The organism is Hylemonella gracilis str. Niagara R (genome assembly GCF_000600295.1).
In the GTDB taxonomy this organism is placed as follows: Bacteria; Pseudomonadota; Gammaproteobacteria; order Burkholderiales; family Burkholderiaceae_C; genus Hylemonella; species Hylemonella gracilis_A.
The window spans coordinates 1,424,013-1,537,193 of record NZ_JEMG01000001.1 but is presented as its reverse complement, the minus strand read 5'-3'; the positions used below and the strand labels follow the sequence as shown (position 1 = coordinate 1,537,193).

Genomic DNA, 113,181 nt, shown 5'->3' with positions numbered 1-113,181 from the left:
GCTTCAAGGCAAACAGCAGATTCATGGTCATTTCGTCTCACGCTTGGAACGTGACGATGCCGGATCGCCTGCAAGGGGCGCAGGCCAGCATGCGTCACGAAAAAAGAAGGCGGCGGAGCGCGCTCACGCGCTCGCCGCCCGCGCGGCTTACTTCACAGCCGCGATGCGGTCGAGCAGGCTGGCAATCGCCGCGTTCTGGCGCTCGGCATCCATCATGGGTTTGACCTTGGCCACGAAGGCGTCCTTGGACGGACGGCTGAACTTCACGCCCAGCGCCTCGGCCTTCACCCGCTCGGCCTTCTCGGCCTCGCCCCACAACTGCTTCTGCAGTTCGAAGGATTCGAGCGCCGCCTTCTTCATCGCGGCCTGCTGCGGCTGGCTCAGCTTGCCCCAGCTCATGGTGGAGATCACCAGCACGTCGGGCACCATCTGGTGTTCCGTTTCCGAATAAAACTTGGACACCTCGCCATGGCGGCCGATGGTCAGCGCAGTGACGTTGTTTTCCGCGCCGTCGATCACCCCGGTCTGCAGCCCGGTGTAGACCTCGCCGTAGGCCATGGGCGTGGGCGTGGCACCCAGCGCCTTGATCATGGCGATGGTGGTCGGGCTTTGCTGCACGCGGATCTTCAGACCGCGCAGGTCGTCGGGCGTGTTGATCGGGCGCTTGGTGTAGAAGCTGCGGGAACCCGAGTCGTAATAGGTCAACCCGATGAAGCCGCGGTTACGCGACGACGCCAGAAGCTCCTCACCCACAGGGCTCGCCAGGGTCTTGTAGAAGTGGTCCTTGTCGCGGAACACAAAGGGCAGGTTGAACACCTTGTAAGCGGAGGCGAATGTTTCCAGCGGCGAGGCGCTGGCCTTGGTGATTTGCAAGATGCCGTTCTGCACCTGCTCCAGCATCTCGCGCTCGGAACCGAGCACACCGTTGGCGAACACCGAGATTTCGACTTCGCCCTTGCTGTATTGCTTGGTCAGTTCAGCGAACCGCACCATCGCTTTGTGCACCGGATGGTCTTCCGGCTGGTTGTGGCCCAGGCGCATTTTCTCGACCGCTTGGGCGTTGAGGCCGAGGGCCAGCAACAGGCCCGCGACGAGGGTGGCGTAACGTGCTTTCATTCCTTGTCTCCTTTGAATGGCGGAAAAGGCGCCCCGGGGATCGCTCCCGGGGCGCCTGTCATGTTGACCATTTCGTTATACGAATCCCGGTGCAAACGATCAACGAAGTTTTCTGCAAAAAATTTCAGAGACAAGCCAGTTCATGAGTAAAACCAAGCAAAACCGTGACTATCATTCATGAAAATATTTTCATGAATTGGACTAAGGGTTTTCCTGATGGCCGCTCGTTTGAAGATCCGGGAGATCGCCTCGTTGACCGGCGTCTCCGTCAGCACCGTCTCGCGCGTGCTGGCGGGCAAGGCCAACACCAGCCCGGAAGTCCGCCAAAAAGTCCTGGCCTGCGCCCGACAGCAAGGTGTGCTCGAGAACCTGTCGTCCAGCCCGCCCCTGTTTCACCAGCTCACCGTGTTCGCCCCGGCACGCGCCTTCGACGTGCGCACCGACATTTTTTATTACAAGGTAATCCAAGGGCTGCGCGAAGCGGTGCGCAACCAGGATGTGCGCATCAGCTATTGCAGCCTGGAAGAGGAAGACAACGACGTGGCGGCCTTCCTCCAACGCATTGGAGAGCCCGCGTGTGAAGCCGCCGTCCTCATCGGCATCGATGACCCGCTGATCCACGAGGTGGCGGCGGACGTGGGCAAACCCTGCGTGCTGATCAACTGCGCCGACCGCAAGATGCGACTCGACAGTGTGTCGCCCAACCACCAGCAGATTGGCGAGTTTTCCGCCAACGTGCTGATCGAGCACGGGCACCGCGACATCCTGGTGCTGATGTGCCTGCGCCGCGTGACCATGGAGCGGCGCCTGGCCGGCATACGCGAGGCCTTTGCGCAGCACCACATCGCCTTTGACCAGAGCCAGCGCCTGGTGGCCACCTCCGGCTTCGGCGCGAGCGAAGCACACGAGGCTATCCTCACCGCCTTCGCCCAGCAGCCGCGCGACGCGCTGCCCAGCGCCATCCTGGTCGGCGGTGACTTCCTGGCCACCGGCGCCCACGCCGCGTTGCGTGAGCTGGGGCTGAACGTGCCCGGCGACATCTCCCTGCTGAGCATGGACGGCTTCAACCCGGGTGAGTTCCATGACGAACCGCTGGCCACCGTCCAGGTGCCCCGCGACGAACTGGGGGAAGAAGCCTTGCGCCTGCTGCAACTGCGCATCAGCAACCCCGCCCTGCCCTTACGCGACGTGCTGCTCAGCGGACGCCTAGTGCTGCGCGCATCACTGAAACGCATCGGCAACCGCAAGCAGGCCGCCGCCGTCAGCACCCGCAGCAACAGCCTGTACTGAACAGCCTGTGCTGAACGGTCTGTACTGATGGGCCCGCGCGCTGGTGCAGGCGCGCATGCGTATGCGCGTGCGCCTACTGGTAGCTCGCCGCCGTGATGAACTGCGAGAAGGTCTCGCACCAGACGATGACGGCCTTGTACCGGCCGACGTCCACCGTCGCGGGCACGGGCACCACGAAGTTCTCGAAGGTGCGCACGTCCCCGACTTGTTGCATCTGCTGCTTCAGGCGCAGGAAATCCGCCTCGGTCTCGACGAACTCGGGCGAGAGGTAGAGCTTGTAATCCGGCCCCGGCGCCAGCCGGCCCAGCAGCACGATGCGCTCGCGCCCCACCGACACCGCCCCTTCCCCCCAATGCAGCATGTCGCTGTCCTTCAGGTCGCGGCGAAACTGGCCTTGAAACGCCGCAGGATGCGCGGCCATGGCTGCCTGCTCGTTCGTCGGCGCGGGGGGCGCTACGAGAATGGGCAGCACATAGATGCCCAGGGCAAAACCGAACACCAGCACCACCCCGTGCGAGACCAGCAGCAGCAGGAACTTTTTCATGCCCCACCCCGCACCGCCGCCTCGATGGCGGCCACGTCGATCTTCTTCATCGTCATCATGGCCTGGAAGGCCCGGTGTGCGGCGGCACGGTCCGAGCTGGTGTAGGCCCGGGTCAACGCGACCGGCGTGATCTGCCAGGAAATGCCCCAGCGGTCCTTGCACCAGCCACAGGCGCTCTCCTGCCCGCCATTGCCCACGATCGCGTTCCAGTAGCGGTCCGTCTCGGCCTGGTCCTCCGTGGCCACCTGGAAGGAAAACGCCTCGCTGGGCTGGAACGCCGGCCCGCCGTTCAGCCCCAGGCAGGGAATGCCGAGCACCGTGAACTCCACCGTCAGCACGTCCCCCTGCTGACCCGAGGGAAAGTCCCCAGGCGCGCGGTGCACCGCGCCGACGGACGAACCGGGGAAAGTCTGGGCGTAGAAGCGCGCTGCTGCCTCCGCATCGCGGTCGTACCAGAGGCAGAGGGTGTTTTTGGGAATATGCGACATGGCGGCACTCCTTCTGACAAGTCAGTGCAGGGATTAAGGGTTAGCCGCCTGCAGTAAAGAGATTTTGTACATCGCCATCGAACTTGAATTCGGTGGCAACCCAGCCTTTCTCGGTGCGATAGAAAACGAGCACCCATCGCAGCGGAGCCTTCTCGTGCCGAGCTAGGAATATCAGCCGCTGAAGGCTATTGCCCACTTTTTCCGTTCGCACGTATTCGTAGCCGATTGGTTTCCCAAATCTTTGAATCATCTGAGACACCTGGCTCCCATACTGTGCCTCAAAGACATCAAACTCACTGGACGGAATAACCGTTAGAGGACGCAGATCCTTCCAGGCACGGGCGGGATTGCCCGCAGTGACATTCGCGACGACTGACTCAGCCGTCTTCCGAATATCGGATTCAGCCAAAAACTTGGTCTGCGCAAAAGCGACTTGATGTACACACAAAACTGCAAGCAAAAAATAATGTTTCATTGATGTACTTTCGATGGAAGCGGAGAAAGAATCCTCTTGATTGAAGGTTTAAGTCTCGCTGCCGTGGAGCGCGTTTTCCTCCGATTCATAGCGATACGGCAGCCGCATACACCAAACCGAGAGTGGCGATGAGTGAGAGCCACGCGCCCGCGATGTTGGCGAAGAAGACGATGTTTTCGGGAAATGTCTTACCGCGAGTCAGGCCCCTGTGCCCCGTGATGGCGGCCAGCGGCATCGACACGCAGAAAAAGTATGACGAGGCGATGAGACTGCCAGCGATCAACCACGAAACGGTTGCAGGCACAGAGAACGACGACAGCTGCGCAGCCACCGAGAACATCAGGATGGCCGCGATTGGAAGACTCTGATGAGCGATGCGCCAAGAGTTGACGATATGAGCGGGAGCACCACGGTTGATCGCCTTCCCATAGGGTGCGCCCAGCAGCAGCCCAAAGAGCAGCACGAGCGTGCCGTGGAAGACAAGATGTTTGGCGGAATCGATCATAGCGAGCGTAATTTGCGAGGTTTAACGTGAAAGCGAGCGGGCGCCGAAGGCAGTCTGCTCGAATGGCAGGTTTAACCCCAAGGCGCGCTGCGAGGACGATGCAAGATTAAGCGTGACCCACATGAAATTCACCGACGGCGCTCGATGTTGGAAAGTCTAGTTCTGACTGAATCGCAGTAAAGACTGCGGTTACTGTTTCGTCTGCTGGCGTACCGCGCTCTACAGCGACAGCATTGCCGATGTGCCTTACGAGATCGGCCAAAAGAATCCCCCAAGCCTTGGCCTCGGTGTGCCCTGCGGATTCAAAGAATCCAATGTTCAACGTGCAGTGCAGCCCTCGTTCGGCGATCCACGCGCTAAGCATTTGCACCGAATTCTGGTCACGCTGCGCCGCCTGGGGAATGGTTAGAGGTTTCATAGCGGGGTGCTGCCTCCGATAGGGTCTCTTGCGGTTTAACGTGGAAGTGAGGGTCTCACCCAAAGTCGATCTTGTTTCGAATTACCGCACGACCTTCTTCTGTCCCAGCGTTGTCCCAGGCGTCAAAAAGGTCGAAACAGAACAGGCGTTCGTTGATGGTCATACCCAAGAGCCCGGAAATGCACTCGTCTCGAAAGGCTGTCCAGAGTCTGTAGACCGTCTTGTGTTCCTCGTCGCTCGCAATCCAGGAGTTTCCAATGTACCGCTCCACAGATTGATGCAGCTCGTCTGCGGTACGGCCATCGGTTCGCCACCCTTCAAGCAATTCAATGAGTCGACGAACCGTTGGATCGGGCGAAATTTCTCGAAGCGCGGGGATGAGTTCGCCGAGAGTCATCTGGAGCAAACGGGGCAGATAGGCGTCACTAGGTGAAAGGGGAATTACTAAACCAGGAAACCCACAGACGCTAGCTACTTCTTCCGACTTTTGCGATTGGTCGGTTGTGACCGCTGTCTCGATACACCCAATGGCTTCCCCCCAGAATTCCCCAGCGAAATTTGACCTGATTTATATAAAGCTTGCACCAACGGCTGTGCAACCTTTGGGTTGGCAATAACGGCACGAAAGATCTCCGCCTCGTCCATCGAATCGCCGGCTTGCTGCTTTAAGATCAAATTCATAATCTCTGGTGCCTCAAGAATGTTCATGAATGCCTGCATCTCAGGCTCCACCGGGTCCTCACGCCTATAGTCGGGGAAGGAGTAGTTTGTGAGCTTGGCAAACTCTTGGAAGTGATTGTCTGGGCGCGTTGGGTCGCGATCAAAATGATCAAAGTAAGTTACCAATTGGGCTGACAGTTGCTTAAGTCCAGTCGTTGTGTTCTCGTATTCAACGTACCTAAGATGCGCTATGTCGAATGGGACGCGCGGTCCTTCCTTGTCACGGATGATCACGGTGCCTGTACGGCATGCATGCCTCAAGCCAAGTTCATAGAATACATTTGGATTCGGATAAGTTACATCAGCGACAACATAGTCTGAGTGCATGATTCGGGAAATGATGTCTGTGGTTATGGTTCCAGGTAAAGAGACATCGTCCGCACGCACAACATCAAGCCCAGGCCGAGCCTTAAGAATGGCCTCTTTGATTAGATCGTCATACTTCGTCCTAAGCTCGACTGCGGAAACCACACCACCAGAAGTATTCTGCTCACCAATAGCCATCACGACGAAGCATGTCTTAGCCGCCATTTTCTTTTTCCTTTGGTATGAAAATTACATGCAGGTACGAAGACGTGTCACGGAAGGAGAACCTTCTCCCAGCGAATACCAAGAATCTTTGCACGCTCAACCAACTCACTTGAAATGTCATTCTCGGTAACAAGGATCGCTTGGACATCGATATCAAAAGGAGCGTGCTCAGCCTTTTTTACCTCGCGGTACTTGACGCACTGATAGATTCCACGTTTGTGGTCTGCATCGTTGGAGCGACGAGATTTCACCTCGACAACGTGGAAAGAAGTCCCACTGCTGAACAGCACGTCAATCTCGTCGCCCGATAGAAGTTGCGCCTCCGTTTTAGCATTCTGAGGATTGGTCTTTATGCCAATCTTCTTGGGATTATCTGAAACCCACTCTTTGAGACGCTTGTGCTCAGGACTCTCGGCCTCACCTCCAAAGCCGCCCCTACTTGTGTAGTCGTGCTCTCGCCCGGGAACACTTGGCAATAGTTGCTGCCCAACAACCCCATACAAGTGCTCGGCAATGTCATTCCAGCGTTGATAAGAAAAAATCTTTCCGCGCTCACGCAGAACAATCTCGCGCTTCCGTTCAATTGGTACAGAATCCCAATCAAGCAGTTCATTGTTTCGGTAACGAGTAGCCAAGTAGCCCGACACTCCCTCGCTCGGAATGCCGTTAGGTCTGGCGATCATTACATTCAGGAGCGGAGCATTTGGATCAACCTCGAGAATGGCATCCATCATTGCACCAGCAACCGTCCCGATTTGAACAGTAAAAATCGAAGGTATGTTAAGTTGCTGCTCAAGCTCTTTCTTGATTTCACCATAGGTGACGAACGGCTCACCACTCTTAACAGCTCGAAGGAGCATTGCCATTGCGATAGGGGCGCCACGAGTGCGGAGATCTTCAAGGGTATACGACGACATGCGCTGCATTTCCACTGGGATTTGATGACTGATCGAGTATGGTTTCTAAAACTGAACATTCAATTGAAGTAAGTACCAATTGGACGCAGTGACTTCCAATCAAAAAACCTCGGTATCCACCTCGCGATTGCCCTGCTCGTTGTAGCGGCTGCCCACGACGGTCTTCTGGTTGATCAGGTCTTCCAGCCGTGCAACCAAGTCGGCGCTCAGCTTCACCTGGGCGGCGCCCAGGTTGTCCAGCGTGTGGCTCAGGCTGGTCGTGCCAAAGAGCGGAATGATTCGCTCTGATTTTTGTAGCAACCAGGCCAGCGCAAGTTGGGCAGGCGTGCAACCGGCTTCACGCGCCAGGGCCTGGTAGGCCGGCAACAGCTTTTCGTTGGCCGCGTAGTTCTCGGCCGTGAAGCGGGGCATGCTGCGGCGGATGTCCTTGGCGTCGAAGGCGGCGACTTCCGCGCCAGCGATCTTGCCGCTCAGAAAGCCCCGGCCCAGCGGGCTGAAGGCGACGAAGCTCACGCCCAGTTCCCGGCAGGCGTCGAGCACGGCGATTTCGGGGTTGCGCGTCCACAGCGAGTACTCGGTCTGCAGCGCGGCGATGGGAAACACGGCGTGGGCCTTGCGCAGCGTGGTCGCGGACACTTCGGACAAGCCCAGGCTGCGCACGTGGCCGCGCTCGACCAGGCGTGACATCTCACCCACGCTGTCCTCGATGGGCACGCTCTTGTCCCAGCGGTGCAGGTAGTAGAGGTCGATCACGTCCATGCCCAGGCGGCGCAGACTGTCCTCGCAATTGCGGCGCAGGGTTTCGGGGCGGCCGTCGATCACACGGCGCGTCACGCCGTCTTCGCCCGTCACCCCGGCCATGCCGCCCTTGCTGGCGAGCACGAATTCATGGCGGCGCGACTTCAGCGCCCGGCCCACCAGGCGCTCGCTCTCGCCAAAGCCGTAAAGCGCCGCCGTGTCGAAATGCGTGAAACCCGCGTCCAGCGCTTCCTGCAGCAGGCGCACTGCTGCCTCGGGCGACGGTGAGGCGCCGTAGGCATGGCAGATGTTCATGCAGCCGAAGGCGAGCGCGGAGACTTGGAAGGGGCCGAGTTGGCGTTGCGGGAGTGTTGTGGGGTGGCTCATGGTCTGCTCCTGAGAATCAAATGGTGTACGTCAATTGCTGCGCCTGCTTGGTCCTTCTCGGCATGCGCGCACAGGCGAGCGAGACCCTGGAGACCCTCCTCATGAGATCGCTGCGCGATCAGAAATCGTCGGGTTCCCCAGGGCCTCGCCCACCTGTGCGGAGGGTCGGCGTGCAAAAAAACATTGTGCGCACGCCAACCATGCTGCGCGCGGCGAGGTGGGGCGGAGGGCCGCGCCGCCGATTTCTGATCGCGCAGCGATCTCATGAGGCGGACGGCCCTCCGCCCCGCCTCGCCGCATCGCCCGGATATCGGCATGCCCACGTGAACCCTCGGAAACTACGCAGCGGCCCGCCGTTGCAAAACGCCGATCGGCGGCGCCCAGCGCGCGCCCGCCGGTTTCTTGGAGGTGACAAGGGTGATGTCGGCCGGCTCGAACACTTCCACGTTGTGCGTGATGGGCGTGGTCAGCACGTACTGGGCGCGGGTGGACTTGAGGAAATGGCCGACCAGCTGGATGTTGCGCACGTCCAGGTGGGCGAAGGGTTCGTCGATGAAGACGAAACCACCCGCGCTGTTTTCCTCGTCCTTGAGCAGGCCCACCAGCAGGATCAGCGACTTGATGACCTGCTGCCCGCCCGAGGCTTCGCCGTCGTTCAGGCCGATCTGGCCCTTGCCGTCGAAGTTGAAGCTCACCTTCAGCTCGGCCTGGCGCAGCACCGTGTCGTCGTTGTCCAGATGGGGCAGGTCGGCGTTGACTTCCACGCCCGCAAGCTGGCCCAGATCCACGATGTTTCTACGGTAACGGCGCACGGTGGCGCGCAGCACGTCGATGTAGCGCTCGCGCGCGTTGCCCACGGCCACGCTGGCGGCTTCGTTGCTGGCGCGGCGCTGGTCCAGCTCGTGCTGCTGGGCGGCGACGGTGGCGCGCATCAGCACCACCTTGTCTTCCACCGTGGCGTCGGTTTCCCACTGGCCTTGTTCCAGTTCGCGCTCGATGCTGTCCAGGCGCAGGCGGGCTTGGGTCGCGTTCTTGAAGCGCAGTCGCAGATCGGCCAGGGCCTCGGTGGCGATCCAGCGTGCCGGGAAGCGGCGGCGGGCCGCGCGTGACGACGCTGCGCGTTCGTGCAGCGTGTCGTGACGCTCGCGCCATTCACGCTCGTACTTCTCGGCTGCGCGCTCGCTGTCGCTCAGGCGGTTCTGCGTGTCGCGGTACAGGCCTTGCGCGTTCATCTGCTCGCGCAGGGCGGCGGCATGCTGCATGTCCAGCGTCTGCCAGCGCTGCGCGGCCTGCACGCGGGCCTGCTTGAGCGCGGGCAGTTGCTCGCGGGCTTGGGCGAATTCCTCGCTGCGGCGCGCCAGTTCCTCGGCGGCGCGGTGGCCCTTGCTCGCTTCCTTGGCGGCGTCCAGCTGGCGCTGGGTGTCGGTCTGGCGCTGGGCGGTCTGCGTGAGTTGCGCGTCCAGCTGCGCCAGCCGTGCCTCGATGGAGGCACGCCGCGCGGTCAGCGCCGCGGCGCCGAACTGGTGCTGCGACGGGTCCACCCAGACGCTGCGCCCACCGCGCGCGTCGCGCCAATAGGCCTCGGGCGTGATCCATTCGGGGCCCGCACCCAGCTTCAGGCCCTCGGCCGTGCTGTCCACGCGACGGATCTGCGCCAGCTGCTTGAGCAGCCAGGCCGGCACGCTGGCCGAGAAGCGCAGCACGGCCAGCAGGCTGTGCGCATCGGGCTTTACCGGCGCGGCCTCGGCTCGGGCGACGAGGTAGTGGCGGTAACGCTCACGCTCGGCCAAGGCCAGGGCACGGGCTTCGTCCTGCGCCTGGTCCAGCACCACCACCCAGCGCGCGCCACGCAGCACGCCTTCGGCGGCGGCGCGCCAGTGTTCGTCGGTGATTTCGATCACGTCGGCCAGCACATGGTGTGCGATGCCTTCGCCGCGCAGCACACGCAGAAAGCGCTGCACCTCGGGCGGGGGCGGCGCCACGCGCTGGCCTTCCAGGGCGTCCAGCGCGTCCTGGGCCTTGGCGCGGTCGGCCTTGGCCTGCTGCCAGTCGGCGGCCAGCGCGGCTTTGTCTGCTTCCAGGCCCGCCAGGCGCTGCGCGAGTTGCGCGGCATCGCCTTCAACGGCGGCGAGTTCTTGCAGCTCCTGCGCTTGCTTGAGCACAAGCTCCACCGGCTTCTCGGCGGCGCGGGCCTCGTCCAGCGTGGCCTGCGCTTCGTCGCGCTGGGTCTTGAGCAGGCCCACCTGCTGTTCGGCGCTCTGCTGCGCCTGCAAGGCTTCCAACAGGCGACGCTTGTAGTCGGCGCGCTGGCGGGCCTCGCCAGCCTGGTGCAGGCGCTGGCGGTGCAGCTCGCGCAGCTTGCCCGCCAGTTCTTGACGTTCCTCGGACCAAGCCAGCACGGGGATGATTTCGGTGGCGAGCTGTTCACGCTCGCGCAGCTTGGCCTGGTGCTGGCGGTACAGGTTGGCACGCGCCTCCAGCTGGGCCAGCTGAGCCTGGCCGTGTGTGAGTTCACGCTGCGCGGCCTCGACCTCCTCGCTCAGTTGGCGCTGGTGCTGGCGCGCTTCTTCGTAGCGGTCCAGCACTTCCTGGTCGCCAAACACGTCGAAGACCAGGCGCAGCAGTTCCTTGGGCGAGTACTCGCAGAGGCGGTCGGTCTGGCCCTGCTCCAGCGCCAGCACGCGGGCGATGGCGCGCGACAGGCCGGCGCCTTCCAGGCGCTTCTTCCAGTGCTCGATGCCCAGCCATTCCTTCTCGGGTTTCTCGGCCAGTTGCTCGATGGCCACATCGCCCTCGACCATGGCGTAACGGCGCTGCCAGTCGCCGCCATTGCGCTCAATGCGGCACACCAGCGTGACCTGGTCGGTGTACAGCAGGTTGCGCGCGAAGGGGCGGCTGGCGGCCTGGCGGTTGCGCGGCTGGTTGTCCACCGTGGCGCGCAGCCAGGCGGTGTCGGCCTTGGCGTGGCGCGCGTAGGTCTTGTAGCTGCGTCCGCCCGAGCATTCCAGGCCGAGCAAGGTGCGCATGGCATCGAGCAGCGTGGTCTTGCCCGAGCCATTGGGCCCGGCCACGGTGATGATCGCGCCGTCCAGCGGCAGGGTGAGGCGCTGGCAGTAGTCCCAGTGCAGCAGTTCGAGGCTTTGCAGGTGAAACATCAGTCCTGGGCCTCCGGGTGATCAGGGGAATGCGGGGGCGTGGGCGGAGGTGTGGGCGATGCCGACGTGTCGGGCGCGGCCGCCTTGGCGCGCGCCAGCACCTCGCCCACCACGCCGTCCAGCACACGCGGCGCCAGGGTGTCGTAGTCCAGCAGCAGGTCGAGCAGCGGGCCTTCGGCGATGTCGTCGCCCTTGCGCGTGATGAAGCCCTGAGCCTCCAGGCGCTTGAGGTTGGTGTCCAGCCGCAGCTTGCGGCCCAGCTGTTCGCCGAAGTCGGCCAGCAAGGCCTTGTAGGAAATCACGGGGCTGACTTGCGCGGCCGTGGGCAGGGGCTTGTCGGCGCGGAACATCTCGTTCTGGCCATCGTCCTCGCTGCCCGCACGGGCGGCCTGGCGCTCGCGCTTGGGCAACACGATCAGCGCCCACAGCACCACCAGCAAGGACACGGCGTCGCGCGGCAAGTCCACATTGTTGTTGGCGTTCAAGCCCGCTTCACCGAAGACGGCGCTCTGCGCCTCGCGCCGCAAGGCCACGGCCACGTGGTCGGCATGCAGGTTGTCCACCAGGCTCAGGCCCACCTGGGCCAGGCGGTCCTGCACGGCTTGCCACAGCTCGGCGTCGATCAGGGCGCGCTTGACCAGGGGATGCTGGCGCGGCAGCCAGCGCCGGGCCAGCAGCTGCGCCGCCAGCACGGCGGCATCGTCCAGGGGAACGGTCATGGGGTGGAGGATTCGTCGGGGCCGGTTGCGGGGAACTGCGTATTTTCGGGGTAAAGCTGTCCCTCGCTCAAGGTGGCGACCGGGCCGCCTTCCTGCGCGGACAGGGTGCGCGTTTGCGGGCTCAGGGCCACGCGCCAGGGCGAACGCGCAAAGTCGCCGGTCTGGCCCTTGAGCGTGCGGGCCTGCACGTCGCCCAGCAGCGGCAGCAGTTGCATGCGGTAGGCGGCCTGGGCGTAACGGCCTGTGCCGGCGGTGCCGCCCGTGTGTGCGTCATCGTTGGGCTGGCCGGTGCCAGCATCGGATGCTTCCCCCAGCACCGCTTCCTGCAGGTCGTGCGGCCGGGCGGTTTCGTTCCAGACCGCCAGCTTGTGGATGAAGTCGTCCAGTTCGGTGGGCATGCGCAGGGTTTCCATGGTGCCGGGTTGCGCGGCGACGGCGGGCGGCAGGCCCTGGGGCCGGTCGGGGTCGGGCCGGTCGCGCTCGAACTCGGCCTCGGTCACGTCCAGCAGGTCGTGCGGACTGACGAAGACCGGGCGCACGGTGCTGGCCAGCGCGTCTTCGAGCAACTGGCCGAAGGCCGGGCCGTGCTGCTGCAACTGCGCCTGCAGCCAGGCCCGCACGTCCGAACTGGTCACGCCCGTGCTACCGAGGGTGACGCGCTGGCGGTCGGCCTGCTGCAGCGCACGCGTGAACTGGCTGGCCATGGTGAGCAAGCGGGCCTGGGCCTGGCCCAAGGCGCGGGCTTCGCGCTCCAGGCGAGCGTCGGCCACGTCATCCGCCGCCACACCAGACTCACGGGTCGCGCCCGGCGTGCGTGCGTCACCACGAATCAGGGCCGTCAGCGCCTCGCCCGCGCGAGCGACCAGGGCCAGCGCACGTTCGAAACGCGGGGCGGCCGCGCGCAGGCGGGCTTCGGAGCCGCTGGTGATGGCCTCGGCGAATTCATCGTGCAAGCGGGTGAGCTGTGCATGCAGGTGACGCAACTGACTGGCATCGGCCAGACCCAAGGCCTGGGCACCGGCCACCTGGGCCAGCAGCGCGGCCATTTCCTCGTCGTCCGCGTCGCCCGAGCGCGTCAGCGGCGCCAACAAGCCTTGCACCTGCTGGGCCAGCGGCGAGAGGCGGTAGTCCTGGCTGCCGGAGTCCCAGACCAGCAGGCCCAGCTCGCGCAAGCGGCGCAGGGCCGTGTCCAGCGCCTCGGGCTTGAGCACGTGGAAGAGCTGTTGGATGTCCTCACGCTGCAGCCGGCCCTGGGGCTGGCTGGCCAGCTCCATGAAGCACCACAGGCGCAGGCGAGCGGCCGCCTGCGACCCGCCCAGCAGGCCGCGCACTGCGTCGATCAGCGGCTGGCGCTGGGTCAGGGCCCAGGCCAGGGGTGCCTGTTGCGCCAGCTCCGGCTCGCGGAAAAAGGACTCAAAGGAGGATTCCGGTTCCGGCGCGCCCTCCTCGGCCTCGGAGGGAGGCAGCTGCGGCAAAACGGCGGACGGCGGGGCCAGAGGCGCGGGATCGGAAAGGATTCTGTCTTCTGCTTGCATCTGGCCCGCGATTAGGCCATAGATGGCGGCCCCTTCCTGGGGAAGCGGCCCGCCCTGCCCCTCAACCTTGCAATGCGGCCTTCAGGCTGTCGGCCAGCGGCGTGGTCGGGCGACCAATCAGGCGGCTGAGCGCGCGGCCCTCGTCGAACAAGGCGCCCTTGGAGGCCCCCACATCGGATTCGGCCAGCATGGCCGCCACGAAATCCGGCAGCCCGATCTGCACCAGGGCCTTGGCGTACTCGGCTTCGGGCAGGTCCTGGTAGACCACGGGTTTGCCGGAAAGACGCGCGATTTCGGCGGCGTAGTCGGCCAGGGTGTAGGCGGTGTCGCCAGCCAGTTCATACACCCGGCCAGCCTGACCTTCCTGGGTCAGCACGGCCACGGCGGCGGCGGCGTAGTCGGCCCGCGCGGCGAAGGAATAACGACCCGTGCCCGCGCTGCCCTGCACGGCGCCATGCTGCACGGCGGCCGGGGCGCTGGCCGTGTAGTTCTCGGTGTACCAGCCGTTGCGCAGCAGCACGTGCGGCAGGCCGGAGGCACGCAGCAGCGCTTCGGTCTCGCGGTGCTCGCGCGCCAAGCCCAGGGGCGAGCTGTCGGCACGCAGGATGCTGGTGTAGGCCACCAGCTTCACGCCGGCCTGGCGCGCGGCGTCGATGACGTTGCGGTGCTGAGCCGTGCGCTGGCCGACCTCGCTGGAGGAAATCAGCAGCAGCTTGTCCACGCCCTTGAGGGCCTGGGTCAAGGCGGCGGGCTGGGTGTAGTCGGCTTGCCGAACTTGCACGCCACGCGCCGCCCAGGCGGCGGCCTTGGATGGGTCGCGCACGAGGGCGACGATGGACGAGGCGGGCTGGCTGGCCAGCAGGCCTTCAACGACGAGGCGGCCCAGTTGGCCGGAAGCACCAGTGACGGCGATCATGTTCAAGCTCCTTGTGCGAGTGATGGAAGGCCTGGATAATAGGCACCAAGCGAACTTTTAGTAAGTACGCACAAAAAGGTAAGTATGAAAACCGGCACCTCCCCCAAGACCCGGCGCGGCGACCTCTTCGCCGCCGCCTGTCCCTCGCGCCAGATCCTCAATCACGTCACGGGCCGCTGGGGCAGCCTGGTGCTGGTGGCCCTGTTGGATGGCACGCAGCGCTTCAGCGAGCTGCGCCGGCGCATCGACGGCGTGAGCGAGCGCATGCTGGCCCAGGCCCTGCAGGACCTCGAATCGGACGGTTTCGTCAGCCGCCATGCCCACCCGGTGATGCCACCCCGCGTGGACTACAGCCTTACGCCCATGGGCTACGAAATTGGCCTGCACGTGCGCGAGCTGGCCGACTGGGTGGAAGGCAACCTGCCGCGCATCCAGCGCCATCGGGCGGCGGCCTGAGAGGCCGCTGCTTGAAATCCCCGAACCTGCCCTCAGCTGCACCCGATTGCCGGCCGGGCAGCCGGCCCGATCCAATCCATCAACCCACCGAGAAGTTCAAGAAAGACCACCATGCTGTTTGATGCCTATTCCAGCCGTTCCCTCCAGCTCAAGAACCGCCTGGTCATGTCGCCCATGACGCGCAGCCGCGCCAGCGAGGGCAACACGCCCAACGCGCTGATGGCGGAGTACTACGGTCAACGCGCCAGCGCGGGGCTGATCATCACCGAGGGCACCTCGCCCTCGCCCAATGGCCTGGGCTACACACGCATTCCCGGTCTCTACAACGCCGCGCAGGTGGCGGGTTGGAAACAGGTCACCGATGCGGTGCATGCCAAGGGCGGCAAGATCTTCGTGCAGCTCATGCACACCGGCCGCGTCGGCGCCGCGGCCAACCTGCCGGCGGGCGCCGAAGTGCTCGGCCCGACCGACGCGCTGCTGCCGGGCGAGATCTACACCGACGCCAAGGGCATGCAGCCCCACACCCAGCCGCGCGCCATGACGCAAGCTGACATCGACCATGCCATCGCCGAATACGTCAACGCCGCCAAGCTCGCGGTGGAGGCGGGTTTTGATGGCATCGAACTGCATGGCGCCAACGGTTACCTGATCGAGCAGTTCCTCAACGCCAACGTCAACCAGCGCAACGACGCCTACGGCGGCAGCGCCGAGAAGCGCAACCGCTTCGCGCTGGACATCGCCCGCGGCTGCGTGGCCGCCATCGGCGCGGACAAGGTTGGCATCCGCCTCTCACCCCACGGCGTGTTCAATGGCACCGGCCACTATCCGGAACAGGATGCGCAATACCTCGCGCTGGTGCGTGAAATCTCGGCGCTCAAGCTCGCCTACCTGCATGTGCTGGACCACTCGGCCATGGGCACGCCCCCCGTGCCCGCGGACCTGAAGGCCAAGCTGCGGGCCGCCTTCGACGGCACCTTCATCATCGCCGGGGGTTTTGATGCGGCCAGCGGCGAACAGGCGCTCAAGGACGGCGTGGGCGACCTGATCGGTTATGGCCGCCCCTTCATCTCCAACCCGGATCTGGTGGCACGCTACCAGCGTGGCGCGGCGCTCAACGCGCCGGACGCAAGCACCTTCTACACACCGGGCGCAAAGGGCTACACGGACTATCCGACGCTGGCCTGACCTCGCGGACCGATCCTGCGGACCGATCACGCGAACTGAGCGGCGGCGCGAACCGCCGGCTCAGTCTTATGCCTGGAGCTGCTGCTCCAGCTGGTGCAGCACCTGGTAGCAGGGCAGCACCTGGGCCACGCTGCCGTTGGGCTCGCGGCCTTCGCGGATGGCGGCGAAGAACTCGCGGTCCTGCAGCTCAATGCCGTTCATGGACACGTCCACCTTGCTCACGTCGATCTTCTCGTCCTTGCCGTTGAAAAGATCGTCATAGCGCGCGATGTAGGTCGCAGTGTCGCCGATGTAGCGGAAGAAGGTGCCCAGGGGGCCATCGTTGTTGAACGAGAGGCTCAGCGTGCAGATCGCGCCGTTGGCGGCCTTGAGCTGGATGCTCATGTCCATGGCGATGCCCAGCGTCGGGTGGATGGGGCCCTGGATGGCGTTGGCCTTCACGATGGGGCTACCGGCCTGGTAGGCGAACAGATCGACCGTGTGCGCGGCGTGGTGCCACAGCAGGTGGTCGGTCCAGCTGCGCGGCTGGCCCAGCGCGTTCATGTTGGTGCGGCGGAAGAAATAGGTCTGCACATCCATCTGCTGGATGTTGAATTCACCCGCCTTGATCTTCTTGTGCACGTACTGGTGGCTGGGATTGAAGCGGCGCGTGTGACCGCACATGGCCACCAGGCCTTTTTTCTTTTGCAGGGCGACGACCTCCTCGCCTTCCTTGAGCACGTCGCACAGCGGGATTTCCACCTGCACGTGCTTACCAGCCTCGAGGCACGCCTTGGTCTGGGCGGCGTGCATCTGCGTGGGCGTGCACAGGATGACGGCGTCGACTTCCTTGAGCTTCAGGCTGTCGGCCAGATCGGTGGTGACATGCTGGATGCCGTACTTGTCAGCCACTTCCTTGGTTTTTTCCAGGTCACGGCTGATCAGGGAAACGACTTCGACATCCTTGATGTTCTTGATGCCGTCCAGGTGCTTGATGCCGAAAGCGCCGGCACCGGCCAAAGCAACTTTGATGGTCATGAGTGGGTCCTTTAGCTGTTTTCAAGAATCATGTGGCCCACCGCCGTGTTGGAGGCAGGCACGTGGTAGAAGCGGTGCTTGACCTTGGGCTTGGGACCGCCGTGCACGTCGGCCATGGCGCCGCGGGCGATCAGCCACATCACGAGTTCGATGCCCTCGCTGCCCGCCTCGCGCACGTACTCGATGTGCGGCACCTGGGCGGTGGCCGCCGGGTCGTCGATGAGCTTGTCCAGCCAGGCGTTGTCCCAGTCCTTGTTGATCAGGCCCGCACGCGGCCCCTGCAACTGGTGGGTCATGCCACCCGTGCCCCAGATCTGCACGTTGAGGTTCTCGTCGAAGGACTCGACCGCCTTGCGGATGGCCTGGCCAAGCTGGAAGCAGCGGCGGCCCGAGGGCACGGGGTACTGCACCACGTTGACCGCGAAGGGAATGACCTTGAAGGGCCACTTGTCAGTCTTCGGGTCCTTGGCGCCGCACATCAGGGACAGGGGCACGGTCAGGCCGTGGTCCACATCCATCTTGTTGACGATGGTGAGGTCGAAGTCCTGCTGAATCACGGACTGAGCGATGTGCGAGGCCAGTTCCGGATGGCCCTGCACCACCGGCACGGGGCGCGCGCCCCAGCCTTCATCGGCGGGCTGGTACTGCGCTGCCGTGCCGATGGCGAAGGTGGGGATCATCTCCAGGCTGAAGGCCGTGGCGTGGTCGTTGTAGACCAGGAACACGACATCCGGCGTGTTGTCCTTCATCCACTGCTTGGAATAGTCGTAACCAGCGAACAGCGGCTGCCAGTAGGGTTCCTGGGTCTTGCCCAGGTCCATGGCCGCGCCGATGGCGGGCACGTGGGAGGTGTAGACGGAAGCGGTGATTTTTGCCATGTTGGGTTCTCCTATGCCGGACGATTCAAAGCAACTTGCCCGTGCCATGCCCTTGCGGCTGGTTCTGGGGCTGCGCGCTGCCGTTCTCGCCCACGTAGCGATTGCCCTCGATGGAGCGTCCGCCCTTGATCATCATGTCGCGGTACTCCTCCTCCGTCATGCCGGTCATGCTGCCGGCCATCTGCTGAAAGCTCTTGCCATGGGTGGCGCCCAGCTTGGCGAGGAAATAAATGTTGCCGCCGAGCGCAATGCAGCGGTTCAAATCGGCCGCGAGCACGGCCTGCTTTTGCTCCTCCGTCATCGGCCATTCGTCGACGTACTGGCGCTGGTCGGCGAGGAAGCGCGCGCGGTTCTCGGCCTTCATGAGCGACATGCAGAACTGGTTGAGCCAGTAGCCCTTGCGCGATTGCTCGGCGTCGAAGATGGTCGTGCCCGGCACGTCCAGGTACGGTTTATCAAGTGGCATGGTGCTTCTCCTGTGTGGCCCGAGCATAGGTCCGCGCTCGGGCTGATGTATTGATGTGCCTCAATCCGCCCAGTACAGGCGCATGGGGTTGTCCACCAGCAGCTTGCGCTGCAGCTCCGCGGTGCGCGCGATCTGGGGTATGAAATCCACCAGCAGGCCATCGTCGGGCATGTGATCCTTCAGGTTCGGGTGCGGCCAGTCGGTGCCCCAAAGCACGCGGTCGGGGAATTCCTCGACGATGCGGCGGGCGAAGGGAACCACGTCTTTGTATGCGCCACTCTCCAGACCCTGTTCACCCTGGAGCGCCCTGGGGCCGGTGACGCTGAGGCGCTCGGGGCAACTCACCTTGCTCCAGACGTTCTTGTGTTCGCGCATGAACTTGAGGAAGAGCGCGAACTCAGGGCCGTCCACGGGCTTGCTCACGTCGGGGCGGCCCATGTGGTCCACCACCACCGTGGTCGGCAGGGCGGTGAAGAAATCCCAGAGTTCGGGCAGGTCCACGGCCTCAAAGTAGATTACTACGTGCCAGCCCAGCTTGGCGATGCGGCTGGCGATTTCCATCAGCTCGTCCTTGGGCGTGAAGTCCACCAGGCGCTTGACGAAGTTGAAGCGCACGCCGCGCACGCCAGCGGCATGCAGGCGCTGCAGTTCCTCGTCACTCACGCTGCGTCGCACGGTGGCCACGCCGCGTGCCTTGCCGTTGGAAGCCAGGCAGGCGTCCACCAGGGCGCTGTTGTCGGCGCCATGGCAGGTGGCCTGCACGATCACATTGCGCGCGAAGCCCAGGTGGTCACGCAGGGCGAAGAGCTGATCCTTGCTCGCGTCGCAGGGTGTGTACTTGCGCTCTGGCGCGTAGGGAAACTGCGCGCCAGGGCCGAAGACATGGCAATGCGCGTCCACCGCGCCGGGCGGCACCTGAAAACGCGGCTTGCTCGGGCCACAGTGCCAATCTAGCCAACCCTTGGTTTTCTCGAAAGGTCCTGTTGTCGGTGTTCCACTCATGGTCTTGTTCTTCCTTGTCGTGTGTGTGATGGTTGGGTGCCGCCGGCAGCCTGGCTCAGCGAATGTCGGGCTCGACGGCGCCGCGCAAATCGGCGCGGCGCACCGCCGCTTGCAAATAGCCTTCGCGCCGCACGCTGAGCACGAAGCGGCTCAGGTAGGACATGGCCGACTGCCGTCCCTTGGGAATGGCGATGACCACCGTCTCCAGGCCCCAGCGGCCGTCGAGCACCCGGGCGCCACCGCCCAGGCGATCGGCCATGGGAAAGAGCACACTCTTGCTGGCGGCGAAGGCTTCGATCTGCCCCGCCGCGAGCCGGTCCGTGGCCTCGGTATAGCTGCCCAGCAAAACAATCTCAATCTGCGGATGGCGGCGTGCCAGCGGCGCCTGCGCGCCCGCGCCACGCAGCACCCCCAGCTTGACACCGCCCTGGCGCGCGGCCAGGGTGTTGAGGTCCGCCGCCTCGCGCAGACGGGTGCCCGGTCGGGCCAGATAGCCCTGTTCCAGGTCCAGCAGGGGCAGGCTGTAATTGACGTCGTTGCCGTAGATATCGCTTTTCCAGGTGACGGTGAAGTCCACTTCGCCCTGGCCCATGGCGACCATCAGGTCGGCCAGGCGTTCGAAACGCGCCAGCTCGAAGGGCACGTCCAGCCAGCGCGCCATTTCCTGGCCCAGGTCATGGCTCAGACCGGCATGGCGGGTCGGATCCTCTCGCTCCAGCAGAGACAAGGGGCTACCGGCATACACGCCCACCCGCAGCACGCCGGTGGGCGCGAGTAAGGTGCGCACCGCGGCGGTGGCTGGGGCTGGTTCGATCGGGGATGGTGCTGGCGCGAGTGCCGGCGGCAAGGCGCATGCCGTCAGCAGCAAAGCACCCAGCGCGGTCGCCAGCCACGCCCACCGGCTGACACGCCGCACAGCCTCCACCCGCGGCGACGCGAACGCGGCGGGCCGGGGCGCGCTTGAGCACGAGGCGAGGGACAGGGTGCGGCGATCGGACATGCGGTGCGGGCGACGGTAGTTGCGGGGCGGCGCTTGCGGCCTCAGTCGATGTACTTCAGGCCCAGCTTTTCAAGCGGCTCGCGGAACTTGTACATGTCCAGGCCCAGCACGCCAGAGGCCAGCTTGGCGCGCTTTTCGCCCTCGAAGGACTCGCGCGCGGCGGCGGCCTCAGCCACCTTGGGCACATCAGCCGCGTTGACGACGACCACGCCGTCGTCATCGGCCACGATGGCGTCGCCTGGGTTGACGATCATGCCGGCGCAGACGACCGGAATGTTCACCGAGCCCAGCGTGGCCTTGATGGTGCCCTTGGCGCTGATGGCGCGGCTCCAGACCGGAAAGTCCATGGCCTTGAGTTCAACGATGTCGCGGCAGCCGCCGTCGATGATCAGGCCGCGCGCGCCACGCGCCTTGAAGCTGGTGGCCAGCAGGTCACCGAAGAAACCGTCGGTGTTGGGCGCGGACAGGGCCGCGACCACGATGTCGCCGGGCTTGATCTGCTCGGCCACGACGTGCAGCATCCAGTTGTCGCCCGGGTGCAGCAGCACGGTGACGGCGGTGCCCGAGATCTTGGCGCCCGGATAGATGGGGCGCATGTAAGTCTGCATCAGGCCGATGCGGCCTTGGGCTTCGTGGACGGTGGCCACGCCGAACTGGGCCAGTTTATCGGTGGCGGCGGCATCGGCGCGCGTGATGTTGCGCTTGACGATGCCCAGCGGTGCGTTGACGCTCATGGTGTGCTCCTGGTATGTCTTGAATTCGTTGTTCTGCTCTGATCAACGGCCCTGCTTCTTCAGCGCCGTGTCCAGCCGCGGGAAGACACGGCGCGCGTTGCCTTCGTAGACCTTGAAGCGTTGTTCCTCGCTCAGGTTGGGCGTGGCCTGCACATAACGCTTGGTGTCGTCGTAGTAGTGACCGGTCTCAGGGTCGATGCCGCGCACCGCGCCGATCATCTCGCTGGCGAACAGGATGTTGTCCACGGGGATCACGCGGGTCAAGAGATCAATACCAGGCTGGTGGTAGACGCAGGTGTCGAAGAAGATGTTCTTCAGCAGATGCTCTTGCAGCAAGGGCTTCTTCATCTCTTGCGCCAGACCGCGGTAACGGCCCCAATGGTAGGGCGCGGCGCCGCCGCCATGCGGAATGACGAAGCGCAGCGTGGGGAAGTCCTTGAACAGGTCGCCCTGGATCAGCTGCATGATGGCCGTGGTGTCGGCGTTGATGTAGTGCGCGCCCGTGGTGTGGAAGCAGGCGTTGCAGCTGGTGCTGACGTGGATCATGGCCGGGATGTCGTACTCCACCATCTTCTCGTAGATGGGGTACCAGTGGCGGTCGGTCAGCGGCGGGCTGTTCCAGTGGCCGCCCGAGGGGTCGGGGTTGAGGTTGATGCCGACCTGACCGTATTCCTTCACGCATTTTTCCAGCTCAGGGATGCAGGTCTTGGGATCGACGCCCGGCGACTGCGGCAGCATGGCCGCGCCGATGAAGTTCTGCGGGAACAGCTGCGTCACGCGGTAGACCAACTCGTTGCAGATGGCCGCCCAGGTGCTGCTGACCTGGAAATCGCCAATGTGGTGGGCCATGAAGCTCGCACGCGGGCTGAAGATGGTCAGGTCGCTACCGCGCTCCTTCATCAACTTCAACTGGTTGGTCTCGATGGCCTCGCGCAACTCGTCGTCGCTGATCTTCAGGTCCGCGACCTTCGGCGCCAGGGCCGGGTCCTTGATGCTGGCGATCTGCTGGTTGCGCCAGTTCTCCAGCGCCTTGGGCGCGGTGGTGAAGTGGCCGTGGCAGTCGATGATGAGGGGTTGCTTCATAGGTTCTCCGTTGTGCTTGTTCGTGTCATCCGCAACGCGTACCGTCGCGGCCAGTTCAGACCGGATTCATGCCCTGCCTGCGCTTGGCCTCGGCCGCCTCGGGCGCGGCCATGTAGCGCAGCAGGGCGCGCACGGCTTCGGGTTGTCGGCTGGTTGCGCAGACCGCGCCGCTGAAGGTGGTGGTGATCTGGATCTCGGCGGGCAAGGGGCCGAGGATGCGGATGCCCTGGACGTGGATCAATTCACTCAGTTGCTGGAAGCCCAGTTCCACCTCGCCCTTCGCGACCAGGCTGCCCACGGGAATGCCGGGCGGCGGAGTCACGATGCGGCTCTGGATCTCTTGAGCGATGCCCCAGCGCTCGAACAATTTGGCCAGCGCGACACCGCTGGGACCGGTGGAATAGCTCAAGCTCTTCGCTGCCAGCACGGCGGCACGCACAGCCGCCTCGTCCGCGATGTTCACGGCGGCCGCACCGTCGCGCACGGCCACGGCCACGCCCGAATGCACCAGGTCCACGCGGCTGCCCGCGAGGGCATGGCCGGCGGCGACGAGTTTGTCGATGGCGTCGGAGGCCAGGAAGACCACATCAAAGGCCTCGCCCGCGGCCACGCGCTTGGCGGCGTCCACACCACCGACGGATTCGATGCGCACGCGCGCGTCCACCACGCGCTCGTAGGCCCCCGCCAGCTCGGCCAGCAGCAGGCGCGTCGCCATCGAGGAAATGCCCAGGATCTCTGTTGTCATGGTCTCAAGGCACCGCGATGGTGCCCGCAGGCGAGGAGTGAATCAGTGTGCAGAAAATGAACTTCGCGGATTGTCGCCTTGCGCTTTGCCGGGGGCTAGGCAAGGCACCTACTAGCAGGTATCGCAGTTCGGCATAATCACCCGCCCGATATCCGAAAAATCAATCCAACATGGATCTGAAGCAGCTTGAATACTTCGTGCGCGTGGCCGAGCTCGGCAGCTTCACGCGCGCGTCAGGCGTGCTCGGCATTGCCCAGCCTGCCCTGAGCCGCCAGGTGCGCCAGTTGGAAGTGGAGTTGCGCCAGAACCTGCTGCTGCGCAACGGGCGCGGCGTCACCCTGACCGACGCCGGCAAGCTGCTGCTCGACCACGGGCGCGGCATCCTGCACCAGGTGGAGCGCGCGCGCGAAGACCTGGGCCGTGTGCAAGGCGCGCTGGCGGGGCGCGTGGCCCTGGGCCTGCCGCCCTCGATCGCTCGGTTGCTGACCGTGCCGCTGACGCGCGCCTTCCGCAAGCGCCTGCCGGCCGCGGCGCTGTCCATCAGCGAGGGACTGACCATCTCCATGCAGGAAGGCCTGCTGACCGGGCGCTTGGACCTGGCCCTGCTCTACAACCCGCCACCGAGCACGGAGTTCGAGTCGCTGCCGCTGATGGACGACATGATGCTGCTGATCGGACCCAGCAACGCCGGCCGCACAAGCCACGCACCCGACCTCCCCGGTGCCGGCCCCGCTGGTGCCGGGAAAAAATCTGCCCAAACGGGCACGCTTGAACTTCTGGGCGAAACCATCAGCCTGCACGAAGTCGGCGCCCTGCCCCTGGTGATCCCGAGCCGCCCCAATGCGCTGCGCATGCTGGTGGAAGCCGAGATGGGCAACATCGGCTGCAAGCCGACCATCGCGCTGGAGATCGACGGCGTGGCCGCCATCCTCGACCTGGTGGCCGATGGCCTGGGTTACGCCGTGCTGCCGCGCCACGCCTTGATCAGTGCCACCCGCCCCGATGCCTACCGGGCGCGCCCCATCAGCCTGGGCCGGCCAGACCATGCCGCGCGCGCCACGCCCCTGCTCAGTCGCCTGGTGATCGCCACCGCGGCGGGTCGCACCACCACGCTGACCCAGCAAGCCATGATCGAGCTGATCCAGCAGATCACGGCCGAGGTCTTCACCGCCGCGACGCTCCCCGCGACGCCGCCCCCCTCCCATCTCTCGCCCACCTCCTGAACATGGACCCCACCTACACCCTCGCCGGCATCATGGGCTGGCCTGTCCGTTACTCCCGCTCGCCCGTCATCCACGGCCATTGGATCCGCGAACACGGCGTCAAGGGCGACTACGTCATGCTGCCGGTGCAGGCGACCAACCTGCCCGACGCCCTGCGCGGCCTCAAGGCCATGGGTTTCGCGGGCTGCAACCTGACCATCCCACACAAGGTGGCCGCGCTCGCGCTGCTGGACCGGGTGGACCCGCTGGCCGCGCGCATCGGCGCGGTCAACACCCTGGTGGTGAAGGACGGCGCCCTGGTGGGCTACAACACCGACGCCGAGGGATACATCCAGAGCCTGCGCGAAGCCTGCCCCGGTTGGCGCGCCGATGCCGGCCCCACCTCGGGCCCCATGGCCGTGCTGGGCGCAGGCGGCGCGGCGCGCGCCGTGCTGGCCGTGCTGGGTGAACAAGGCGCGCCCGAGATCCGCATCTGCAACCGCAGCCTGGACAAGGCCCAGGCGCTGGCCGCCGAATTCGGCGCGCATTACCCAGGCACCCGCTGGCTGGCCTTGCCCTGGGACCAGCGTCACGCCGCGCTGGAGGGCTGCGCCCAGTTAGTCAACACCACCAGCCTGGGTATGACGGGCCAGGAGGCGTTGGATCTCCGACTCGACGCCCTGCCGCCCACAGCCCTGGTCTGTGACGTGATCTACACCCCGCTGGAAACCCCGCTGCTGGCGGCGGCACGGCTGCGCCCTGCTGGCCAGCATGTCACCGTCAACGGCCTGGGCATGCTGCTGCACCAGGCGCGCGCCGCCTTCCAGCACTGGTTTGGCCTGCTGCCCGAAGTGACGCCCGCGCTGCGCCGCGCCGTCGAAGCCACGTTCTGACGCCCCCACCCTGTTGTCCCCACCGTTCCACATCCCCGGAGAACCCGATGCCCTGGACCCTGGCCCGCCGCGCCGCACGACTGAATCCCTCGACCATCCGCGAAATCCTCAAGGTCACCGAACGCCCCGGCATCATCTCGCTGGCGGGGGGCCTGCCCGCCGCCGAAACCTTCCCCATCGCCGCCATGGCCGAAGCCACGGCGCGTGTGCTGCGCGACACACCACGCGAGGCGCTGCAGTACGCAGCCAGCGAAGGTTATGCCCCGCTGCGTTCATGGGTGGCGGCCGAGCTGACCAGTCAGGGTGTGCAGGTCGACGCCGATCAGGTGCTGATCACCACCGGTTCTCAACAAGGCCTGGATCTAGTCGGTAAGGTACTGGTCGATCCGGGCAGCCGGGTGGCGGTCGAATCGCCCACCTACCTGGGCGCGCTGCAGGCCTTTGCACCGTTTGAATGCGATTTCACCGCCATAGAAGGCGACGACGAAGGCCCCCTGCCCGAAGCGCTGGAAGCCGCACGTGGTGCGCGCTTCATGTACCTGCTGCCCAACTTCCAGAACCCGAGCGGGCGTTGCCTGTCGGCTCAGCGCCGCGCGCAACTTGCCGAGAAAGCGGCCACCATCGGCCTGCCCATCGTGGAAGACAACCCCTATGGCGACCTCTGGTTCGACGCGCCGCCCCCCGCGCCGCTGAGCGCACAACTGGGCATCGGCGACAACGGCGGAGCCATCTACCTGGGTTCCTTCTCCAAGGTTTTGGCGCCAGGCCTGCGCCTGGGTTACGTGGTCGCCCCCAAGACGCTCTACCCCAAGCTGCTGCAGGCCAAGCAGGCGGCCGATCTGCACACGCCGGGCTTCAACCAGCGCGTGGTGCACGAAGTCATCAAAGACGGTTTCCTGACCGAACATGTGCCGACCATCCGCGCGCGCTACAAGGCCCAGCGTGATGCCATGCAGGCCGCGTTGCAGCGCCATCTGCTCGGCATCGGCTGCCGCTGGAACGCACCGGTGGGCGGCATGTTTTTCTGGGTCGAGCTGCCGCAGTCGCTGGATGCGACCGCCCTGCTGGACCGTGCCGTCGAGGCCGGTGTGGCCTACGTTCCGGGCGCACCCTTCTTCGCGGCTTCGAACCAGAAGCACGCCAACACCCTGCGCCTGAGCTTCGTGACCGTGCCGCCCGCGCAGATTGAAGAGGGCATCGCCACGCTGGGCCGGGTCTTCGCGCAGGCCTTGGGCTGAATCGCGCCGGGGCGGGTGCTCTGCTGGAGTACCGGTAATGCCGACACGGTAGAAACGCACGCCCTGCCGGTGGCGGCCTGTCACCAGGCATCAAAAATGCTGTGGTAATGTGACACGACGCCTGCGCCCGCACGCGGGTGCGGCGGCGCCATCCCTGGCGCCACGGTCTTTTCACATCCACGTCATTCTAGATTGTTTGCGAGAAAGCGAGCCTCCCATGAAGCGCACCTTGACCTGCATCACCCTGGCTGCCCTGTGCCTGGCCACCGCCGGCCTCGCCCAGGCCCAGAACAAGACCTTGCGGCTATTGACTTGGGCCGACTACGCGCCCAAGGACGTGGTGGAGCAGTTCACCAAGGAAACCGGCATCAAGGTCGAGATCACGCTCTCCAACAACGAGGAGATGATTTCCAAGCTGCGCGCCACCGGAGGCGCCGGCTTTGACCTCGCGCAACCCAGCCAGGACCGCATCGCCGGGCCGCAGACCGAATTCCGCATCTACAAGCCGCTGGACCTGTCCAAGATCAAGCGCGAGCTCTTCATTCCTTCCATGCTGGAAGCCACCCAGGCCAACACCACGGTGGACGGCAAGGTCTACGGTCTGCCGCACATCTGGGGCACGGACGGCCTGGTGGTCAACACCAAGACCTCCAAGGCCACGGACTACCCCGACCTTTGCGCCCCCGAGAACGCGGGCAAGGTCAGCATGCGCCTGAAGCGCCCGACGCTGATCGCCTTTGCTTTCGCCAGCGGCAAGAACCCCTTCGCGCTCTACAACGACGCCAAGGGCTACGCGGCGCTGATGAACGAAGTCGGCCAGACCATGATCAACTGCAAGAAAAACGTCAAGTTTTACTGGGACGGCAAGGACCAACTGCTCGCCGGCCTGCGCTCGGGTGAATTGACCACGGCCATGATGTGGGACACGGGCGGTTGGGCGCTGAACAAGACCCAGCCCGAGATCAAGTTCATCGCGCCCAAGTCCGGCGCACTGGGCTGGGTGGACACCTACGCGATTCCGGCCAAGGGCCGCAACGATGCCGCCGCCTACGCCTGGATCAACTTCAACCTGCGCCCCGAGATTGCGGCCAAGGTGGCCAGCGCAGCCGGCAACTTCACGGCCAGCAAGGGCGCGGACCAGTTGATGAACGAGACGCTGAAGAAACAGTTCGCCGACAGCTTCCCCGAAGCCGCGCTGAAGAACATCAAGTGGTACCCGGCCGTGCCCGCCGGCATCGAGGACATCGAAGGCCGTGTGCTCGACCGCGTGAAAGCCGCGCAATAAGGAGACTTCCAGGCCTGGCGACGCATGAGCGCCACCGGGCTGCCCGAAGGCGCTCGGCACCGCAGGGCGAAGCTATCCCATGAGCATGAGCAGCGACGACACCGACCTCGACATCCGCGCCCTGGGCAAGCGTTACGGCACGTACACGGCGGTCGAGGACCTGAGCCTGTCGGTCCGCTCAGGCTCCTTCTTCTCCATCCTGGGGCCTTCGGGCTGCGGCAAGACCACGCTGCTGCGCATGGTCGCGGGTTTCATCTCGCCCGACACGGGCGACATCCGCATCAAGGGCGCGTCCATGCTGGGCGTGCCGCCCAACCGGCGGCCGGTCAACATGGTGTTCCAGCACCTGGCGCTGTTTCCGATGATGAGCGTGGGCGAGAACATCGCCTACGGCCTCACGCAGCGCGGCGGCGTGCGCAAACTCAAGCGCGCCGTGGCCCGGGACAAGGTGCGCGACATGCTGAGGCGCGTGGGCCTGCCCGGCATCGAGGACAAGCGCATCGAGCAGCTCTCCGGCGGGCAGAAGCAGCGCGTGGCCATCGCGCGCGCGCTGGTGCTGGAGCCCACGCTGCTGCTGCTCGACGAACCGCTGGGCGCGCTGGACATGAAGCTGCGCGAGCACATGAAGGTGGAACTCAAGCAGCTGCAGGCCGAGGTCGGCACCACCTTCGTCTACATCACGCACGACCAGTCCGAGGCGCTGGTCATGTCCGACCAGGTGGCAGTGATGAACCAAGGCCGCTTCGAACAGGTCGGCCGACCGCAGCAGCTCTATTACGAACCGGCCAGCGCCTTCGTCGCGGGTTTTGTTGGCCACAACAACCGCGTGGAAGGTCGCGTGGAGCACATCGACGGTGAACTGGTCACCTTGCGCACGGCCGCTGGCCTGGCGCTGCAGGGGCGGCGCGCCGGCAACGCCAAAGGGTTGCGCGCGGGGGACACGGCGCAACTCTTCGTGCGGCCGGAAGCTATCGATATCGGCCGCACGGCCAGTGAGCTGGCACAGACTCCGGAAGGACTGCGCTGCCACGCCCGGGTGCAGAGCGTGCTGTTCGATGGCGGCAACTCCACGGTGCAGGTGCGCGAGGACGACAGCGGCCAGATGCTTCACATCGCCCTGCCCCTGACCGGCCGCCTGGCCGACCTGCGCGCGGGCGACGGCGTGCTGTTCAGCTACCGGCCCGAGCAGGCCTGGTGCTTCGCGGCCTGAGGCCCGCACCTCTACCGCGCCGGACCTCATGGACACGACAAGCCCCCGCCGCTGGATGCTGGCCCTGCTGCTGGCGCCCGCCCTGCTCTGGCTGGGCGCCCTGGTCGTTTTGCCCCACATCGACCTGCTGCTGCTGTCTCTGCAGGCCCGCGTCGGGCCTGGCGAGTACGCCTACAGCCTGGACCAGTACCGCACCTTCATTGACGAGCCGCTCTACTGGCGCACCTATGTGCGCACGGCGGTGATCTCCCTGCTGGCGACGGCTCTGACCCTGCTGCTGGCCTTTCCCGTGGCCTGGCACATCGCCAAGGTGGCGCAAGGCCGCGCCAAGATGGCGCTGCTGGTGCTGTGCCTGCTGCCCTTCTGGGTCAGCGAGATGGTGCGCACCCTGGGCTGGCTGATCCTGCTGCGCGAGACCGGCGTGGTCTCCAGCCTGCTGCAGGCCACGGGCTTGGCCGCGCAGCCGGTGGAACTGCTCTACCACGACGCCACCATCCTCGTGGGCCTGGTCTATGCCTCGCTGCTGTTCATGGTGATCCCCCTGGTCAACAGCCTGGAGAGCCTGGACAACAGCCTGATCGAAGCCGCCTACGACCTGGGCGGCAGCCACACCAGCATCCTCTGGCGCATCGTGATCCCGCACGCCGCGCCGGGCATGGCCTCGGGTTGCATCGTGGTGTTCATGCTTTGCCTGGGCAACTACCTCACGCCGACGCTGCTGGGTGGCAAGAACTCACTCTGGTTCACCGAGCAGATCTACACCCAGTTCATCACCCGCTTCAACTGGAACCAGGGCGCGGCCTTCGGCTTCCTGCTGCTGGTGCTGTCCAGCCTGCTGGTGTGGGCGGGGCTGCGCCTGACGCGGCAGCGGCTCGGCGCCGTGATGCAGTCCTCTTGAGGCGAGACCCGGTCGTTGGAATGAACACGCGCGCGAGGAAAACACCATGATTCCCAGCCTGCCCCGCCCCCCGGCCCAGCGCCATGGCCTGCATCTGTTCGTGCTCGGTTTTTTTGTCTTCCTCTTCCTGCCACTGACGGTGGTGGCAGTCTTTGCCTTCAACAACGCCGACTACCCAACGCCACCCTGGCAAGGCTTCACGCTGGACTGGTTTCTGGCCCAAGGCGAAGGTGATGGCCGCACCGGCTTGCTGCACGATGCCGAGTTGCTGGGCAGCATCGCCATCAGCGCCTGGGTGGCGCTGTGGGTCACCCTGCTCTCGGTGGTGGTGGGCACCTGCAACGCCTTCCTGCTGGAGCGTTTTGACTTCCCGGGCAAGCGCGCGCTGGCGCTGCTGAGCATGGCGCCACTGGTCATCCCGGGTGTGATCCTGGGCATCTCCATCCTCGCCTTCGCCAGTCGCCTGGCCAACTTCGCCGACGAGGTCTGGGGCCTGGAGCTGGACTTTCTGCGCCCCGGCCTGCCCCTGGTGATCCTGGGCCAGTTTTGCTACATCGCGACCATCGCCACGCTGACCATCGCGGCGCGCCTGCGCCGCTTCGATCGGTCCCTGGAAGAAGCCGCGCTGGACCTGGGCGCCAACCGCGTCACGGTGCTGCGCACCATCACTCTGCCCTGGCTGTGGCCCAGCATGGTGGGCGCTGCGGCCATGGCCTTCCTGATGTCCTTCGAGAACTTCAACACCACGCTGATGCTGGTGGGCTCCGACGCCCCGCTGACCGTGCTGATGTACGGCCGCATGCGCGAGGGCGCCACCCCGGTGCTCAACGCGGTCAGTCTGCTGCTGATGCTGGCCTCGGCCGCACTGGCCTTGCTGCTGCTGATGCGCAGCCGCAAGGCCAGTGGAACGACCGGCTGATCTCAGGCCAGGCTGAGCACGCCCGGCTGCCCGGCCCGCCCCGGCACGGGCGTGGCGGCACCCGATTCAGCCCCGTCCAGCTTGAAGACCGCGACGGCCCGAACCAGTTCATGCGCCTGATTCTTCAGGTCGGCCGCCGCGGAAGTCATTTGCTCCACCAGCGCCGCGTTCTGTTGGGTGGTCTGGTCCATGCCGCTGATGGCCTCGCCCACCTCCAGCACACCCGCGCTCTGCTCCGCGCTGGCGGTGCTGATCTCACCCATCAGTTCGGTCACCTTGCGTATGCTGGCCACCACCTCGTCCATGGTCGCGCCCGCGCGGTCCACCAACGCGCCGCCTTGCTCGACACGCTCAACACTGGCGCTGATCAGCGTCTTGATTTGGCGCGCGGCTTCCGCGCTGCGTCCGGCCAGGCTGCGCACCTCCGCCGCGACGACGGCGAAACCGCGGCCCTGCTCACCCGCGCGCGCGGCTTCCACGGCGGCATTGAGCGCGAGGATGTTGGTCTGGAAGGCGATGCCGTCGATCACGCCGATGATGTCGGCGATCTTCCTGGCGCTTTCGTTGATGTCCTTCATGGTGGCCACCACTTCGGCCATCACCTCGCCCCCTTGCATCGCGACCGTGCTGGCGTTTTGCGCGAGTTGATTGGCCTGCTGCGCGCTGTCGGCGTTCTGCCGCACGGTGGAACCCAGTTCCTCCATCGACGCCGCGGTCTGCTCCAGCGCGCTGGCCTGGCTTTCGGTGCGCCGCGACAAATCCTGGTTGCCACGCTCGATCTCGACCGCGGAGACGGCCACCTGCTGGGCCGAGGCCCGCACGCCCGAGACCACCGAGAGCAGGCCATCACGCATCATCTTCATGGCGGCCATCACGCTGTCCTGACCCGCGCCCCGCGTGTCGACATCGGAAGCGAGGTTGCCGGAACGGATATCGTCGGCCACCGCCTTGACCTGCCAGGGTTCGGCACCCAGGGCGCGCGACACCGAGCGGGAAATCAGCGTCGCCCCAACGGCACCCAGCAGGACGGCCACGACCGTCCAGGCGATCATCAGGGTCGAAAAGCCGATCGCAGTGCCCTGGGCTTCGGCCAGGCGCTGCTGAATCACCTCTTCCTCGAAATCGATCAAGGCGTTGATGCGCGCCAGCCATTCGACGAACAGCGGCTTCAAGTCACGCCACACAATCTGCTGCGCGGCCTCGCGCTGGTCCTGGCTGCGCAACTGGATGACCTGGTTGATCAAAGGCAGAACCCTGGCCTCGGTCTCCTTGATCGCGGCCAGCAGCTTGGGCACCTCGGGATGGACAGAGCGATCTTGCGCCAACATCTGGTCCAGAGGAACGGCCGACTTGGCGTAGAAGGCTGTGAGTCGCTCGATTTCCGCGATCTCGCGGCGCAGTTCCTCTGCGCTGACCGAGGCCGCCACGTCGCGGATGGCGATGGCCCGGTCGTGCGCGCTGCCCCGGAAATTGATCGCGTAACGCTGAATCAGGGAATTCTTCGCGGAGTTTTCCTCCAGGGCTTGCTTGATGGTCCCGACCTCGCGCAAGCCAGCGAGCGTCAGAAACACCAGGATCAAAAGAATCGCGCCAAAACCGACCGTCAACTTGCGACGCACCGTCATCATTGCAAACCAGTTCATGTTTTTTCCTTTTCGCGATGGCCTTCCTGGGCCATGCGTCCGTTGTCTCAGGGCTCCGTATTCTGAGGGCAAGGGAAAATAGACACAGCCCAACACGATGCATTGTTTTCATGGCAGGCATGAAAAAAGACAACGGTCCTGACGGACCGCTGTCTTGAGGGTGTCGCGCGCTAGAAGCGCGACGTTGGGAAATGTCTAAGACCTGAGGCAGACGCTCACTGCAGCGGCACCTTGGCCTTGACGATCACCTCGCCCCAGCGCTTGATCTCGGACTGCAGGAAGGCCGCGCTCTGCTCCGGCGTCTGGCCGCGCGGTTCGATATTGAGTTCGCGCAACTTCTTGCTCACTTCGGGGTCGGCCAGCGCGGTCTGGATTTCCTTGTGCAGACGCGTCACCACGGCCTTGGGCGTGGCGGACGGCACGGCCAGCGCGTTCCAGGAAGACGACAGGTAACCAGGCAGGCCCGCTTCCTTGGTGGTCTGCACATCCGGCAGCGCGGCGGAGCGCTTCTCGCTGGTCACCGCCAGGGCACGCAGGGCGCCGCCCTTGATCTGACCCATGACCGGCGCGAGGATTTCCACCGCGGCATCAACCTGCTTGCCACGCAGGGCATTGACCACGGCGGGCGTGCCGTTGAAGGGCACGATCTGCACGTCGATGCCGGCGACCGACTTGAACAGCTCGGCGGAGAGATTTTGCGTGCTGCCGATGTTGATGCTGCCGATGTTGAGCTTGCCCGGGTTGGCCTTGGCGTCGGCCAGCAACTCGCCCAGGGTCTTGTACTTGGAGTCACTGGCGACGACCACGCCAATGTCGAAGAAACCCAGGGTGCTGACCGGCGTGAAGTCCTTCACCGAGTCGTAGGGCAGGCTCTTGAACAAGGTGGCGCTGACCGCCGTGGCGTTGGACATCAGCAGCAGCGTGTGGCCGTCGGGTGTGGACTTGGCCACTTGGTCGGACGCACCGACGCCGCCGGCACCGGGTTTGTTCTCGATCACCACGGGCTGGCCCAGCAGTTCGTTGAGCTTCTGCGCGACGATGCGTGCGGTCAGGTCGGCCACGCCGCCCGCGCCGAATGGCACGACGATGCGCAGCGGCTTGCTGGGGAAGTTTTGCGCCAGCGCCAGGGGCGAGGACAGCGAGGCCAGGCCGCCGACCAGCGGGGTGCCCAGCAGGGCGAGCGCGGATCTCCGGTTCAGTCGGTTCATGTTGTTACTCCTAGAGGAAACAGGATTCAAGGACGACCACGACGGCCTCAACGCGCCACGCCCAGCAGTTTGTCCAGCAACTCGGGCTGGTCCAGCAGGGCGCGGGCCGTGCCCGCGTGCACCACGGTGCCGCGGTCCAGCACGGCGGCTTGGTCGGATATTGCCAGGATGGCCTGCGGGTGCTGCTCGACGATGATGGCCGAGAGGCCCTCCTCGCGCGTGATGCGGCCAATGGCGCGCAACAGCTCCTGCACGATGATGGGCGCCAGGCCCTCCAGCGGCTCGTCCAGCAGCAGCAACTTGGGATTGAGCACCAGGGCCCGGCCCACGGCCAGCATCTGCTGCTCGCCGCCCGAGAGCTGAGAGCCGAGATTGGTCTTGCGCTCGGCCAAGCGCGGGAACAGTTCATAGACACGCGCGGGCGTCCAAGCGGCAGCGCCAGCGACCGCCCTGTCCGCGCGGCCAGGCCGCGCCACCGCGGTCAGGTTCTCGTCCACCGTCAGCGACTTGAAGATGTTGCGTTCCTGCGGCACCCAGCCGATGCCGGCGGCGGCGCGCAGGTGCAGCGGCGTCTTGTGCAAGGCCACGCCGTCGAGCGTGATGCTGCCACCGTGTTGGCGCGTGGCGCCCGCCAAGGTGTTCATGAAGGTGGTCTTGCCGGTGCCGTTGCGCCCCAGCAGCGCCAGCGTCTTGCCCTGGTCCAAGGTGACGGACACGCCATTGAGCACCACGGCCTCGCCGTAACCGGCGCTGAGGTTCTCGACCTTGAGGAGCGCGCTCATGCATGACTCCCTTCCGCATGGCCGAGGTAAACCTCTTTCACGCGCGGGTCGTTGGCGATTTCATCGGGGTTGCCCTCGATGAGCACGGTGCCATTGACCAGCACCGTCATGCGCTTGGCGAAACTGAAAACCAGGTCCATATCGTGTTCGATCAGCAGCACCGACACATCGGCGGGCAAGGCCGCGACGGTCTGCAAAAGTTCCTCGCGCTCGCCCGCGGGCACGCCGGCCACGGGCTCGTCCAGCAGCAGCACGCGCGGCTCGCAGGCCAGGGCGATGGCAATTTCCAGCAACCGGCGTTTGCCATAGGCCAGCACGTCGGTGCGCTGGTTCATCACCTCGGTCAGGCGGAACTGCTCCAGCAGTTGCTCGCAACGCTCGACCACCTGCGGGTCGCGGCCCAGCGGCTGCCACCAGCGCGTGCCCAGGCCCCGGTGTTGGGACACTGTCAGCGCCAGTGTCTGCAGCGGGGTCAGCGAGTCGAAGAGCTGGTTGATCTGGAAGGTGCGCACCATGCCACGGCGCACACGCTGGTGCGGCGCCAGTCGGGTGATGTCCTGACCTTCAAGCAGGATGCGGCCTTCCGTCGGGTCGAGCACGCCGGTCAGCAGGTTGATCAGCGTGGTCTTGCCCGCGCCGTTGGGACCGATCAGCGCGTGGCGCGCGCCCCGTTTGAGGTCCAGGCTCACATTGCCGGTCGCGGTGATGCCGCCAAAGCGCTTCACCAGCCCCTGGGCGCTGAGCACGACCTCGGCAGCCGCGCCCGAGGTGGCGCCGTTTTGAACGATGTCGGAAGAAACACTCATTTTTTCTGCCCCCGTGATACCCAAGTCCAGGGGCGAATCAGACGTTCACGGCCCACCAGCATCAGGACGACGAGGAAAAGACCGATCCAGAAAGTCCAGTACTGGGGGGTGATGGACGAAATCCAGTCCTTCAACCCGGTGAAGACGACCGCGCCGATGACGCCGCCATAGAGCCAGCCTGCACCACCGATGACGACGAGCAGCACGAGATCGGCCGAGCGGTCAAATGCAAAGACCTCGACCGAGGCGAAACTCGTGGTCTGCGCCAGCAGCGCGCCGGCGGCACCCGCAATGCCGGCAGCCACCGTGTAGACCAGGGCGATGCGGGCCGACACCGGAATGCCAATGGCCATGGCGCGCAGTCGGTTGTCACGCAAGGCCATCAGCGTGCCGCCCAGGGGCGAATGCACGAAACGGCGCGACAGCAGGAAGAACACGAACAGCACCACCAGCGAATACCAGGCCGCCACCTGACCGTAGAGGTCGAACTCGAAGCGGCCGAGCACCGGCCCCATGACCACGCCCTGCAGACCGTCGGCACCACCCGTGAGCCAGTTCAGCTTGTTGGCCAGTTCCATCAGGATCAGCGCGACGCCCATGGTGACCATGAGCAAGGCCAGGCCCGCGCCGCGCATGACGGACAGCGAAGCCAGCGCGCCCAAGGCCGTGGACAGGGCGATGGCGAAGGCCAGCCCCAGCGTCGGATCAGGGTGGATGTGCTTGGCGAACAGCGCGGCCGAATACGCGCCCATGCCGAAGAAAGCCGCATGCCCTAGCGAGACGATGCCCGCGTAGCCCATGATCAGGTCCAGCGAGAGCGCGAACAGGGCGACGATGGCCACCTCGTTGATGAGCAGCGCATGCCCGCTGAAGTACCAGGGCGAAGCCAGCGCCAGCAGCCAGAACAGTGGTTCCCAGCGCTTCCAGCGCTGGAACTCGTGCAGGGAAGCTGTTGCATTCATCATGCCTTGCCCCCCTTGCGCACGAACAGGCCTTGCGGGCGCCAGATCAAGATGACGATCATCAGGAAATACACGATGAACGCGCCGAAGCGCGGGATGTAGTACTTGCCCGCCACGTCGGCGATGCCCAGCAAGAGGGCCGCCAGCAGCGGACCGGTGATCGAGGACGTGCCTCCAACGGCCACCACGATCAGGAAATAGACCATGTAGCGCAGCGGGAAGCTCGGGTCCAGGATCAGGATCTCGGCGCCCAGCGCCCCGCCCAAGCCCGCCAGGCCCGAGCCTGCCGCGAAGGTCAGCAGGAAAACGGCATTGACGTTGATACCCAGACCCGCGGCCACGCGCTGGTCGTCCACCGAGGCACGCAAGCGACTGCCGAAACGGGTGCCGCTGAGGATGGCCTGCAGGCCGACGGTCAGGGCCAGGCAGACGGCGATGATGAAGAGGCGGTAGTGCCCCATGCCCAGTTCCCAGGCGGTACCGTCGCCCAGTTCAGTCCGACCCTTGAGCCACTCGGGCAACTGGACGATCTGCTGGCTGGACGTGAAGAAATAGTCCGTCGCCGCCACGGCCATGAAGGTCAGGCCGATGGAGAACAGCACCTGGTTCAGGTGCGGCTTGTTGTACATGGGTCGGTACAGCGTGCGCTCCAACACCGCGCCCAACAAGGCCGAGACGAAAAAGGCCGCAGGCAGGCAGAGCAGGAAGGGCACGTCATGGCGCTGCATCAGGATGACGGTGAGATAACCGCCCACCATGGCGAAGGCGCCGTGGGCCAGGTTGATGAAATTCATCAGGCCCATCGTCACGGACAGGCCGACCGCCAGGATGAAGAGCAGCATGCCATAGGCGATGCCGTCGAAAAGTATGGTCAGCATGGGGACACAGACTAGAAAAGCGCGAACCCGAAAAACACGAATCCGGAATCAGGAAGAGAAACGTGCGAGAGAAAAAACATGGGCGCCCCTTCCTGAGCAGGGGCGCCCATGCGTGCAGACTTATTTGGCCTTGCCGGGGTCCTTCACGTCCTTGACGACGTCGAACTCCACGTTGTACAGCTCACCGTCGCGGCGCTCCACCTTGCTCAGGTAGATGTTCTGGACGATGTCGCGGGTTTCCGGGTCGATGGACACCGGGCCGCGCGGGCTTTCCCACTTCAGGTTCTTCATCGCGTTGACCAGGGCTTCGCCGCCCTGGCCCTTGGTGGCCTTCAGACCTTCATAGATGACGTGCATGCCGTCATAACCACTGACCGCGAAGAAGTTGGGGCGGAAGCCATTGGCCTTCTTGAAGGCGGCGACGAAGGCCTTGTTCTTGGCCGAGGGATGGTAGGCAGAGTAGTGCATGGACGTCACCACGCCGAGCGCCACGTCACCCATGCTGTTGAGCTGGTCGTCATCGGTCACGTCGCCGGTGCCGATCAGGCGGATGCCGGCCTTGTCCATGCCGCGTTCCTGGAACTGCTTCATGACTGCGGCGCCCGCGCCCGAGGGCACGAAGACGAACAGCGCGTCAGGCTTGAGGTCACGCACCTTCTGCAGGAAGGGCGCGAAGTCCGGGTTGCGCATGGGCGCGCGCAGCGATTCCAGCACCTGACCGCCACCGGCGGTGAAGCGTGCGACGAAGAACTTCTCTGCGTCGATGCCGGGGCCGTAATCGGACACCAGGGTCACGACCTTCTTGATGCCGTTCTTGGGTGCCCAGTCGGCCAGGGACGAAGACGTCTGCGGCAACGTCATGCTGGTGCGCACGATGAAGGGCGAGGACTGCGTGATGCTGGAGGTGGCGGCGGCCATCACGACCAGCGGCGTCTTGCTCTGGGTTGCGATGGGCGCGGTGGCGAAGGCCGAGGGTGTGATGCCCATGCCGGCCAGCACGTCCACTTTGTCCTGCACCACGAGTTCCTGGGCCAAGCGCTTGGTCACGTCGGGAATGCTGGTGTCGTCCTTGACAATGAGTTCGATCTTCTTGCCCGCGACCATGTTGCCGTTCTGGGCCATGTAGAGCTTGACGGCGGCTTCGAGTTGTTTGCCGGTGGTGGCCTGCTGCCCAGTCATGGGCACGATCAGGCCGACCTTGAACACGTCCTGCGCCAGCGCGGCGGTCGCGCCGAGCGCGGCCACCAGGGCCAGGGCGGAAGCGCTCAGGAAATTACGCTTTTTCATGAGAGTTGACTCCTTTGTATAAGTCTGAAGATGGCCATCGTCGCGCGCGTTGGCAGGCACTCCACCACGACCGCACAGGCACGATACGACAGCGGAAAACGCGAGAGCACAAGGGGCAACGGTGCGCTACTGTCGCTGCAAACCGTTGCATCCGCAAGCCAAAAAACAGACTGATAGATATAACGGTTTGAAATATCTTACCCCGCGCTCGAGAGTGCGCGAGTGAGAGTGAATTTACGGGTAAACCCGGAATTCAAACCGTCAGGAGCCGGCACGCCGCGTGGGCGTGCGCCGAGGGCTCAGCTCAAGCCCAGAAGGCGCACGGCATTGTCCTTGAGGATGCCGGGCATGACTTCGGGTTTGAAGCCGGCTTCCTCGAAGTCCTTCATCCAGCGCTCGGGCGTGATGAGCGGATAGTCACTGCCGAACAGCATGCGGTCCTTCAGCAGCGTGTTCGCGTACTGGACCAGTTGCTTCGGAAAGTATTTGGGACTCCAGCCCGACAGATCGATCCAGACATTGGGTTTGTGCATGGCGACGCTCAAGGCCTCGTCCTGCCAGGGCCAGCTCGGATGCGCCATCACGATCTGCATGTCGGGAAAGTCGATCGCCACGTCGTCGAGATGGATGGGGTTGCTGTACTCCAGCCGCAGGCCACCGCCACAACGCATGCCACTGCCGATGCCGCTGTGCCCGGTGTGGAAGATGGCGGGCAGCTTGTACTCGGCGATCACTTCGTAGATGGGCCAAGCCATCTTGTCGTAGGGGTGGTAACCCTGCACCGTCGGGTGGAACTTGAAGCCTTTGACGTTGTGTTCCTCGATCAGCCGCCGCGCCTCGCGCGCGCCCATCTTGCCTTTGTGCGGGTCGATGCTGGCGAAGCACATCATCATGTCGCTGTTGGCATTGGCGGCCTCGGCGATCTCCTCGTTCGGGATGCGGCGGCGGCCGAGCTGGGCCTCGCTGTCCACCGTGAACATCACCAGGCCGATTTTTCTTTCGCGGTAGTAGGCCACCGTCTCGGCGATCGTCGGCCGACGACTGGAGCGGAAGTACTTGTCGGCCGCGCGGTCGTATTCCTCGCCGTAGTTGTCGAACGGATTCCAGCAGCTCACTTCCGCGTGCGTGTGGATGTCTATGGCGATGAGGTTCTTGTGGTCCATGCGGGATTGTCTGCGATCTGGAATGGGATTCTGCGGGTAAACACCGAAGAAAGGAAAGCGGCGACGGCTTGAATTGGTTATTTCTCATAACAATAATTCATCCCCACCGGAAAGACAAGATGACCAACCCTGACATTCACTTCGAGCGGCAAGGCGATCAAGACGAAATCGCCGTGATCCGCCTCACTCGCCCCGTCAAGCGCAACGCGCTGAACGACGCGCTCATCCTCGCACTGCGCGACCTGTTCGAGAACCTGCCAACCGGCGAAGGTGGCGTGCGCGCCGCCGTCATCGCCGGCGAAGGCGAGCACTTCTGCGCGGGCCTGGACCTCTCCGAACTCAAGGAACGCGACGCGGGCGAAGGCCTGCACCACTCGCGCATGTGGCACGCAGCACTCGAGCGCGTGCAATACGGGCCGGTGCCCGTCATCGCGGCGCTGCACGGCGCGGTGGTCGGCGGTGGCCTGGAATTGGCGTCGGCCTGCCACATCCGCGTGGCGGACGACACCACCTTCTATGCGCTGCCCGAAGGCTCGCGCGGCATCTTCGTCGGTGGCGGCGGCGCAGTGCGCATTCCGCGCCTGATTGGCGCCGCGCGCATGACGGACATGATGCTGACCGGTCGCGTCTACAACGCGGCGGACGGCGAGAAAGCAGGTTTCGCACAGTACTTGGTCCCGCAGGGCACGGCGTTTGACAAGGCCCTGGAACTCGCCATCCGCGTGGCGCAAAACGCGCCCCTGACCAATTACGCCCTGATCCACGCCCTGCCCCGCATTGCCGAACAGCCCGCAGACCAGGGTTTCCTGACCGAGGCCATGATGGCTGCCATCGCCCAGAGCGCGCCCGAGGCCAAGGCCCGCGTGCGTGCCTTCCTCGAGGGCAAGGCCGCGAAGGTGAAAAAAGCATGAGCACCCAGGCACGCTACCGTTCAGTACGCTTCGGCGTCACCCGCGTCAAGGTGCGCGAAAGCCGGGACGCGCAAGGCCGAGCCGTGCGCTACGTCGATGCCGAGCTGCCGCTGGGCCCTTATGCCCGCCGCCTGAGCGACCACCTGCTGCACTGGGCCGAAGCCGCGCCCGACCGCACCTTCTTCGCGCGCAGGCAACAGCTGGCCGATGGCAAGACGGGCGACTGGATCCACGTCAGCTACGCCCAGGCCCTGGGCGGCGCGCGGCGCGTGGGTCAGGCCCTGCTCGACCTCGGCCTGAGCGCGGAGCGCCCCGTAGTCATCCTCAGCGAAAACACGCTGGAACACGCGCTGATGTCCCTGGCATGCATCTACGCGGGCATCCCCTACTGCCCCGTGTCCCCGGCCTACGCCACGGTCAGCCAGGATTACGACAAGCTGCGCCACGTCATGGACACGCTGACGCCGGGCCTGGTCTTCGCCGCCGATGGCGCGCGTTATGGCAAGGCCATCCAGGCCACGGTTGGAAAAAACGTCGAGGTGGTCCTGGCCCAGGGAAAGATCGAGGGTCGCAAGACCAGGACGCTGCAGTCCCTGCACGACACCATGCCCCGCGCCAGTGGCAAGGGTGCCGTGGACGTGGCCATGCACGCGGTGCGCCCGGACACGATCGCCAAGTTCCTCTTCACCTCGGGCTCGACCAAGATGCCCAAGCCGGTGATCAACACGCACCGCATGTGGTGCGCCAACCTGCAGCAAATCACCCTCTCGCTGCCCGCCCTGGCCGAAGAAGCGCCCATCTTCGTGGACTGGCTGCCCTGGAACCACACCTTCGGCGGCAACCACAACGTGGGCCTGACGCTGATGCATGGTGGCACGCTGTACATCGATGACGGCAAACCCACCGCAGCCGGCATCGCCGAGACCCTGCGCAACCTGCGCGAGATCGCGCCCACCGTGTACTTCAACGTGCCCACGGGTTTCGAAATGATCGCCCAGGCCATGCAGACTGACGCCACGCTGCGCAAGACGCTGCTGTCGCGTGTGAAGATGTTCTTCTACTCGGGCGCAGGCCTGGCCCAGCCGGTTTGGGACAGCCTGCACGCCACGGCCGAGGCCGAGATCGGCGAACGCATCGTGATGGCTACCGGCCTGGGCATGACGGAATCCGCGCCCTCGGCCATGTTCGTCAACAGCCCGGACGTGAAAGCCGGCGACATCGGCGTGCCCGTGCCCGGCATGACGCTCAAGCTGGTGGAAGTGGACGGCAAGACCGAGGTGCGCTACCGCGGCCCCAACGTGACGCCCGGCTATTGGCGTTCCGAGGCCGCCACGCGCGAGGCCTTCGACGAGGAAGGCTACCTCTGCACCGGCGACGCCGTGCTGTGGATCGACGAGCAGGACATCCACCGTGGCCTGAAGTTCGACGGGCGCATCGCCGAGGACTTCAAGCTCGCCACCGGCACCTTCGTCAGCGTGGGCCCGCTGCGCGCCAAGGTCATCGTGACAGGCGCACCCCTGGTGCAGGACGTGGTGCTGACCGGCCTGAACCGCAAGGAAGTCGGCGCGCTGATCTTCCCCTCACCCGCCTGCCGCGCGGTCAGCGGGCTGGGACCCGACACGCCCATGAGCGAGGTGCTGGCCAGCGCCCCCGTGCGTCAGCGCATGCAGGCCGTGATCAACGAGCTGGCGCGCGGCGCCACCGGCAGCGCCAACCGCATCGCGCGCGCGCTGCTGCTGGCCGAGCCACCGTCCATCGACAAGGGGGAAGTGACCGACAAGGGCTCGATCAACCAGCGCGCCGTGCTCAAGCACCGCGATGCGCTGGTGCAGGCGCTGCATGATGACGTGGTCCCCGGCATCCTGAAACCCGAGTGACGACGCGCGCAACCCCAGGAGACGACCATGAAGATTGAAGGACAAGCCGCCCTCGTGACGGGCGGCGCCTCGGGACTCGGCGAAGCGACCGCCCGCGAACTGGCCCGGCTGGGTGCCAAGGTGACCGTGCTCGACGTGAACGCCACCGCGGGTGCCAAGGTGGCGGCCGACATCGGTGGCCTCTTCCAGACCTGCGACATCACCAGCCCCGACAGCGTGACCGCGGCGATCGCCAAGGCCGAGGCCGCGCACGGCCCCGCGCGCATCCTGATGAACATCGCGGGCATCGGTTCGGCCAAGCGCGTCGTCGGCAAGGACGGCAGCCCTGCGCCGCTGGAAGACTTTGCCCGCGTGGTCAACATCAACCTGATCGGCAGCTACAACGTCAGCCGCCTCTTCGCCGCCGCCTGTGCCAAGCTGCCCCTGCTGGACGACGGCGAGCGCGGCGTGATGATGTTCACGGCCTCGATCGCGGCCTACGATGGTCAGGTCGGCCAGCAGGCTTACAGCGCGTCCAAGGGCGGCATCGTCGGCATGACGCTGCCCATGGCGCGTGACCTGGCCCAGCATGCCATCCGCGTTTGCACCATCGCGCCCGGCCTGTTCGCCACGCCCCTGGTGAAGGAACTACCGGAGGAGGTGCAACAATCGCTCGCCGCGTCCATCCCCTTCCCCAAGCGCCTGGGTCGGCCTGAGGAGTTCGCGCAGCTGGCCTGCCATGTCGTGACCAATGGCCACCTCAATGGCGAAGTGATCCGGCTCGACGGCGCGCTGCGCATGGCGCCACGATAACAACCATGACCGGATAGCCCGGCGCGGGGTGCGGTGCCGGGATAATGCCCCTGGCACCATCTTCCGCATCAGTTTCCCTTGCCCTCGACAACTTCACACTAGGAGACAAACCATGAACCTGAACCGACGTCACTTCAACCTGGCCCTGGGCGGCAGCGCCGCCCTGGCGGCCCTGCAATCACTGCCCGCGTTCGCGCAGGTGGCCCAGCCCAAGATCTATTACGGCTTTCCCGCCGGCAGCGCGGGCGACAGCCTGGCCCGCCGTGTCGCCGACAAGCTGGGCGGCACCTCTTATGCTCGCAACAACGCGGTTGTGGAAAACAAGCCTGGCGCGGGCGGCCGCATCGTGCTGGAAACCCTGAAGAGCTCGCCGGCCGACGGCACCGTGCTGACGCTGGCGCAAGCCTCGGCACTCACGATCTACCCGCACGTGTACACCAAGATGAACTACACGATGCAGGACTTCGCGCCCATCTCCATCGGCGCGCAAATGATCTTCGCGCTGGCCGTCGGACCCATGGTGCCAGACAGCGTGAAGACGCTGCAGGATTTCGTGGCTTGGGCCAAGGCCAATCCCGAGAAGTCCAGCTTCGGTTCGCCGGGTGCGGGCTCCATGCCGCACTTCGTCGGTTCGCTGTTCGGTGTCAACGCGGGCATCACTTTCCAGCATGTGCCCTTCCGCGGCTCGCTGCCGGCCGTGAACGACACGGTGGGAGGACAGATCGCCGCCTGCGTCACGCCCACCGGTGATTCGCTGGCCCATGCCAAGGCCGGCCGCCTGCGCATCCTGGCCGTCTCCGCGCCCAAGCGCGTGCCCGATCCCAACGCGCCCACCTTCGCCGAACTGGGCTATCCCGAGATCGTGGCAGAGGAGTGGTTCGGCTTCTTTGCGCCTGCCAAGACCCCCACCAGCATCATCAACGCCGCCAACTCGGCCATCCAGGCCGCGCTGAAGGATCAGGCCGTCATCGATGGCCTGGCCAACGTTGGCCTGGTGGCTGCGGGCAGCACGCCCCAGGCCATGCGCGCCTCGCTGGACTCGGAGTTCAAGCGCTGGGCGCCGCTGGTCAAGAAGGTCGGCTTCACGGCCGAGTCCTGATCTTGACGGCTTCCGCCCCGGCCGCGCTTCGCAGCCCGCCGGGGCGGTTTTCATTCACCGCGCCTTGATGTCCTCCTCCCCCGCCTCGTCGCCAGCGATCCGCCGTCCAGCCCGCGCCGCCGCGCGCAAGACCACGTCCATCAAGCAACACGAGGACGAAGTAGCGCTTGAGCCGGCGATCGACCAGGTGGACGCCAGCTTCCTGCAGACCTTGGTCGGTTATGGCGCGCGACGCGTCTCGCTCGCGGCCATCGCCAGTTTCCTGCCACGCATGGCGGCTTACGAGCTCCGCCCGGTGGAGTTCTCGGTGCTCTCGCTGATCCACCACAACCCCGGCATCACCTCGCGCCAACTCTGCGGCGCCCTCAGCATCCAGCCGCCCAATCTGGTGGGCATGCTGCAGCAACACGAGAAGAAACGGGGCCTGATCGAGCGCCGCCCGCACCCCCGCGATGGCCGCGCCATGGGACTGCACCTCACCGCCGCCGGACGCCAACTCGTGCGCAAGGCCGAGCGCGCCGCCAGCCTGAATGATGCCCAGGTGACCGCGCGCCTGAGCGCCGCCGAACGCCGCACGCTGTTGCGTCTACTGGAAAAAATCTACCTCTGAGTCCAGTACAGGAGGCGGGCATAAATCGGCGTGCCACGTGCATTTCGCACGTGCACGGTTTTCCTAAGCTATGAATGTTGTAGCACCTGGAAAACTAGGCTATATTGCGCCTCCCTCAGCACCGCCCAGGCACGCCCGCTTCTCACCGCAGATACCCCATGAACGGCAAAGTGAAAAACACCATCGGGATCGGCGGCAAGACCAGCCCCAAGGAGGCCGGCGCCAAGGAAAGCGCCGCCGCCAGCCAGCTGCTAGCGCTGCTGGAGTCACGCTACGCGATGCGCGTGCTTTGGGCCTTGCGTGATGGCCATGCGCAGACCTTCCGCCTGCTGCAGGACAGCGTGGGGGGCATCACACCGAACACACTGAACACGCGACTGAAGGAGCTTCGCGCGGCAGGGCTGCTCCATCACGACAACGACGGCTATCTGCTGACCGCGACTGGTTTGGAACTGTCGCGCCGACTGGCTGAAGTGACGGCCTACGCACCCAAATTGTCCGCCAGCCAGGGCCGCGCGAAACCGCGCTGAAGGGAGCGTGAGCCCCGGCCCGTGCTGATCAGTCAGACGTCAGACCGGGGCCTGCCGGTAGGGTTCTTCGAACGGGATGAAATCCCGTTCCGCCAAGGCATCCGTCACCCAGGCACTGACACCCGGCAGGGCGTGGACACGCGCCATATAGGCCGCGATGTCCTCGGGCACCGGCAAGCCGTAGGTCTTCAGCCGCGTGCAGACCGGTGCGAAATAGGCGTCGGCGATCGAGAAGTCACCGAACAGCAGTTCCTCTCGCCCGCTCTCGCGCAGCAGCTCACGCCACATCTGAATGATGCGCTGCACATCCGCCCGCACGGCGGGCTGTTCCTGCCAGATGCGGGCACCCGCCTCGGACAGATTGGCCTCGATGTTCATGCTGCAGTGACTGCGCAAGGCCATGAACCCCGCGTGCATCTCGGCGCAGACACTGCGCGCGCGGGCGCGACGCATCCGGTCCTGGGGCCACAGGTGCTTGTCGGGGAAGGACTCGGCCAGGTACTCGGCAATGGCCAAGGTATCCCAGATCACCAAGTCTCCATCGGTCAGCACCGGCACCTTGCCCACCGGATTGAGGCGCCCGATGGCCTGCTTGAAATCCGACTCCGCGTTGAAGGAGTCGAAGCGCAGCTTGACCTCCTCGAAGGGTATGCCCGCCTGCCGCAGCAGCACCCAGGGGCGCATGGACCAGGAGGAGTAGTTCTTGTTGCCTATGTAGAGCTTGAGCATGCCAGACCTCGTTGAGAAAAATCACGTCGCACGGCACCCACCGTCTCCGATCGGGAACCTTCATGCCCCTCGCTGCATGACACCGCAACACAAGCTGGTGCACGCCCGCAAGCGCAGCGCCAGGCACACACCTACACGGTGAATTCAACGAATGTCGAGCGGCGCGAAGGACTTCACGAGATCGTCGAGTGCCTTGATCTGGCTCAGGAAGGGCTCCAGCTTGTCCAGCGGCAAGGCGCTGGGGCCATCGCACAGGGCCTGGTCCGGGTCGGGATGGGCTTCCAAAAACAGCCCGGCCAGGCCGACGGCCATGCCGGCCCGGGCCAGGTCCACCAGTTGCTCGCGCCGCCCACCCGAGGCGGCCGCGCCCGGCGCGCGCTGCTGCAGCGCGTGCGTGGCGTCGAAGATCACAGGCAGGTTGCCGCTGACCTGCTTCATCACACCAAAACCCAGCATGTCCACCACCAGGTTGTCGTAGCCGAAACATGTGCCACGGTCGCAGAGGATGAGTTGGTCGTTGCCGGCTTCCTTGAATTTCTCGACGATGTTGCCCACTTGGGACGGGCTCAGGAATTGGGGCTTCTTGATGTTGATGACCCGTCCGGTCTTGGCCAGGGCCACGACCAGATCGGTCTGCCGAGCCAAGAATGCTGGTAGTTGCAGCACATCCACCACTTCCGCGACTGGCTGGGCTTGGTACGGTTCGTGCACATCGGTGATCAGCGGCACACCAAAAGTCTTCTTCACGTCCTCGAAAATGCGCAGGCCTTCGTCCAGACCAGGACCCCGGTAGGAATGGATGGACGAGCGGTTGGCCTTGTCAAAGCTGGCTTTGAAGACATAGGGAATGCCCAGCTTGCCTGTCACGCGCACATAGGCTTCGCAGGCGCGCAAGGCCAGGTCGCGCGACTCCAGCACATTGATGCCGCCGAAAAGGACAAAGGGCAATGCGTTGCCGACGGACAGATTGCGGATGGCGATCACGGACATGGACGGTAAGGAAGGAATGAACAGTAAACGCGGATTCTACGGCCCGCGCCCAGCCCCCCTCAGGCGTCGCCGCCGAAGAGATCGCGGGTGTAGACCTTGTCCGCCACGTCATCGAGTTCGGCCACACGACGGTTGGCCACGATCACGTCGGCCATCTTTTTGAATTCAGCCAGGTCACCAATGACGCGCGAGCCGAAGAATTTGTCCTCCTTCAGCACCGGTTCGTAGACCACCACCTCAACGCCCTTGGCCTTGAGCCGCTTCATCACGCCCTGGATGCTGCTGGCCCGGAAGTTGTCGCTGCCCGCCTTCATGATCAGGCGGTGGATGCCAACCACCCTTGGTTTGCGCCGCAGGATGTCCTCGGACACGAAGTCCTTGCGCGTGGTGTTGGCGTCCACGATGGCACGGATCAGGTTCTGCGGTACGTTCTGGTAATTGGCCAACAGCTGCTTGGTGTCCTTGGGCAGGCAATACCCACCATAACCAAAGCTGGGGTTGTTGTAGTGGTTGCCGATGCGCGGGTCCAGTCCCACGCCCTGGATGATCTGGCGCGTGTCCAGCCCATGTACCGCAGCGTAGGTGTCCAGTTCGTTGAAGAAGGCCACCCGCATCGCGAGAAAGGTGTTCGCGAAGAGCTTGATCGCCTCCGCCTCGGTGTTCTCGGTCAGCAGCACCGGCGCATCTGGCTTGAGCGAGGACTGTCGCAGCAAGTCCGCGAAGACCTGTCCACGCGGCGAGCGCTCGCCGACCACGATGCGGCTTGGGTGCAGGTTGTCGTGGAGTGCCTTGCCCTCGCGCAGGAACTCGGGCGAGAAAATGATGCTATCCGCGCCCAGTTCGCGCTTGAGTTGTTCGGTGTACCCCACGGGCACGGTGGACTTGATGATCATCACCGCGCGCGGGTTGATGGCCATCACGTCGCGCGCTACCGCCTCGACCGAACGGGTGTTGAAGTAATTGGTGTCCGGGTCGTAATCGGTGGGCGTGGCAATGATGACGAATTCCGCCTGCCCATAGGCCTCGTGCTTGTCCAGCGTGGCATGCAACTGCAAGGGCTTGCTGGCGAGGTAGTCCTCGATGTCTTTGTCTTCGATAGGCGAGCGCCGGCTGTTGATCAGCGCGACCTTGGTCGCGTCGATGTCCAGAGCGATCACTTCATGGTGCTGAGCCAGCAAAACGGCGTTGGACAGGCCGACATAACCGGTCCCGGCGATGGTTATCTTCAAGATGAATCCCAGTTCAATGGTCGCTCGCAAAGGCGGCCGAGTGCAAGATAGCGGACGCTTTAAGCACCACAAGAATACGACGGGCGGCACGCCCCAGGACTGATTCTAGACAGCAAATATTGCGGCCAGATTGCAGACATGTCCGCCCTCCGCATGCCATCGCGCCAACCACCAGAGATCCAGCGCACCCTACCCTAGCTTGTTCACGCGGTTCAGCTCAAAGACGCGCTCCTCATTCCAGCGTCTCCATCCGACCCTGTGCATCGAGGAAGGCAACGCGCACCGGCCGTCCGGCATAAACCGCCTGCACGGCATCCCGGTAGGCCCGCAATTGCGCCTGCATCTGAGCGCGCGTCACCGCCCCCGCTTGCGCATAACTCGCGGACTTGTAGTCCAGCACCCACCAGGTACCGTCCCGGTGGCGCAGCAAGCGATCGATGCGGCGCGTCTGCCCATCGACCATGACCGGCACCTCGTTGGCCCACCAGACGACATCAGCGCTGCGCCAGGCCCAGGCCCCTGCGCCTAGCAGGATGCGTCGCGCCATGTCCGCGGCCTGGGCAGCCTGCAGAGGTGTGAGGCCCTGTTCCGCACCAGCGCGCTCGATCTGAGCGCCGCTGAAGTCCGACGCATCCAAGCGGGTCCATTCCAGCAGGCGGTGCATGGCCGAGCCGATTCGGGTTGCCAGGGCCTCTTCGGGCGCCCGCGGCTCCGGCTCCGGCACAGGCGCGAAACGGATGGCGGGTAGGACGCGCAACTCGATTAGGGACGGCGCAGCTTTCACGGCAAGCGCTTTTTCTTGTATTTCTCCAGTCACATCGGCTACCACCATGCCTGCGGAGTCCGCCGCGTCAGTCTGCGGTAGCACCAACGCGCAGCCGGGTGACATGCGCTGCCACCAACTGGCGCGCGCTGCGTTCTGCTGGTGCGGCTGCACGGCGGAAACGGCCAATTGCGCCCGCGCGCGCGTGAGCGCGACATAGAGCATGTTCAACTCTTCGCGCTCGCGGGCGCCCTGCTCACGCGCGTGCGCCGCGCGTGCGCTGGGCGGCAGACGTTCTTCCTTTTCGCTGGCGAGGAAGACGAAGCTGCGGGGCGCCGACGCCTCGCCGGGCCAGTCCAGCAGCACGCTCATGGTTTGCGCCCGCTGAGGTGGCGTGTCGGTGTCGAGGAGGAGCACGGTCTCGGCTTCGAGGCCTTTGGCGCCGTGCACGGTCAGCAGGCGTACCGCGCCACCCTCGGGCATGGGCTGCGCGGGTGCGGGCAACTTGCCGGCGCGCAGGGCGCGCACCAACGCGTAAGGCGTGGCATAGCGTCCCCCATCGAACTGCAAGGCAGCTTCCAGCAAGGCCTGCAAATGGGTCTGGACGCGCAAGCGCAGATGCGCTGGCGCGGCCGCCATGTAACGTGCCACCACGTCGCCGTCGGCATAGATGGCATCCAGCGCATCGTGCGGAGGCAGCGTGCGCACCCACTCCTGCCAGCGTCGCAGGCGCGGCCCCACTACGCGCAGGTCCACATGGGTCCAGGCTGTGACGGGGGTGGTTTGGAGGAGGTCAAACCAGGCCTGTCGGCTGCCGCGCTGTCGCGCGGCGATTTCCAGCAGGGCCGCGTCGTCCAAGCCACGCGCCTCTCCGAACAAGGGCGAGCGCAAGACCCGGGCAAGCGACAGATCGTGTCCGGGCGACACCAGCACATCCAGCAAGGCAGTCAAGTCCTGCACCTCGGGCGCGGCTCCCAGGTCGCCCTGCTCGGGCTGGGTCGCGGGCACACCCAGGGCCAACAACTCGGCTTGCATGGCCACCAGCCGGTCGCGCTTGCGCGCCAGCACCATGACTTCCTTGGGAGGCAGGCCGGCCCGAATCTGCCCGGCGATCCAGTGGGCCGCCTGGCGGCATTCCAGCGCGCGCAAGGTGTCGTCGGGCGTGACACGTGGCGCGAGCAGGCTGTCGCGCCAGACTGCGGTGACTTCCTTATTGTCCTTTGCGGGGCGTTCGATCGGGGGCAAGGCCCAGGCCTCGCCCAGCTGCGCGGACTCCGTGGTGTGCACACGAAAACCCTCATACTCCCCCCGGGCCTGGGCCTCGCCCAGCACGGCGTTGACCCGTGCCAGTACAGCAGGTGCGTTGCGCCGCGTGTGGTCACAGGCCAGCAAGTCGCCGCCCAGGACACGCACAAAAGCTTGCGCGGCCTGGAAGATCTGCGGCTCGGCACGCCGGAAACGGTAGATGCTTTGCTTGGGGTCGCCCACGATGAACAGACGCGGCGCGCCCTCACCACCGCTCACGCCCCCACCCACCCCCGCGTAGCCGGACAGCCAGGCATGCAGGGCCTGCCACTGCAGCGGGTTGGTGTCCTGGAATTCGTCGATGAGCAGATGGCGGGTGCGCGCGTCCAGGCGCTGCTGCAGCCAGGCGCTCAGCTCAGAGCGCTCCAGCAAATGCAGGGCAGCGCGCTCCACATCGCTCATGTCCACCCAGCCGCGCTCGCGCTTCAAGGCAGCGTATTCCCCCAGCAGGATGCGCGCCAGCCGCGTCATGCGCTGCTGATGTTCCCAGGCCTCGTGCTGCTGCTGGGCTTGCAGCAAGGGCTGCAATTCAGCTTCTGCTTGCTGCGCCGCTGGGTACTTCTTGAGGTGCTGCGTGAGCCGGTCTGCATCGGCCACGAACAAGGCCTTGCGCAAGGCGGCCAAGCGCTCGTCCCCATCCGTCAGTTCAGAAAAAGCCTGTTCAATGGCCAGCGCTGCGCTTTGCGGCGTTTTGTTCTTTTCCTGCCCCAAGGCCTGGCTCCAGGCCTGCCAGCGCGCGGCCGCAGCCTCGCTGGTCAAAGCCTGCGAGGGGCTTGTCCAGCCTTTGAAGTCGGGAAACAAGACATCAAAGCGCGGTACGGAGGTTTCAATGGTGCCGGCCGCGTCGGCCAAGGCGAATTCCACGCGTTTGTCCAGCGCGGCATCCAGGGCTTTTTCGGTCTGGCTGCGGCCGTGCCGGGTGACCACGGCCTGATAGTCCGCCAAGGCCGAGCCCCCTTGGTCTCGCTCGCGCAGCAGGCGCGCATGGAAAGGGCGCCAGACCTGCGCTCTGGCCTCCTCGTCGTTCTCCAGCAGCTCATAGGCGGCAGGCAAGCCAAGTTGGTCCAGCACAGCCAGCGGGGCGTTGCGCAGCAAGGCCGCGAACCAACTGTGGAAGGTGCGGATCTGCACCCCTCGCCCCTGCTGCAAGAGGCGCAGGTGCAGGCCGCGCAGTGGCTCGATCAGCAAGTCCACGCGTGCATGCTCAACACCACGTGCGCGCAGCTCCGCGCGCAACCGGTCGTCGTCGGCCCGTGCGAATTCCGCCAGCCATTCCATCAGGCGCTGGCGCATCTCGCCCGCAGCCTTCTTGGTGAAGGTGATGGCCAGGATTTCGTGCGCTTGGGCACCATCGTCACCGCGCTCGCCCAACAAGGCGCGCAAAATGCGCGAGACCAGCATCCAGGTCTTGCCCGCGCCCGCGCAGGCTTCCACGGCCACATGCCGCCTCGGGTCGCAGGCGATGGCGTAAAACGCCTCACGGCTGACGTGCCCACCGTTGTGTTCATAAGCGGCTTGCATGTTCAAACACACTCCATCCATCGACCCAATGTGCCCTGCTCACCCAGCCCAGGGCTCCCGTGGAACCGGCTTTGCTGGGCCACTGGGAGCGCCCCCTGAGGGGGTATGCCGACCCACACGTAGTGGGGGAGCAACGGGGGGGAACTATTCACTCCAGAAATCCTTGCGACACAGACCGCGCGCGGCGCAGGTGTCGCAGACAGCCCCATCACCCAGGGGCGGCAAGGGCGCGCCTTGCGCTATGCGCCTCAAGTCATGCGCCACCCCTTCGAGCAAGGCCGCGCGGGCCAAGGCGATCTCAGGCTGCTCAAACAAACGGGTTTCGCCCTCGCCCACGTTGACGTAGGCCGCGCGCAAGCCGCCCTCCACGGGATCGGCGCCAGACGCACCGCCCTGCTCACCATCCGGCCCGGATAGAAGGGCGGCGTAAAAAGCCAGTTGTGTGTCCTCCAAGGCGTCCTTCACGCGGGCGCGCGTGGTCTGCTCGGCCTCGGTCTTGTAGTCCATCACCATCAGACCGCCCGAGACCCGATCCACCCGGTCGATTCGACCGAAGAGCGTCACGACATCCATGGGCTGCTCCGCCGGATGTTCGCCGAGCGCAAAACGCCAGCCTTCGGCCTCGTGCCGGGTCAGCCAATCCAGATACCCTTCGCGCAAGCGCGGCCAAGCCACCTGGAAAGGCAGGAACTCGTCGTCGGCCAGGCGCTGCTCGCGCGCCACGGCCTGCGCCGCGGCGTCCAGGCGCGCAGCGCGTGCCTCGCGAGGTGTGCCGTCGGGCCGGTCCTGGGCATGGAAGGTTTGCAGCACGGCGTGCAGCCAGAGGCCGAAGTCGCGCTTGTCCAGTTCACCTTCGATTTCCTCGGCCTCGCGCAGGCCCAGCAGACGCAGGGCATGGAAGCGGTAGGGGCAGTGGCGCAGGTCCTGGTAGGCGCTGGCGGACAGACGCTCGGGCCGCAGCACCCTGGCCCACGCAGGGATCAGACGAGGCGCGGGTCTGGGCGTGGGCACGGGCGCGACGGCGCGCCAATCGCGCGGATCATGCGTGGCGGCGCCGTCCTCATTCCGGGTCGGCGCGAGGGCTTGCAAACGCTGGACCAGGGGACTGGCGAGCAAAGGCTCGCCGTCCGCGTCGCTGCGTCGCCACAGGATGTCCACCGGGCAGGCACGCGCCAGGGCCTCGCCCCATGCCGCCACTTGCGCGGCTTGCATCTCTTCGCGGCTGGGCAGAGCCAAGGCGGCACGCTGCACGGCCGTCCATGGTCCACCAGGTTCGGGCGCGGCAGGCAGGCTGCGCTCGTCGCAACCGGGCAGCACGATGGCCCCGAAATCGCGCCCCAGCATCTGCGCCAAGGGCAGCAGCACGGCTTGTTCACGCAAGGGGTAGGCGGGCTTGAAGATCGCCGACTCCAGCGCCCGATCCACCCAGGCCGTGAACTCGCCCAAGGACCAGCGCCGCGGCGCCCAGAGCGCTTCGGCCGGCAGGCGTGGCGTGGCGCGACCGCTTTCGTCCAGCGCGTAATGCAGGGCGCTCGCGGCCTCGCGTCCCGCTTCGTCCTGGATCAGCGCTTCCCACAGACCGCAACGTTGAAGCAGGTCCTGCAGCGCGTCCAGCCATTCCTGCAAGGTGCGCGTGCCACGCCCCGCGGTGATCGCCGCGCGCCAGTTGTCGACCTCGCGCAGCAGACCCTGCAACTCGTCTGCCTCGTGCCTGGTCTGCCGCGCTTCAACGAGCCCGGCTAGCGCATGCCGCCACAGGCGCCGTGGCTGGCGACGCAATTCCGATTCCAGCCGGCGCAGCGCAAGTTCGTCGCAGGCCGGCGCGTGCTTGAGCCAGTCAAGCACGGCGTCGCTGCCCGCGTCTCGGGCACAGGCACGCAGCGCGGCCATGACCAGTGCACCCGCGCGGGTGGTGGACAATTTCCAACCCGTTTCGTCGCGCATCTGCACGCCGTGGCGCGCCAGCATGGCACGCACCCGGCGCGTGAGCGCCCGGTCAATCACGGCCACGGCCACGGGCGCGCGCCCCGCCTGCAGGTGGCGCAGTACACAAGCTGCGGCACGCTCGGCTTCGTCGGCGGCATCCGTGGCTTCATGCAAGGCAAGGACGGCACCGTTGGTGGCGCCTGCCGGGACTGTGTCTGACGCAATGGCCGGGGCCTCCAGCAACACCAGGGCATCGCCCCAGGCCTGACGCAAGCCGTCCACCAGCGGATCGGCTTGCAAGCCGGGCAGAACCAGCAGGCAGTCGGTCGTGGCCCGGACCTCCGATGAAAAAAGCACATCGCTGCCATAGGAAGAATTCACGACCCAGGCCACGGCGATCTGCGCGACGGCGGCTTCCAGCCGCAAGACCTGTCCTTCCAGGCCTTCCTCGAAGCCAGCACGTACCGCGTGACTGGCGCGCTGCCCCCAGGCCGCCCGTTGCGCTGGCGGCTGCGCCGCCGCCAACGGGGCCAACTGCTGGGCCGCCTCCAGCAACAGCGGCGCCGCCACCCCAGCCTGGGCACCCAGACCGGCTTGCTCCAGCAGCGCATGGGCTGTCAGCAGGTCCAGCGCGGGCTTGAAACGCAGGTCCGCGCCCTCTTGGCCCAGTACCGGCATCCCCGCAGCGGCTAGAGTGCCAGCCAGGCTTTGAGTCCAGTTCTGCGTGGTTTCGAAACGTGGTGCGAACCCCTCCGGATGAAGCGCACCCCACAGGCGCGCCGCCACGGGCATGAGCTGCGCGTAGGGCAGCAACACCACGGCGCGGGCGGGATGGACCTCGCGCGCGCGCAGCGATTCGGCCACTGCCCCAAGCCAACGCTGCCAACGATGATTGATGCTTTCTGTCACAATGCCGCGCACTGTAGCCGTATCCCTGGTTGCCTTGACTTTCCGGCAATCCGACCCATCTAGGCCAGACCCGTACTTCTCATCATTGCCATCCACAGCACATCAAGGAGCTTTCCATGGCCAGCGAACTCATCAAGCATGTTTCCGACGCTTCCTTCGAAGCCGACGTCCTGAACGCCAGCCAGCCGGTGCTGGTGGACTACTGGGCTGAGTGGTGCGGTCCCTGCAAGATGATCGCGCCCGTGCTGGACGAGGTGGCTGGCACCTACCAGGGCAAGCTGCAGATCGCCAAGCTCAACGTCGACGAAAACCGCGACATCCCGGCCAAGTTCGGCATCCGCGGCATCCCCACGCTGATGCTGTTCAAGGACGGCCAGCTCGCCGCCACCAAGGTGGGCGCCATGAGCAAGGCCCAGCTCACCGCCTTCATCGACCAGCAGCTCGCCGCCTGAATCCGGTGAAGACCCGGCCAGCAAGCCGGGACCTCGCCGAGACGACCGTCTTCCCTCGGGAGCACGGTCGTTTTTCTTTTTCGGGTGTCCGTGACCGAAGAACAGCGCGGAGGCGACTTTTTTCCTGTCATAATCTGCGCCATTCATCGGTGACCCGCACGGTCGCCGATCAGAGTCCGGCAGGCTGACCACCCACGTCAGGCCCGGCCAGGAACTCCCCGTTCACCCTCCCCCCAAGTTTCCATCGACTCCCTACCGAGGGAACCCCATGCACATCAACGAACTCAAGGCCTTGCACGTTTCCGAATTGCTGCAGCAGGCCGAAGCGCTGGAAATCGAGAACACAGGCCGCATGCGCAAGCAGGAGCTGATGTTCGCCATCATCAAGAAGCGCGCCAAGGCCGGCGAGACGGTCTACGCCGACGGCGTGCTGGAAATCCTGCCCGATGGCTTCGGCTTCCTGCGCAGCCCGGATTCGAGCTACACCGCGAGCACGGACGACATCTACATCAGCCCCAGTCAGGTGCGCCGCTTCAACCTGCACACGGGCGATCTGATCGAAGGCGATGTGCGCACGCCCAAGGACGGTGAACGCTACTTCGCGCTGAACAAGCTGGACAAGGTCAACGGCGGTGGCCCCGAGCAGAACAAGCACAAGGTGATGTTCGAAAACCTGACGCCGCTGTTCCCCAAGGTGCAGATGAAGCTGGAACAGGACGGCCTGAAGAGCGACGAAAACATCACCGGCCGCATCATCGACATCATCGCCCCCATCGGCAAGGGCCAGCGCGCCCTGCTGGTCGCGCCGCCCAAGAGCGGCAAGACGGTGATGATGCAGCACATCGCCCACGCGATCGCCGCCAACTACCCCGACAGCTACATGATGGTGCTGCTGGTGGACGAGCGTCCGGAAGAAGTCACCGAGATGCAGCGCACCGTCAAGGGTGAGGTCATCGCCTCCACCTTCGACGAACCTGCAGCGCGCCACGTGCACGTGGCCGAGATGGTCATCGAACGCGCCAAGCGCCTGGTGGAATTGAAGAAGGACGTGGTGATCCTGCTGGACTCCATCACCCGCCTGGCCCGCGCCTACAACAACGTGGTGCCGTCCTCCGGCAAGGTGCTGACCGGCGGCGTGGACGCCAATGCACTGCAGCGACCCAAGCGCTTCCTGGGCGCGGCACGCAATGTGGAAGAAGGCGGCAGCCTGACCATCATCGCCACCGCGCTGGTGGACACCGGCAGCCGCATGGACGAAGTGATCTTTGAAGAATTCAAGGGCACGGGCAACAGCGAAATCCACCTGGACCGTCGCCTGTACGAGAAGCGCGTCTTCCCCTCGATCCAGCTCAGCCGCAGCGGCACCCGCCGCGAAGAATTGCTGCTTCAGCCCGAGATCCTGCAGAAGACCCGCATCCTGCGCCAGTTCCTCTACAACATGGATGAGATCGAGGCCATGGAAATGGTGCTCAAGCAGATGCGCGCCACGAAAACCAACAACGAGTTCTTCGACATGATGCGTCGCGGAGGTTGACGCCCCGCTCAGACGAAAACCTCGCGCAGCCTGCCACCCACCCGCTGCTGCCAAGACGGTGACATGCCCCAGACAACCATTGCCATCCACTTGCGCGCAACAGGTATAATGCGCCGTTTTGCGGAAAGTAGGCTGGATAGGCCGGCCCGGCTCCCGCACATGAAGGAAGCATCATGAAAGAAGGCATACACCCGAACTACCGCGAAGTTTGTTTCCTGGACCTGTCCAACAACTTCCAGTTCGTGACCCGTTCCTGCGCGCCGACCAAGGAAACCATCAAGCTGGACGACGGCCGCGAGCTGCCGCTGTTCAAGTTGGACACCTCGAGCGAATCGCACCCCTTCTACACGGGCACGCAAAAGTCCGTGGACAACATGGGCGGTCGCGTCGAGAAATTCCGCAACCGCTACGGCAAGACGGCTGCCAAGTAAGCGCAGACCTGACCCGATATCGGGTCGCGGGCAAAAAAGGCAGCCAGTACCCGGCTGCCTTTTTTGTTTTCGCGCCCATGTTCCTTCTCCATCCGGATACCGAAGCGCTACATCCGGTCTATATCATCCCGCCACCGTGACCAATCCCGCCATCGTTGCCCAAGGCGCCGTCCGACGCCTGCCACGCCTCGCGCTGTGGCTGCTCTGCCTGGCTTATGTGCTGCCCGGTTTCATCGGGCGCATGCCCTGGAAACGCGCCGACATCACGGCCTTCGGCTACATGGCTGAACTGGCTGCGGGCCGCACCGACTGGCTGGCCCCCCGGCTGGGCGGCATGCCCCCCGACGTGGATGGGCTGCTGCCCTACTGGCTCGGCGCCTGGGCGCTGCAATTGGCGCCTGGGTGGATAGATCCTGGCTTCGCGGCGCGCATTCCCTTCATCGCCCTGCTCCTGCTCACCCTGGTCTGCGTCTGGTACGGCATCTATTACCTGGCGCGCAGCCCCTTGGCCCAACCCGTGAGCTTCGCCTTCGGCGGCGAGGCCAATCCCAGTGACTACGCCAGGGCGCTCGCCGACGGCGGACTGCTGGCCTTCATCGCCTGCCTGGGCCTGGCACAGTTGTCGCATGAGACCACGCCCGCTGTGGCCCAGCTGTGCTTTGTCGCCTTGAGCTTCTACGCCTACGCGGCTCTGCCACACCACCGCTGGTTGCCGCTGCTTTCGGCGGGTGTCGGGCTCACCGGCCTCACTCTGTCGGGTGGACCCATCCTGGCCCTGCTGTTGTCTGCGGGTGGCTTGCTCTTCCACGCCTTGGATCGTGCCCAGGCGGATCAGAACCCCAGCCGCCATCGCCATGGTCTGTGGCGACTGCTGGCGCTGACGGTCTTCATCGCATTGCTCGCCACTGTCTTGGATCTGTGGGATTGGCGCCTGCGCTGGAGCGAATTCGGTCCGCCTGCCTCGGCACAGCGCTGGCAGAGCCTGGGCCGCATGCTGCTCTGGTTCACTTGGCCGGTTTGGCCGCTGGTGCTGTGGACCTTGTGGCGCTGGCAAGGGCAGCTGCTGGCCCAGCAACCCAGCCGCCACCTGTCGCTGCCGCTGTGCTGGGTGCTGCTGACGGTGGGCACCACCCTGCTGACGCCCGCGAGCGACCGCGCCCTGTTGCTCGCCCTGCCCGCGCTGGCCACACTCGCAGCCTTCGCCCTGCCGACCATGAGCCGTGGCGTGACTGCCCTGATCGACTGGTTCACCTTGCTGTTCTTCACACTTTGCGCGCTCTTCATCTGGACGTACTGGATCGCCATGCAGACCGGCGTGCCGCCCCAACCGGCAGCCAACGTTGCCAGGCTGGCGCCGAATTTCGAACCGCGCTTCGTCATCTTGCCTTTCATCTTTGCCACCTTGGGCACGCTGATCTGGACCTGGCTCGTCAAGTGGCGCATCGGCCGCCACCAGGCTGCGCTCTGGAAAAGCATGGTGCTGCCCGCGGGGGGGGTGACGCTGTGCTGGTTGCTTTTGACCACCTTGTGGATGCCACCGCTCGACCATGCCCGCAGCTATGCGTCCTTGATGCAACGCATGGACACCGTGATCCAAACCAGCGCGACCGCGCCCGTCATTGGAACGGCTCCCGGCGTCACGGCAGCGCCCTGCCTGAGCTGGTTTGGTCTGTCGCGCGCCCAGGTGGCGGCACTGCAGTTCCACAGCAGGGTGGTACGCACCCATGGCCTGGAGCCCTTGACCGATGCCACCCGCTGCGGCTGGCTGGTGATCGACCGTGACAAGCTGCGCCAGACCCCCGGCTTGCTGGACGAGACACGCTGGGAGCGCGTCGCCCTGCTGGAACACCCACGCCCCGGCGGCGAGGACGGCCTGCAGCTGCTGCGCCGGCTGCCCTGAAACCCTCGTCCCTGTCCACATCCCCTCCGTGTGACTGAAGCGCGCAAGAGTGAACTGGGCATCGTGACCCGCCACGCCCTGACGGTGCTGGCCGGGCAGCTCGCGACCATCGCTTATGGCGTGACCGACACCCTGGTCGCCGGACGTTATTCGGAAGCCTCGCTGGCCGCGCTCTCGGTCGGCGCCGCCATCTACATGAGCGTCTACGTGAGCCTCATGGGCGTGTTGCAGGCCCTGCTGCCAGTCTGGGCCGAGCTGCATGGCGCCAGCCGGCGCGAGGGCGGTGAAGCAGCTGCTGCGAACCGAAATCTGGGCCATTCGCTGCGCCAGTCGATCTACCTTTGGGCCGGGCTGTCGCTGCTGGGCATGACGCTGCTGCTGACCCCGGGCCCGCTGCTGGCCTGGGCCGAGGTGCCCCCGGCCCTGCGCGGCGAAGTCACTCACTACCTGACGGTGCTGGCGCTGGCGCTGCCCGTGGCGCTGCTGTTTCGCCTGTTCGCAACGCTCAATCAGAGCCTGGGCCACCCTCAACTCGTGACCTGGCTGCAGCTGGGTTCGCTTGGCCTGAAAATCCCTCTTTCCCTGTGGTTCGCATGGGGTGGCCTGGGACTGAATCCCCAGGGTGCTGCGGGCTGCGCCTGGGCCACCCTGGTGACGCAGTTGGTCCTGCTGCTGTTGGCCCTCTGGCTGCTGCGCACCAGGCCGCTGTATCGGCCGTATCAGCTTTGGCATCGCCCCGGCCGACCCGACGGACGGGTGCTTGCCGGGTTCCTGCGCATGGGTCTGCCCAGTGGGCTGTCCATCCTGGTCGAGGTCACATCCTTCACGCTGATGGCCTTGTTCGTCGCGCGCCTGGGCACGGCCGCCGCAGCCTCGCACCAGATCGCGGCCAATGTGGCCAGCGTGCTCTACATGATGCCGCTGGCCATCGGCATCGCCAGCAGCGCACGCACCAGTTACTGGCTGGGCGCAAACCAGCCTGCGCGGGCGCGCCAGGCGGTGCGCATAGGCCTCGGTCTGGTGGCCGGCAGTGCCCTGCTGCTCGCGGCCCTGCTGGCCCTGTCGCGCGGGCCCCTGGCCGCGCTGTACGCGCCCAGCACCGAGACGTTGGCGCTGGCGACGCCCTTGCTGGCCTGGGTTGCGCTTTACCACTTGTTCGATGGACTGCAGTCCCTGGGTGCCTTCCTGCTGCGCTGCTGGCGCATCACCGTCACGCCGCTGCTGATCTACGGCGTGCTGCTCTGGGGTCTGGGCCTGTATGGCGGCTACCGCCTGGCCTACACGGGCCTGGGGCCCTGGCCGGCCATGGCCACCCCTGCGGCCTTCTGGGCCAGCGGCGCCGCCGCGCTGCTGCTTGCCGCATCGGCGTTCTGGTTCATGCTCTGGCGATTGCTACGAAAAACATAGCGACAGCGCGTTGAGGTCAATGTCCGCCGTGATGATGGCGTCCGCGATCACGAGCGCTTGCGCAACGTGCCATGAACAAGGGCATCGGCTCCCGGACTGGCTTGCCCACTCATGGACGAGCGACTCATTGACGCCCTTGCTCTGCAACACGCCCCAGGCCAAGGGCAACAAGGTTCAGCGCGTTGGCCGTGTAGGGCGACTGCGACTGCGTGGCGGCCTGGATGCCGATGATGCAGGCCGGCCCTCATCGTTCAGCGTTGAGCCAGCGTCAACGTGCAACCATGGGCCTGAGACGATGGGCCGGAAACACCAGGGCAAAACGCGAACCCTGGCCCAGGGTACTTTCGACCTTCAGTTCGGCACCGTGACGCTGGGCCACATGCTTGACGATGGCCAAGCCCAGACCGGTGCCCCCCGTCTCGCGCGAACGGCTGCGATCCACACGGTAGAAGCGCTCGGTCAGTCGAGGAATGTGCTCCGCGGCGATGCCGGGACCGGTGTCCTGTACCCAGAACTCGGCGCTGTCCAGCCGCCCATCCACCTCCAGCAGGCGCCAGCCGCAGCGCACCGTGCCTTCGGTAGGCGTGTAGCGCACGGCATTGCTCACAAGGTTGGACAAGGCACTGTGCAATTCGTTGTTCGCACCGGCCAGCTCATAGGCTGGTGTGGGCTCAAAGTCCAGAGTCTGCCCACCTTGCGCCTGGACCATCCGGGTCTTGGCATCCGGTCGCGCGGGGTGCAGCACAACCGACAGGGTTTGCGCCTCCTGCTGCAGCTGGCGCATCATGGCAGGCAATGCGACCCACTCCCCTTCGCCCGGCGGTGGACTGCCTTCCAGGCGGGATAGCATCAGCAAATCATTCACCAGGGCTTGCATGCGCTCGGCCTGCTGGGCCATGAGGTCCAGGTAACGCGCGCGCTCGTCCTCCTGCAGGGGCAGCGTCTGCAAGGTTTCGACGAAACCGGACAACACGGTCAACGGGGTTCGAATCTCGTGCGAGACATTGGCCACGAAATCGCGGCGCATGGCCTCGGCCTGCTCGACCAGGGTCACGTCCCGCGACAGCAGCAGGCGCCTGCCCTCGCCGTACTCGTGCAGCTGCACCGACAAACGCACCGGGTTCACGCTGTTGTGAGCGCGTCCGGGCAGGGTCACGCCGCCGCCGTACTGGCCTGAAGCAAGGTAGGCGGTGAAAGCGGGGTTGCGCACCAGGTTGACCAAGTGCTGCTGCAGGTCGCGTGCCGGGTCCAGGCCCAGGTGCGCAGCCGCCGTCTGGTTGAGCCACTCGATGCGGCCTGCCGCGTCCAGCAGCAACACGCCATTGGGCGAGGCCTGCAGAGCGGCGAGGACATTCTGCAGGCGCAGCTCACTCTCGCGCGCCGCGCGCTCGCGCATGCGCGCGGCGCGACTCACCCGCTCAGCGACCTGTCCCCACAACCCCAGGCGCAGCGGCGGGGCGACGGCCAGGGCATCGGTGCGCAACCATTGCAGCACGCGCAAGCCGCGCGTGAAATCGTAGAGGCCCCAGAGGATGCCCGCGCCCAGCATGCCCGCGAGCATGCCGCGAATGCGCAAGGCCTCGGGTGCGATCTGATGCCCCAACCACGCGCCCAGGGCCTGGAACATCAGGAATGAAAAGATGCGCAGCAGCATGGCAAGACGTATGAAAAAGACCTGCGGTGTAACGGCACCAAGCCGCCCACCGCAGGACGCGGGCTGGATTAGACCACCGTCAGGAGGTGGTGAGCGCCTGCGTGGTGAGCCGGTAGCCAGCGCCGCGCACAGTCTCGATCATCGGAGCCGCTGCGCCCAGGGCTTCGCGCAGACGCTTGATGTGCACGTCTACCGTCCGCTCTTCGATGAAGACATGGTCGCCCCAAACCTTGTCGAGCAGTTGGCCCCGGCTGTGCACACGCTCGGCATGGCTCATCAGGTAGTGCAGCAGCTTGAACTCGGTGGGACCGAGCTTGAGCAGTTGCTCGTCGAAGCTGACGCGGTGCGTGGCCGTGTCGAGCTTGAGGCGACCCGCCTCCAGCGTCACGGCCGCCTGCTCGGGTGCGCGGCGTCGCAGCACGGCGCGGATGCGCGCCAGCATCTCCTTGGTGGAGAAAGGCTTGGCCATGTAGTCGTCGGCGCCCGCATCCAGACCCGCCACGCGGTCCGCCTCGTCGCCGCGCGCGGTCAGCATGATGATGGGCACGGCCTTGGTGCGGGGGTCCCCACGCCAGCGCCGCGCGAGGGTCAGGCCGCTGGCACCGGGCAGCATCCAATCCAGCAGCACCAGATCCGGCAGCATGGCGTCGATCTCGCGTTGCGCGCTCTCGCCGTCCAGCGCCAGCGTGGGCTGAAAGCCGTTGTGGCGCAGGTTGACGGCGATCAGTTCGGCGATGGCCGGTTCATCTTCGACGATGAGGACAGTAGGTTGCTTCATTCTCCAAGCGTCCCTTGGTCTCCACGCTTCGCCACGCATGCCCGTGCGAACCCAAGCTCACGCGAACCCGGCTTAACCGGGCCACTGAGAGCGCCCCCTGAAGGAACGTCGCGCAACGAACGAGGGCGGCGAAGCCTGGAAGTATTCACTTCAGCATCGCCTCGATCTCTTCGATCGTGTGGTGGCGCACGTCCGCGCCCTTGACGATGTAGATGATGAGTTCAGCGATGTTCTTGGCATGGTCGCCCACGCGCTCGATGGCCTTGGCCAAGAACAGCAGGTCCAGGCTGCTGGAGATCGTGCGCGGGTCTTCCATCATGTAGGTGATCAGCACGCGCGTGAAGCTGCCGAACTCGCGGTCGATCAGGTCATCCTCGCGCAGGATGGCGGCGGCGGCGGCGGTGTCCAGGCGGGCGAACGCGTCGAGCGACTTGCGCAGCTGACTGGCCGCCAGATCCGCCTCCATGCGCAGGGCCGGCGCGGGCAAGGCGCGCGGCGCGCCAGCTTCGAGAATGGACAGCACCATGCGCGCCATCTTCTCGGCTTCGTCGCCCGCGCGTTCCAGGTTGGCCACGGCCTTCGAAACAGCCATCAACAGCCGCAGATCGCGCGCCGTGGGCTGGCGTCGCGCGATGATGGAGGAAATCTCGTGGTCCAGCGCGATGTCCATTTCATTGACGCGCTTCTCCAGCAGAATGACCTCGCGCGCCGCCTCGGCATTGAAATGGGCCAGCGCCAGGATGGCCTGCTGCACCTGGGATTCAACCAGGCCACCCATTTCCATGACGCGGCTGGAGATGGTGCTCAGTTCGCTGTCGAACTGGGTGGAAAGATGTTTATCGGGCATGGTGCGGTGCTCCTGAGGTTCTGTACGTCCGTGGTGTGATCGACGTCGTCGCTCAACCGAAACGGCCCGTGATGTAATCTTCAGTTTCCTGGCGGACCGGCTTGAAGAAGATCTGCTCGGTGTCGCCAAACTCAATCAGCTCGCCCAGGTACATATAGGCCGTGTAGTCGCTGCAGCGCGCGGCCTGCTGCATGTTGTGCGTGACGATGACGACCGTGTAGTCGTTCTTCAACTCGGTGATCAGTTCCTCGATCTTGCCGGTGGAAATCGGGTCCAGCGCCGAGCAGGGCTCGTCCAGCAGCAGCACTTCGGGTTTGATGGCGATGCCGCGCGCGATACACAGGCGCTGCTGCTGACCGCCCGAGAGGCTGGAGCCGCTTTGGCGTAGCTTGTCCTTCACCTCGTTCCACAGCGCGGCCTTGCGCAGGGCCCATTCAACACGTTCTTCCATGTCGGTGTCGGACAACGACTCGAAGAGCTTGATGCCGAAGGCCACGTTGTCGTAGATCGACATCGGGAAGGGCGTGGGCTTCTGGAACACCATGCCCACGCGCGCGCGCAGCAGGGCAACGTCCTGCTTGCTGGTCAGCAGGTTTTCGCCGTCCAGCAGCACCTGGCCCTCGGCGCGCTGCTCCGGGTAAAGCGCGTACATGCGGTTGAAAACGCGCAGCAGCGTGGACTTGCCGCAGCCCGAGGGGCCGATGAAGGCCGTGACCTTGTCCTTGGGGATGTCCAGGTTGATGTGCTTGAGCGCGTGGAACTTGCCGTAATAGAAGTTCAGGTCGCGCACCGCGATCTTGGAAGGCACGGCGGAAGCGTTCGCGGCGGCGGTGGGGGCAGTGGTGGTTTCCATGGCATTCATCACGGGCGTTTCGGGTCCGGTGGCGTTGTGGGAGCGGTCGCTGGCGAACATGGTTCGGGTTTATTGCTGCTTGCGGGTCAACAAGCGGGCCAGGATGTTCAGCCCCAGCACGGCCACGGTGATCAGCAGCACGCCGGCCCAGGCCAGGTGCTGCCAGTTCTCATAGGGGCTCATGGCGAACTTGAAGATCGTGACCGGCAGGCTGGCCATGGGCGAACTGAGGTCGGAATTCCAGAACTGGTTGTTGAGCGCGGTGAACAGCAGCGGCGCCGTTTCGCCCGCGATGCGCGCCACCGCCAGCAGCACACCCGTCACCACGCCGGCCATGGCGGCGCGCAAGGTGATCATGGTGATGACCTTCCATTTCGGTGTGCCCAGGGCGTAAGCGGCTTCGCGCATGGCCGAAGGCACGAGCTGCAGCATGTTTTCCGTGGTGCGGATCACGACCGGGATCACCAGCAGTGCCAGCGCCACCACGCCGGCCCAGCCGGAGAAGCTCTTGAAGCGCGCGACCACGACCGCGTAGACGAACAGGCCGATCACGATGGACGGTGCGGACAGTAGGATGTCGTTGACGAAACGCGTCGTCTCGGCCAGCCAGCCCTTGGGTTTGTATTCCACCAGGTAGATGCCCGCCAGGATGCCGACGGGCGTGCCGATCAGCGTCGCCATGGACACCATGATGAAGGAGCCGTAGAGCGCGTTGGCAATGCCGCCGGCCTCGTTGGGCGGCGGCGTCATCTGCGTCAGGGTGCTCCAGGCCAGACCACTCAGTCCCAGGTAAAGCGTCTCCCAGAGGATCCAGAACAGCCAAAAGAGACCAAAGGCCATGGCACCAAGTGACAGGCTCAGCGCGATCGCGTTGGTGCGCTTGCGCCGGGCAAAGGCAGCTCGGCGGATGTTTTCGAGCGTCGGGTTGCTCACGATTTGTCCCCTTCGCGCTTCTTGAGCTGGACCAGCAGCAGTTTGGAGAAAGACAACACCACGAAGGTGATGAAGAACAGCACAAGGCCGAGGTAGATCAAGGCCGCCTGGTGCAGACCGGCGCCCGCCTCGGCGAATTCGTTCGCGAGGGCGGAAGTGATGCTGTTGGCGGCTTCGAAGAGGCTCAGCGTGTCAAGCTGGTTCATGTTGCCGATCACAAAGGTGACCGCCATGGTCTCACCCAGGGCGCGGCCCAGGCCCAGCATGATGCCGCCGACCACGCCGGTCTTGGTGTAGGGCAGCACCACTTGGGACACCACCTCCCAGGTCGTCGCGCCCAGGCCGTAGGCCGATTCCTTCAGCAGGGGTGGCGTGACTTCGAACACATCGCGCATGACGGAGGCGATGAAGGGGATGATCATGATGGCGAGGATGATGCCCGCCGACAGAATGCCGATGCCGACCGGCGGCCCCGACACCAACGCGCCCAGGTAGGGCACGCCGTTGAACAATGCTTGCAGCGGCTGCTGCACATACTTGGCCAGGATGGGACCGAACACGAGCAGGCCCCACATGCCGTAGACGATGGACGGCACGGCCGCCAACAACTCGATGGCCGTGCCCAGCGGACGCTTGAGCCAGGCCGGGCACATCTCCGTCAGGAAAAGCGCGATGCCGAAGCTCACCGGCACGGCGATCAGCAGCGCGATGAAGGATGTGGCCAAGGTCCCGTAAATCATCACGAGACCGCCGAAGTCCTCCTGCACCGGGTCCCACACGGAACTCGTCAGGAAGCCCAGACCGTATTTTTCGATGGCGGGCCAGGCGCCCACCACCAGAGAACCGAGGATGGAAGCCAGCAACGCCAGCGTCAACCAGGCCGCTCCCTGCGCCAGGAAACCGAACACCCCATCGAACCAGGCGCCGGGCGCGCGGGTGCGGGTCTTCGTGCTGGAGTCCGGCTGGGCAGTGGACAGGGTGGCGGAAGTTGAACTCATGGCGTGCTGCTTCGCTTCAATGCGCGTCGACCAAGGACGCGCCGGGTTTTTACTTGACCGTGCTCAGGAGCTTGGTGACTTGGGCCTTCACGCTGGCCGGCATGGGCACGTAGTCCAGGCCTTCGGCGGTGGCGTCACCGTTCTTGTAGGTCCACTCGAAGAACTTCTTCACGGCCTCGCCTTGCGCGGGCTTGTCCTGCTTGACGTGCATCAGGATGAAGGTCGCACCGGTGATGGGCCAGGACTTGGCGCCGGCCTGGTTGGTCAGCACTTGGTAGAACGACTTGTCCCACTGGGCACCCGCGGCGGCGGCCTTGAAGGTGTCGAAGTCGGGTGCGACGAACTGGCCAGCGGCGTTCTGCAGCAGGGCGTAGGTCATCTTGTTCTGCTTCACGTAGGCGTACTCGACGTAGCCGATGGAGCTGGGCAGGCGGTTCACGAAGGCGGCGACGCCCTCGTTGCCCTTGCCACCCGCGCCCGTGGGCCAGTTGACGGCGGTGCCTTCACCAACCTTGTCCTTCCACTCGGGGCTGACCTTGCTCAGGTAGTTGGTGAACAGGAAGCTGGTGCCCGAGCCATCGGCGCGGCGCACCACGGCGATCAATTCGTCTTCCAGCTTCAGGTCCTTGTTGAGCGCGACGATGGCGGGGTCGTTCCACTTGGTGATCTTGCCCAGGTAGATGTCGGCCAGCACAGCGCCAGTCAGCTTGAGCTGGCCAGGCTGGATGCCCTTGAGGTTCACGACCGGCACCACGCCGCCCATCACGGTCGGGAACTGAACCAGGCCCTTTTCGGCCAGTTGTTCATCCTTCAGAGGCGCATCGGAAGCGCCGAAGTCCACCGTCTTGGCATCGATCTGCTTGAGGCCGGCGCCCGAACCCACGGATTGGTAGTTCACCTGGATGCCGGTGGCCTTGGCGTAGTCAGACGCCCACTTGGCGTACAGCGGGGCCGGGAAGCTGGCGCCCGCGCCGGTCACGTTCTGGGCCGACGCCACGGTGGCGAATGCCAGGGCAGCGCTCAGACCCAGGATGCGGAAATTCAAACGAGCTTTCATCGAGGACTCCTATGAGGTTGTTTGGAAAGCCGCTTGAATTTAAGAACCTTTTGTGACACCACCGTGACAACGGGCGGGGCGCAGTGTAGCGCGGGGTTCATGGCCTTGTCACACTGCCTGCACAAGATGGGGCCGCTTTTTCCCAAGCCACTGTTCCAGCGCTGGCTGGAGCCAACCCATGACGCCCACGACGAGAAGGCCTGCACCATGAACCGAAGCCACACCCCCTTCACCCCCGCCGTCGACCCTGACGACGTTGGCTACAACCCCTGCGGCCAGGCCGCGCTGGAAACCCTGATCGCCACGCGCATGAGCCGTCGCGGATTGTTGCGCGCAGGCACGGCGGGCGCCGCCATGCTCAGCGGCATTGCTGGTCTGGCTCAGGCAGCCACCCCCACCGACGGCCCCGGACTGACCCTCAGTTTCAACCCGGTGGCCAAGCATCTGGCGGACAGCGTGAGCGTGCCCGCAGGTTACACCGCCACCGTGCTCTACCGCCTGGGCGATCCCATCGCCGCCGGAGTGCCGGCATACAAAAACGACGGCACCGATGACCCAACCAGCTACGACCGCCGCGGGGGCGACCACCACGATGGCATGACCTGGTTCGGCATGAATGCCCAGGGCCGATGGACGCCCAAGTCGGCCGACCTCGGCCTGCTGGTGATGAACCATGAGGCCATCACCCCGGCCTTCCTGCACCCCATGGGTCCGACCATCAGCGGCGACAAGGACGCCGCGCGCCGCACGGTGGCCGACGAAGTGCGTCGCGAGTTCTATCTGCACGGCGTGAGCGTGATCGAAACGCAGAAGCAAGGCCGTGCCTGGCGCTACAAGCAGGACTCGCGCTACAACCGCCGCATCCACACGCTCACGGACATGCAACTCTCCGGTCCGGTGGCCGGGTCGGAGTTCGTGAAGACGAAATACTCGCCCGATGGCCGCAAGACCCGCGGCACGGTGAACAACTGCGCCAACGGCACCACGCCCTGGGGCACCTACCTGACCTGCGAGGAAAACTGGGCTGGTTACTTCCGCCGTCTGCCCGCTGACGACGCCCAGCGCACGCCGAAGGAGCTGGCATCGTTCAAACGCTATGGCGTGGGCGGCGTCGGCCGCGAAGGCTGGGCCACGGTCAGCGACGACGACCTCTACGCCCGCTGGAACACCGAGGTGCGCGGCGCCAGCCCCGCTGCGGACTACCGCAACGTCAGCAACACCTACGGCTGGGTCGTGGAAATCGACCCTTTCAACCCCAAGAGCACGCCAAAGAAGCGCACCGCCCTGGGCCGCTTCGGCCACGAAGGCGCCTGCCTCGGTCCAGTCACACCCGGCAAACCCCTGGTCTGGTACATGGGCGACGACGCTCGCAACGAATACATCTACAAGTTCGTCTCCGCCCGCAACTGGGACCCGAAAGACGCCAACCAAGGCATGGCCGCCGGCGACAAGTACATGGACGCGGGCACGCTCTACGTGGCCAAGTTCAAGGAAGACGGCAGCGGTGAATGGCTGGAACTGAGCTTCGGCAAGAACGGCATCGACGCCAACAACAAGAGCTACGCCTTCGCCAACCAGGCCGATGTGCTGGTCAACACCCGCCTGGCCGCTGATGCCGTGGGCGCGACCCGCATGGACCGCCCCGAATGGGCCGCCATCCACCCTCGCACGGGCGATGTGTACGTGACGCTGACCAACACCAACGGCCGGTCACGCCCCGTGGACAAGACCAACGCGGCCAATCCGCGCTATTACAACGACCCGAAAAACGGCAAGCCGCAAGAGGGCAATCCCAACGGCCACATCGTGCGCTTCGCTGATGCCCCCCTCAACGCCCCTTCCGGCAATCCTGCCGCCCTCGCCTTCCAGTGGGACGTGTACCTCTTCGGCGCGCGCGCCGGCAGCTCGCCCGACATCAACCTGTCGGGCCTCACGGCGGACAACGACTTCTCCAGCCCTGACGGCCTGTGGTTCAGCGACGCCGTGCCCGGCCTGGCCTGGCTGCAGACCGACGACGGCGCCTACACCGACGTGACGAACTGCATGATGCTGGCCGCTGTGCCCGGTCAGGTCGGCGATGGTGGCAAACAGACCATCGTCAACGTGGGCGCGGGCAACACCCGCACGCAAGACACCTATGTCGGAGCGCAAGTCGGCCAAAAAGGCACCCAGCTGCGCCGCTTCCTGGTCGGCCCCAAGGGCTGCGAGATCACCGGCATCGCCGAATCGGGCGACGGCCGCGCGCTCTTCGTCAACATCCAGCACCCGGGCGAGAACACCCCGGACGCGGACATCGGCGACCCGGCCAAGTTCGAGAGCCACTGGCCCGACGGCGGCAACGCCCGCCCGCGCTCTGCCACCGTGGTCATCACGCGCGACGATGGCGGAAAAATTGGAGTGTGACCTCCCCAGGCTCCGCTCCCTTCGTTCGCTTCGCCACCCCCTGCTGCTACGCGGAGGGGCGCACCCAGCGGCCTGGCAGAGCCAGTTCCGCGGGTGCCCGCGATGAAAGCCCCACGCAGGCGCCTCATGCTTGCGTCACGGCACCGTCATTGCCCTGCCATATAGTGCGGCCCTGACATGAAAAACGGAACCGAACTCGCCGCGATCGACCTGGGCTCCAACAGCTTTCGACTCGAAATCGCCCAGCTGGACCATGGCCTGCTCAAGCGCCGTGAATACCTCAAGGAAACCGTGCGCCAAGGCAACGGCCTGGACGAGGACCGCAACCTCACCGCAGAAGCGATGCAACGCGGCTGGGACTGCCTGGGCCGATTCGCCGAGCGTTTGGCCGGTTTCAAGCGCGCCCAGGTGCGCGCGGTCGCAACACAGACGCTGCGCGAAGCACGCAACCGTGACGAATTTCTGAAGCGCGCACAGATCCTGCTCGGCTTTCCGATCGAGGTGATCTCGGGCCGCGAGGAAGCGCGTTTGATCTACCAGGGTGTCACGCACCTGCTGCCCCAGTCCAGCGAACGCCGCCTGGTGGTGGACATCGGCGGGCGTTCGACCGAGCTGATCCTGGGTCAGGGCCGACGTCCACGTTTCATGGACTCCTACCATGTGGGCAGCGTGGCCTGGTCCATGCGTTACTTCCCGGAAGGCGTGTTCAGTGCCGCAGCCTTCGAGACGGCCGAGGTCGCGGCCCAGGCCGTGCTCGAAGAAGTGCTGGGCCACTGCCAGCCCGCGAGCCAAGGCGAAGGCGGCTGGGACACGGTGTACGGTGCCTCGGGCACGGTGGGTGCGGTCGGCGATGTGCTGGACGCCGAATTCAATCCACGAACCAGCGTGCCTGCGCAACGCATCACCCGCGCCGGGCTGGACTGGCTGCTGGACAAACTCCTCAAGGCGGGCGACGCCTCACGCCTGCGTCTCGACGGCATCAAGGAAGACCGCCGGGCCGTGATCGGCGGCGGCCTGTCTGTGCTGCGCGCCGTGTTCTCGCTGCTGCAAATCGAGGAAATGCATGTCGCCCAGGGCGCACTGCGACACGGCGCGCTGGTGGATCTGCTGGACCGTGAACATGCCCAGAGCGACCAGCGCAGCCTCAGCGTGCAAAGACTGGCCCACACCTTCGGCGCGGACGAACGTCAGGCCCAACGCGTGGGCCGGGTCGCCGAATTCCTGCTGCTGTCCTTGGTGCGCGAGCACGACCCGCTGGAGCAGGACGGACTGGAGCGCTTGCTGCGCAAGCTGAACTGGGCCGCGCAGTTGCACGAAATCGGCAGCGCCATCTCACACACCGACTACCACCGGCACGGCGCTTACATCCTCGACAACGCCGATGCGGCCGGCTTCACCATGAACGAGTTGCACCGGCTCAGCCAGCTGGTGCTGGGCCACCGTGGCAAGCTGCGCAAGCTGGAGGGCCTGCAGCTCGACGACCCGGACTTCGTGCTGCAACTGCTGGCGCTGCGGCTGGCCGTCATCCTCTGCCACGCCCGGCGCGAGCCGGACTTGCAAGGCCTGCGACTGAGTTGGGACGGGCTACGCTCGGTCCGGCTGGAGTACCCCGAAGGCTGGGGACGCGCCTGGCCGCAATCCGCTTGGCTGCTGCATGAGGAAGCACAAGCCTGGGCGAAAACCGCCTGGGCCATCGACGTGCAAGCGAGCTGAGGCCCGCCCACACCGGGTCTGCACCCGATGCGCCCTAGGCCGATTTCTGTTGAAGTCGGGGCTATGCAGACCCGCATCTACTCCGGCCCCTTGAGCATGTTCGGCGCGAAAGCCGAAATCGCGGCCCGCGAAAAAGGCATCGATTTCGAACGGATCATGGTGCCTTTCACCACCGACGACGCCTACGAACCCAAGCACCCCGAGGTGTTGCGGGTCAACCCGATCAAGCAACAGGTGCCGGTGCTGGTCGACGACGAGGTGGCGCTGTTCGACTCGACGCAGATCTTTGAATACCTTGAAGACCGCTACCCCGGCCCCGCGTACCTCGCACTGTGGCCTCAAGGCGTCGCCGAGCGGGCTCGTGCGCGGCAACTGGAGCTACAGTCAGACGAGGTCTTTTTTCCGAACGTGGTCAGGCTCTTCGGCCTGCAGCACGACATGCAAAGCGCCCCGGCGGTCGCGGCCTGCGCCGCCTGCGCGCGTCACTACGGCGAGATGGATGCGCTGCTGGCCACGCGCGATTACTTGGCTGGCCCCTATTCCTACGCCGACATCGCCCTCTACATGGCCCACGTCTTCGCCGACCGCAAGGGTGCTGGCATGACGGCCGCGACGCCTCGCTTGGTGGCCTGGCGCGACCGTGTGGGCGAGCGGCCCGCGGTGCGCGCGGTGGTGGATTCGATGATGTGTTTCCTTGCCTCCCAAGGACGCGGCGTGCCAGCCTTTCTTCAGCGCTGACGGGACGGCAACCCCCAGAGCAAGCTGATCCGTCAGAGGCTCGGCCCGTCGGCGCGGCACCTCGCGCGATTCAGACGGAGACCTTGCCGCGGCCCGCCTTGACCTCGGCACGCACAGCCTTGCCACGCAAACGGCGCAGCTTGGCCCCTTGCGTCGGTTTCGTTGCGCGGCGCGGCCGGGGGATGTGCGAAGCGAGCGCCACCAGTTCGGCCAGGCGTGCCCAAGCCTCGGCCTTGTTCTGCTCCTGGGTGCGGGCGCTCTGGGCCTTGATCACCACCACGCCATCCTTGCTCACGCGCTGGTCCGGCCAGGCCAGCAAGCGGTCTTTCACGCGGGCGGGAAGGGTCGAAGCGCGGATATCGAAGCGCAGATGCACCGCGCTCGACACCTTGTTCACGTTCTGCCCGCCCGGGCCCTGGGCGCGCACCGCGCTGAATTCGACCTCGTGTTCAGGGATGGACATGACGGCGAGCTTGCCACAAAAGTGCGCCGCGCCCTCTACAGCAGGAAAACCGCCACTGCACGGCGGGAATGTCCGCGACGTCGCCCCGCATAAAATGCCCCTTTCTCCAGAGACTCACGCAAAGTAGCCACCATGGGACAAACGCTTTACGACAAGATCTGGGACGAGCACGTCGTCCACACCGAGGAAGACGGCACCGCCATCCTCTACATCGATCGGCACCTGGTGCATGAAGTCACCAGCCCGCAGGCCTTCGAGGGCCTGCGCCAGGCGGGCCGCAAGCTCTGGCGCGTCAGTTCCGTGGTGGCCACCGCCGACCACAACACACCGACCAATGGCTGGGAACGCGGCTACGAAGGCATCGCCGACCCGATCAGCAAGGAACAGATCACCACGCTGGACAAGAACGTCAAGGAATACGGCGCGGCGGCTTTCTTCCCTTTCATGAGCAAGCGCCAGGGCATCGTGCACGTGATCGGCCCGGAGAACGGCGCGACCCTGCCCGGCATGACCGTGGTCTGCGGCGACAGCCACACCAGCACCCACGGCGCCTTCGGCGCGCTGGCGCACGGCATCGGCACCAGCGAAGTCGAGCACGTGATGGCCACCCAGACCCTGCTGGCCAAGAAGGCCAAGAACATGCTGGTCAAGGTCGAGGGCGCGCTGGCCAAGGGCGTGACGGCCAAGGACATCGTGCTGGCCATCATCGGCAAGATCGGCACCGCCGGCGGCACGGGCTACACCATCGAATTCGCCGGTTCGGCCATCCGCACCCTGAGCATGGAAGGCCGCATGACGGTCTGCAACATGGCCATCGAAGCTGGCGCGCGCGCCGGCTTGGTGGCCGTGGATGAGAAGACCATCGAGTACGTCAGGGGTCGTCCCATGGCGCCGACCGGTTTGGAATGGGACCAGGCCGTCGCCTACTGGAAGTCGCTGCACTCCGACGCCGACGCAAAATTCGACCGCGTGGTCGAACTCGATGCCACCCAGATACTGCCGCAGGTGACCTGGGGCACCTCGCCCGAGATGGTGCTGGGCATCGATGGCCGCGTGCCGGACCCGGACAAGGAAAAAGACGCCGTCAAACGGGGCGCCATCGAACGCGCCCTGGCCTACATGGCGCTGGAACCGGGCAAGCCTCTGAACGACATTTACGTGGACAAGGTCTTCATCGGTTCCTGCACCAACAGCCGCATCGAGGACATGCGCGAGGCCGCCGCCGTCATCAAGAAGCTGGGCCAGAAAGTCGCCAAGAACATCAAGCTCGCCCTGGTCGTGCCTGGCTCGGGCCTGGTGAAGGAGCAGGCCGAGCGCGAGGGCCTGCACGAGATCTTCAAGGCCGCCGGCTTCGAGTGGCGCGAACCCGGCTGCAGCATGTGCCTGGCCATGAACGCCGACCGGCTGGAGCCGGGCGAGCGCTGCGCCTCGACCAGCAACCGCAACTTCGAAGGCCGCCAGGGCGCGGGCGGACGCACCCATCTGGTCAGCCCCGCCATGGCCGCCGCCGCCGCCGTGCACGGCCACTTCATCGACATCCGCACGATCGCCTGAATCAAGGCCAAAGCAGTAAGGCCTTGCACGCCCACCCTCCTCACGAAAGGACAGTCACATGAAACGCATCACCGTCTGGTTAACCGCCCTCGCCACCTGCCTGGTCCTGGCCGCCTGCAGCAGCACCTGGTCCGGCGTCAAGGAAGACTCCAAGGAAATCGGCCATTCCGTTGGCAAGGGCCTGGAAAAGGCCGGCGAAAAGATCCAGGACATCACCAAATAAGCCCATGCAAAAGTTCACCGTGCATCAGGGCCTGGTGGCGCCCATGGACCGCGACAACGTGGACACGGACGCCATCATTCCCAAGCAGTTCCTCAAGTCGATCAAGCGCACGGGCTTTGGCCCCAACCTCTTCGACGAATGGCGCTATCTGGACCCGGGCTATCCCGGCCAGGACCCAGCCTCGCGCAAGCCCAACCCGGACTTCGTGCTGAACCAGCCGCGTTACCAGGGTGCTTCCATCCTGCTGGCGCGGCAGAACTTCGGCTGCGGCTCATCGCGTGAACACGCGCCCTGGGCCATCGAGCAGTACGGCTTTCGCGCGCTGATCGCGCCCAGCTATGCCGACATCTTCTTCAACAACTGCTTCAAGAACGGCCTGCTGCCCATCGTGCTGCCCGAGGCCACGGTGGCACAGCTGTTCGACGAATGCGCAGCCTTCCCCGGCTACCAGCTCACCATCGACCTGGAGCGGCAGGTGATCGTCAAGCCCCAGGGCGAGGAGATCGCCTTCGACGTGCAACCTTTCCGCAAGTACTGCCTGCTCAACGGCTTCGACGACATCGGCCTGACCCTGCGCCACAAGGACAAGATCCAGGCCTACGAAGCGCAGCGCTTGGCGACCAAGCCCTGGCTGGCGCACGTGATGTAAGCACACCCCAGGCTGCGCGCCTCGTTGGGCGCTCCACCCCCCCCCTTGCAGGGGCAACGCCAGCGGCCCGGCAAAGCCGGTTCCGCAGCGTTCCCCGAATAAGCCACTGGAAACTTAAGAATGAAAATCGCAGTTCTGCCTGGTGACGGCATCGGCACCGAAATCATCGCCGAGGCCGTCAAGGTGCTCAAGGCCCTGGACCTGAAGTTCGAGCTGGAGACCGCCCCCGTCGGCGGCGCGGCCTACGAAGCCGCTGGGCACCCCCTGCCCGAGAGCACGCTCAAGCTCGCCAAGGAAGCCGATGCCATCCTCTTCGGCGCGGTCGGCGACTGGAAGTACGACAAGCTGGAGCGCGCGCTGCGCCCCGAGCAGGCCATCCTGGGCCTGCGCAAGCACCTGGGCCTGTTCGCCAACTTCCGCCCCGCCATCTGCTACGAGCAGCTGACACACGCCTCCAGCCTGAAGCCCGAACTGGTGTCGGGCCTGGACATCCTGATCGTGCGTGAACTGACCGGCGACATCTACTTCGGCCAGCCGCGTGGCAAGCGCACGGCCACCGATGGCGCCTTCCCCGGCGCGGAAGAAGCCTTCGACACCATGCGCTACACCCGCCCCGAGATCGAGCGCATCGCCCACGTCGCCTTCCAGGCCGCGCGAAAGCGCAACAAGAAGGTCACCAGCGTGGACAAAGCCAATGTGCTGGAGACCTTCCAGTTCTGGAAGGACATCGTCACCGAAATCGGCCAGCAGTACCCGGATGTGAAGCTGGACCACATGTACGTGGACAACGCGGCCATGCAGCTCGTAAAGGCGCCCAAGTCCTTCGACGTGATCGTCACCGGCAATATGTTTGGCGACATCCTGAGCGACGAGGCCTCGATGCTGACCGGCTCCATCGGCATGCTGCCCTCGGCCAGCCTGAACAGCAAGAACCAGGGCCTGTACGAGCCCAGCCACGGCAGCGCGCCCGACATCGCGGGCAAGGGTGTGGCCAACCCGCTGGCCACCATCCTGTCCGCCGCGATGATGCTGCGCTTCAGCCTGAACCAGGAAGCCGCCGCCCAGCGCATTGAAGCCGCCGTGCAGAAGGTCTTGGCCCAGGGACTGCGCACGCCGGACATCCACAGCGCGGGCACGACCCAGGTCGGCACGGCGCAGATGGGGGATGCGGTGGTCAAGGCGCTGGCTTGAGCAGGCTCTTCACCCCGTCATACAAGCTGCCTCCCAAGGCAGCTTTTTCATGCACGGCTTCAGTTTCCTCACGCGGCTCAGCCCGCTTTTTCATAGATCACGAAACGCTTGGTCGTGGCTTCGACCACCTCCCACGTTCCCACGAAACCACGCGGGATCACGAATTCGTCACCCACACGCAGCGTCACCGCATGGCCCGCTTCGTCGGTTATGACGCTCACGCCGTCCAGCATGCGGCAATACTCTTCCTCGGTGTAGTGGATACGCCACTTGCCGGGCTCGCTGCGCCATAGGCCGACGACGTACTGCTGCGTCGGGTCGGTGTACTGCATCCACAGGGTCTGCTTCGGATTGCCAGTGATGAGTTTCTCGGGCGCGAGGAAATAAACTTCTGGCGTGCCAGCGCCTTCGACTTCCGCAGCCGACAGCAGAAGATGCACGGTGGGCGAGTTCATGTTGGCAGCAAGCACTCAAGGCCGGTCCATCTGCACGACCCGGGCCGTCAGGCGACGCACCACGGGCAGCAGCAAGAGCACCATCGGAAAGGCCACCGCCCAGGACAGGCCCCAGGCGCCCAGCCAGCCCGGCAGCGTCAGACCCCGCCAACCCACGCCTCGCAGGATACTGATGAAGGAAATGATGCCGGACATCATGAACGACAGAAAGAAGGGCATCACCACGCCGGCGTGGCGCGCGGGGAGCTTGCGCAAGGGAAGGGAAATGGGGAATTGCATGAAACTTCGGTCAGGCGCACGACGCGCCGCCCGGCCACGATTGTTCCACAGGGACTGCGGCGACCAGCCCATCCGCTACAATCCCCAGCCATGTCGCCCGCCTGCCTGTTCCCCCTGAACACCGCCGCCATCCTGGCCGGCGCGGTCGCGCGCGCGGACATCACCAAAACCACGACGATCAAGGGCTGACCTCGCCCCGGCTCGTCGCGCGCCCTTTCCGGCACCGAACGACGAGTCGGAGCCGGGCCACAGCCCCGAATTCCCATGGTTGCGTCGCAGCGACGTCCGGTGTGCATGGACGCTGTTTGTTTTAAACCTGATGTTGTGAAGGGCACGGTAATGAGCAAGTTGGTAGGTCTGGTCGGCTGGCGCGGCATGGTCGGCTCGGTGTTGATGGATCGCATGGTCGCGGAGAAGGATTTCGACCAGATCGAGCCGTTGTTTTTCTCCACCTCTAACTCGGGCGGCAAGGCCCCGACGATGGCGAAGAACGAGACCACGCTGCAGGACGCGCACAACATCGACGCGCTCAAGCGTTGCGACATCATCATCACTGCCCAGGGCGGCGACTACACGACCGAGGTCTTCCCCAAGCTGCGTGCGGCGGGCTGGAAGGGACATTGGATCGACGCGGCCTCCACCCTGCGCATGAAGGACGACGCGGTCATCATCCTGGACCCGGTGAACCTGCCGGTCATCCAGAACGCCTTGTCCAAGGGCGGTCTGAACTGGATCGGTGGCAACTGCACCGTGAGCTGCATGCTGATGGGCGTGGGCGCGCTGTACAAGGCGGGCCTGGTCGAATGGATGAGCACCCAGACCTACCAGGCCGCCAGCGGCGGCGGCGCGCAACACATGCGCGAGTTGCTCACGCAGTACGGCACCTTGAATGCCGAGGTCAAGAACTTGCTGGCCGACCCCAAGAGCGCCATCCTGGAGATCGACCGCAAGGTCATCGCCAAGCAGCGCAGCCTGTCGGCTGAGGAAACCGCCAACTTTGGCGTGCCGCTGGGCGGCTCCTTGATTCCCTGGATCGACAAGGACCTCGGCAATGGGGTCAGCCGCGAAGAATGGAAGGGCGGCGCCGAGACCAACAAGATCCTGGGCCAAGGTGAAGGCTTCGGCTCGCCAGCCGTGCCGGTCGACGGTTTCTGCGTGCGCATCGGTGCGATGCGCTGCCACAGCCAGGCCCTGACCTTCAAACTGAAGAAGAATGTACCCTTGGCCGACATCGAGGCCATGATCGCCGCTGACAACGCCTGGGTGAAGGTGGTGCCCAACAACAAGGAAGCCACCATCCGCGACTTGACCCCCGTGGCCGTGACGGGCACGCTGACCATCCCCGTGGGTCGCATCCGTAAGATGGCCATGGGGCCGGAATACCTGGGCGCCTTCACCATTGGCGACCAGTTGCTCTGGGGCGCGGCCGAACCGTTGCGTCGTATGCTGCGCATCCTGCTGGAGGCCTGAAACCCCCAGCGCATGGGCACACGCCCCTCTGGGCCCCTTACAGGCCCAGGCGTTGCCCAAAGCAAGATAAAACGCAAAGATTAAGCATCTTCTCAGCTTGTCAAGCCAAGTCATTGATGCTATGGTACTTTTTGATTTTCAGCCCCTGCCCGATCTTCGGAGGCCCTCGTGATTTCCGCCCAACCCCACCGCGCCCGCAAGCCATCCGGCGTGCTTCAGAAAAGCGCCTTGGCCCTGGCCTGCGCGACGGCGCTCGGCTTGTTCAGCGCCGCAGCCCATGCGCTGTCCCTGGGCCGCGCGGTGGTCCAGTCGTCGCTGGGTGAACCGCTGCGCGCCGAAGTCGAGCTGCTGGACATCAGCAACGAAGAGGCTGCCACGCTGCGCGCGCGCCTGGCCACGCCCGAATCCTTCGCCGCCAGCGGCATGGAATACAGCCCGGCGCTCAATGGTCTGCAGATCTCCTTGCAACAGCAGGACGGCCGCTATTTCCTGCGCCTGAGCAACCCGCAGAGCGTCGGCGAACCTTATGTCGACCTGATTCTGGAAGCCACCTGGGCTTCGGGCCGTCTGGTGCGCGACTACACCCTGCTGTTCGATCCCCCCCCCGGCGGCGGACGGACTCCCAGCTCGACGGACCCGACCCAGGCCGGTGCCGCAACGCCCGAGGCTGCAGCCCCTGCCCCCGTGTTCACGCCGCCCGTCACGACGGCGCTGCCCACACCCGTCACGCCCTTGCCCGACGCTGCGCCCGCAGATGTGACTGCCGCACCCGTGGCGGTGGCACCCACCGAGCCCGGCCCAGCCGAACCTGCAACCTCCGATACCCCGCCCGCCACACAGGCCACGTCATCCGACGCCGCGCCGTCCGCGCCTGCGGACGCGGCAGCCTCGGCGACGACCCCAGCGACCACCAGCGAAGCAGCGCCAGCCGGCGCGACTCAGAGCGCGACACCCGCACCGGCGGCCGCCCAGACCAGGCCCCGTCAGGCTGCACCGGCACGCGACACGCGCATCAACGTCAAGTCCGGCGACACGGCGGGCGAGATCGCGCTGGCGCAGCTGGCCCGACAACCAGCCTATGTGCAAGTCTCGCTGAACCAGATGCTGGTGGCCATGCTGCGCGCCAACCCGCACGCCTTCGTCAACGGCAATGTCAATCGCCTGCGCGCCGGTGTCGTGCTCACGCTTCCCGGCGCCGAGACCGCCCAGAACGTGAGCCGCACGCAAGCGCGCCAGCTGGTCATTGCCCAGAACCTGGACTTCGACGAATACCGCCGCCGCCTGGCTGACGCCGCCCCCGCAAGCGCCACCGCCGCCCAGCGCCAGACTGGCGGCAGCGTGCAACCTCAGGTGCAGGACCGCCGGGCCGCCCCTGCGACGCCCGACCAACTCACCCTCTCCAAGGGTGCAGTGCAGGCGCAGAGCGCACAAGCCCTGGCCGAGGAACGCAAAGCCCGGGAAGCCGCCGAACGCAGCGCAGCCTTGAACAAGAACATCGCCGAGCTGGAACAGCTCAGCAAGGCCACCACCCCCACCCCGCCCGGCTCTGGCCCCACAACCCAGCCCGGTGCCACGGCGGCCCCCGCCGCGCCGGCCACAGGGTCCGTCCCCGTCACCTCGGCCGCTGGCGCGGCCGCCCAGGATGCCGCAGCCGCCGCAGCGCCGGACGACAGCCTGTCTTTCGATGAACTCGTCAACGACCTGCTGGCCAACCCCGTGGTGCCCGCCGTCGGCGCGGGCTTGGCAGCCCTGCTGATCGGGTTGCTGGTCTACCGCCGACGCAAGCAACGCCCTGCCCAGGACGAATTCCAGGACAGCATGCAGGCCAACGACGGGCCGGCCGACGCGCAAGGCGCGCCCTCGGTGCCTGCGGGCGATGACGTGGACCCGGTGGCCGAGGCCGAGCTCTACCTCTCCTATGGCCGAGACCAGCAAGCCGAAGACATCCTCAAGGATGCCCTGCCGCGCCAACCCAGGCGCGTGGCCATTCACCAGAAACTGGCCGAGATCTATGCCAAGCGCGGTGACCTGGCCAATTTCACGCTGATCGCGACCCAGGCGCACGAAGCCAGCGGCGGCAGCGGCCCCGAGTGGGACGTGATCAGCACGCTGGGCCGCGAACTCGATCCGGACAACGCCCTCTACCAGTCCGGTGACGCTCTGCTCAACGTCTCGCCTGACGCGGATCTGGACTTTGGCGACGCGCCGCCGGCTCCGATGGCCGCCCCGGCCCCTGCCGCCCGGCCCGAACCTGCGCCGGTGGACTTCGACCTGAGCAGCCTGTCGCTGGACCTGGACGCGCCCTCGCCCAGCCTGAGCGCGGCCCCCACGCCGGCCGAGGATGAGGACGACCCGCTGGCCACCAAGCTGGCCCTGGCGGATGAGTTCAAGGCCATCGGCGACACCGACGGCGCACGCGCGCTGATCGAAGAAATCATCGCCGAGGCCGAGGGTGAGATGAAGGCGCGCGCCGAGCAGGCCCTGGCGGCCCTCGGTTGATGCGCCGGCGGTGTGCCGCAGCGCGGACCTGAGAACCGCGGCATGCGCGTCGCCCTGGGCCTGAGCTACGACGGCGCGGCCTACGAGGGCTGGCAAAGCCAGTCCTCGGGCCGCACGGTGCAGGACCGGCTGGAGCACGCCCTGGGCCGGTTCGCCGATGAGCCCATCTCCACCCTCTGCGCGGGCCGCACCGACGCGGGCGTGCACGGCCTGATGCAGGTGGTGCATTTCGACACGAGCGCGCAGCGCACGCCCTACGCCTGGGTGCGCGGCACCAACACCCATCTGCCGGCCGATATCGCCGTGCAGTGGGCGCAGCCGGTGCCGGACGAATTCCATTCCCGTGCCAGCGCGACCAGTCGCCGTTATGCCTACGTTCTGCTGCAGTCCCCTGTGCGGCCCAGCGTAGAAGCGCGGCGCGTGGGCTGGGTGTTCCAGCCGCTGGATCTGGATGTCATGCAGGCCGCCTTGCCTCATCTGCTGGGCGAGCGGGATTTCACCTCCTTTCGCGCCGCGGCCTGTCAGGCCCTGTCCCCGATCAAGAACCTGATGCGGGTGGAAATCAGCCGGCACGGCGCGCGCGATGGCAGCCACGCACCAGACACTTGTTACTGGCGCTTCGAGTTCGAGGCCAGCGCCTTCTTGCACCACATGATCCGCAACATCATGGGTTGCCTGATCGTGATCGGTCAGGGCAAGAAGCCGCCCACCTGGATGGCCGAGGTCGTCGCGGCCCGCAGTCGGGACGCCGCCGCTCCGACCTTCATGCCCGATGGTCTCTATTTCCTCGGGCCGCGTTACGACGCGCACTGGGGTTTGCCGGAGCGCACACCAGCGTTTGACTGGTTGCCTTGAGTGTCCACGCTTTGGGCACTCACTGCCCCACAGAATCCGGACGCCACCGCGTTGACTGCGCACATGGGGGTTACGCCGCCCGCCTCATATGATTTGCTGCGCAAATCGAAATCGGCAGGCGGCGTAGCCCCCATGTGCTTGAACCTGCATCTCAACTGTCCGCATGCATTGAGTGCCGGCTCCAAGCAGGCGCGCGGGTTTGGGTGAACCCGACGATTTGGATTTGCGCAGCAAATCGTATGAGGAGTGGTCGCCCAAACCCGTGCGCCTGCGTGTCACCAAAGCAGCGTACGCCAGCTAACATCACCCCATGAGGACAAGAATCAAGATCTGCGGCCTGACCCGCGAACAAGACGTGGATGCCGTGGCCGAAGCCGGGGCCGATGCCGCCGGCTTCGTGCTCTATGAAAAAAGCCCGCGCCACGTCCTGCCGCACCGCGCCGCGGTCCTGGCCCGGCGCCTGCCGGCCTTCGTCACACCCGTGCTGCTCTTCGTCAACGCCACGCCGGGCCAGGTCCGGCTGGCCTGCGAGCTGATTCCCAACGCCGTTTTGCAATTCCACGGCGACGAAACGCCGCAACATTGCCTGATGCTGGCCAAGGCCGCCAGCGAACGGCCCCATCCGCGCGCCTTCCTGCGTGCCGCCCGCATTCCCCTGCAGAACGGGCTTGGTGAAATCGGCGAGGCGTTTGACCTCGTAAAATACGCGCACGATTACGCCCATGCCCAAGCCATCCTCCTCGACGCACAGGTCGAAGGTTATGGCGGCGGCGGCAAAACTTTCGAATGGTCACAGCTTCCTCCAAACGTCGACGCTCACCTCGTCTTGAGTGGTGGGTTGACGCCTGCAAATGTGGGCGATGGCATCCGCCTGCTGCGGCCGCGCTGTAAATCGCTGGCCGTGGACGTGAGCTCCGGCGTCGAAGCCTCCAAGGGAGTGAAGGACGCCGGGAAGATCCAGGCCTTCGTCGCCGCCGTGCGCGCGCAAGACGCGACAGCGACGCAGGCATAAACCGTTTGGAAACCACCATGTCTGATCATTCCCACTCCGACGCCCTGCGGGGCGCTGCGGCCTTGCCCGATGCATCCGGCCACTTCGGCCCTTACGGCGGCAGCTTCATCAGCGAAACGCTGACCCAGGCCGTCAACGAACTCAAGGCCACCTACGCCAAGTACCAGCACGACCCGGAATTCCTCACGGAGTTCCAGTACGAACTGGCCCACTTCGTCGGCCGCCCCTCCCCCATCTACCACGCCGCGCGCATGAGCCGCGAACAGGGCGGCGCACAGATCTTCCTCAAGCGCGAGGACCTCAACCACACCGGCGCGCACAAGATCAACAACACCATCGGTCAGGCGCTGCTCGCCAAACGCATGGGCAAACCGCGTGTCATCGCTGAAACCGGTGCGGGCCAACATGGCGTGGCCACCGCGACCATCTGCGCGCGCTATGGCCTGGAGTGCGTGGTCTACATGGGCAGCGAGGACGTGAAACGCCAGTCGCCCAACGTCTACCGCATGAAGCTGCTGGGCGCGACCGTGGTGCCGGTGGAGTCCGGCAGCAAGACGCTCAAGGACGCGCTCAACGAGGCCATGCGCGACTGGGTGGCCAATGTGGACAACACTTTCTACATCATCGGTACCGTGGCTGGCCCCCACCCCTACCCGATGATGGTGCGCGATTTCCAAAGCGTGATCGGCGAGGAATGCCTGGTGCAGATGCCCGAGATGCTCCGGCGCGCGGGCTGCACAACCACGCAGCCAGACGCCGTGCTGGCCTGCGTGGGCGGCGGCAGCAACGCCATGGGCATCTTCCACCCTTACATCCCCCATGCGCAGACCCGGCTGATCGGCATCGAGGCTGCGGGCGAGGGCCTGGACACGGGCAAGCATGCCGCGTCCCTGCAGCGTGGTACGCCCGGTGTGCTGCACGGCAACCGCACCTACGTGCTGCACAACGACGATGGTCAGGTCACGGAAACCCACAGCATCAGCGCCGGCCTGGACTACCCCGGTGTTGGCCCCGAACACGCCTGGCTCAAGGACACGGGCCGCGCGGAGTACGTGGGCATCACCGACGAGGAAGCGCTGGCCGCCTTCCACTACCTTTGCCGCACCGAAGGCATCATTCCCGCGCTCGAATCCAGTCATGCCCTGGCCTACGCCATGAAACTGGCGAAAACCATGCGGACCGACCAGAGCATCCTGGTCAACCTCTCAGGCCGGGGCGACAAGGACATCGGTACCGTGGCCGACCTCTCAGGCGTGGATTTTTACGACCGGCCGTCGATGCGCGGCCATACGGTGAAGGGTGGCACAGGTCCGACCGCACCGGCCCAGAACGCGGGCATGGGAGGCACCAAGGCATGAGCCGGATCACCGACACCTTCGAACAGCTGAAAAGCGAAAAACGCAAGGCGCTGATTCCCTTCGTCACGGCTGGCTATCCCTACCCCGACATCACGCCCGCGCTGATGGCGGGCATGGTCGAGGCCGGGGCCGACGTGATCGAACTGGGCGTGCCCTTTTCCGATCCCAGCGCCGACGGACCGGTGATCCAGGCGGCGGGAGACAAAGCCCTGGCCGCGGGCATCGGCCTCAAGCAGGTGCTGAGCATGGTGCGCGAGTTCCGCGTCAAGAACCAGACCACGCCCGTGGTGCTGATGGGCTACGCCAATCCCATCGAACGCTACGACCAGTTGCATGGGGCCAGCCATTCTGCCGGTGCCCAGGCGGACTCCGCTTTCGTGCGCGACGCCGCGGCGGCCGGCGTGGACGGCGTGCTCGTCGTCGACTATCCGCCCGAGGAGTGTCAGGACTTTGCCGCCCGGCTGAAGGCCCAGGGCATGGACCTGATCTTCCTGCTCGCGCCCACCAGCACAGACGAGCGCATGGCCCAAGTGGCCCAACTGGCCAGCGGCTACGTCTACTACGTTTCGCTCAAAGGCGTCACCGGCTCGGGCGCGCTGGACACCTCGGCCGTGCAGGCCATGCTGCCGCGCATACGCCAGCACGTGAAGATCCCGGTCGGTGTCGGTTTCGGCATACGGGATGCGGAAACCGCCAAAGCCATCGGCGCCAGCGCCGACGCGGTGGTCATCGGCAGCCGCATCCTGCAGCTGATCGGTGACAAGCCCCACGCACAAGTCGTTACCGTTGCCATGGACTTCCTGCGGGGCATCCGCCGGGCCCTGGACAGTTTGGAGGGATAATCCCCGCCTCGCGCGCCCGTCGCCAATTGGCGACAGCCGGCCCCTGCCGGCGCCAGCCGGCGCGCCCCATCCCGATCTTTTCCGATCTGAGAGGAATCCAACATGAGTTGGCTCGAAAAACTTCTGCCCCCGAAAATCCAGCCCAGCGATCCGGCGGAGCGCCGCACCGTGCCCGAGGGCCTGTGGATCAAGTGCCCGAGTTGTGAATCCGTGCTCTACAAGACCGACCTGGAGCACAACCAGAACGTCTGCCCCACCTGCGGCCATCACCACCGCATCGACGCGCGCACGCGGCTCAACCTCTTCCTGGACAACGAAGGCCGTTATGAGATCGGCCAGGAAGTGCTGCCCGTGGACGCACTCAAGTTCAAGGACAGCCGCAAATATCCTGAGCGCCTGAAGGAAGCCATGGAAGCGACGGGCGAGACCGACGCGCTCATCGTCCAGGGCGGCGCGGTGCACGGCATCGGCGTCGTGGCGGCGGCGTTTGAATTCGGCTTCATGGGCGGCTCCATGGGTTCCGTGGTCGGCGAACGTTTCGTGCGCGGCGTGGAAACCGCCATCGAGCAGAAGGTGCCTTTTGTCTGCTTCACTGCCACCGGCGGCGCGCGCATGCAGGAAGGCTTGCTCTCGCTGATGCAGATGGCCAAGACCAACGCGGCCCTGACCCGCCTGGCCAAGAAGAAGCTGCCCTACATCAGCGTGCTGACCGACCCGACCATGGGCGGTGTGTCCGCCGGTTTCGCCTTCGTGGGTGACATCGTGGTCGCCGAGCCCAAGGCCCTGATCGGATTCGCCGGCCCGCGCGTGATCGAAAACACCGTGCGCGTCAAGTTGCCCGAAGGTTTCCAGCGCGCCGAATTCCTGCAGGAAAAGGGCGCCGTGGACTTCATCTGCGACCGCCGCGAACTCCGCAAGACCGTCGCCAGCGCCCTGGCCATGCTGCTGCGCCAGCCCGCCGACGCGCTGATCTGAGCCCGGGCGCCTGCGCCGCCCGCGGCGTACCCGAGCTGCACAAGCGAAAACGCCAGCCCGAAGGCTGGCGTTTTTCATGGGCGGTACAGATTGCGCTGCTGTCGGCTGAAACCGACTTGGACCAGCTGCTTCAATAGAAGGCGGACCGCTCGAAGTGCCCCAGCACGATGCTGATGATCTGCAAGAGCACCAGCAGCACCAGCGGGGACAGATCAATCCCGCCCACCAGCGGCATGTAACGGCGTATGGGGGCCAGGGCCGGGATCACCAGCCGGTCCAGCAGGTCCGCCAGGGCGCTGCGCGCCTGCACCCAGGACAGCACGGCGTAGATGATGACCAGCACCGTCAGGCCCGACACCGCCAAGCGCAGCACCCCGAACAGCGCCAGGATGAGCACGCCCACGTAGCTGAAGGCCATGCCCTGAAAGGCCCACAGCAAGCTGAATTGCGCGAGCTTGATCAGCCAGGCGGCGATCAGGCTGGCCAGGTCCCAGCGTCCGGCGGACGGAATGACACGCCGCAGTGGCAGCACGATCCAGTCCGTCAGCACAAAGACAAAACGCCCCAGCGGGTTGCCCGAGCTGGCCGACATGGGTATACGCTGCTGCTGCATGTACAGGCGCAGCAGGCAGGCGCCGCCCAGCACGCTGGCGGCAACTTCAAGCAGGAGGGAAACGATCTGGAACAGCATGGGTGGACGATCGGCAGAGTGGGAACACATCGGTCCGGACCGGCGCCGGACCCCGGCGGGGAAGGCCGATGATAGCCTCTCATAAAATGGTGGGTTCGGGCCGCCGGGCGGCCCCATCCTCACCAAGCAAGTCCATGTCCGAACACCAGACCTCCGCCTCGGCGACCTCTCAGGCCAACGCCGCGCAAGATGACAACCAGCTCATCGCCGAACGACGCGAGAAACTGAAAGCCATCCGCGAGCAGCAGGCGCAAGGCCGGGGCGTGGCCTTCCCCAACGACTTCAAGCCCGCCGACCGAGCCGCCGCCATCCACGCCGCCCACGCGGGTCAGACGCCAGAAGGTCTGTTGGAACAGGCGCCGCGCGCCAGCGTGGCCGGCCGCATGATGCTCAAGCGCGTGATGGGCAAGGCCAGCTTCGCCACCTTGCAGGACGCCACGGGCCGCATCCAGCTCTACGTGACGCGCGACGCCGTGGGCGAGGAGGTCTACGCCGCCTTCAAGCATTGGGATCTGGGCGACATCCTGGCCGCCGAAGGCACGGTGTTCAAGACCAAGACGGGTGAACTCTCCATCAACGTCAGCCAGATCCGCCTGCTGACCAAGAGCCTGCGCCCCATGCCGGACAAGTTCCACGGCGTGGCCGACCAGGAAGTGAAGTACCGCCAGCGCTACGTCGACCTGATGGTGGACGAGGAAGCCCGCAAGCGCTTCACCGCGCGCAGCAAGGCCGTGTCTTCGATCCGCGACTACATGGTGCAACACGGCTTCCTCGAGGTCGAGACGCCCATGCTCCATCCCATCCCGGGCGGCGCCAATGCCAAGCCCTTCGTCACGCACCACAACGCACTCGACCAGGAGATGTTCCTGCGCATCGCGCCCGAGCTTTACCTCAAACGCCTGGTGGTCGGTGGCTTCGAGCGCGTGTTCGAGATCAACCGCAACTTCCGCAACGAAGGCATCTCGGTGCGCCACAACCCCGAGTTCACGATGATGGAGTTCTACGCGGCCTACTGGGACTACCAGGACCTGATGACCTACACCGAGGGCCTGGTCCGCCACGCCGCCTTGCAGGCCACGGGTTCGCTGCAGCTGACGTACGGTGGCAAGGCCGTGAATCTTTCCCAGCCTTTCGAACGCCTGACCATCCGCGAGGCCATCATCAAGTACAGCGAGGCCGGCAGCGCGCATGTGGATGACAGCGCCTGGCTAATCAATGCCTTGCAGAAGCTGGGCCTCTCGGAAGCCAAGAACAAGCTGTCTGCCAAGTCGCTCGCGGGCCTGCAGGTGCTGTACTTCGAGGAAGTGGTCGAGGAAAAACTCTGGCAACCCACCTTCGTGATGGAGCATCCGGTGGAAATCTCGCCGCTGGCGCGCGCCAGCGACAAGCACCCCGAGGTGACCGAGCGTTTCGAGCTCTACATCACGGGCCGTGAATTCGGCAACGGCTTCTCGGAGCTGAACGACGCCGAGGAACAGGCCCGGCGCTTCCAGTCCCAGGTCGAGGCCAAGGACAGCGGCGATGACGAAGCCATGTATTTCGACCATGACTTCGTGCGCGCGCTCGAATACGGCATGCCGCCCACGGGCGGCTGTGGCATCGGCATCGACCGCCTGATGATGTTGCTGACCGACAGCGCCAGCATTCGCGACATCATTCTGTTCCCGGCCCTGCGGAGGGAAGGCTGAGCCAGGCGCCTCGCCTGTTCAAGCGCGGGTCGTCATGGCACGGAACCCCTACTACGACCCAGCCAAACCGCACCATCGGCCCCAGGGTTTCCAGAACGTCGACCGGGAGTTCCCAGGCAAAAGCCTGGCCGAGGTGCTGCGCTGGAAGATCGAAGCCAGCCGAAGGTCATTGCCACCGCCGCCCTCGGCCCCGATTCCGGCCGTGCCGCCCGATCTGGACTTCCTGCACCGCAATGCCGGGGCCGGGGCAACCATGCAACCCACCGTGACCTGGATCGGCCACGCCACGGTCATGGTGCAGATGAGTGGCATCACCCTGCTCACGGACGCGATCTTCTCGGAACGCGCGTCGCCCTTCTCCTTCCTCGGACCAAAGCGCCACCAGCCCCCCGGCGTCGCGCTGGGCGACCTGCCCCACATCGATCTGGTGCTGACCTCGCACAACCACTACGACCACCTGGACGCGGCGTCGGTGCAGGCCTTGAACCGGCAAGCCGGTGGCGCGCCGCTGTTTGTCGTGCCCCTGGGACTGCGTCCCTGGCTGGTGGCACGCGGCATAGACGTCGACCAAGCCGTGGAGTTGGACTGGTGGGACAGCCACCCGGTACAAGCGCCCAGCGGCACGGTGGACGTGGTGCTGGTGCCAGCCCAGCATTGGTCCGCGCGCGGCCTGGGCGACCGCATGGCCACGCTCTGGGGCGGTTTTGCGGTGTTCGGCCCCGACTTTCACCTGTTCTTCGCGGGAGATACTGCCTATAGCCGCGAGTTCTCCGCGTTGCGTGCCCGATACGCCGAACGCCAGTCGGAGGCCGAGGGGGGTGGTTTTGACCTTGCCCTGCTGCCCATCGGGTCCTACGAGCCGCGCTGGTTCATGCGCGACCAGCATGTGAACCCGGAAGAAGCCGTCAAGATCCACCGCGACCTCGCGGCCAAGCGCTCGCTGGGCATGCATTGGGGCACGTTTGCGCTGACCGACGAAGCGTTGGATGAGCCACCCCGGGCCCTGGCCAAAGTGCTGCGCCAGCAAGCCATCAAGGACGAAGCTTTTTTCGTGATGGCCATCGGCGAGACGCGGCAACTTCCGCCCAGGCGTCGGCCTGGGCCCTAACACACAGCCCGTGACCTGGCTTGCATGGCATGCCAAGGGCGACCAAGCGCCTGGGCCAGACCTCAGTCCAGATTCAGGGGCCGCCCCAGGCCCGTTCGACCCGGGCCACGCGCAGCTCGTAGTGTTCGTACCACTGCGTGCGCCCCTGCTCCTGCGCCACCCGGTGCTCGGCATGGCGGCGCCAGGCGGCGATGTCTTCCTCGCTACGCCAATAGGACACGGTGATGCCGAAGCCATCGGCACCGCGCACGCTCTCCACGCCCAGAAAACCGGGTTGCTGCGCGGCCAGTTCCACCATGCGTTCCGCCATGGCACCGTAGCCGGCCTCGCCCGGCGTGCGGCGCGAGGAAAAAATCACCGCGTAATACGGTGGCTCGGGCAGGCGGGCGAACGGTGTTGGTGTCTGCGCGCTCATGGCAGCAGCTCCAGCGCGCGCACATAGGCCGGGTCGACCATCAGCGCATCCCAGTCCAGCGCGGGAGTTTGGGGCAGCAGATCGAGGCGGCGCTGCTCGCTGGCCTCGGAGGGCAACCAGCGGCCTTTGATCTGCGCCTCGGAGAGACCATCGATGAGTTCATCGATCGGCGTGCCGCCCTCGACGACGCTCTGATTGCACAGCAGCACCAGGTCACAGCCCGCGCTCAGGGCCGCCAGGGCGGCCTCCGTCGGACTGACTGGCCGGCCCTCGATCACGCGCGCGCCGGCCATGCTCAGGTCGTCGCTGAAGATCGCGCCGGTGAAGCCTAGCTGGGCTCGCAAGATATCGTTGAGCCAGCGGCTCGAAAAACCGGCGGGCCGCGCATCCACTTTGGGATAAATGACATGCGCGGGCATCACGCTGGTCAGCGTGGTGTTGAGCCATTCATAGGGCTTGGCATCATCAGCCAGGATGGCCTTGAGGCTGCGTTTGTCCACCGGAACCTCGGTGTGCGAATCCGCCGCCACGAAACCGTGGCCGGGGAAATGCTTGCCGCAATTGGCCATGCCGGCTTGCAGCAGGCCGTGCATCAGGCCCTTGGCCAGCAACGTGGCCACACGCGCATCCTGATGGTAGGCTCGGTCGCCGATGACGGTGCTGCCACCATAGTCGAGGTCAAGCACAGGCGTGAAGCTCAGATCGACCCCACAGGCGCGCAACTCGGCAGCCAGCACCTGACCGCAGGCCGTGGCGGCGTTGGTGGCCGCCATCGCGTCCTGCATCCAGAGTTCGCCCAGGCGCCGCATGGCGGGCAGGTGCGTGAACCCATCGGTCTTGAAGCGCTGGACGCGCCCGCCTTCGTGGTCCACGCAGATCAGCAGGTCGGGGCGCAGCTCCTTGATCTCGTCGTTGAGCGCGGTCAGCTGCGCGCGGCTCTGCCAATTGCGCGCGAAATGGATCACGCCGCCGACCAAGGGATGGTCTAGGCGGCGCCGGTCGTCGTCGGTCAGGGACAAGCCCGTCACGTCGATGATGAGGGGTGCGTGTTGCGTCATGGTGTTGTGCGTTTGGGGGTCAATCTTTCTCGACCACAACGAAGCTCGCGGCGTAGTCGGTCTCGTCGGTCACGGTCACATGGGCACGCAGGCCCTGCGCCTCGAACCAGGTCTTGAGGTCACCACCGAGTCGGATGTAAGGTTGTCCGCTGGCGTGATTGAGGATTTCGCAGCTGCGCCAGGTCATGGGCATGTGGATGCCCAGACCGATGGCCTTGCTGAAGGCCTCCTTGGCCGAGAAACGGGTGGCCAGGTAACGCAGACCGCGGTCGGGCCAGCGCGCGCTGCGCGCCTGCCAGACCTTCAGCTCGGACTCGCCCAGCACATGCCGCACGAAACGCTCGCCGCGCCTCTCGAAACTGGCCCGGATGCGGCGCACATCGCAGATGTCGGTGCCGATGCCGTAAATCATGCGAATGAAGCTCCCAGCTTGGTTACCGCGCCTGTGCAATACAACGCAGATAGTCCCGCACCGTGGCGGCGTAGCCGAGCTCCAGCGCATCGGCGATCAAGGCGTGACCGATGGAGACCTCCTTCACGCCCGGCACGGCGCGCAGGAAATCCGTGAGGTTATCGCGGTTGAGGTCGTGACCGGCATTCACCTCCAGACCAGTCGCCTGCGCAGCGCGGGCGGCATCGGCAAAGCGCTGAAGCTGCGCGGCTTGCCCGGCGCCGCCGTGGGCCGCTGCGTAGGGTTCGGTGTAGAGCTCGACCCGGTCCGCACCCAGGGCCTTCGCCGCAACCATGGCCTGCGGCTCGGCATCCATGAACAGACTCACGCGCACACCCAGCGCATGGCATTCGGCGATCAGGAGGCGCAGGCGTTCGGCGTCCTTCGCATCGTGGTCGGACAGGCGCCAGCCGTGGTCACTCGTGAACTGGCCCTCGCTGTCCGGAACGAAAGTGGCCTGGTGGGGCCGCATGCCCCGGCCTGCAAGCTCGCGGATGAAATCCATCAGGTTGTGGAAGGGGTTGCCTTCGATGTTGTATTCGCGGTCGGGCCAGGCTTTCAACAGTTCCGCGAGTTCAAACACGTCGCGCCCGCGGATGTGCCGCTCGTCCGGACGGGGATGCACCGTGATGCCCTGAGCGCCCGCCTGCAGACAGAGCATGGCCGCGCGGGTGACGCTGGGGATGTCCAGGTGGCGGGTATTGCGCAGCAGCGCCACCTTGTTGACGTTGACCGAAAGAGCGGTGGTGGGAATCATGGCTGTCATCGGGAGTGGGCTCAGCGGCCGGCCAAGCGCAGGGTCACAGATTCTGCAAGTCCATCATCAGTTGGCGGGTGCGCAGAGTGCCGCTGCCGCAATGGTAGTGGAGCAAAGCTCGCAGCTGGGGTTTGAGCTCGGACGCCACGCCGGCACAGGCACGCAAGGTGTCGAGAAAGGAGGCTTCGGGGGCCAGCGCCGCATGCAGGAGCCGCCATTGGGCGCCATTGAGCGTGACGCGGTCCTGGGTCTGCGCCAGGCGCAGCCCCCCCTCGGGCACGAGGCAATAGGCGGCGTCGGCGTCCAGCGGTCCCAAGGTCAAGGTCTGCATGTCCAGGGCCGGCAACAGCCCCGCCTCACGCAGCAACAGCAGTTCAAAGGCCCGCAGGGCCGCCTGCAACACCTCGCCATGCTCAGACGCCAGCAAACGCACCGCTTGGGCATAGATGTCGAACAGCGTCGGGTGGGGGTCGTCGCGGGCCAGCAGGCGGATCAGCAACTCGTTCAGGTAATAACCCGAGAGCAGCGCGTCGCCCGTGGGCATGACATGCCCGCCCACCCACTCGGCGCTTTTGAGGGTGCGCACCTCGCCCTCGCCGCCATAGCTCAGGCGCAGGGGCTGCAGGGGCAGCAGCACGGGGCGGAAACTGGATGTGGGTCGCTTCACGCCCTTGGCCGCCAGCGCCACGCGCCCATGGTGGCGCGTGTAGACCTCCAGGATCAGGCTGGTTTCGCTCCAGTCATAACGGTGGAGCACGAAGGCCGGTTCGTCGCTGATGCGTTTGATCGCCATGCGGCGTCACTCGTAGCCGAAGCTCCGCACCCGCGCTTCATCGTCGGCCCAGCCGGAACGCACCTTGACCCAGAGTTCCAGGAACACCTTGGCGTCCATCAACTTCTCCAGCTCCTGGCGCGCCTCCATGCCGATACGCTTGAGCCGCTCGCCCTTGTCGCCGATCACCATGGCCTTGTGGCCGTCGCGCTCGACCACGATGGTGGCGGCGATCTTGACGAAACGACTCGCCGTCTTGCCGGGCTCCTCCTCGAATTTGTCGACCACGACGGTCGAGGTGTAGGGCAGTTCGTCGCCGGTCAGGCGAAAGAGCTTCTCGCGCACGATTTCACCGGCCAGGAATTTTTCGCTGCGGTCGGTCAACTCGTCCTGGTCGTACCACCAGTCTTGCTCGGGCAAGTATTTCTCACAGATGCCCAGCAAACGCGCGATGTCCTTGGCGTTCTTGGCCGAGAGCGGCACGATCTCAGCCTTGGCGCCGAGGCGCTCGAAGCGGTGCTGCATCTCCTGCAACCAGGGCGCCAGTTCGGCGCGATGCTTGATGGTGTCGAGCTTGTTGGCGATCAGCAGCACGGGCACGCCTTCGGCCAGGAGCTTCAGTACCTGCTCGTCGGCCTGGTTGAAGCTGCCGGCTTCGACGACAAAAAGCACCAGATCCACGTCACCCACCGCGCCCTGCACGGTCTTGTTGAGCGAGCGGTTGAGTGCGTTGCCGTGCCGGGTCTGGAAACCGGGCGTGTCGACGAAGACGAACTGCGTCTGGCCCTCGGTGCGCATGCCGGTGATGCGATGGCGCGTGGTCTGAGCCTTGCGCGAGGTGATGCTGATCTTCTGCCCCACCAAGGCGTTGAGCAAGGTCGACTTGCCGACGTTGGGCTTGCCCACGATGGCCACCAGGCCGCAGCGCCTGGCAGGTGTGGAGAGAGTGTTTGCGGGTGTATTCATTCGTGGCCTCTGGCCTTCAAGGCCTGCAGCATGGCCGCAGCAGCGGCCTGTTCCCCGGCCCGGCGGGAACCGCCGATGCCACGCTCGATCAACTGGAATTCCGCGACCTCGCATTCCACGTCGAAGGTCTGCCGGTGCGCCGCGCCTGTGGTCGCCACCACCCGGTACAGGGGCAGCTTGAGCTTGCGCGCCTGCAGCCATTCCTGCAACTCTGTCTTGGGGTCCTTGGCGCTGGCCTGCATCTGAGGCGTGACCTCGACCTTTTCATAGAGGTGATGCACCAGGGCCTGCGCGGCGGCGTAACCAGCGTCCAGGTAGACGGCGCCGATCAAGGCCTCCAGCGCGTCGGCCAGGATGGACGGGCGCTTGTTGCCACCGGAGCGCAGCTCGCCATCGCCCAGGCGCAACAGCTCGGGCAGGCCGAGTTCCATGGCCAGTTGGTGCAGGGTCTCTTGCTTCACCAGGTTGGCGCGGATGCGCGAGAGGTCACCTTCCGGCAGCGCGTGCAAGCGCTGGTAGAGCAGATCGGCCACGGCCAGGTTCAGCACCGAGTCACCCAGGAACTCCAGGCGCTCGTTGTGGTCGGCGCAGAAGCTGCGGTGCGTCAACGCGCGCTGCAGCAGCGTCACGTCGGAAAAGGGGCGCTGCAAATGATCCTGCAAACGCGCCTGCAAAGTGCTCAAATCAGCCACGTTGCCTCAGTTTGTTGTGCGCCATCGCCGGCCTGACGAAGTGCATCCGTGGGTAGGAGTTTCAATCGAAGAAACCGATGCGCTTGAAGTCGCTGAAATTCATCCAGATCATGAAGGCCTTGCCGACGATGTTCTCGTCTGGCACAAAACCCCAGTAGCGGGAATCCAGCGAATTGTCCCGGTTGTCACCCATCACGAAATAGTGGCCCGCCGGCACCGTGCAGCGCAAACCTTCCTCGTTGTAGCTGCACGCTTCCCGGAAGGGGTAGTTGCCGATTTCCGCCTCGGCGAAGCCGCCACGCCGGGTTGTGTCCACGATCAGTCGGTACGCTTTCGGCTGGGCCGGCGCACCCAGAATCTCGCCGTACTGCTTGAAGTAGCGCATGGCGTCCTCGTCGAAAAACTCCGGCAGATCGCGGGTCGCCACCGGCTGCCCGTTGATGGCCAGGCGCTTGTTGGCGTACACCACCTCGTCGCCCGGCAAGCCGATCACGCGCTTGATGTAGTCCTGGCTGGGTTGAGGCGGAAAGCGAAACACCATCACATCACCACGTTCCACGGGATGTCCCTCGGTGAGCTTGGTGTTGACGACTGGCAGGCGGATGCCGTAGTGGTACTTGTTGACCAGGATCAGGTCACCAACCAGCAGCGTCGGGATCATGGAACCGGAGGGGATCTTGAAGGGCTCGAACAAAAAGGAGCGCAGCAGAAAGACCACGGCGATCACGGGAAACAGGCCCGCCGTCCAGTCCAGCCACCAGGGCTGGGCCAGCAGGCGGTTGCGCGCCTGCGCCAATTCTTCGCCCGCGACGCCCGCCTCAGCCGACACCTTGCGCCGCTCTTCGACCTCGGCCTCCAGCCGGGTCGCTGCCGCCTTGCGTCGCGGCAGGAAATAAAAACGCTCGCCCAACCAGTACAGGCCGGTCACGAAGGTGGCCAGGAACAGCAACAGGGCGAAATTGCCTTCGACCGCACCCAGGTACCAGGCACCGATGTAGCCCGCGAAGGCGGCCAGCACGCAGGCCGTCAGATATTGCATAACCATGTTGTTTCTTAGTCTTCCACCTGCAGGATGGCGAGAAAGGCTTCCTGCGGGACCTCGACGGCGCCGATCTGCTTCATGCGTTTCTTGCCCGCCTTCTGCTTTTCCAGGAGCTTGCGCTTGCGGGTGATGTCACCGCCGTAGCATTTTGCCAGCACGTTTTTGCGCAAGGCCTTGACGTTTTCGCGGGCAATGACCTGTGCGCCGATCGCGGCCTGGATGGCCACGTCGAACTGCTGACGGCTGATGATTTCGCGCATCTTGGCCGCGACGGCGCGGCCGCGGTAGGCAGCCTGGCTGCGGTGGACGATGATGGACAGCGCGTCCACCTTGTCGCCGTTGAGCAGGATGTCCACCTTCACCACGTCGGAGGCGCGGTACTCCTTGAACTCGTAGTCCATGCTGGCGTAACCACGGCTGACCGACTTCAGCTTGTCGAAGAAATCGAGCACGATTTCGCCCAGCGGCAGCTCATAGGTCAGCATGACCTGGCGCCCGTGGTAACTCATGTTGATCTGCGTGCCGCGCTTTTGGTTGGCCAGGGTCATGACCGGGCCCACGTAGTCCTGCGGCATGTAGAGGTGTACCGTGACGATGGGCTCGCGGATTTCCTCGATCTTGCCCTGCTCCGGCATCTTGGACGGGTTCTCCACCTTGACGACCTCGCCATCGCCCTTGAGCACCTCGTAGACCACGCTGGGTGCCGTGGTGATCAGGTCCTGGTCGAATTCGCGCTCCAGGCGCTCCTGCACGATTTCCATGTGCAGCAGCCCCAGGAAACCACAGCGGAAACCAAAACCCAGGGCCTGGCTGACCTCGGGCTCGAAATGGAGGGAGGCGTCGTTGAGCTTGAGCTTTTCCAGGCTGTCGCGCAGCGCGTCGTACTGGTTGGCTTCCGTCGGGTACAGGCCGGCGAAGACCTGCGGCTGGATTTCCTTGAAACCCGGGAGCGCCTCGGTCGCCGGTCCCAGGTTGTTGGGCAGCTTCTTTTCCAGCGTCACTGTGTCGCCCACCTTGGCGGCCGTCAGTTCCTTGATGCCGGCGATGATGTAGCCCACCTCGCCCGCCTCCAGGCTGTCGCGTGGCTGGTTGGCGGGCGTGAAGACGCCCAGGCTACCGGCTTCGTAGGCGGAGCCATTGGCCATCAACTTGATGCGCTCGCCCTTTTGCAGACGGCCATCCACCACGCGCACCAGCATGACCACGCCCACGTAGCTGTCGAACCAGCTGTCGATGATCATGGCGCGCAGGGGCGCGTCCGGATTGCCCCGGGGAGCCGGGATCTTGGCGACGATGGCCTCCAGGATCTCGTCCACGCCCATGCCGGTCTTGGCCGAGCAGGGAATCGCGCCCGAGGCATCGATGCCAATCACGTCCTCGATCTCTTCCTTGGCACGCTCGGGGTCAGCCTGGGGCAGGTCCATCTTGTTGAGCACGGGGAGCACCTCGACGCCAAGGTCGAGCGCGGTGTAGCAGTTCGCCACCGTCTGCGCTTCCACACCCTGCGACGCATCGACGACCAGCAGTCCACCCTCGCACGCGGAAAGCGAACGCGACACTTCGTAGGAGAAGTCCACGTGACCTGGTGTGTCGATCAGATTGAGGTTGTAGACCTGCCCATCACGCGCCTTGTATTGCAGCGCGGCGGTCTGCGCCTTGATAGTTATCCCACGCTCTTTCTCGATGTCCATCGAGTCGAGCACCTGGGCTTCCATCTCGCGCTCGGCCAAGCCGCCGCAGCGTTGAATCAGACGGTCCGCCAGCGTGGATTTGCCGTGATCGATGTGCGCAATGATCGAAAAATTTCTGATGTGCTTCATCAAGGGAAACGCTTAAGTGATTGATTTAACAGGGCACGAACACGACAACGGCAAGAAAAAAGGGCGCGTCGAGTTGTGACGCGCCCTGAACCAACAATCTATGGCAACTGCGATAGTTGGAGCTTCATTGTAGGCAAAAAGCCCCCCGAGTACAGCCCCAAAAATCGTCCAACCCTTCGTTGCGACGCCACAACAAGGATTTTATAAACAGCTTATCAACATGTTGTGTGAGCGACGCCTGGGACAAGTTGTGGGAGATCTGTGGAGCAAGCCGTCCGGTTCAGGAAAAATCCCGTATGGTGGTTTTCGCTTGGCTGCTTATGCATCAAACCAAGGTATCCAAGGCGCTTATTCTACCCAAACCAGTTGATTAAAAGTTTGTGAGCGTGCACAAACTTTTAATCAGATTGGATTGTCAGGTTCGAAAAAAAGTGAATTTTTTTGTGGATCCCTCCGGGGGACTCGAAATTTCCACTTTTTAACCCTGTATTTTTGTACAGTATTCAGGGCATTAACGCTGTGGGCGAATCACGGCGTATTGCGCCCAATCACCACGCCTGAAGAGCACTTGCACAGGGCGGCTCTGGTCCAGCTTGGACAGCACGGCTTCGAACTGACGCACCGAGCTGACCTCCACATTCGCCAGCGCCAGGATCACATCCCCCGTGCGCAGGCCCGCGCGCGCGGCCGCGTTACCCACCGCCTCCACGCGCACACCGCCCTTGAGCTTGAGCTCCCGCTTCTGGGCCTCGGTCAGGTCCACCACACGCAGTCCCAGCGCATCGGTGGAAGCAACCCGCGGCTCTTCCTGCTGCTGCGCCTCGGCCACCTGCTCGGAAGGCACCTCGCCGATGGTGATGGTCAAATCCTTGCGCGCACCGCGCCGGTACACCGTCAACGAGGCACGCGTGCCGGGCTTCAGCCCGCCGACCATGCGCGGCAGGTCAGACACCTTTTCAATGGCCTTGCCGTCCAGCCGCAGGATGATGTCGCCAGCCTCCACCCCGGCCTTCTCGGCCGGGGAACCGGACTCCACCGCGCGCACCAGCGCACCTTCAGGTTTGCCCAGGCCGATGGCCTCGGCCACGTCCTTGCTGACCTGATCGATCTGCACGCCGATGCGCCCGCGCGTCACCCGGCCGGTGGCGCGCAACTGGTCACTCACCCGCATGGCCTCGTCGATCGGGATGGCGAAGGCGATGCCCATGTAGCCGCCCGAGCGAGAATAAATCTGGCTGTTGATGCCCACCACTTCGCCGCGCAGATTGATCAGCGGCCCGCCTGAGTTGCCGGGGTTGATGGCCACGTCGGTCTGGATCAGCGGCAAGTAGTCGCCTGTGTCTCGCTGCTTGGCGCTGACGATGCCGGCGGTCACGGTGTTCTCCAGGCCGAACGGGGAGCCGATGGCCATCACCCACTCGCCCACCCGGAGCTTGTTCACGTCGCCCACCTTGACGGCGGGCAAGCCCGTGGCTTCGATCTTCACCACGGCCACGTCGGTGCGCTTGTCGGAACCGATGAGCTTGGCCTTGAACTCACGCTTGTCGGTCAAGGTGACGTAGACCTCGTCGGCGCCATCCACCACATGGGCATTGGTCATCACGAAACCATCTGCCGACAGAATGAAGCCCGAGCCCACGCCGCGCGGCCGTGGTTCCTCGGGCTGGGCTGGTTGATTGCGCTCGGAGCGCGGTCCGGCGCCCGGGGGCAAGGGCAAGCCGAAACGACGGAAGAATTCCAGTGTTTCCTCGTCCATGCCATTCATGCCGCCCCGTGCGGTCGACACTTTTTCCAGCGTGCGGATGTTCACCACCGAGGGCCCCACCTGCTCGACCAGGTCGGTGAAGTCGGGCAGCCCCCGGCTCTGGGCCTGCGCATGCGACGACTGCCCTGCCGTCAACACCAAGGCCATGAGCAGCAGAACGGGAAGGCGCACGAAAAACGAAAAGCGCGACGAAGAAATGAACATGCGAAACCTCATGCGAGATGATTCCTGAGGAAAATTCTGGGGCTGCGGCTTTAACCGGCCGCAGCAGGCAGATGAAGTTGTGAAAAGAATCCGGGGCTCGACATCAGCGAGGCAGTGCCGGGCTCTTGTCGAGGTTGACCAGCACGCCTTGCGCGGCGACGCCGGCCCGTCCCAGTCGTGGACTGGAAAAACGCCCTTCCGCGGCGGAGCGCGCAGCGCCGCTGCCCTGGCGCGCCATCAGATGGTCCAGGCGCGGATCACGCAGCATGACCAAAGGCCCCTCCAGACCAGGCGTCTGCGGGGACAGCAAGGATTGAGCGGTGCGGGCGGGTGTGGTGTACATCGATGATGCGTATAGAGGCTGCGATACCCGCTGCGGCATGGCTTGGGGTACCACGTCGGCCAGGATCTGGGCACGTGTGTCGAGGCGTGATTGCGCCAGTTGGCGGGCTTGGGAGGCGGATTGCAAACCAGAGACGCCCTGCCACCCCAGCAAGCCGACCACCAGCAGCGCACACAAACCGGCGGTGAAGCGCCAGGCTCCGTAGGGATCATTGGCGCCATGACGTGCGGCAGCGCGCCGGCCAGGGATCTGCCGGCTCGGCAGTTGCTCGATGCGCTCTTGCGGCGAAGCCGCCAAGGCGGCTTCCTGAGCCAGGCGCGCATGGAAACGGGATAGGAACAGATCGTCGTCCGTGCGCTTGTCGGCGACGGCAGCACACAGTTCGCCCATGCGCTTGCGCAGCACCTGCCCCACAAGATGGTAGTCGCGCCAGCACTGTCGAGCCTGCGCATCCGACGCCAGCACCGAGCAAGCCCGAGCAAACTCCTCGCCACGCAACTCACCGTCGAGCAGGGCTGACGCCAGAACCGACGGGGATGCCGGATCGTTGGCGCCAACGTCGCGCAAGCCGCCCGAAGGCGAATCTGGATTCAGCGATGCCAATTTTTCATGCTCCATAAGCCCTTCCCATGACCCACCCAGCGGACCTACCAACGCTTGCCACCCTGCCGCTCTAGCAGCGGGCGCACCCTTGCCGACACCGCCTCGCGCGCGCGAAAGATGCGCGAACGCACCGTTCCAACGGGACTGTCCATGGCCGAGGCGATTTCTTCGTAGCTCAGCCCGTCCAATTCACGCAGCACCAGGGCCTGGCGCAGGTCCTCGGGCAAGGCGTTGAGCGCGTCCTGCACGGCGCTGGCGATTTCACGCGCGGCCAGCAAAGTCTCCGGTGTGTCCTCCGCGGTTGGTTCCTGCGCCGTCAAAAAAGTTTCATCGTCCTCGTGCTCCGCGGCACCCGCCAGGGCCAAGCCCGTCGACAAAGGATCGTTCTTCATGCCCAGCAGGGCTTTTTTGCTGGTGTTGACAGCGATTCGGTACAGCCAGGTATAGAACTGGGCGTCCCCGCGAAACTGGTGCAGAGCACGGTAGGCGCGTATGAAGGTCTCCTGCGCCAGGTCCTCCACCAGGTCCACATCGCGCACCATGCGTCCGATCAGTCGTTCGATGCGTCGCCGGTACTTCAACACCAGCAGATCAAAGGCCCGCACGTCCCCTGCCAGGGTGCGTTCAACCAATTGCAGATCCACCTGCCCGGCGGATGCCGCCACGTCGTCGACGGGGGGGTCTTGGTCCTCGTTCATGCCGAAACCCTGGGCCGATGGCCCCCATCCGCCCAGGCCGCGCGACGCAAGGCGTTCCAGTACATGGGAGCCTGCACTTGCTCAACCCAGAGCCAACGGCTGCGCCAGGGCAACGCGGCCCCACGTTCAGGAGCAGCGTCTTGCCCGAGGGCTGTGGACGCCGCCTCCGCCTGCTGGGGCATGAACTCCAGCAGCATGCCGCCTTGCCAGTCCAGCCGGACTTTGAGCTGGCCACGGATGTCCTCGGCAGCCGCTCGGCCAGCATCGGACCAGAACCAGTCCTGCCCGTCCCAGCGCAACCGGCCTCGCGTTGGGCGCAGCAAGGCCCAGACCAGCACCACCGTGACCAGCAGGCAGCTCAGGAGCACGATCCCCAGGTCGCCCTCGTCCGTCCGGGCCAGCATGGCCCAGGCGCCGCAAACCAGCCACATCAAGGCAAGCGTCAGGCCATGGATCAGGGTCCGCAAGAACGAACGCCCCACCGGGTAACTCACCGAGGGGGCGTTGCGCATGGAGCTAGGCTTGGGATTGGTGTCAGACGCGCTTGAACACCAGCGCGCCGTTGGTGCCGCCGAAACCGAAATTGTTCTTGAGCGCGACGTTGATCTTCGCGTCCCGCGCCGTATTGGCGCAGTAGTCGAGATCGCACTCCGGATCCTGGTTGAAGATGTTGATGGTCGGCGGAATCTTCTGCTCGTGCAGGGCCAGGACCGTGAAAACCGATTCAATACCGCCCGCGCCACCCAGTAAATGGCCGGTCATGGACTTGGTCGAGCTGACCACCAGCTTGTCCTTGGCGTGATCACCCAGGGCCGCCTTGATGGCATTGGTTTCGTTCACGTCGCCCAAGGGCGTCGAGGTGCCGTGGGCATTCAGGTAATCGACCTGGTCGGGGTTGAGCCCCGCATTACGCAGCGCACCGACCATGGCGCGACGCGGACCATCCATATTGGGCGCCGTCATGTGCCCGGCATCCGCGCTCAGGCCGAAACCAGCCAGCTCGGCGTAGATCTTGGCGCCACGCTTCTTCGCGTGTTCGTACTCTTCCAGCACCAGCACGCCCGCGCCCTCGCCCAACACGAAACCATCGCGGTCCTTGTCCCAGGGACGGGAGGCCGTCTTGGGATCGTCGTTGCGAGTGGAAAGCGCGCGCATGGCGGCGAAACCGCCGATGCCCAGGGGCGAGACAGAGGCTTCCGCGCCGCCCGCGATCATCACATCGGCATCGCCATATTCGATCAATCGGCCAGCATCGCCGATGTTGTGCAGGCCCGTGGTGCAGGCCGTCACAATGGCCATGTTCGGGCCCTTGAAGCCGTAGCGCATCGAGACATGACCGGAAATCATGTTGATGATGGCTGCGGGAATGAAGAATGGAGAAATGCGCCGAGGCCCGCGATTGAGGTATTCCGTGTGGGTTTCCTCGATCAGAGCCAAGCCGCCGATGCCCGAGCCGATCATGCAGCCGATGCGCTCGGCCTGCTCATCGCTCAGCGCGTCCCGCGTCTGGAGACCCGCGTCCTCCACCGCCTGCACAGCAGCCGCGATGCCGTAGTGCACGAAGGTGTCCATCGTCCGCGCTTCCTTGGACGTGATGTACTTTTCCAGCTCAAAGCCTTGGACCTGACCGGCGAACCGGGTGCTCAGGGCAGCGGCATCGAATTTGGTGACCAGCGTGACGCCAGAGCGGCCAGCCAGCAGATTGGTCCAGGACTCGGCCACAGTGTTGCCGACCGGGCTGACGCAGCCCAGTCCTGTGACGACGACGCGACGACGGGACATAGATTTTTGTGCAATCTAGGAAAGATATGAGGTGGCGCGGACACGCGCCGCCCTCATCAAGTGAGCCGGCTCGGACGAGCCGATGACCCGATTACTTTTGGTGCGCCTTGGCGTAATCGACCGCAGCCTGCACCGTGGTGATCTTCTCGGCGTCTTCGTCCGGGATTTCGATGCCGAACTCGTCCTCCAAGGCCATCACCAGTTCCACGGTGTCGAGGGAGTCAGCGCCCAGATCGGCCACGAAAGCCTTCTCATTGGTCACCTGGGACTCTTCGACGCCGAGTTGCTCGGCGATGATTTTCTTGACGCGTGCTTCGATATCGCTCATTTTCTGATGCCCCTTAAACGGGTTCCTTAGGGTTGTGAGGAAAGGATGATTTTACCCGCCCTGGATTCAGGGTTAGCCCGAATCACTGACGGGAAATGTTACGGCCGCCCGGTCCACCATCCCCGTTCATCGCCAGGCAAAAGCCTGCAATTCCCGGGCCATGCTCAGACCGGCAGGCCGAAATTTCATGCCATGAACATGCCGCCGTTGACGTGCAGCTCCTGGCCTGTGACGTAAGCGGCCTCGGGCGAAGCAAGATAGGTCACCGCATGCGCGATGTCAGCCGGCTTGCCCAGGTGTCCCAGCGGGATCTGGCCCAGCAGCGCCTTCTGCTGCTCTTCAGGCAGCACCGCCGTCATATCGGTTTCAATGAAACCCGGCGCCACGCAGTTCACGGTGATGTTGCGGCTACCCAATTCGCGCGCCAGCGCACGGGTCATGCCCGCCAGGCCCGCCTTGGCGGCAGCATAGTTGGCCTGGCCCGGATTGCCCGACGCCCCCACCACCGAGGTGATGCTGACAATGCGACCATAACGCTGCTTCATCATCGGCCGGATCACGGCACGGGACAGGCGGAACACGGCCTTGAGGTTGGTGTCCATCACCGCGTCCCATTCCTCGTCCTTCATGCGCATGGCGAGGTTGTCGCGCGTGATGCCTGCGTTGTTGACCAGCACATGGATCGCACCGTGCTCCTTGACGATGGCGTCCACCGCAGCCTCGGCTGCGGCAGCATCGTTCACGTCGAGCTTGATGCCCTTGCCACCGTGCGCGGTCAGGGCCGCGCCGATCTTGGCCGCCCCCTCCTCGCTGGTGGCCGTGCCGATGACCTTGACTCCCCGGCTCGCCAACTGGAGCGCGATGGCCGCACCGATACCGCGGGTCGCGCCCGTCACCAGGGCGATCTGCCCTTCGAATTTGATGTCACTCATTTTTTCTTCCTCCGCTCAAGCCAGAGCGGTTTTCACTTCGGCCAGGGTGGCCGGATCGAACAACGGCAGGCCCGTCAATTCCGCGTCGATGCGCTTGACCATGCCGGCCAGCACCTTGCCAGGCCCGCATTCCACGACATGCGTCACACCACTGGCCTTGAGAGCCAGCACGCATTCCACCCACCGCACCGGACCGTAGGCCTGGCGGTACAGCGCGTCACGGATGCGGTCGGCATTCGTTTCGACCGCGACGTCGATGTTGTTGACCAGCGGGATCTGGGGCGTCTTGAGTTCCACCTCGGCCAACTTGAGCTTGAGCTTTTCAGCCGCCGGCTTCATCAGGCTGGAATGGAACGGCGCGGAAACCGGCAGGGGCAAGGCACGCTTGGCGCCCGCGGCCTTCAGCGCCTCGCAGGCCTGATCAACACCGGCCTTGCTGCCCGCGATCACGGTCTGACTGGGGTCGTTGAAGTTCACGGCCTCGGCCACTTCACCACTGGCTTGGCTCACCGCCGCACAAACTTCGCGCACCTTGGTCGCGTCCAGCCCCAGGATGGCGGCCATCGCGCCCGTGCCCACCGGCACGGCCTCCTGCATGGCTTGAGCGCGCAAGCGCACCAGAGGCACGGCCTGCGACAGGGTCAGCACGCCGGCGGCCACCAGTGCGGAATACTCGCCCAGCGAATGGCCCGCGACTGCGGCCGGCGCGACACCGGTCTCGGCCATCCAGACGCGGTAGGCCGCGACACCGGCCACCAGCATCACTGGCTGCGTATTGGTGGTCAGCGCCAGCGTTTCCTTGGGGCCTTCGTGAATCAGCTTGGCAACATCCTCGCCCAGGGCCGCGGAGGCTTCCTGCAAGGTCTTGACGACCTCGGGATGATCGCCCCAGGCATCCAGCATGCCCACCGATTGCGAGCCTTGGCCCGGAAAGACGAAAGCGAAAGACTTCATATTGTTCTTCTTCCTCGTTGTTTGTGCCTGGCATCAGGCGACGGGTCGCCCGGACCCGTCGCCGAGGCCACGCGTCGTGTCAATACGTCAGCAACACCGCACCCCAGGTCAGACCGCCACCCACCGCTTCGAGCAGCAGAGTGTCGCCCTGCTTGATCTGCCCCTGGCGCACGCCATGGTCCAAGGCCAGCGGGATCGAGGCCGCCGAGGTGTTGCCATGCTGATCCACCGTGACCACGACCTTCTCTGGCGCGAGCTTCAGTTTCTTGGCCGCGCCCATCATGATGCGGATATTGGCCTGGTGCGGCACCAGCCAATCGATGTCGGCCTCGGTCTTGCCGGCCTTGGCCAGCACGGCGCGCGAGGCTTCGTCCAGCACGGTCACCGCCTGCTTGAACACGGCCTGGCCGTCCATCTTCAGGAAAGGATCACCGAGCACCTTGCCCGCGGCCACCGTGCCCGGCGTGCACAGAATGCCCGCGTGCTTGCCATCGGCCTTGAGGTCGCTGGCCAGGATGCCCGGGGTTTCGCTGGCTTGCAGCACCACGGCACCCGCGCCGTCACCGAACAACACGCAGGTCGTGCGATCCTTGAAATCGATGATGCGCGAGAACACTTCCGCCCCCACCACCAGGGCCTTGCTCGCGGCGCCAGCGCGAATCATGGAGTCCGCCACTGTCAGCGCATAGATGAAACCGCTGCACACGGCCTGCACGTCAAATGCCTGACAGCCGTTCGCGCCGATCTTGTTCTGGAGAATCACGGCGGTCGAGGGAAAGATCATGTCGGGGGTCGAAGTCGCCACGATGATCAGGTCGATGTCGCTCGCCGCCAAGCCAGCGGCCTGCAGTGCGCGGCGCGCGGCCTCGGCGCCCAGATCGCTGCTCATCACGCCTTCGGCGGCGAAATGGCGCGCGCGGATGCCGGTGCGCTCCACGATCCATTCGTCGGAAGTCTCGATGCCATCGGCGGCCAGCCGGGCAGCGAGGTCCGCGTTGGTCAGACGCTGGGGCGGCAGAAAACTGCCTGTGCCGGAGATGCGGGAATAGAGTCTCATGGATTGGTTCTGGTTTGTTCTGTGCCTGGGTCCGAGACCCGGCTTGTCAGTGTGACGAAGTGCCGCGTCGCGCGCATTACAACAAATGCTTGGAGGCAGTGGCATGGCCCCACCCGCCCACACGACTTTCCTCGGCGCCCCTTCCAGTCGCAGGCTGGCAGTCAGGTCGCGGCTGCGGAGGATGTCGTCACGCTGTTGAGCAGCGGTGCCGCATGCGCGATACGGGCCTCGACCCGCGCCAACAGCTCATTGCGGGCCGCATCATACGCGCGGCTCAAGGCATGGCGGAAGGCCAGTTCATCGGCCGAACCGTGACTCTTGAACACCAAGCCACGCAAGCCCAGCAAGGCCGCGCCGTTGTAGCGACGGTGGTCAATGCGTTTTCGGAACGACAGCAGCACAGGCAAGGCGAACAGCGCGGAAATCCAGGTCAGCGGGTTGCGAGCGAATTCCTTCTTGAGGAAACCGCCGATCATGGAAGCCAGCCCTTCGGTGGTCTTGAGCGCCACGTTGCCAACAAAACCATCGCACACCACGATATCCGTCGTGCCCTTGAAGATGTCGTTGCCTTCCACATTGCCATGGAAGTTCAGGTCACCAGACTCGGCTGCCGAGCGCAGCAGTTCACCCGCGCGCTTGATGACTTCATTGCCCTTGATGACTTCCTCGCCGATGTTGAGCAGGCCCACGGTCGGGTTCGTATCGGGTTGCCCGTCCACATGCCGCAGCACCGCCACCAGGGCCGAACCCATGACGGCGAATTGCAGCAGGTGCTCGGCGGTGCAGTCCACGTTGGCGCCCAGGTCCAGCACCGTGGTGGCACCCCCCTGGGCGTTGGGCAACTGGGTCGCGATGGCCGGGCGATCGACGCCCTCCACGGTCTTGAGCACGTACCGGGCGATGGCCATCAGGGCGCCGGTGTTGCCAGCCGACACCGCCGCCTGGGCGGCGCCGTCCTTGACCTGCTCGATGGCGACCCGCATGGAAGAATCACGCTTGCGACGCAAGGCGACCTCGATCGGGTCGTCCATGCCCACCACTTCGGCAGCGGGCACAACGCGGGCGCGCTCATGCTTGAAGCCAGCCAGCGCTTCGCTCTTGCCAACCAGCAGCAAGTGCGCGTCAGGGTGTTGTTCGAGGAAGCGGCGACACGCGGGCAGCGTGACGCGGGGGCCGTGATCGCCCCCCATGCAGTCCACAGCAAGGGTGATCATGAGCGGAGCGCGCGCTCTGAGAGCGCGCGTGAAATAGACGTGCGAAACGCGCCAACCACGCGGACAGGGCGAACGCCGGATGGCGACACACCATATGAAAATGCGCAGTACATAGGTGCACTGCGCATGGCTGACGCGGAGGGGACGGTCTGCATCAAGACATGGCCCGCGCCGTCGAAAGGGCAGCGGACCAAAAAGACTGAGGCGCGGCTCAGGCTTCGGACTTGGTCTTCAGCACCTTGCGCCCACGGTAGAAGCCGTTGGGGCTGATGTGGTGGCGCAGATGCGTTTCACCGGTGGTCGGCTCGACAGCCAGACCGGGCGTGCCCAGCGCATTGTGGGAACGGTGCATGCCGCGCTTGGAAGGCGACTTCTTGTTCTGTTGAACGGCCATGATGGACTCCTTGGATTCCCAGGACAGGATGCCTATGCATGGCACCCATGGCGCAAGGGTAAGAACGGGTTGGACACAAAGCGCGACACACTGGAGATGCCCGTAGCCGCACGAAGCCAGCGATTATAGCGCAGAGCCGGAAAGCGTCAGCAGCCAGTAAAAGCCATCAATCGCCCGTCCCCTGCCCGCCCTTGTCCGGCTGCAGCCCCGCCAGGGCGGCGAAGGGATGGGGCTTGTCCGGCTCGGCGGCGTCGAAGTCCGCGTCGGACACGCTGAAGGCGGGCCGACTCGAGCAAGTTGCATGCGTGGGCGCCAAGGGCAGTTCCATCAGCAGTTCGTCCTCGACCAGTGCCAGCAGGTCAAATTCCCGGCTGACGGCCAGCACATCTTCTTCCGACTCTTCATCCTCGATCTCGGCCTGGGCCTCGGTCGCCACGAAACGGAAGCTGCGTTCCACGGTCAAGGGCATGTCCACCGGTTCCAGGCAACGCTGACACGTCAGCGACAGCACGGTTTGTGCGCGCAGGTGCAGCCAGTGACGCGCGTGCCCGCTGGCGTCCTGCTCCCGCTCGCCCTCGGCACGCCAATGGACGGCGCGTTCCGCGTTACGCCCACCGGTTTCTGTCAACAGGCGCTCGAACCCGGCTTGGGCGTCGTCGCGCTCCAGCACGGCGCCCGCGCCCGCGAAGGCAGCGACATCGATGTGGCGGGGGTGGTGGGTGCTCATGGGCGGACAGCTCGGCAACGGGACAGGGAAGCGGGATCGACAACGGCGCAGTGTAAGAGAATCGCGCCATGCCCTCCGCCCTACCCCGCCCCTTGCTGCTTGGTTCGACCTCGGTCTACCGGCGTGAATTGCTGCAGCGTCTGCGCCTGCCCTTCGATGTCGCCGCTCCGGACGTGGACGAAACCCCCCAGCCCGGCGAACGCCCGCCCGAACTGGCCCGCCGCCTGGCCCTGGCCAAGGCGCGTGCCGTCGCGGCGTGCCACCCGCAAGCCGTCGTGATCGGCTCCGACCAGGTGGCTGACCTCGGCGGAGAACCCCTGGGCAAGCCGGGCACCCACGAACGCGCCACGGAACAATTGCGTCGCATGCGCGGTCGCACCGTGATCTTCCAGACAGCGGTCGCCGTGGTCTGCCAGGACAGCGGCTTCGAGCAACTGGACCTGGCCGCCGTGCGCGTGCGCTTCCGCGACTTGAGCGACGCGGAAATTGAGTTTTACCTGCGTGCCGAACAACCCTATGACTGCGCGGGCAGCGCCAAGAGCGAAGGCCTGGGCATCGCCCTGCTGGACGCGATCGACAGCGACGACCCGACCGCCCTGATCGGCCTGCCACTGATCCGCACCGCGCGCATGCTGCGCGCCGCCGGATTACCCCAACTGGCATGAGCGCTCACACCCTCGCGAACGCCCAGACACAGGCAAGCGCGGCGCATGGCCGGCTCTACCTGGTGCCGGCGCCACTGGACTTCGGAACCAGCGACCCCACGCCACTGGACCAGGTGCTGCCCGATGCAACCCTGCAGACCGCCGCCCGCCTCACGCACTGGATCTGCGAAAACGCCAAGAGCGCCCGCGCCTACCTGAAGCGCGTGAACGAACACCATGCCCTGGCCGCGCCGCTGCAGGCCCAGGCGATGCAGGAGCTACCGCGCGCGGTTCATAAGAAAGGCGACCATCGTCCCGATGCCCTCCTCGGTTTCGATGCTCGCGCCCTGCTGGCGCCGGTCCTCCAGGGGACGGACATGGGTCTGTTGAGCGAGGCCGGCATGCCCGCCGTAGCGGACCCAGGCAGTTCGGTGGTGCGCGCCGCGCATGCCCTGGGCCTGGAAGTGGTGCCCCTGGTCGGACCGGTTTCACTGCTGTTGGCCCTGGCCGCCAGCGGCCTGAACGGTCAAAACTTCGCCTTCGTCGGCTACCTGCCGCAGGATGCCGAGGCGCGCACCCAGCGCATCCGCGAGCTGGAAGCGCTGGCGCACCAGACCGGCCAGACGCAGCTCTTCATCGAAACACCCTACCGCAACACTGCCCTGCTGGAGGCCCTGCTCGCCACGCTGCGCAAGGACACCCGCCTCGCCCTGGCCTGCGGATTGACGCTGCCACGGGCCCGCCTGCGCAGCGCCTCGGTCCAGCAGTGGAAGCAAGGACGCGGCACCGATGCGGGCCTGGCGCTGGATCTGCCCACGGTCTTCGGCATCGGCCTCTGAGCCATCTCCCTCCACCGGTATTTGGGCCCGGTTTGATGTAGCGCAAACCGGCACGGCCATGCGGTCCTATGCTGGGCCACCGCCTCGCACCCAGCGCGGCGGCCCCAAGGAGGACCGGTGCCGCATGGATGCAGGCCAGACCCAAGGCGTCGCCTCCGGCGAGCGCCTCTACAAGGAAACCCTGGAACAGACCCTGGAACAGGCGGTGGACGCCGTCGTGGTGATCGACCAGGACAACCGCATCACCCTGATCAACGCCGCCGCCGAGGCGCTCTGGGGCTGGCCACGCGATCTGGCGCTCGGGCGCAATGTCAGCATGCTGGTGCCGAGTGAGCTGCGCAGCCGGCATGACGGCTACATCAACGCCAACCGCGACACCGGCGTCGACCGCATCGTGGGCACCTCGCGCGAGGTGCCGATCCAGCGTCGCGACGGGCAGTTGCGATGGGCCTCCATGTCCATCTCGCGCGTGCGCGTGGACGGGCAGGTGCTCTACACCGCCTTCCTGAAGGACGTGACGGCGCAACGCGCCGAGCGGGAACGCATGCGGCTGCTGTCGCAGGTGGCCGACCACAGCGGCGGCGCGATCACCATCACCGGCACCGACCAGCGCATCGTCTACGTGAACTCGGGCTTCACCCAGTGGCTGGGCTACGACAGCTCGGAGGCACTGGGGCGCCCCATCCAGGACCTGCTGCGCGGCGCGCACACCGACGCCCTCGTGCTCGAGGCGACTCGCCAGGCCGCGATGGCGGGCGAGAGCCTGCGCACCGAAGTCCTGTTCTACTCAAAGAGCGGGCGGCCGCTATGGATCTCCCTCACCCTGAACCCGGTGCGCGACACGCAGGACCGTCTGCAAAACATGGTGTGGGTGTTGATCGACATCACCCACACCAAGATGCCGGAATTGCTGCAGACCCAGGTGCTGGCCGCCATGGCGCACGACCAGGCCACAGCAGCCATCGCTCACATGCTGTGCATGCAAGCCGAGCACATCGCGCCGGAACTTGCCGTCTGCCTGGCGACCGTGGACGGCGAAGGCGGCCTGCGCACCCTGGCCGCACCCAGCCTGCCACCCGAAATCCGCGCCCTGATCGATGGCATGGCCGTCGGCGCGGAACTCGCCTGTCGCGACACGGCGGCGACCTGCAATGCCGCCTTGCAAGCAGACGAAGTCGAGAGTGCCCTGCGCTGGCCATCAAACGAGATCTGCCTCGGACAGGGCCTGCACGCCTGCTGGACCCGCCCGATCCGGGCAAGCGACGGCACATTGCTCGGGGCTCTCGCCTTCCTGCACCGCGAGCCCGGCACGCCCACCGCGCTGCACCAGCGCCTGATGGAGGTGGGCCTGCATCTGGGCGCCCTGCTGCTGGAACGTGAACGTGAGCGCGAACAGATCCGCCAGTTGGCCTACTACGATGCCTTGACTGGCCTGCCCAACCGGCGCTTGCTGCTGGCCCAGCTGGAACGCCTATTGCACGACTTGCGGGGAGACGGCGGCAGGCTGGCACTGGCTTTTGTCGACCTCGATCGCTTCAAACAGGTCAATGACACGCACGGCCATCCCGCCGGTGACGCCCTGTTGCGCGCGCTGGCGCAACGACTGCGCGACTCGGCCCGACCCGGCGACGTGATCGCACGCATGGGAGGCGACGAGTTTGTGCTCATCCTGCCGAGCTGCGATGCCAGTCAGGCGAACGCCTGCATGGAACGCCTGCTCGCCGCCTGGCGCGAACCCGTCGCATGGGCGGACGGCACGCTGCACCCGAGTGCAAGCATCGGCATCGCCCTGTGCCCCGAGGACGGTCTGGACGCCCGCCAGTTGATGCGCCACGCCGACCTCGCGATGTACCAGGCCAAGGCCGCCGGGGGCAATAGCCTGCGCTTCTACAACGCCACGATGAACCAGCGAGCCCAGGAACGCGCTCAGCTGGAAGCCGATTTACGCCGGGCCTTGCGTGACGATGCGCTGGAAGTGCACTACCAGCCCCAAGTGGACAGTCGCGATTTACAGGTGCTGCACGGCGTCGAGGCTCTGCTGCGCTGGACCCATCCCCGCCAGGGGTCGATCGACCCCGCCCGTTTCATCACCCTGGCTGAGGAAAGCGGCCTGATGCGCGAGCTGACCCGCTGGGTCTTGAACCAAGTCTGCAGCCAGCTGGGCCTCTGGCGCCGCCGGGGCCTGGCCATTCCCCATGTCGCCATCAACCTCTCGGCCAGTTGCTTCCACCACCCCGACCTGCCCGAGCAATTGATCCGGTCACTGCACCAGCATGGTCTGCAAGCGAACGACCTGGTGGTGGAGGTGACCGAATCCGTGATGCTGACGCACGACCCGGTGGTGATGGCAACGGTGCACGCCATCGGCGAACGGGGCATCGCGCTGTCGCTCGATGATTTCGGCACCGGTTACTCCAGCCTCAGCTTGCTGCATCGCCTGCCCATCCAGGAGTTGAAGCTCGATCGCAGCTTTGTGCTGGACATCGAGGAGAGCCCACGGGCGCGAGCCCTCACCGACGCGGTGCTCAGGATTGGTCACAGTCTTGGGCAGCAAGTGATCGCCGAGGGCGTGGAAACCGAGGCCCAGCGCCGCCACCTGCTAGACAGCGGTTGCACGACGCTGCAGGGTTATCTGATTGCGCCACCCATGCCCGCGCTGGCGTTCGAACGCTGGGTCGGGGAAAAGTCCGTCCGGACCGCATGTAACAAGGACTACAACGTGCAAGCGCGGCCCCTGGAAAAACAGGACGGCCGGTAGACTGGCCCCATGCAACACACCGAAGTCCAACGCCCTCTTCCCGGCAGCCGCCGCCCCGTGCTGGCAACGGCCATCTCCGCCATGCTGGTGAGCCTGGGCTGCATCGCCAGCCCGGCCCAAGCCCAGAGCACCCGGCCCTATCTGGGCATGGGCGGTGGCTTGGCACACGCGGAAATTGGCAGCGACAGCGAAACCGCGCCCGGCATGCAGCTGCTGGCTGGCTTGCAGTTCAACCGCAATTTCGCGGTGGAAGTTTCATACCTTTTCACGACAGAATATGACTCGCCGGGCACGGACTTCAGTCTCAGCAGCATCGGCGCGGCCGGTCTGTTCATCTTGCCTCTGGGCCTCGGCAGCCGTGACAGCTGGGC

General features: G+C 65.3%; 109 protein-coding genes (2 of these 109 running past the window's edge). 41 read left to right on the top strand and 68 right to left on the bottom strand.

The genetic code is table 11. From position 1 onward, the window contains the following. Positions 1–25 carry the 5' end (the start) of a TRAP transporter small permease gene (locus AZ34_RS07100; RefSeq protein ID WP_035611118.1) on the bottom strand. It extends 503 nt beyond the left edge of the window, so only the first 25 of its 528 coding nucleotides appear in the window; the start codon lies at positions 23–25; the stop codon falls past the left edge of the window. A gap of 122 nt (positions 26–147) precedes the next feature. Then, a complete protein-coding gene (locus AZ34_RS07095; RefSeq protein WP_035606423.1) occupies positions 148–1,116 on the bottom strand; it encodes a TRAP transporter substrate-binding protein in 969 nt (322 codons plus the stop codon). A gap of 216 nt (positions 1,117–1,332) precedes the next feature. Between AZ34_RS07095 and AZ34_RS07090 the strand changes: the two genes are divergently transcribed. Further along, a complete protein-coding gene (locus tag AZ34_RS07090) occupies positions 1,333–2,406 on the top strand; it encodes a LacI family DNA-binding transcriptional regulator (RefSeq protein ID WP_035606420.1) in 1,074 nt (357 codons plus the stop codon). Between the two features lie 73 nt (positions 2,407–2,479). Here AZ34_RS07090 and AZ34_RS07085 read toward each other — a convergent pair whose 3' ends face one another. The 13 genes from AZ34_RS07085 to AZ34_RS07030 form a co-directional block, all read right to left on the bottom strand. Further along, a complete protein-coding gene (locus tag AZ34_RS07085; protein WP_035606417.1) occupies positions 2,480–2,950 on the bottom strand; it encodes a DM13 domain-containing protein in 471 nt (156 codons plus the stop codon). Beyond that, the gene (locus AZ34_RS07080; protein ID WP_035606414.1) at positions 2,947–3,438 is read right to left on the bottom strand and encodes a VOC family protein; all 492 of its coding nucleotides are present in this window, start codon (positions 3,436–3,438) and stop codon (positions 2,947–2,949) included. Before AZ34_RS07080 ends, AZ34_RS07085 begins: the two co-directional genes overlap by 4 nt. 40 nt (positions 3,439–3,478) lie before the next feature. After that, positions 3,479–3,913 carry a hypothetical protein gene (locus AZ34_RS07075; protein ID WP_155831741.1) on the bottom strand — a complete coding sequence of 145 codons (435 nt, stop codon included), beginning with the start codon at positions 3,911–3,913 and terminating at the stop codon, positions 3,479–3,481. A gap of 85 nt (positions 3,914–3,998) precedes the next feature. Then, positions 3,999–4,418: a hypothetical protein gene (locus tag AZ34_RS07070; RefSeq protein ID WP_035606408.1), complete on the bottom strand. Its 420-nt coding sequence runs from the start codon at positions 4,416–4,418 to the stop codon at positions 3,999–4,001. 106 nt (positions 4,419–4,524) lie between these two features. Then, complete coding sequence (locus AZ34_RS17940) at positions 4,525–4,836, bottom strand: DUF5076 domain-containing protein (RefSeq protein WP_081767115.1); 312 nt, start codon at positions 4,834–4,836, stop codon at positions 4,525–4,527. A 55-nt stretch (positions 4,837–4,891) separates the two neighbouring features. Then, positions 4,892–5,233, bottom strand: a complete 342-nt coding sequence (locus tag AZ34_RS18250; RefSeq protein ID WP_035606405.1) for a hypothetical protein — start codon at positions 5,231–5,233, stop codon at positions 4,892–4,894. Between the two features lie 74 nt (positions 5,234–5,307). Beyond that, on the bottom strand, positions 5,308–6,087 hold the full coding sequence (locus AZ34_RS07060) for a hypothetical protein (RefSeq protein ID WP_035606402.1): 780 nt from the start codon (positions 6,085–6,087) through the stop codon (positions 5,308–5,310). 47 nt (positions 6,088–6,134) lie between these two features. After that, positions 6,135–7,004, bottom strand: a complete 870-nt coding sequence (locus tag AZ34_RS17565) for a hypothetical protein (protein ID WP_155831740.1) — start codon at positions 7,002–7,004, stop codon at positions 6,135–6,137. A 99-nt stretch (positions 7,005–7,103) separates the two neighbouring features. Then, positions 7,104–8,129, bottom strand: coding sequence for an aldo/keto reductase (locus AZ34_RS07050; RefSeq protein WP_035606399.1), 1,026 nt, complete (start codon positions 8,127–8,129; stop codon positions 7,104–7,106). A gap of 338 nt (positions 8,130–8,467) precedes the next feature. Next, a complete protein-coding gene (locus tag AZ34_RS07045; RefSeq protein WP_035606396.1) occupies positions 8,468–11,284 on the bottom strand; it encodes an ATP-binding protein in 2,817 nt (938 codons plus the stop codon). Then, positions 11,284–12,003: a hypothetical protein gene (locus AZ34_RS07040; protein WP_035606393.1), complete on the bottom strand. Its 720-nt coding sequence runs from the start codon at positions 12,001–12,003 to the stop codon at positions 11,284–11,286. The genes AZ34_RS07045 and AZ34_RS07040 overlap by 1 nt, the downstream gene beginning before the upstream one ends. After that, on the bottom strand, positions 12,000–13,538 hold the full coding sequence (locus AZ34_RS07035; protein WP_035606390.1) for a hypothetical protein: 1,539 nt from the start codon (positions 13,536–13,538) through the stop codon (positions 12,000–12,002). Before AZ34_RS07035 ends, AZ34_RS07040 begins: the two co-directional genes overlap by 4 nt. Positions 13,539–13,599: 61 nt before the next feature. Then, the gene (locus tag AZ34_RS07030) at positions 13,600–14,454 is read right to left on the bottom strand and encodes an SDR family oxidoreductase (protein WP_035606387.1); all 855 of its coding nucleotides are present in this window, start codon (positions 14,452–14,454) and stop codon (positions 13,600–13,602) included. An 84-nt stretch (positions 14,455–14,538) separates the two neighbouring features. On the opposite strand from AZ34_RS07030, the gene AZ34_RS07025 reads away from it, so the two are divergent. Next, a complete protein-coding gene (locus AZ34_RS07025) occupies positions 14,539–14,910 on the top strand; it encodes a winged helix-turn-helix transcriptional regulator (protein ID WP_035606384.1) in 372 nt (123 codons plus the stop codon). A gap of 111 nt (positions 14,911–15,021) precedes the next feature. Then, positions 15,022–16,095, top strand: coding sequence for an alkene reductase (locus tag AZ34_RS07020; RefSeq protein ID WP_035606381.1), 1,074 nt, complete (start codon positions 15,022–15,024; stop codon positions 16,093–16,095). 66 nt (positions 16,096–16,161) lie between these two features. Here the strand turns inward: AZ34_RS07020 and AZ34_RS07015 are convergent, their stop codons facing one another. From AZ34_RS07015 to AZ34_RS06980, 8 genes are read right to left on the bottom strand one after another with little or no spacing between them, the layout of a single operon-like run. After that, positions 16,162–17,112, bottom strand: a complete 951-nt coding sequence (locus AZ34_RS07015) for a Gfo/Idh/MocA family oxidoreductase (RefSeq protein ID WP_035606378.1) — start codon at positions 17,110–17,112, stop codon at positions 16,162–16,164. Positions 17,113–17,123: 11 nt separating this feature from the next. Beyond that, positions 17,124–17,990 carry a class III extradiol dioxygenase subunit beta gene (locus AZ34_RS07010; RefSeq protein WP_035606375.1) on the bottom strand — a complete coding sequence of 289 codons (867 nt, stop codon included), beginning with the start codon at positions 17,988–17,990 and terminating at the stop codon, positions 17,124–17,126. A 25-nt stretch (positions 17,991–18,015) separates the two neighbouring features. Then, positions 18,016–18,456 carry a protocatechuate 4,5-dioxygenase subunit alpha gene (gene ligA / locus AZ34_RS07005; protein WP_035606371.1) on the bottom strand — a complete coding sequence of 147 codons (441 nt, stop codon included), beginning with the start codon at positions 18,454–18,456 and terminating at the stop codon, positions 18,016–18,018. A 60-nt stretch (positions 18,457–18,516) separates the two neighbouring features. Next, entirely contained in the window at positions 18,517–19,458 is a 942-nt protein-coding gene (locus AZ34_RS07000; RefSeq protein ID WP_035606369.1) for an amidohydrolase family protein, read from the bottom strand. A gap of 55 nt (positions 19,459–19,513) precedes the next feature. Then, positions 19,514–20,458, bottom strand: a complete 945-nt coding sequence (locus AZ34_RS06995) for a transporter substrate-binding domain-containing protein (RefSeq protein WP_081767114.1) — start codon at positions 20,456–20,458, stop codon at positions 19,514–19,516. A gap of 41 nt (positions 20,459–20,499) precedes the next feature. After that, the gene (ligK, locus tag AZ34_RS06990; protein ID WP_035606366.1) at positions 20,500–21,192 is read right to left on the bottom strand and encodes a 4-carboxy-4-hydroxy-2-oxoadipate aldolase/oxaloacetate decarboxylase; all 693 of its coding nucleotides are present in this window, start codon (positions 21,190–21,192) and stop codon (positions 20,500–20,502) included. Between the two features lie 42 nt (positions 21,193–21,234). Then, positions 21,235–22,275 carry an amidohydrolase family protein gene (locus AZ34_RS06985; protein ID WP_035606364.1) on the bottom strand — a complete coding sequence of 347 codons (1,041 nt, stop codon included), beginning with the start codon at positions 22,273–22,275 and terminating at the stop codon, positions 21,235–21,237. 55 nt (positions 22,276–22,330) lie between these two features. Continuing rightward, a complete protein-coding gene (locus AZ34_RS06980) occupies positions 22,331–23,020 on the bottom strand; it encodes a substrate-binding domain-containing protein (protein WP_197026510.1) in 690 nt (229 codons plus the stop codon). Between the two features lie 170 nt (positions 23,021–23,190). On the opposite strand from AZ34_RS06980, the gene AZ34_RS06975 reads away from it, so the two are divergent. From AZ34_RS06975 to AZ34_RS06945, 7 genes are all read left to right on the top strand, one after another. Further along, a complete protein-coding gene (locus tag AZ34_RS06975) occupies positions 23,191–24,243 on the top strand; it encodes a LysR substrate-binding domain-containing protein (protein ID WP_051509591.1) in 1,053 nt (350 codons plus the stop codon). Positions 24,244–24,245: 2 nt separating this feature from the next. Continuing rightward, complete coding sequence (locus tag AZ34_RS06970) at positions 24,246–25,115, top strand: shikimate dehydrogenase (RefSeq protein WP_035606361.1); 870 nt, start codon at positions 24,246–24,248, stop codon at positions 25,113–25,115. Between the two features lie 47 nt (positions 25,116–25,162). Further along, entirely contained in the window at positions 25,163–26,353 is a 1,191-nt protein-coding gene (locus tag AZ34_RS06965; protein ID WP_035606358.1) for a PLP-dependent aminotransferase family protein, read from the top strand. A gap of 217 nt (positions 26,354–26,570) precedes the next feature. Continuing rightward, the gene (locus AZ34_RS06960) at positions 26,571–27,638 is read left to right on the top strand and encodes an extracellular solute-binding protein (protein ID WP_035606355.1); all 1,068 of its coding nucleotides are present in this window, start codon (positions 26,571–26,573) and stop codon (positions 27,636–27,638) included. A 79-nt stretch (positions 27,639–27,717) separates the two neighbouring features. After that, positions 27,718–28,848: an ABC transporter ATP-binding protein gene (locus AZ34_RS06955; RefSeq protein ID WP_081767113.1), complete on the top strand. Its 1,131-nt coding sequence runs from the start codon at positions 27,718–27,720 to the stop codon at positions 28,846–28,848. A gap of 28 nt (positions 28,849–28,876) precedes the next feature. Next, on the top strand, positions 28,877–29,746 hold the full coding sequence (locus tag AZ34_RS06950) for an ABC transporter permease (protein WP_035606349.1): 870 nt from the start codon (positions 28,877–28,879) through the stop codon (positions 29,744–29,746). Positions 29,747–29,792: 46 nt separating this feature from the next. Beyond that, a complete protein-coding gene (locus tag AZ34_RS06945) occupies positions 29,793–30,665 on the top strand; it encodes an ABC transporter permease (RefSeq protein WP_035606345.1) in 873 nt (290 codons plus the stop codon). A 2-nt stretch (positions 30,666–30,667) separates the two neighbouring features. On the opposite strand, the gene AZ34_RS18885 is transcribed toward AZ34_RS06945, so the two are convergent. From AZ34_RS18885 to AZ34_RS06905, 8 genes are all read right to left on the bottom strand, one after another. Next, entirely contained in the window at positions 30,668–32,308 is a 1,641-nt protein-coding gene (locus tag AZ34_RS18885) for a methyl-accepting chemotaxis protein (protein ID WP_155831739.1), read from the bottom strand. Between the two features lie 215 nt (positions 32,309–32,523). Further along, positions 32,524–33,516: a Bug family tripartite tricarboxylate transporter substrate binding protein gene (locus tag AZ34_RS06935; RefSeq protein ID WP_035606339.1), complete on the bottom strand. Its 993-nt coding sequence runs from the start codon at positions 33,514–33,516 to the stop codon at positions 32,524–32,526. A gap of 47 nt (positions 33,517–33,563) precedes the next feature. Further along, positions 33,564–34,298, bottom strand: coding sequence for an ABC transporter ATP-binding protein (locus AZ34_RS06930; protein ID WP_035606338.1), 735 nt, complete (start codon positions 34,296–34,298; stop codon positions 33,564–33,566). Further along, positions 34,295–35,104 carry an ABC transporter ATP-binding protein gene (locus tag AZ34_RS06925; RefSeq protein ID WP_051509590.1) on the bottom strand — a complete coding sequence of 270 codons (810 nt, stop codon included), beginning with the start codon at positions 35,102–35,104 and terminating at the stop codon, positions 34,295–34,297. The genes AZ34_RS06930 and AZ34_RS06925 overlap by 4 nt, the downstream gene beginning before the upstream one ends. Then, positions 35,101–36,066: a branched-chain amino acid ABC transporter permease gene (locus AZ34_RS06920; RefSeq protein ID WP_035606336.1), complete on the bottom strand. Its 966-nt coding sequence runs from the start codon at positions 36,064–36,066 to the stop codon at positions 35,101–35,103. The genes AZ34_RS06925 and AZ34_RS06920 overlap by 4 nt, the downstream gene beginning before the upstream one ends. Further along, the gene (locus AZ34_RS06915; protein WP_035606334.1) at positions 36,066–36,944 is read right to left on the bottom strand and encodes a branched-chain amino acid ABC transporter permease; all 879 of its coding nucleotides are present in this window, start codon (positions 36,942–36,944) and stop codon (positions 36,066–36,068) included. Before AZ34_RS06915 ends, AZ34_RS06920 begins: the two co-directional genes overlap by 1 nt. A gap of 120 nt (positions 36,945–37,064) precedes the next feature. Then, the gene (locus tag AZ34_RS06910; protein ID WP_035606332.1) at positions 37,065–38,231 is read right to left on the bottom strand and encodes an ABC transporter substrate-binding protein; all 1,167 of its coding nucleotides are present in this window, start codon (positions 38,229–38,231) and stop codon (positions 37,065–37,067) included. 299 nt (positions 38,232–38,530) lie between these two features. Next, complete coding sequence (locus AZ34_RS06905; protein WP_035606331.1) at positions 38,531–39,394, bottom strand: amidohydrolase family protein; 864 nt, start codon at positions 39,392–39,394, stop codon at positions 38,531–38,533. Positions 39,395–39,513: 119 nt separating this feature from the next. Here AZ34_RS06905 and AZ34_RS06900 point away from each other — a divergent pair, with 119 nt between their 5' ends. The 6 genes from AZ34_RS06900 to AZ34_RS06875 all read left to right on the top strand — a co-directional run bounded on the left by AZ34_RS06900 (position 39,514) and on the right by AZ34_RS06875 (position 45,213). Next, complete coding sequence (locus tag AZ34_RS06900; protein ID WP_035606329.1) at positions 39,514–40,305, top strand: crotonase/enoyl-CoA hydratase family protein; 792 nt, start codon at positions 39,514–39,516, stop codon at positions 40,303–40,305. Next, positions 40,302–42,182 (top strand): feruloyl-CoA synthase, encoded by a 1,881-nt coding sequence (locus AZ34_RS06895; RefSeq protein ID WP_035606326.1) that lies wholly within the window; start codon positions 40,302–40,304, stop codon positions 42,180–42,182. Before AZ34_RS06900 ends, AZ34_RS06895 begins: the two co-directional genes overlap by 4 nt. A 27-nt stretch (positions 42,183–42,209) precedes the next feature. Then, positions 42,210–42,974, top strand: coding sequence for an SDR family NAD(P)-dependent oxidoreductase (locus AZ34_RS06890; RefSeq protein WP_035606323.1), 765 nt, complete (start codon positions 42,210–42,212; stop codon positions 42,972–42,974). A gap of 112 nt (positions 42,975–43,086) precedes the next feature. Beyond that, complete coding sequence (locus tag AZ34_RS06885; RefSeq protein WP_035606320.1) at positions 43,087–44,073, top strand: Bug family tripartite tricarboxylate transporter substrate binding protein; 987 nt, start codon at positions 43,087–43,089, stop codon at positions 44,071–44,073. Between the two features lie 67 nt (positions 44,074–44,140). Then, positions 44,141–44,683 carry a MarR family winged helix-turn-helix transcriptional regulator gene (locus AZ34_RS06880; protein ID WP_231495476.1) on the top strand — a complete coding sequence of 181 codons (543 nt, stop codon included), beginning with the start codon at positions 44,141–44,143 and terminating at the stop codon, positions 44,681–44,683. Positions 44,684–44,841: 158 nt separating this feature from the next. Then, positions 44,842–45,213, top strand: a complete 372-nt coding sequence (locus AZ34_RS06875) for a winged helix-turn-helix transcriptional regulator (protein ID WP_081767112.1) — start codon at positions 44,842–44,844, stop codon at positions 45,211–45,213. Positions 45,214–45,252: 39 nt separating this feature from the next. Here the strand turns inward: AZ34_RS06875 and AZ34_RS06870 are convergent, their stop codons facing one another. The 5 genes from AZ34_RS06870 to AZ34_RS06845 all read right to left on the bottom strand — a co-directional run bounded on the left by AZ34_RS06870 (position 45,253) and on the right by AZ34_RS06845 (position 54,540). Next, positions 45,253–45,942, bottom strand: a complete 690-nt coding sequence (locus AZ34_RS06870; RefSeq protein ID WP_035606317.1) for a glutathione S-transferase family protein — start codon at positions 45,940–45,942, stop codon at positions 45,253–45,255. Between the two features lie 144 nt (positions 45,943–46,086). Next, entirely contained in the window at positions 46,087–46,932 is an 846-nt protein-coding gene (gene kdsA, locus AZ34_RS06865) for a 3-deoxy-8-phosphooctulonate synthase (protein ID WP_035606314.1), read from the bottom strand. Between the two features lie 59 nt (positions 46,933–46,991). Next, positions 46,992–48,161, bottom strand: a complete 1,170-nt coding sequence (locus tag AZ34_RS06860) for a nucleotide sugar dehydrogenase (RefSeq protein WP_035611100.1) — start codon at positions 48,159–48,161, stop codon at positions 46,992–46,994. A gap of 232 nt (positions 48,162–48,393) precedes the next feature. Next, entirely contained in the window at positions 48,394–51,750 is a 3,357-nt protein-coding gene (locus tag AZ34_RS06850) for a UvrD-helicase domain-containing protein (protein WP_035606307.1), read from the bottom strand. Between the two features lie 144 nt (positions 51,751–51,894). After that, positions 51,895–54,540: a PD-(D/E)XK nuclease family protein gene (locus AZ34_RS06845; RefSeq protein WP_231495475.1), complete on the bottom strand. Its 2,646-nt coding sequence runs from the start codon at positions 54,538–54,540 to the stop codon at positions 51,895–51,897. A gap of 161 nt (positions 54,541–54,701) precedes the next feature. Here AZ34_RS06845 and trxA point away from each other — a divergent pair, with 161 nt between their 5' ends. The 5 genes from trxA to AZ34_RS06820 all read left to right on the top strand — a co-directional run bounded on the left by trxA (position 54,702) and on the right by AZ34_RS06820 (position 60,309). Further along, a complete protein-coding gene (gene trxA, locus AZ34_RS06840) occupies positions 54,702–55,037 on the top strand; it encodes a thioredoxin TrxA (protein WP_006298451.1) in 336 nt (111 codons plus the stop codon). 268 nt (positions 55,038–55,305) lie between these two features. Next, the gene (rho, locus tag AZ34_RS06835; RefSeq protein WP_035606304.1) at positions 55,306–56,571 is read left to right on the top strand and encodes a transcription termination factor Rho; all 1,266 of its coding nucleotides are present in this window, start codon (positions 55,306–55,308) and stop codon (positions 56,569–56,571) included. Positions 56,572–56,744: 173 nt separating this feature from the next. Then, positions 56,745–57,002 carry a type B 50S ribosomal protein L31 gene (locus tag AZ34_RS06830; RefSeq protein WP_006298454.1) on the top strand — a complete coding sequence of 86 codons (258 nt, stop codon included), beginning with the start codon at positions 56,745–56,747 and terminating at the stop codon, positions 57,000–57,002. A gap of 136 nt (positions 57,003–57,138) precedes the next feature. Continuing rightward, a complete protein-coding gene (locus tag AZ34_RS06825; RefSeq protein ID WP_035606301.1) occupies positions 57,139–58,902 on the top strand; it encodes an ArnT family glycosyltransferase in 1,764 nt (587 codons plus the stop codon). A gap of 30 nt (positions 58,903–58,932) precedes the next feature. Further along, positions 58,933–60,309: an MATE family efflux transporter gene (locus tag AZ34_RS06820; protein ID WP_035606298.1), complete on the top strand. Its 1,377-nt coding sequence runs from the start codon at positions 58,933–58,935 to the stop codon at positions 60,307–60,309. Positions 60,310–60,577: 268 nt separating this feature from the next. On the opposite strand, the gene phoR is transcribed toward AZ34_RS06820, so the two are convergent. The 7 genes from phoR to pstS all read right to left on the bottom strand — a co-directional run bounded on the left by phoR (position 60,578) and on the right by pstS (position 67,429). Further along, the gene (phoR, locus tag AZ34_RS06815; protein ID WP_035606294.1) at positions 60,578–61,963 is read right to left on the bottom strand and encodes a phosphate regulon sensor histidine kinase PhoR; all 1,386 of its coding nucleotides are present in this window, start codon (positions 61,961–61,963) and stop codon (positions 60,578–60,580) included. Between the two features lie 79 nt (positions 61,964–62,042). Continuing rightward, the gene (gene phoB, locus AZ34_RS06810) at positions 62,043–62,741 is read right to left on the bottom strand and encodes a phosphate regulon transcriptional regulator PhoB (RefSeq protein WP_035606290.1); all 699 of its coding nucleotides are present in this window, start codon (positions 62,739–62,741) and stop codon (positions 62,043–62,045) included. Positions 62,742–62,886: 145 nt separating this feature from the next. Next, a complete protein-coding gene (gene phoU / locus AZ34_RS06805; RefSeq protein WP_035606287.1) occupies positions 62,887–63,588 on the bottom strand; it encodes a phosphate signaling complex protein PhoU in 702 nt (233 codons plus the stop codon). 52 nt (positions 63,589–63,640) lie between these two features. Further along, positions 63,641–64,450, bottom strand: coding sequence for a phosphate ABC transporter ATP-binding protein PstB (gene pstB, locus AZ34_RS06800; RefSeq protein ID WP_419670228.1), 810 nt, complete (start codon positions 64,448–64,450; stop codon positions 63,641–63,643). 60 nt (positions 64,451–64,510) lie between these two features. Beyond that, on the bottom strand, positions 64,511–65,374 hold the full coding sequence (gene pstA / locus AZ34_RS06795) for a phosphate ABC transporter permease PstA (protein WP_081767111.1): 864 nt from the start codon (positions 65,372–65,374) through the stop codon (positions 64,511–64,513). Then, entirely contained in the window at positions 65,371–66,372 is a 1,002-nt protein-coding gene (gene pstC / locus AZ34_RS06790) for a phosphate ABC transporter permease subunit PstC (protein ID WP_035606282.1), read from the bottom strand. Before pstC ends, pstA begins: the two co-directional genes overlap by 4 nt. 49 nt (positions 66,373–66,421) lie before the next feature. Then, positions 66,422–67,429: a phosphate ABC transporter substrate-binding protein PstS gene (gene pstS, locus AZ34_RS06785; protein WP_035606279.1), complete on the bottom strand. Its 1,008-nt coding sequence runs from the start codon at positions 67,427–67,429 to the stop codon at positions 66,422–66,424. 207 nt (positions 67,430–67,636) lie between these two features. Between pstS and AZ34_RS06780 the strand changes: the two genes are divergently transcribed. The 3 genes from AZ34_RS06780 (at position 67,637) to AZ34_RS06770 (ending at position 72,283) form a co-directional block, all read left to right on the top strand. Beyond that, a complete protein-coding gene (locus tag AZ34_RS06780; RefSeq protein WP_035611094.1) occupies positions 67,637–69,832 on the top strand; it encodes a PhoX family protein in 2,196 nt (731 codons plus the stop codon). Positions 69,833–70,009: 177 nt separating this feature from the next. Continuing rightward, positions 70,010–71,545 carry a Ppx/GppA phosphatase family protein gene (locus AZ34_RS06775; protein ID WP_035606277.1) on the top strand — a complete coding sequence of 512 codons (1,536 nt, stop codon included), beginning with the start codon at positions 70,010–70,012 and terminating at the stop codon, positions 71,543–71,545. 63 nt (positions 71,546–71,608) lie between these two features. Next, positions 71,609–72,283: a glutathione S-transferase family protein gene (locus tag AZ34_RS06770; protein WP_035606274.1), complete on the top strand. Its 675-nt coding sequence runs from the start codon at positions 71,609–71,611 to the stop codon at positions 72,281–72,283. A gap of 70 nt (positions 72,284–72,353) precedes the next feature. Here the strand turns inward: AZ34_RS06770 and arfB are convergent, their stop codons facing one another. Continuing rightward, positions 72,354–72,746: an alternative ribosome rescue aminoacyl-tRNA hydrolase ArfB gene (gene arfB / locus AZ34_RS06765; protein WP_035606271.1), complete on the bottom strand. Its 393-nt coding sequence runs from the start codon at positions 72,744–72,746 to the stop codon at positions 72,354–72,356. A 132-nt stretch (positions 72,747–72,878) separates the two neighbouring features. Between arfB and leuC the strand changes: the two genes are divergently transcribed. From leuC to leuB, 4 genes are all read left to right on the top strand, one after another. Next, a complete protein-coding gene (gene leuC, locus AZ34_RS06760; protein WP_035606268.1) occupies positions 72,879–74,300 on the top strand; it encodes a 3-isopropylmalate dehydratase large subunit in 1,422 nt (473 codons plus the stop codon). 58 nt (positions 74,301–74,358) lie between these two features. After that, positions 74,359–74,523 (top strand): entericidin EcnAB, encoded by a 165-nt coding sequence (locus AZ34_RS18245; RefSeq protein ID WP_155831737.1) that lies wholly within the window; start codon positions 74,359–74,361, stop codon positions 74,521–74,523. A gap of 4 nt (positions 74,524–74,527) precedes the next feature. Then, the gene (gene leuD, locus AZ34_RS06755; protein WP_035606266.1) at positions 74,528–75,172 is read left to right on the top strand and encodes a 3-isopropylmalate dehydratase small subunit; all 645 of its coding nucleotides are present in this window, start codon (positions 74,528–74,530) and stop codon (positions 75,170–75,172) included. Positions 75,173–75,292: 120 nt separating this feature from the next. Then, the gene (gene leuB, locus AZ34_RS06750; RefSeq protein ID WP_035606262.1) at positions 75,293–76,363 is read left to right on the top strand and encodes a 3-isopropylmalate dehydrogenase; all 1,071 of its coding nucleotides are present in this window, start codon (positions 75,293–75,295) and stop codon (positions 76,361–76,363) included. Between the two features lie 77 nt (positions 76,364–76,440). Here leuB and AZ34_RS06745 read toward each other — a convergent pair whose 3' ends face one another. Together AZ34_RS06745 and AZ34_RS06740 are read right to left on the bottom strand one after the other, a co-directional pair. After that, entirely contained in the window at positions 76,441–76,818 is a 378-nt protein-coding gene (locus AZ34_RS06745) for a cupin domain-containing protein (RefSeq protein ID WP_035606256.1), read from the bottom strand. 15 nt (positions 76,819–76,833) lie between these two features. Continuing rightward, positions 76,834–77,097: a DUF2798 domain-containing protein gene (locus AZ34_RS06740; protein ID WP_035611092.1), complete on the bottom strand. Its 264-nt coding sequence runs from the start codon at positions 77,095–77,097 to the stop codon at positions 76,834–76,836. 339 nt (positions 77,098–77,436) lie between these two features. On the opposite strand from AZ34_RS06740, the gene asd reads away from it, so the two are divergent. The 7 genes from asd (at position 77,437) to accD (ending at position 86,108) form a co-directional block, all read left to right on the top strand. Next, a complete protein-coding gene (gene asd, locus AZ34_RS06735; RefSeq protein WP_035606253.1) occupies positions 77,437–78,567 on the top strand; it encodes an aspartate-semialdehyde dehydrogenase in 1,131 nt (376 codons plus the stop codon). A 168-nt stretch (positions 78,568–78,735) separates the two neighbouring features. Continuing rightward, a complete protein-coding gene (locus AZ34_RS06730; protein ID WP_035606249.1) occupies positions 78,736–81,066 on the top strand; it encodes a FimV family protein in 2,331 nt (776 codons plus the stop codon). 42 nt (positions 81,067–81,108) lie between these two features. Continuing rightward, entirely contained in the window at positions 81,109–81,921 is an 813-nt protein-coding gene (gene truA / locus AZ34_RS06725; protein WP_035606247.1) for a tRNA pseudouridine(38-40) synthase TruA, read from the top strand. A gap of 310 nt (positions 81,922–82,231) precedes the next feature. Next, positions 82,232–82,933, top strand: a complete 702-nt coding sequence (locus AZ34_RS06720; RefSeq protein WP_035606244.1) for a phosphoribosylanthranilate isomerase — start codon at positions 82,232–82,234, stop codon at positions 82,931–82,933. Between the two features lie 17 nt (positions 82,934–82,950). Beyond that, a complete protein-coding gene (gene trpB, locus AZ34_RS06715; protein WP_051509588.1) occupies positions 82,951–84,291 on the top strand; it encodes a tryptophan synthase subunit beta in 1,341 nt (446 codons plus the stop codon). Next, positions 84,288–85,133, top strand: a complete 846-nt coding sequence (trpA, locus tag AZ34_RS06710) for a tryptophan synthase subunit alpha (protein WP_035606242.1) — start codon at positions 84,288–84,290, stop codon at positions 85,131–85,133. Before trpB ends, trpA begins: the two co-directional genes overlap by 4 nt. A 102-nt stretch (positions 85,134–85,235) precedes the next feature. After that, complete coding sequence (gene accD, locus AZ34_RS06705) at positions 85,236–86,108, top strand: acetyl-CoA carboxylase, carboxyltransferase subunit beta (RefSeq protein ID WP_035606239.1); 873 nt, start codon at positions 85,236–85,238, stop codon at positions 86,106–86,108. Between the two features lie 130 nt (positions 86,109–86,238). Here the strand turns inward: accD and AZ34_RS06700 are convergent, their stop codons facing one another. Beyond that, positions 86,239–86,799 carry a YggT family protein gene (locus AZ34_RS06700; RefSeq protein ID WP_035606234.1) on the bottom strand — a complete coding sequence of 187 codons (561 nt, stop codon included), beginning with the start codon at positions 86,797–86,799 and terminating at the stop codon, positions 86,239–86,241. Between the two features lie 134 nt (positions 86,800–86,933). On the opposite strand from AZ34_RS06700, the gene lysS reads away from it, so the two are divergent. After that, positions 86,934–88,487, top strand: a complete 1,554-nt coding sequence (gene lysS / locus AZ34_RS06695; RefSeq protein ID WP_035606232.1) for a lysine--tRNA ligase — start codon at positions 86,934–86,936, stop codon at positions 88,485–88,487. Between the two features lie 34 nt (positions 88,488–88,521). Beyond that, entirely contained in the window at positions 88,522–89,595 is a 1,074-nt protein-coding gene (locus AZ34_RS06690; protein WP_035606228.1) for an MBL fold metallo-hydrolase, read from the top strand. A gap of 73 nt (positions 89,596–89,668) precedes the next feature. Here AZ34_RS06690 and AZ34_RS06685 read toward each other — a convergent pair whose 3' ends face one another. From AZ34_RS06685 to AZ34_RS06585, 21 genes are all read right to left on the bottom strand, one after another. After that, positions 89,669–90,010 (bottom strand): antibiotic biosynthesis monooxygenase family protein, encoded by a 342-nt coding sequence (locus AZ34_RS06685; protein WP_035606226.1) that lies wholly within the window; start codon positions 90,008–90,010, stop codon positions 89,669–89,671. Continuing rightward, positions 90,007–91,068, bottom strand: coding sequence for a beta-N-acetylhexosaminidase (gene nagZ / locus AZ34_RS06680; RefSeq protein WP_035606223.1), 1,062 nt, complete (start codon positions 91,066–91,068; stop codon positions 90,007–90,009). Before nagZ ends, AZ34_RS06685 begins: the two co-directional genes overlap by 4 nt. 19 nt (positions 91,069–91,087) lie before the next feature. Beyond that, a complete protein-coding gene (acpS, locus tag AZ34_RS06675) occupies positions 91,088–91,480 on the bottom strand; it encodes a holo-ACP synthase (RefSeq protein WP_035606219.1) in 393 nt (130 codons plus the stop codon). 22 nt (positions 91,481–91,502) lie between these two features. Then, the gene (locus AZ34_RS06670; RefSeq protein ID WP_035606215.1) at positions 91,503–92,285 is read right to left on the bottom strand and encodes a pyridoxine 5'-phosphate synthase; all 783 of its coding nucleotides are present in this window, start codon (positions 92,283–92,285) and stop codon (positions 91,503–91,505) included. A 34-nt stretch (positions 92,286–92,319) separates the two neighbouring features. Beyond that, entirely contained in the window at positions 92,320–93,069 is a 750-nt protein-coding gene (recO, locus tag AZ34_RS06665) for a DNA repair protein RecO (protein ID WP_035606212.1), read from the bottom strand. Positions 93,070–93,075: 6 nt separating this feature from the next. After that, complete coding sequence (era, locus tag AZ34_RS06660; protein ID WP_051509587.1) at positions 93,076–94,014, bottom strand: GTPase Era; 939 nt, start codon at positions 94,012–94,014, stop codon at positions 93,076–93,078. Beyond that, the gene (gene rnc / locus AZ34_RS06655; RefSeq protein WP_035606207.1) at positions 94,011–94,697 is read right to left on the bottom strand and encodes a ribonuclease III; all 687 of its coding nucleotides are present in this window, start codon (positions 94,695–94,697) and stop codon (positions 94,011–94,013) included. Before rnc ends, era begins: the two co-directional genes overlap by 4 nt. Before the next feature lie 70 nt (positions 94,698–94,767). Continuing rightward, on the bottom strand, positions 94,768–95,745 hold the full coding sequence (lepB, locus tag AZ34_RS06650; protein WP_035606204.1) for a signal peptidase I: 978 nt from the start codon (positions 95,743–95,745) through the stop codon (positions 94,768–94,770). Positions 95,746–95,759: 14 nt separating this feature from the next. Continuing rightward, positions 95,760–97,568: a translation elongation factor 4 gene (gene lepA, locus AZ34_RS06645; protein WP_035606201.1), complete on the bottom strand. Its 1,809-nt coding sequence runs from the start codon at positions 97,566–97,568 to the stop codon at positions 95,760–95,762. Positions 97,569–98,079: 511 nt separating this feature from the next. After that, the gene (locus AZ34_RS06640; protein WP_231495575.1) at positions 98,080–99,480 is read right to left on the bottom strand and encodes a DegQ family serine endoprotease; all 1,401 of its coding nucleotides are present in this window, start codon (positions 99,478–99,480) and stop codon (positions 98,080–98,082) included. Between the two features lie 160 nt (positions 99,481–99,640). Beyond that, positions 99,641–100,498, bottom strand: coding sequence for a sigma-E factor negative regulatory protein (locus tag AZ34_RS06635; RefSeq protein ID WP_035606196.1), 858 nt, complete (start codon positions 100,496–100,498; stop codon positions 99,641–99,643). 29 nt (positions 100,499–100,527) lie between these two features. After that, the gene (gene rpoE / locus AZ34_RS06630; protein ID WP_051509586.1) at positions 100,528–101,181 is read right to left on the bottom strand and encodes an RNA polymerase sigma factor RpoE; all 654 of its coding nucleotides are present in this window, start codon (positions 101,179–101,181) and stop codon (positions 100,528–100,530) included. Continuing rightward, on the bottom strand, positions 101,178–101,693 hold the full coding sequence (locus AZ34_RS06625; protein ID WP_035606193.1) for a hypothetical protein: 516 nt from the start codon (positions 101,691–101,693) through the stop codon (positions 101,178–101,180). The genes rpoE and AZ34_RS06625 overlap by 4 nt, the downstream gene beginning before the upstream one ends. A gap of 22 nt (positions 101,694–101,715) precedes the next feature. Then, the gene (gene fabF, locus AZ34_RS06620; protein WP_035606190.1) at positions 101,716–102,963 is read right to left on the bottom strand and encodes a beta-ketoacyl-ACP synthase II; all 1,248 of its coding nucleotides are present in this window, start codon (positions 102,961–102,963) and stop codon (positions 101,716–101,718) included. Between the two features lie 91 nt (positions 102,964–103,054). Beyond that, positions 103,055–103,291 carry an acyl carrier protein gene (gene acpP, locus AZ34_RS06615; protein ID WP_035606187.1) on the bottom strand — a complete coding sequence of 79 codons (237 nt, stop codon included), beginning with the start codon at positions 103,289–103,291 and terminating at the stop codon, positions 103,055–103,057. 185 nt (positions 103,292–103,476) lie between these two features. Further along, positions 103,477–104,223, bottom strand: a complete 747-nt coding sequence (gene fabG / locus AZ34_RS06610; protein ID WP_035606184.1) for a 3-oxoacyl-ACP reductase FabG — start codon at positions 104,221–104,223, stop codon at positions 103,477–103,479. A 15-nt stretch (positions 104,224–104,238) separates the two neighbouring features. Then, positions 104,239–105,177 carry an ACP S-malonyltransferase gene (gene fabD / locus AZ34_RS06605; protein WP_035606181.1) on the bottom strand — a complete coding sequence of 313 codons (939 nt, stop codon included), beginning with the start codon at positions 105,175–105,177 and terminating at the stop codon, positions 104,239–104,241. A gap of 79 nt (positions 105,178–105,256) precedes the next feature. Then, positions 105,257–106,234, bottom strand: a complete 978-nt coding sequence (locus tag AZ34_RS06600; RefSeq protein WP_035606179.1) for a beta-ketoacyl-ACP synthase III — start codon at positions 106,232–106,234, stop codon at positions 105,257–105,259. A gap of 161 nt (positions 106,235–106,395) precedes the next feature. Beyond that, positions 106,396–107,448, bottom strand: a complete 1,053-nt coding sequence (gene plsX, locus AZ34_RS06595) for a phosphate acyltransferase PlsX (protein WP_035606177.1) — start codon at positions 107,446–107,448, stop codon at positions 106,396–106,398. A gap of 211 nt (positions 107,449–107,659) precedes the next feature. Next, positions 107,660–107,842 carry a 50S ribosomal protein L32 gene (gene rpmF, locus AZ34_RS06590; RefSeq protein ID WP_006297202.1) on the bottom strand — a complete coding sequence of 61 codons (183 nt, stop codon included), beginning with the start codon at positions 107,840–107,842 and terminating at the stop codon, positions 107,660–107,662. A 166-nt stretch (positions 107,843–108,008) separates the two neighbouring features. Further along, positions 108,009–108,569, bottom strand: a complete 561-nt coding sequence (locus AZ34_RS06585; protein ID WP_035606174.1) for a YceD family protein — start codon at positions 108,567–108,569, stop codon at positions 108,009–108,011. A gap of 68 nt (positions 108,570–108,637) precedes the next feature. On the opposite strand from AZ34_RS06585, the gene AZ34_RS06580 reads away from it, so the two are divergent. From AZ34_RS06580 to AZ34_RS06565, 4 genes are all read left to right on the top strand, one after another. Continuing rightward, entirely contained in the window at positions 108,638–109,234 is a 597-nt protein-coding gene (locus AZ34_RS06580; RefSeq protein WP_035606171.1) for a Maf family nucleotide pyrophosphatase, read from the top strand. Beyond that, positions 109,231–110,052 (top strand): SAM-dependent methyltransferase, encoded by an 822-nt coding sequence (locus AZ34_RS06575; protein WP_035606168.1) that lies wholly within the window; start codon positions 109,231–109,233, stop codon positions 110,050–110,052. The genes AZ34_RS06580 and AZ34_RS06575 overlap by 4 nt, the downstream gene beginning before the upstream one ends. 124 nt (positions 110,053–110,176) lie before the next feature. Then, positions 110,177–112,810, top strand: coding sequence for an EAL domain-containing protein (locus AZ34_RS06570; protein ID WP_081767110.1), 2,634 nt, complete (start codon positions 110,177–110,179; stop codon positions 112,808–112,810). A gap of 9 nt (positions 112,811–112,819) precedes the next feature. Next, on the top strand, positions 112,820–113,181 hold the 5' portion of the coding sequence (locus tag AZ34_RS06565; RefSeq protein ID WP_035606165.1) for a porin family protein. It continues 223 nt past the right edge of the window; 362 of the gene's 585 nt are visible here — the first part of the coding sequence; the start codon lies at positions 112,820–112,822; its stop codon lies beyond the right edge, outside the window.

Coding starts and splice junctions, on each gene's coding strand:
- AZ34_RS07095 (WP_035606423.1), bottom strand. CDS start 1,116: ATGAAAGCACGTTACGCCACCCTCGTCGCGGGCCTGTTGCTGGCCCTC.
- AZ34_RS07090 (WP_035606420.1), top strand. CDS start 1,333: ATGGCCGCTCGTTTGAAGATCCGGGAGATCGCCTCGTTGACCGGCGTC.
- AZ34_RS07085 (WP_035606417.1), bottom strand. CDS start 2,950: ATGAAAAAGTTCCTGCTGCTGCTGGTCTCGCACGGGGTGGTGCTGGTG.
- AZ34_RS07080 (WP_035606414.1), bottom strand. CDS start 3,438: ATGTCGCATATTCCCAAAAACACCCTCTGCCTCTGGTACGACCGCGAT.
- AZ34_RS07075 (WP_155831741.1), bottom strand. CDS start 3,913: ATGAAACATTATTTTTTGCTTGCAGTTTTGTGTGTACATCAAGTCGCT.
- AZ34_RS07070 (WP_035606408.1), bottom strand. CDS start 4,418: ATGATCGATTCCGCCAAACATCTTGTCTTCCACGGCACGCTCGTGCTG.
- AZ34_RS17940 (WP_081767115.1), bottom strand. CDS start 4,836: ATGAAACCTCTAACCATTCCCCAGGCGGCGCAGCGTGACCAGAATTCG.
- AZ34_RS18250 (WP_035606405.1), bottom strand. CDS start 5,233: ATGACTCTCGGCGAACTCATCCCCGCGCTTCGAGAAATTTCGCCCGAT.
- AZ34_RS07060 (WP_035606402.1), bottom strand. CDS start 6,087: ATGGCGGCTAAGACATGCTTCGTCGTGATGGCTATTGGTGAGCAGAAT.
- AZ34_RS17565 (WP_155831740.1), bottom strand. CDS start 7,004: ATGTCGTCGTATACCCTTGAAGATCTCCGCACTCGTGGCGCCCCTATC.
- AZ34_RS07050 (WP_035606399.1), bottom strand. CDS start 8,129: ATGAGCCACCCCACAACACTCCCGCAACGCCAACTCGGCCCCTTCCAA.
- AZ34_RS07045 (WP_035606396.1), bottom strand. CDS start 11,284: ATGTTTCACCTGCAAAGCCTCGAACTGCTGCACTGGGACTACTGCCAG.
- AZ34_RS07040 (WP_035606393.1), bottom strand. CDS start 12,003: ATGACCGTTCCCCTGGACGATGCCGCCGTGCTGGCGGCGCAGCTGCTG.
- AZ34_RS07035 (WP_035606390.1), bottom strand. CDS start 13,538: ATGCAAGCAGAAGACAGAATCCTTTCCGATCCCGCGCCTCTGGCCCCG.
- AZ34_RS07030 (WP_035606387.1), bottom strand. CDS start 14,454: ATGATCGCCGTCACTGGTGCTTCCGGCCAACTGGGCCGCCTCGTCGTT.
- AZ34_RS07025 (WP_035606384.1), top strand. CDS start 14,539: ATGAAAACCGGCACCTCCCCCAAGACCCGGCGCGGCGACCTCTTCGCC.
- AZ34_RS07020 (WP_035606381.1), top strand. CDS start 15,022: ATGCTGTTTGATGCCTATTCCAGCCGTTCCCTCCAGCTCAAGAACCGC.
- AZ34_RS07015 (WP_035606378.1), bottom strand. CDS start 17,112: ATGACCATCAAAGTTGCTTTGGCCGGTGCCGGCGCTTTCGGCATCAAG.
- AZ34_RS07010 (WP_035606375.1), bottom strand. CDS start 17,990: ATGGCAAAAATCACCGCTTCCGTCTACACCTCCCACGTGCCCGCCATC.
- ligA (WP_035606371.1), bottom strand. CDS start 18,456: ATGCCACTTGATAAACCGTACCTGGACGTGCCGGGCACGACCATCTTC.
- AZ34_RS07000 (WP_035606369.1), bottom strand. CDS start 19,458: ATGAGTGGAACACCGACAACAGGACCTTTCGAGAAAACCAAGGGTTGG.
- AZ34_RS06995 (WP_081767114.1), bottom strand. CDS start 20,458: ATGTCCGATCGCCGCACCCTGTCCCTCGCCTCGTGCTCAAGCGCGCCC.
- ligK (WP_035606366.1), bottom strand. CDS start 21,192: ATGAGCGTCAACGCACCGCTGGGCATCGTCAAGCGCAACATCACGCGC.
- AZ34_RS06985 (WP_035606364.1), bottom strand. CDS start 22,275: ATGAAGCAACCCCTCATCATCGACTGCCACGGCCACTTCACCACCGCG.
- AZ34_RS06980 (WP_197026510.1), bottom strand. CDS start 23,020: ATGACAACAGAGATCCTGGGCATTTCCTCGATGGCGACGCGCCTGCTG.
- AZ34_RS06975 (WP_051509591.1), top strand. CDS start 23,191: ATGGATCTGAAGCAGCTTGAATACTTCGTGCGCGTGGCCGAGCTCGGC.
- AZ34_RS06970 (WP_035606361.1), top strand. CDS start 24,246: ATGGACCCCACCTACACCCTCGCCGGCATCATGGGCTGGCCTGTCCGT.
- AZ34_RS06965 (WP_035606358.1), top strand. CDS start 25,163: ATGCCCTGGACCCTGGCCCGCCGCGCCGCACGACTGAATCCCTCGACC.
- AZ34_RS06960 (WP_035606355.1), top strand. CDS start 26,571: ATGAAGCGCACCTTGACCTGCATCACCCTGGCTGCCCTGTGCCTGGCC.
- AZ34_RS06955 (WP_081767113.1), top strand. CDS start 27,718: ATGAGCATGAGCAGCGACGACACCGACCTCGACATCCGCGCCCTGGGC.
- AZ34_RS06950 (WP_035606349.1), top strand. CDS start 28,877: ATGGACACGACAAGCCCCCGCCGCTGGATGCTGGCCCTGCTGCTGGCG.
- AZ34_RS06945 (WP_035606345.1), top strand. CDS start 29,793: ATGATTCCCAGCCTGCCCCGCCCCCCGGCCCAGCGCCATGGCCTGCAT.
- AZ34_RS18885 (WP_155831739.1), bottom strand. CDS start 32,308: ATGAACTGGTTTGCAATGATGACGGTGCGTCGCAAGTTGACGGTCGGT.
- AZ34_RS06935 (WP_035606339.1), bottom strand. CDS start 33,516: ATGAACCGACTGAACCGGAGATCCGCGCTCGCCCTGCTGGGCACCCCG.
- AZ34_RS06930 (WP_035606338.1), bottom strand. CDS start 34,298: ATGAGCGCGCTCCTCAAGGTCGAGAACCTCAGCGCCGGTTACGGCGAG.
- AZ34_RS06925 (WP_051509590.1), bottom strand. CDS start 35,104: ATGAGTGTTTCTTCCGACATCGTTCAAAACGGCGCCACCTCGGGCGCG.
- AZ34_RS06920 (WP_035606336.1), bottom strand. CDS start 36,066: ATGAATGCAACAGCTTCCCTGCACGAGTTCCAGCGCTGGAAGCGCTGG.
- AZ34_RS06915 (WP_035606334.1), bottom strand. CDS start 36,944: ATGCTGACCATACTTTTCGACGGCATCGCCTATGGCATGCTGCTCTTC.
- AZ34_RS06910 (WP_035606332.1), bottom strand. CDS start 38,231: ATGAAAAAGCGTAATTTCCTGAGCGCTTCCGCCCTGGCCCTGGTGGCC.
- AZ34_RS06905 (WP_035606331.1), bottom strand. CDS start 39,394: ATGGACCACAAGAACCTCATCGCCATAGACATCCACACGCACGCGGAA.
- AZ34_RS06900 (WP_035606329.1), top strand. CDS start 39,514: ATGACCAACCCTGACATTCACTTCGAGCGGCAAGGCGATCAAGACGAA.
- AZ34_RS06895 (WP_035606326.1), top strand. CDS start 40,302: ATGAGCACCCAGGCACGCTACCGTTCAGTACGCTTCGGCGTCACCCGC.
- AZ34_RS06890 (WP_035606323.1), top strand. CDS start 42,210: ATGAAGATTGAAGGACAAGCCGCCCTCGTGACGGGCGGCGCCTCGGGA.
- AZ34_RS06885 (WP_035606320.1), top strand. CDS start 43,087: ATGAACCTGAACCGACGTCACTTCAACCTGGCCCTGGGCGGCAGCGCC.
- AZ34_RS06880 (WP_231495476.1), top strand. CDS start 44,141: ATGTCCTCCTCCCCCGCCTCGTCGCCAGCGATCCGCCGTCCAGCCCGC.
- AZ34_RS06875 (WP_081767112.1), top strand. CDS start 44,842: ATGAACGGCAAAGTGAAAAACACCATCGGGATCGGCGGCAAGACCAGC.
- AZ34_RS06870 (WP_035606317.1), bottom strand. CDS start 45,942: ATGCTCAAGCTCTACATAGGCAACAAGAACTACTCCTCCTGGTCCATG.
- kdsA (WP_035606314.1), bottom strand. CDS start 46,932: ATGTCCGTGATCGCCATCCGCAATCTGTCCGTCGGCAACGCATTGCCC.
- AZ34_RS06850 (WP_035606307.1), bottom strand. CDS start 51,750: ATGCAAGCCGCTTATGAACACAACGGTGGGCACGTCAGCCGTGAGGCG.
- trxA (WP_006298451.1), top strand. CDS start 54,702: ATGGCCAGCGAACTCATCAAGCATGTTTCCGACGCTTCCTTCGAAGCC.
- rho (WP_035606304.1), top strand. CDS start 55,306: ATGCACATCAACGAACTCAAGGCCTTGCACGTTTCCGAATTGCTGCAG.
- AZ34_RS06830 (WP_006298454.1), top strand. CDS start 56,745: ATGAAAGAAGGCATACACCCGAACTACCGCGAAGTTTGTTTCCTGGAC.
- phoR (WP_035606294.1), bottom strand. CDS start 61,963: ATGCTGCTGCGCATCTTTTCATTCCTGATGTTCCAGGCCCTGGGCGCG.
- phoB (WP_035606290.1), bottom strand. CDS start 62,741: ATGAAGCAACCTACTGTCCTCATCGTCGAAGATGAACCGGCCATCGCC.
- phoU (WP_035606287.1), bottom strand. CDS start 63,588: ATGCCCGATAAACATCTTTCCACCCAGTTCGACAGCGAACTGAGCACC.
- pstB (WP_419670228.1), bottom strand. CDS start 64,450: ATGAATGCCATGGAAACCACCACTGCCCCCACCGCCGCCGCGAACGCT.
- pstC (WP_035606282.1), bottom strand. CDS start 66,372: ATGAGTTCAACTTCCGCCACCCTGTCCACTGCCCAGCCGGACTCCAGC.
- pstS (WP_035606279.1), bottom strand. CDS start 67,429: ATGAAAGCTCGTTTGAATTTCCGCATCCTGGGTCTGAGCGCTGCCCTG.
- AZ34_RS06780 (WP_035611094.1), top strand. CDS start 67,637: ATGAACCGAAGCCACACCCCCTTCACCCCCGCCGTCGACCCTGACGAC.
- AZ34_RS06775 (WP_035606277.1), top strand. CDS start 70,010: ATGAAAAACGGAACCGAACTCGCCGCGATCGACCTGGGCTCCAACAGC.
- AZ34_RS06770 (WP_035606274.1), top strand. CDS start 71,609: ATGCAGACCCGCATCTACTCCGGCCCCTTGAGCATGTTCGGCGCGAAA.
- arfB (WP_035606271.1), bottom strand. CDS start 72,746: ATGTCCATCCCTGAACACGAGGTCGAATTCAGCGCGGTGCGCGCCCAG.
- leuC (WP_035606268.1), top strand. CDS start 72,879: ATGGGACAAACGCTTTACGACAAGATCTGGGACGAGCACGTCGTCCAC.
- AZ34_RS18245 (WP_155831737.1), top strand. CDS start 74,359: ATGAAACGCATCACCGTCTGGTTAACCGCCCTCGCCACCTGCCTGGTC.
- leuD (WP_035606266.1), top strand. CDS start 74,528: ATGCAAAAGTTCACCGTGCATCAGGGCCTGGTGGCGCCCATGGACCGC.
- leuB (WP_035606262.1), top strand. CDS start 75,293: ATGAAAATCGCAGTTCTGCCTGGTGACGGCATCGGCACCGAAATCATC.
- AZ34_RS06745 (WP_035606256.1), bottom strand. CDS start 76,818: ATGAACTCGCCCACCGTGCATCTTCTGCTGTCGGCTGCGGAAGTCGAA.
- AZ34_RS06740 (WP_035611092.1), bottom strand. CDS start 77,097: ATGCAATTCCCCATTTCCCTTCCCTTGCGCAAGCTCCCCGCGCGCCAC.
- asd (WP_035606253.1), top strand. CDS start 77,437: ATGAGCAAGTTGGTAGGTCTGGTCGGCTGGCGCGGCATGGTCGGCTCG.
- truA (WP_035606247.1), top strand. CDS start 81,109: ATGCGCGTCGCCCTGGGCCTGAGCTACGACGGCGCGGCCTACGAGGGC.
- AZ34_RS06720 (WP_035606244.1), top strand. CDS start 82,232: ATGAGGACAAGAATCAAGATCTGCGGCCTGACCCGCGAACAAGACGTG.
- trpB (WP_051509588.1), top strand. CDS start 82,951: ATGTCTGATCATTCCCACTCCGACGCCCTGCGGGGCGCTGCGGCCTTG.
- trpA (WP_035606242.1), top strand. CDS start 84,288: ATGAGCCGGATCACCGACACCTTCGAACAGCTGAAAAGCGAAAAACGC.
- accD (WP_035606239.1), top strand. CDS start 85,236: ATGAGTTGGCTCGAAAAACTTCTGCCCCCGAAAATCCAGCCCAGCGAT.
- AZ34_RS06700 (WP_035606234.1), bottom strand. CDS start 86,799: ATGCTGTTCCAGATCGTTTCCCTCCTGCTTGAAGTTGCCGCCAGCGTG.
- lysS (WP_035606232.1), top strand. CDS start 86,934: ATGTCCGAACACCAGACCTCCGCCTCGGCGACCTCTCAGGCCAACGCC.
- AZ34_RS06690 (WP_035606228.1), top strand. CDS start 88,522: ATGGCACGGAACCCCTACTACGACCCAGCCAAACCGCACCATCGGCCC.
- AZ34_RS06685 (WP_035606226.1), bottom strand. CDS start 90,010: ATGAGCGCGCAGACACCAACACCGTTCGCCCGCCTGCCCGAGCCACCG.
- nagZ (WP_035606223.1), bottom strand. CDS start 91,068: ATGACGCAACACGCACCCCTCATCATCGACGTGACGGGCTTGTCCCTG.
- acpS (WP_035606219.1), bottom strand. CDS start 91,480: ATGATTTACGGCATCGGCACCGACATCTGCGATGTGCGCCGCATCCGG.
- AZ34_RS06670 (WP_035606215.1), bottom strand. CDS start 92,285: ATGACAGCCATGATTCCCACCACCGCTCTTTCGGTCAACGTCAACAAG.
- recO (WP_035606212.1), bottom strand. CDS start 93,069: ATGGCGATCAAACGCATCAGCGACGAACCGGCCTTCGTGCTCCACCGT.
- era (WP_051509587.1), bottom strand. CDS start 94,014: ATGAATACACCCGCAAACACTCTCTCCACACCTGCCAGGCGCTGCGGC.
- lepB (WP_035606204.1), bottom strand. CDS start 95,745: ATGCAATATCTGACGGCCTGCGTGCTGGCCGCCTTCGCGGGCTACATC.
- lepA (WP_035606201.1), bottom strand. CDS start 97,568: ATGAAGCACATCAGAAATTTTTCGATCATTGCGCACATCGATCACGGC.
- AZ34_RS06640 (WP_231495575.1), bottom strand. CDS start 99,480: ATGGCCTTGGTGTTGACGGCAGGGCAGTCGTCGCATGCGCAGGCCCAG.
- AZ34_RS06635 (WP_035606196.1), bottom strand. CDS start 100,498: ATGGAGCATGAAAAATTGGCATCGCTGAATCCAGATTCGCCTTCGGGC.
- rpoE (WP_051509586.1), bottom strand. CDS start 101,181: ATGAACGAGGACCAAGACCCCCCCGTCGACGACGTGGCGGCATCCGCC.
- AZ34_RS06625 (WP_035606193.1), bottom strand. CDS start 101,693: ATGCGCAACGCCCCCTCGGTGAGTTACCCGGTGGGGCGTTCGTTCTTG.
- fabF (WP_035606190.1), bottom strand. CDS start 102,963: ATGTCCCGTCGTCGCGTCGTCGTCACAGGACTGGGCTGCGTCAGCCCG.
- acpP (WP_035606187.1), bottom strand. CDS start 103,291: ATGAGCGATATCGAAGCACGCGTCAAGAAAATCATCGCCGAGCAACTC.
- fabG (WP_035606184.1), bottom strand. CDS start 104,223: ATGAGTGACATCAAATTCGAAGGGCAGATCGCCCTGGTGACGGGCGCG.
- fabD (WP_035606181.1), bottom strand. CDS start 105,177: ATGAAGTCTTTCGCTTTCGTCTTTCCGGGCCAAGGCTCGCAATCGGTG.
- AZ34_RS06600 (WP_035606179.1), bottom strand. CDS start 106,234: ATGAGACTCTATTCCCGCATCTCCGGCACAGGCAGTTTTCTGCCGCCC.
- plsX (WP_035606177.1), bottom strand. CDS start 107,448: ATGATCACCCTTGCTGTGGACTGCATGGGGGGCGATCACGGCCCCCGC.
- rpmF (WP_006297202.1), bottom strand. CDS start 107,842: ATGGCCGTTCAACAGAACAAGAAGTCGCCTTCCAAGCGCGGCATGCAC.
- AZ34_RS06585 (WP_035606174.1), bottom strand. CDS start 108,569: ATGAGCACCCACCACCCCCGCCACATCGATGTCGCTGCCTTCGCGGGC.
- AZ34_RS06580 (WP_035606171.1), top strand. CDS start 108,638: ATGCCCTCCGCCCTACCCCGCCCCTTGCTGCTTGGTTCGACCTCGGTC.
- AZ34_RS06575 (WP_035606168.1), top strand. CDS start 109,231: ATGAGCGCTCACACCCTCGCGAACGCCCAGACACAGGCAAGCGCGGCG.
- AZ34_RS06570 (WP_081767110.1), top strand. CDS start 110,177: ATGGATGCAGGCCAGACCCAAGGCGTCGCCTCCGGCGAGCGCCTCTAC.